Below are 111708 nucleotides of genomic sequence, written 5' to 3'. Positions count from 1 at the left end.
ACAAATTAGTATGCGAACGCGCCTCTGGGAAGACACGGGGTGCGAAACCTGGACCGATGTGGCCCGGGGAACCCGAGAAAACGCCGGAAACCGCGGAGCCGCGGAAGAGGGAGAGCCCGATGTCAGCAGCCGAGGGTCCGCTCGTCGTCGGTGTGGACACATCCACACAGTCCACCAAGGCCCTGGTGGTCGACGCGTCGTCCGGACGGGTGGTGGCGAGCGGGCAGGCGCCGCACACCGTGTCCGGCGGAGCAGGCCGCGAGAGCGATCCGCGGCAGTGGTGGGACGCGCTCCGCGAGGCGCTCCACCAGTGCGGCGACGCCGCCCGCGAGGCAGCGGCCGTCTCGATCGGCGGCCAGCAGCACGGGCTGGTCACGCTGGATTCGCGGGGCGAGCCGGTGCGCCCGGCCCTGCTGTGGAACGACGTGCGCTCCGCGCCGCAGGCCCGTCGGCTGGTGGAGGAGCTGGGCGGCGCCAAGGCGTGGGCCGAACGGGCCGGCAGCGTCCCGGGCCCGTCCTTCACCGTCACGAAGTGGGCGTGGCTCGCGCAGCACGAGCCCGACGCCGTCCGTGCGACCGCCGCCGTCCGCCTGCCCCACGACTACCTCACCGAGCGCCTGACCGGCCAGGGCACGACCGACCGCGGCGACGCCTCCGGCACGGGCTGGTGGGCGTCCGCGACCGAGGCCTACGACGAGGAGGTGCTCGGGCATGTGGGGCTCGACCCCGCCCTCCTCCCCCGCGTCGTACGGCCCGGCGAAGTCGCCGGGACGGTGCGGGACAGCGGCGAGCTGCCCTTCTCCAGGGGCACGCTGGTCGCTCCCGGCACCGGTGACAACGCCGCCGCCGCACTGGGGCTCGGACTGCTTCCCGGCACGCCCGTTCTGAGCCTGGGCACCTCTGGCACGGTGTACGCCGTCTCCACGCGCCGCCCCGCCGACCCGACCGGCACCGTGGCGGTTTTCGCCGATGCCCGCGGCGACTGGCTGCCGCTGTCCTGCACCCTGAACTGCACACTCGCCGTCGACCGCGTCGCCGCGCTGCTCGGCCTGGACCGCGAGGCCGTCGAGCCCGGCGACGGGGTCACGCTGCTCCCCTACCTCGACGGCGAGCGCACCCCGGATCTCCCGCACGCCTCCGGACTGCTGCACGGTCTGCGCCACGACACCACGGCCGGACAGCTCCTGCAGGCCGCCTACGACGGTGCGGTCCACTCGCTGCTGGGCGCCCTCGACCTGGTCCTCGACGCGGAAGCGGACCGCTCGGCTCCGCTGCTGCTCATCGGCGGTGGCGCCCGGGGAAGGGCCTGGCAGCAGACCGTGAGCCGGCTGTCGGGACGGCCGGTCCGGATCCCCGAGGCCAAGGAGCTCGTCGCCCTCGGCGCCGCCGCGCAGGCCGCGGGCCTGCTGACCGGCGAGGACCCGGCGGCCGTCGCACGGCGCTGGAACACGGCGCGCGGGCCGGTGCTCGACGCCGTGGAGCGGGACGAGGCGACGCTGGCGAGGATCACCGGGGTACTCTCCGACGCGGCCCCGCTGCTGGAGCGGGAGCCGGACACGCGCTGACGCGGGCGGCCCCGCCACGACGGGGAGACCGCACGGACCAGGACAGCCCTGTGGGGGCCGGCCGGACGAGGACTGACGGAGGCATGACCGCACCGCTGCACGAGGCACATCCGACCAGTCCCGGACGCCGGCTCCCCGACACCCAGCAGGGCATGCGCCGGCGCAACCTCTCCCGGGTCATGCACACCGTCAGCGCCGAGGGACCGCTGTCACGGGCCGCCGTCGCCTCCCGGATCGGGCTGACCCGGGCGGCCGTCTCCACGCTGGTGGACGAACTGATCCGTTCGGGGCTGCTCGACGAGTTGGGCCCGGAGCGTCCCAACCGGGTGGGGCGCCCCGGATCGGCGCTCGCCGTCAGCGGGCGGGGGCCCGCCGGGATAGGCGCGGAGATCGGCGTCGACCGTCTCGCGGTCTGCGTGGTGGACCTGAGGGGTGAGGTGCGCGCCCGCGCGGTCCGGCACGGCACGAACCGCGGCCGGGCACCCGGACCGGTGATCGGGGAACTGACCGAGCTGGTGCGCCGGGTGATCGGCGAGGCGGAGGAGGCGGGACTGTGGCCGGCGGGGCTCGCGGTCGCCGTCCCCGGCCTGGTGGCACGCGACGCGCGCACCGTGGTCCGCGCCCCCAACCTCGACTGGCACGACACGGACGTGGGTGCGCTGCTTCCCTTCGACATACCGCTGACCGTGGACAACGAGGCCAACTTCGGCGGCCTCGCGGAGCTGTGGCTCGGCGAGGCGACGCCGCACGACTTCCTGCACGTGTCGGCCGAGATCGGCATCGGCGCGGCGGTCGTCGTGGACGGCCGCCTGTTGCGCGGCACGCGGGGGTTCGCTGGCGAGCTGGGACACGTTCCCGTCCGCCCCGAGGGGCCGGAGTGCGTCTGCGGCGGGCGCGGCTGCCTCGAACAGTACGCGGGTGAGGAGGCCGTGATGCGCGCGGCCGGCCTGGAGCCGGGCGAGGACCGGGTGGGACTGCTGGCCGAGCGGGCCGGTCACGGTGACAAGGACGTCCGACGTGCGCTGCGCGGAGCCGGAACGGCCCTGGGCATCGCACTGACCGGCGCGGTCAACCTGCTCGACCCCGAGGCCGTCGTCCTGGGCGGCGCCCTCTCCGGCCTCGCGCCGTGGCTGCTGCCCTCGCTGGAACGGGAGCTGGCCCGGCGCACCGCGGGTCCCGCCTGCGCGGTGTCCGTCTCACGGCTGGGGCCACAGGGACCGCTCCTCGGTGCCGCGCACTCCGTGGTACGGGCGGTGCTCGACGACCCGGCGGCGGCCGTGGCGGGTCGTTCGTAGCCGCGGCCGCTACCGCTACCGCGCACACCCCACGGAGGAACTGCTTCTCCGGAGGCACAGTTCTTACGGGTTCCTACGGGGCCGCTGTTCTTGCGGCGCGTGCTGTCCTGATGTCCCGTCATCCCTCGGGCGGGTGAGCGAGTTGTGCACAAGCGGCTCGTCGTCCACGGAAGCGCGCCGTGCTCTTCCAGCCCAACCGGCAAGCGCCGTAACGTGATTCACGCGAGGCGCAGCCATCGAGCCGGTGGCTGTGTGCCGGGGCCAGTCGGGGGGTTCACATGCCGGTCGTAGATCCGTTGTCCGCGTCCGCCCCGCCCAGGGCCGGGGTGTCCGCCGGGCGGGGCCGGCGGGCGCGGCCGGCGGCCCGGCGGACACCCGCCGAACGGCCGGTGGCGGAGGTGGCATCCGGGCCGCCCGAGCCCGTGTCCTGCACGGGATCCGTGGCCGGCGCCTGGATGATGCTCGGTGACGTGGGACCGGTTACGCCGGTATCCCGCCCGTCCCCGGCGCGTACGAGAGACCCACGCGTCCTTCCGGGCGACCCGGGACGCCCGCCCTTCGACCGAGAGGAACGGTGAGCGCATGAGCGACCCCCGCGTCCTGACCGTGCGTCCCGGCCCCGGCGACTACGCCTGGACGTTCGGCGGCGCCCCGCCCGTCGCCCGGATCGCACCGGGCACGGTCCTCGACCTCTACACGGAGGACTGCTTCGCCGGCCGGGTCCGTTCCGAGAAGGATTTGGTGTCGGAGGTGTGCGAGTTCCCGTTCCTCAATCCGCAGACGGGTCCTTTCCACGTCGAAGGCGCCGAACCGGGTGACACGGTCGCCGTGCACTTCGTGTCGATCGAACCGGCCCGCGACTGGGCCGCCTCGACGACGGTCCCGCTGTTCGGGGCGCTCACCTCGACGCACACCACGGCCACGCTCCAGCCGCCACTGCCGGAGACCGTGTGGATCTGGCAGCTCGACCGGCAGCGGCGGACCGCGCTGTTCACGGCGCGCGACAGCGACATGCGGCTGGAGCTGCCGATGGACCCGATGCACGGCACCGTGGGCGTCGCTCCCGCCAATCTGGAGGTGCGCTCGGCCCTCGTGCCCGACGCCCACGGCGGCAACATGGACACCCCGGAGATGCGGGCCGGCGTCACCTGCTACCTGGGGGTGAACGTCGAGGGCGCGCTGCTGAGCCTGGGCGACGGACACGCACGTCAGGGCGAGGGCGAGACGTGCGGGGTCGCCGTCGAGTGCGCCATGAACACCGTGGTGATCGTCGAGCTGCTCAAGGGGATCGCGACCCCCTGGCCGCGTATCGAGTCCGACACGCACATCATCTCCACCGGCTCGGCACGCCCGCTCGAGGACGCCTTCCGCATATCCCAGCTCGACCTGGTGCGCTGGCTGGTGCGCGACTACGGGTTCAGCGAACTGGACGCGTACCAGTTCGCCACCCAGGCGGTCGAGTCGCCGCTGGCCAACGTCTGCGACACCAACTACACGTGTGTCGCCAAACTCCGCAAGGAGTGGCTGCCCTCGCGGGAGACCCATCGAGGGCTGCACGCACGGCTGAGTGAGACGGCGGCAGCGCTTCGGACCTGAGCCGACGGCTTCGGCCCGCCGCACCGGGACGCACCGCGCTCCGGCAACCCACCCCCACGAAAGGCGGACATGCCATGAAGCGGGACAGATCGCTTCCGAGCAGGCGACGCGTGCTCAAGGGCGCGGCGGTCGCGGCCATTCCCTTCGCGTTACTACCCGAAGGGCGCGCCGACGCGCGGGCCCAGGCCGTCGACTACCCCGCCGCGGAATGGGTCGGCGCCAGCACCTCCAACTACACGTCCTCCAGCCGTCCGACGAGCTACCGCATCGACCGCGTGGTCATCCACGTCACGCAGGAGACCTTCACCGACACCCTGGCCATCTTCCAGAACCCCCAGAAGAGCGTGTCCGCGCACTACGTCGTGCGCTCGGCGGACGGCCATGTCGCGCAGTGCGTCCGGGAGCGCAACGTCGCCTGGCACGCGGGGAACTGGGACTACAACACGCGCAGCGTCGGCATCGAGCACGAGGGCTGGGTGGACCAGCCGGCCTACTTCACCAACGCGCTCTACGAGCAGTCCGCCAAGCTCACCGCGTCGATCTGCGACCGCTACGGCATCGTGAAGGACCGCGCGCACATCATCGGGCACTACGAGGTGCCGGGGACCGACCACACGGACCCGGGACCGAACTGGGACTGGGTCCGCTACATAAGGCTCGTCAACTTCGCCTGACCAAAAGGAGCCCGGGTTGAGCGATCCATGGGTGGCGCTGGAGCCGGGCGCCGATCCCGCCGAGCGGGTCCGGCTCCTGCGACGCGCGCACGAGACGTTCACCGAGGCGGGGACCGTGCCGCGGCCGGTGCGAGCGGTGGTGGCGGACTCGTGGCGGCGGTCGGCGCGAGCGGGGGTCGGCCCGGACGGCACCGCGGATGTCGAGCTGACGGACGGCGTCCTAGGAACGTACCGGGCGGAGCATCCGCTGGCCCGGGTGATGCCGCTGTTCCGGGAGCTCATGGGGACGTTCGCGGCGGACGGCGAGCACCTGCTGGCGGTCTGCGACGCGCAGGGCAGGCTCCTGTGGGTCGAGGGGCATCCCGCGACGCGTCGGCGGGCGGACCGGATGAACTTCGTTCCGGGCGCGCGCTGGGCGGAGGCGTCCGTCGGCACGAACGCGCCGGGGACGGCGGTGGCTGTGGACCGGCCCGTCCAGGTGTTCGCCGCCGAGCACTTCATCCGGTGCGTGCAGCCCTGGACCTGCGCGGCGGCGCCCGTCCACGATCCGCGCACCGGGCGGGTGCTCGGCGCCGTGGACATCACCGGCGGGGACGGACTCGCGCATCCGCACAGTCTGGGTTTCGTCCAGGCGGTCGCGCGCGCCGCAGAGTCGCAGCTGGCGTTGCTCGCACCGGCGCCGGCACCTGCCACCGCGGACGTGCCCGAACTGGCCGCGCTGGGACGCGACGAGGCGCGGTTGACGGTGGGCGGGCGGCGGATCAGGCTGAGCCGCAGACACAGCGAGATCCTGGTTCTGCTGGCGAGGCATCCGGAGGGACTGACGGGCGACGAGCTGCTGTGCGCGTTGTACGAGGACGAGTCGGTCACGCCGGTGACCCTGCGCGCCGAGCTGACCCGCCTGCGCAGGTTGCTCGGACCCGGCCTGCTGAGCAGCCGTCCGTACCGTTTCGCGCACCCGGTCGAGTCCGACGTGGCGGTGGTGGAGCGGCGGCTCGCGGCTGGTGCGGTGGCGGCGGCCCTGCGGGCGTACGCCGGTCCCCTGCTGCCCGGTTCGGGGGCGCCGGCGGTGGTGCGGACGCGGCGCCGGCTCTCCGACGGGCTGCGGGCCGCGCTCGTCGCCCGCCCCGATCCGGAGCTGCTGGCGGAGTGGGCGCACGCTCCATGGGGCGAGGACGACCTCGACGTCTGGCGGGCGCTGGCCGCGACGCGCCCCTCGGCGGCCGTGCGGCAGCGGCTGGCCGAGCTGGAGTCCGAGCTGTCCGCACTCCCCGGCAGGCCCCGCTCGACCCTTCGCGGACAGGATCGCGGGCACGAGCACGCACTCCCGTGAGGTAGGTCGCGGGCCAGGGGCCGTGCGCAACGTCGTCGCAACGTCCGGGTTCCTAGCCTCTCGGCGAGAGCTGCCCGACGGCGGGCGGCCCGCAGCGGGAGGCAGGCAGACATGACCCGTTACGCAGCGCCCGGCACCGACGGCGCGATCGTCACCTACCAGACGCGCTACGACCACTTCATCGGCGGTGAGTACGTGCCGCCGGCCCGCGGGCAGTACTTCGAGAACCCGACTCCGGTGAACGGGCAGCCGTTCGCGGAGATCGCCCGGGGTACCGCCGAGGACGTGGAGCGTGCTCTGGACGCCGCCCACGCGGCGGCCCCCGCCTGGGGACGTGCGTCGGCGGCCGAGCGCTCCGACGTGCTGCTTCGGATCGCCGACCGCATGGAGGCGAACCTGGAGAAGCTCGCGGTCGCCGAGAGCTGGGAGAACGGCAAGCCGGTACGGGAGACGCTGGCCGCCGACATCCCGCTCGCCGTCGACCACTTCCGCTACTTCGCGGGCGCGGTCCGGGCGCAGGAGGGTTCGCTGGGCGAGGTCGACGCCGACACCGTCGCGTACCACTTCCACGAGCCGCTCGGTGTCGTGGCGCAGATCATCCCGTGGAACTTCCCCCTTCTGATGGCGACCTGGAAGCTCGCTCCCGCGCTCGCCGCGGGCAACGCGGTCGTCCTCAAGCCCGCCGAGCAGACCCCGGCGTCCATCCACCTCTGGATGAGCCTGGTCGCCGATCTGCTGCCGCCGGGGGTCGTCAACATCGTCAACGGGTTCGGGATCGAGGCGGGCAAGCCACTGGCGTCCAGTCCGCGGGTGGCGAAGGTGGCGTTCACGGGCGAGACCACGACGGGGCGGCTGATCATGCAGTACGCCTCGCAGAACATCACCCCGGTGACGCTCGAACTCGGCGGCAAGTCCCCGAACATCTTCTTCGAGGACGTCTGGTCGGTGGACGACGACCTCCGGGACAAGGCACTCGAAGGCTTCACGATGTTCGCGCTCAACCAGGGCGAGGTGTGCACCTGCCCGTCCCGGGCGCTGGTCCAGCAAGGCCATTACGGCGCCTTCATGGAGGCGGCCGTCGCCCGTACCGAACTGATCACGACAGGCCACCCGCTCGACACGGACACGATGATCGGCGCGCAGGCCTCCCAGGACCAGTTGGAGAAGATCCTCTCCTACCTCGACATCGGCCGGAAGGAGGGCGCCAAGGTCCTCACCGGCGGCGAACGCGTGGAGCACGGGGGTGAATTGCAGGGCGGCTACTACGTCCAGCCGACCATTTTCGAGGGCAACAACCGAATGCGGATCTTCCAGGAGGAGATCTTCGGCCCGGTCGTCTCGGTGACGCCGTTCGGTGACTTCGACGACGCCATCAAGATCGCCAACGACACGCTGTACGGACTCGGGGCCGGCGTCTGGACGAGGGACATCAACACGGCCTACCGCGCGGGCCGTGCCATCCAGGCGGGCCGCGTCTGGACCAACTGCTACCACGCCTACCCGGCACACGCCGCCTTCGGCGGCTACAAGGGCTCCGGCATCGGGCGGGAGAACCACAAGATGATGCTGGACCACTACCAGCAGACGAAGAACATCCTCTGTTCCTACAGCCCTCGGAAACTTGGCTTCTTCTAGAGCCTGAAGTCGGGTTGCCTGGAGGCGTTCCTCCGCTCCAGGCAACCACGCTCGCAGACACCGAAGATAATCAATTGAATCCTCACAGTTACCGTCTGCCGCCCGAGCGGGAATCCGCCGGACCTGTCGCGGACCAAGTAGCGCCTGGGGACGTCACGCCGCGAGCCGCCCGGGTGGTGTGTGATGTCGCGGGCGCAGCGACCTGCCGCTACCCGGAAGCAACGCCCGAACCGCCGACAGCTCAGGGAGAGCTCTTCGACCTCATGACCGCCCTGAACGAATCCGCATTGCGAGCGAAGGCTCCTCGCGGCGAGGGGGCCTGCCGACGTCCATACGCTGCCGAAGATCACGGGAAGGTCAGCCCTGAAGGGCCGAGCAAGAAGGCCGCCGCGAGGAAGCCCGCCCCGAACTCGCAGCACGAACAGAGCCGTTGGCTGCCCGGCGTGTTCCCGTTCACGACGCTGATGACGCCGCTTGCTATAGGCCGCACAGCCCACGTGGCACGGCATCGCTCCTCCGTGAACTCGAGAGCGGCGAGCCGGAGTACGACGGAGCCTCCAGTGCAAGCCCCGATCCGTCATGAGCAACACGACGACGCCCCACTGCAGCAAGCCGACGTGGGTCCTCACATGTCACACACGTGTCACCACAGGGAAGATCCGGGCCCTCCGGCACACTGGATCGCATGGAAGAGACGGACCGGCAGCTCGGTCAACGGCTGGAGAAGGCCATCATGAGCCTGCTGGAGCGCCGTACCGACACCGCGTCGATCTGTCCGTCCGAGGCGGCGCGCGCGGTCTATGAGGGTGACGACGACGGCTGGCGGGCCCTGATGGAACCGGCCCGCCGCGCGGCATGGCGTCTGGTGAACGACGGCGAGGTCGAGGTGACGCAGGGCGGCCGGCCCGTCGTGGAGACGGAGACGCGCGGGCCCGTACGTATTCGGCGCGCGCGTCGGTAGCGGCAGCCGGGCACCTCCAGGGGCGAACACGGCTGAGGCACGATTCCTGGACCGTCCCCGGATGTGGCCGTGTACGGTCGAGGAACGCGTCACCTGCCCCGAAGACCGACCGCCAGCGTCAGTTCGAGGACCCGATGCGGTGATGCGAGATCTGGGAACAGCTCCCGCACCTGCGACATCCGGTACCGGACGGTCTGGGGATGGACGAACAACGCCGCCGCCACCTCGTCCCGCCTGCCCTGGTGCAGCAGCCACGCCCGCAACGTCTCCTCCAGCCGCCGCGCGGTCGCGTCGGGCAAGGTCCGCAACGGTGCGAGGGCTCGGGCACGCAGGTCCACGAAAGCGTCCATGTCGGCGCTCAGCACCAGCTCGGACAGGTGCTCCTCGGTGTCGCGGATGTCGGCGGAGAGGGAGCGCGCGCGTACGGCTCGTGCGTACGAGGCCGACACACGCGTCCACGGTCGGGCCGGGCCCACCACAGCGGTGCGGTCGGTCAGCTGTCGCATGAGATGTGATCGGTCGGCATCGGGGACGAGCAGCACACCGGCGGCGTCCGGCAGATCGTCGAGGACGAGGGTGCTCGGGTCGAGCACGCGGTAGGCAGGCCGGGCCTGGGCGGCGGGCAGCAGGACCGCGGTCAGCGAAACCGGAGGCTGCCACCCGGCCCGTTGAGCCGACACAAGCAGTCCGTCCGGGCTCGCGCCGGCGAGGAGGTCGCGGGCCAGTTGTTCCAGGTGGCGCTCCTGGGCCCGGCCCTGGGCGGCCAGTTCGTCGGCGTGGCCCGCGGCGCTCGCGGCGGAGAGCTCGTCGATGTAGGCGAAGGTCAGCTCGGCGAACTTGGCGACCTCGGCGGCGGGTAGACCTGCGGGTACGGCACCTGCTGCCAGGCATCGCCAGGCCACGCGCGCGCCGACGCGGTAGGCGCTGAGCAGGGCGTCCATCGAACGGCCGTCGCGCACCTCGCCCCGGCCCAGCTCGTAGGCGGCGTCGCCGGCATCACCCCCGGTGGCGTTCCCGCTCGCGAGGTCCAGGTAGTGCCCCAGGGCGGTGCGGACGGCTCGGCGGATGGTGCCGCCCATGCTGCCCGAAAGGGCATTGGCATAGGGAGGGACCTCGTCGATGATCGCCTGGACGACCTCGTCGGCGGTGGTCCTCAGCGCGGCCCGCAGTGCGGTTACCGTCCTCTCGTCCAGGGCCAGTTCGCTGGCCCTCTGGACTGCATGGCTCATATTTGTTTCCTGCGAACAATTTAGGCGACCAGATTCACATCGTGCGGTCAGGACTTTACGCGCAGAGGCGCAGCAAGCTGGAGTCATGACGAGTGCAGCCTTTCGCAGCAGGGCGTGGAAACTGCTGGAGATGGTCACGACGCCGCTGCTGCCGTCGGACTACCTCGACCTGGTCAGCCCGCTGCGTGCGGGCGCTGACCTGCGTGGGCGCATCGAGGCCGTGCACCCCGAGACGGGTGACGCGGCGACTGTCGTGATCAGGCCGGGACGGGGCTGGCGCGGCCACACAGCCGGCCAGTACGTGCGGATCGGGGTCGACGTCGACGGGGTGCGCCTGTGGCGTGCCTACTCCCTCACCTCACCGACACACCGCCAGGACGGCCGCGTCACGATCACCGTGAAGGCGATCCCGGACGGCAAGGTCAGCAACCACCTGGTCCGCCGGGCGACACCCGGCACGCTGATCCAGCTCGACCAGGCGACCGGTGACTTCGTGCTGCCGCAGGCCAAGCCCGCCAAGGTGCTCTACCTGACGGCCGGCAGCGGCATCACGCCCGTGATGGGCATGCTGCGCAACACCGAGTTCGACGACGTCGTCATGGTTCACTGCGCGCCGCAGCCGCAGGACGTGATCTTCCGCAGCGAACTGCATGAACTGGTCGCGGACAAGAAGCTGCGGCTCACTGAGGTGCACACCGACACCGACGGCATGCTCGACATCGCCCGTCTCGACGAACTCGTGCCCGACTGGGCCGAGCGCGAGACCTGGGCCTGCGGGCCCGCGGGCCTGCTCGACGCCGCCGAGAAGAACTGGAGCGATCACGGCGTCCCGGAGCGACTGCACACCGAACGCTTCCGTCCCAGCGTCGTCGCCGCCGGCGACGGCGGCGAGGTCACGTTCAGCACTACCGGCAAGACCGTCGACGCGGACGGCGCCACGCCGTTGCTGGACGTCGGCGAGGAGGCCGGCGTGCTCATGCCCTCCGGGTGCCGTATGGGCATCTGCTTCGGCTGCGTCACGCCGCTCAAGGCCGGCGCAGTCCGCGACCTGCGCACCGGCGAGATCACCGAGGCCGAGCCGGGCGTCCTCATCCAGACCTGTGTGTCCGCCGCCGCGGGCCCCTGCGACATCGAACGGTAGGAGCACCTTGACCGCCATCGACCCCACCGCCCACCTGACCGCGGAGCAGATCGAGGAGCTCGGCCGCGAGCTGGACGCGATCCGCGACGAGGTGACCGCCGGCCGGGGCGAGAAAGACGCCGCCTACATCCGCAAGGTCATCTCGGCGCAGCGCAAGCTCGAGCTGGCCAGCCGGGGCGTACTGCTGTTCTCGCTCTTCCCGCCCGCGTGGCTGCTCGGCACCGCCGGTCTGTCTGTGGCGAAGATCATGGACAACATGGAGATCGGCCACAACATCCTGCACGGCCAGTGGGACTGGATGCGCGACCCGAAGATCCACTCCACCACCTGGGAGTGGGACCACGTCTCGCCGGCCGACCAGTGGAAGCACTCGCACAACGAGCTGCACCACACGTACACCAACGTGATCGGCAAGGACAACGACCTCGGCTACGGCATCATGCGCGTCGACGAGGACCAGAAGTGGCACCCGTTCCACGTCGGCCAGCCGCTGTGGAACTTCATCAACGCCTGCTTCTTCGAGTACGGCATCGCGGCGTACGACCTGGAGCTCGGCAAGAACCTGCACAAGCGCCGCCGCAAGAACCCCGAGTTCCGCGCGCGGGCCAAGGCCGTGGGCCGGAAGATCCGTAAGCAGGTACTCAAGGACTACGTGATCCACCCGCTGATGTCGGGCCCGTCGTTCCTCCCCACCCTCGCCGCCACGTTCACCGCGAACCTGGTCCGCAACCTCTGGTCCCACTCGGTGATCATGTGCGGGCACTTCCCCGAGGGCGTGCAGGTCTTCGAGCGCCGGTCGATCAAGGGCGAGACGCGCGGCCAGTGGTACCTGCGCCAGATGATGGGCTCGGCCAACATCAGCGGCAGCAAGGCCATGCACTTCATGACCGGCAACCTCTCGCACCAGATCGAGCACCACCTGTTCCCGGACCTGCCGAGCAACCGCTACGCCGAGGTCGCGGTGAAGGTGCGCGCGCTGTTCGAGAAGTACGAGCTGGAGTACGTCACCGGGCCGCTGCCCCAGCAGGTGTTCTCCGCGTGGCGCAAGGTCTTCCGGCTCTCGCTGCCCAACAAGAAGAAGCCCACGGTCCAGACGCCGGCCCGCGAGCATGAGCTCGTCGCGGCCTGATACCCGGTATGGCGGAGCCGCCTCGCCAGAAAGCGTTGCGCCGACGGTCTCGCGGCGCCTTCGCGGCCCGTACCGTCGGCCTCGCCGGGCTCGGCGCACCGGAGGCCCGAGCTCTTCCGCCCGCGGCCACCGGGGTTACCGGGGACCCAGTGTCGTGCGCGTCCGGCGTGCCATGTCGTACCGCTGGACTCGCACGCCGACACCACGGATCACGCACCGAGATCCGGACCAGGCGCGGACCAACTCGGCACAACGGCAGACGAATCCACCCTTTGCCGCAGGTCAGAGGCGGCGGTGAGCGTGTACCACCAGCAGACGAAGAACATCCTCTGTTCCTACAGCCCTCGGAAACTCGGCTTCTTCTAGGGCCAGGCAGTGGTGCCCTCCCGGGCCAGGCAGTGGTGCCCTCCCGTCGCCCCTCGGCGGGAGGGCACCGGATCACCGCGGTGAGTGTGCCGGCCGCGAGGGCCGCCGCCGTGACGGCGGCGGCCCCGGCGGGTCACCGGTGATGTCTGCCTGGACGGGCGCGGGAGCCGCGCCTCAGGGCTTCGACGCTTCGCCCCTTCGTCCGCCGTGGCAGGTTCCCTCAGGTGAGGGTCCAGCGCTGGTTGCTGCCGTTGGTGCAGGAGTAGAGCTGGAGCTGGGTGCCGTTGCCGGTGCCGGCTCCCACGGCGTCGAGGCAGAGTCCGGACTGGACGCCGACGATGGAACCGTCGGAGTTGAGACGCCACTTCTGGTTGTCGCCGCCCCAGCAGCTGTAGATCTGGATCTTGGCGCCGTTGCCGGTGCCGGCGGCGTCAAGACACTTGTTGCCGTACACCCGCAGCTCACCCGCGGAGGTGCTCTCCCACGTCTGGTTGCCGGCGCTGTGGCAGTCGTACAGCTGGACCGCGGTGCCGTCCGAGGTGCTGGAGTTGGGTACGTCCACGCAACGGCCCGAACCGACGCCCTTGAGCTGTCCGCTCTGGCCGCCGTCACCGGGGTCGCCGGGGTCACCACCGTCGCCCGAGCCGCTGTTGAGGGCGTTCAGGACGGAGGTGTAGGCCGCCTTCTTGTTGCCGTTGTTGTCGAACAGCAGCGGCGACTGGTCGGAGCGCCACGAGTCGCTGTCCCGCACACCCCAGACCGTGATGCCGAGGCAGCGCGAGACGGCCAGGCAGTCGTTGACCACGTTGGCGTAGGTCGAGGCCGAGGCGCCCTGGATGTCGAGCTCGGTGATGGCCACGTCCACACCGAGAGCGGCGAAGTTCTGCAGCGTGATGCGGAAGTTGCTGTCGTAGGGGCTGCCGCTGTTGAAGTGCGACTGGAAGCCGACGCAGTCGATCGGCACGCCGCGCGACTTGAAGTCGCGGACCATGTTGTACACGCCCTGGGTCTTGGCCCAGTTCCAGTTCTCGATGTTGTAGTCGTTGTAGCAGAGCTTGGCGGACGGGTCGGCGGCACGCGCGGTGCGGAAGGCGACCTCGATCCAGTCGTTGCCGGTGCGCTGCAGGTTGGAGTCTCGGCGGCCGCCCGAGTTGCCGTCGGCGAAGGCCTCGTTCACGACGTCCCACTGCGCGATCTTGCCCTTGTAGTGGGCCATCACGCCGTTGATGTGGTCGATCATCGCCTGGCGCAGCGAGCTGCCACTCAGGCTCTGCATCCAGCCGGGCTGCTGGGAGTACCAGGCCAGGGTGTGGCCGCGCACCTGCTTGCCGTTCTGCACCGCCCAGTTGTAGATGCGGTCGGCGCTGCTGAAGTTGAACTGGCCCCGCTGCGGCTCGGTGGCGTCGATCTTCATCTCGTTCTCGGCCGTCACCATGTTGAACTCACGGGACGCGATCGAGGTGTACGCCGAGTCGCCCAGTTTGCCCGAGGCGATGGCGGTGCCGAAGTAGCGGCCGCTCTGCGCCGCCGCGGCACCGAGCGTGTTCTCGGCGGCGTGGGCGCTCGGCGGCGCGGCCAGTGCGGTGGCCGTGCCGAGGGCGCCGACGACCAGCGCCAGCAGCAGGCCACGCACCCTCCGGCGTAGATGAGGTCTGGGAAGGGCGTAAGAGCCCATGACTGTGCCTCCAAGGTAGGGACTACGGAAGGACTGGAGCGCAGGGGTACACGTCGTCCGCTCCCACTCGGCCGACGGACGGGGCGGGTGAGAACCCGGGCGGCACGGAATCACCGGACGGCGCGGTCAGGGGACCGGTCCATCCCCCTCGGCCGTGCGTGGTTCTGCCGTGCGACACCATGGGCACCCACCCGCATGTTCGAGATCGCGAACTGTGACCGGTTTCTCAGACAGGGATGATCGAGGCATCGGCAACGGCTCGTCAATACTCTCTACGGAATAAGTTTCGGTTCCTGTCCCGAAACTTTCAACGGCCGTTCCAGCCAGAGGAAGGCGGGCTTCCGGGCGCGCCGACGACGCGTGCCGCGACGCCATGAGGGTGGGCGTACCAACGCCGTTTTCCGCTTCTCCCCTACCCACGGCCACATCTGACCGGCAAGCGGCATCCGCGGGCGACCACGCGATCGTGCCGTCCCAGGCGTCCGAGGACCTACGGAGACAGGAGCTGTTTGTGGACAGATCAGCGGCAGACCTTGACCGCGAGGCCCCGGGTTCCTACCTTGTGGCGTCGAATCATCGGAACCGAGACCGAAACTTTCGAAACTGCCCCGGCCGTCGGCCGCCGTCGGTGGGCCGGCACCAGGTCGGCGCCAGGCCGGCTACCGCACTGTCGGCGTGACACGAGTCCTGCCGCCGTGGGGAGCAGGACGCGGCAACCCGGCAAAGGTCCGGGCCCGCCCGGGGTCACCCACGCCGCGAGGACGCCTCGGGGGGCGGCGCCGTCGAGGCGCGCACCACGAGTTCGGTGGCGAGTTCGATGTGGTGGGAGTCGGCCTTCTCTCCGTCGGCGAGCCGGAGGGCGATGCGCAGGGCGGCAGCGCCCATCTCCCGCAGCGGCTGGCGCACGGTGGTGAGGGGCGGTGACGCCATCTGGGCGAGGCTCGTGTCGTCGAAGCCGACTACACTCAGGTCTTCCGGGATGCGCAGGCCTCGCGAACGGGCGGTCTCGATGACACCGACGGCGATCTCGTCGTTGCCCGCGAAGACCGCCGTCGGTGGCTCCGGCAGGTCCAACAGCACCGCGGCTCCGAGCAGCCCCGTCTCGTAGGTGAACTCTCCCGGCCGGACGTAGGCGTCGGGCACCCGGGCCCCTTCCGCCTCCATGGCGGCGCGGTAGCCGTGCATACGTGCCTGGTTGCACACGGCCATGGCGGGTCCGCCGAGATAGGCGACGCGGCGGTGGCCCAGGGAGAGCAGATGCCGCGTCGCGGCGAGGCCGCCGGCGAAGTTGGTGGCCCCGACACTGTTGACGCGGCTGTCCGGCAGGTGAAGGGGGTCCAGCACGACCAACGGCAGCCCGGACCGGGCCAGTTCGTTCAGGTGCGCCGTGGTGTACACGCTCGTGACCGCGATGACGGCGCGGCGCCCGGCCGAGACCAGATCCCGGGCCCAGTGCGGTGCACGGGACGCCTTGCTGATCACCACCGAAGCCCCCGACGCGGAGGCGGAGTCGATGATCCCTTCCAGCGTCTCGGCCACGTACGACTTCAAGCCGCCCTGGAACTGCACCTCGATGGTCGGGGTTTCGGCGGCCGCGGTATGGCGGAACACGGGGGCGAGGTAGTCATGCTGGTGCAGCAGTTCCTGCACCCGCGTGCGGGTCTGCGGTGCCACGTCACCGCGGCCGTTGACCACTTTGGACACGGTCGCGACGGAGACCCCGGCCGCTCGGGCGATGTCCGCCAAAGTGGTGCGCCTGCCGTTCGGTCGCATCGGTTCCTCCCACATAGACGTCCACCGGTGTGGTGAGTCGCCGGCCGGGTCGGCAACGCGGGTGGAACCGGTCAACAGTACGGCAACCCAGCTCCCGGCCCGGCCCCGGGAAGCGACCGCCGAGGCCTTCCGTCCCACACCCGGGCCGTGCCGGCCGGCCGGCCCGCCGAGCCGCACGCACCCTGCCACCGTCGTCCCGCCCAGGAGGACATCGGCCGGGTGCGGGGCCGGTACCGCGCCCCGCCTGCCCGGCATGACCGTTCCGACCGCGTCCCAGCCGCAGTCATCACTTCACCTTCCTGCTCATCGGTCACGCTTTTCGAAACATTTTCGGCATCTGTCGGCACCCTCGCGGCTGTCGCCACATCCAGACACAGCATGGAAGATCACGCCAACAGAACGCATCTGCGCGTCCCTTGACAGAGTGTCAGCCCGAAACCTAATTTGCACGGACAGAGCTTGGAGAAGGCTGTTTCGAAAACCTTTCACCCTGACTCACGAGAAGCCGCTGGCTCTCGAGTGCGGAGAAAAGACATGGCGCTCTCCCGACGTACCCTTCTTGGCCTGGCCGCCGGCGTACCGGTCTCCGCGGCGCTGGCGGCCTGCGGTTCCTCCGGACCCGGCTCGGGCAAGGGGGCCACGTACTGGTACCTGAACGGCCAACCGCAGGAAGGCGTCAGAGCCGGCGCGGTGGACGCGTTCAACAAGGCCCACTCCGAGACGCAGATCAAGGACACGACCTTCCAGAACGACGCGTACAAGACGAAGATCAAGACGTCCATCGGCGCCGGGAAGGCGCCCACCGTCATCTGGGGCTGGGGCGGCGGGACGCTGCGCACCTACGTGGAGGCGGGGCAGGTCGAGGACCTCACGTCGTGGTTCGACCAGCACTCCGACGTCAAGGAACGGCTGTTCCCGTCCTCGTTCGGCGCGGCTACCGTCGACGGCAAGATCTACGCGATGCCGTGCGAGACGGTGCAGCCGGTCATCCTCTTCTACAACAGGAGGGCCTTCGAGAGGATCGGCGCGCAGCCGCCGACGTCGTGGGACGACATCATGGCGCTGGTCCCCAGGTTCAACGCGAAGGGCATAGCGCCGTTCTCCCTGGGCGGTCAGTCCCGCTGGACGAACATGATGTGGCTGGAGTTCCTGTTCGACCGCATCGGCGGTTCGGACCTGTTCCGGTCGATCGTCGAGGGCGAGAAGAACGCCTGGTCCCAGCCGGACGCCATCAAGGCGCTGACCAAGGTGCAGGAGCTGGTCAGGGCGCACGGGTTCGTCAAGGGCTTCTCGTCGATCACCGCGGACTCCAACGCCGACCAGGCGCTGCTGTACACGGACAAGGCCGCGATGATGCTGCACGGCGCCTGGTCGTACGGCATCCAGAAGAACGACGGCAAGAAGTTCGTCCCCAGTGGTGCGCTGGGGTACATGACCTTCCCACCGGTGGAGGGCGGAAAGGGCGATCCGAGCGACACGGTCGGCAACCCCGCCCAGTATCTGTCGATCTCCTCGAAGGCGAGCGCCGAGCAGAAGAAGGTGGCCAAGGACTTCTTCGCGACGGGCGTCCTCCAGGACGAGGAGGTGAAGAAGTGGATCGACAACGGGTCGGTGCCGATCCGGCTGGGCACGGATAAGCTGCTGGCCTCGTCCGACAGCGCCGACTTCCTGAAGTTCACCTATGACATCGCCAGCAAGGCGAAGGTGTTCGGGCAGTCCTGGGACCAGGCGCTCAGTCCGACGGCCGCCGAGACCATGCTGGACAACATCGTCAAACTGTTCCAGCTGTCCGTCTCACCGAAACAGTTCGCCGACAACCTCAACGAGGTCACCGGCGCATGAGCGCGCTCACCGACCGTCCGCCGCGTCGCGAACCGCACAGCGTCCTGCCATGGCTGGCGGCGCCGGCGCTGGTGGTCTTCGTCGGCTTCGCCGTGGTCCCGCTCGTCGGGGTCTTCGCCCTGAGCTTCACCACGTGGGACGGCATCGGCGCCATCCACCCGTCGGGGCTGACCAGTTGGCGCGCGGTGCTCACCGACCCGGGGCTGCCGCACGCCCTCTGGGTGACGTTCCTGGTGATGGCCGTGTCCTGGGCGTTCCAGACGCCGGCGAGCATCCTGATCGGCGTGTTCCTGGCGGGCCACCAGCGCTACCGTGCGGTGCTGGGCGTGGTGTACTTCGTCCCGCTGATGCTCAGCTCCGCGGCGATCGCGATCGCGTACAAGGCGCTGCTGAACCCCAACTTCGGCCTGGGTGCCGGACTGGACGTCGACGTGCTCAGCCAGGACTGGCTGGGCCGCCCCGGGCTCGCGTTCGGGGTCGTCGTCTTCGTCGTCTCCTGGCAGTTCGTCCCCTTCCACTCCCTGATCTACCAGGGCGCCGTCCAGCAGATCCCTAAGTCGCTGTACGAGGCGGCGCAGTTGGACGGGGCCGGGCGCGTCCGGCAGTTCTTCAGCATCACGCTGCCCCAGCTGAAGTACACGCTGATCACCTCGTCCACGCTGATGGTGGTCGGGTCGCTGACCTTCTTCGACCTGATCTTCGTGCTGACCGAGGGCGGACCCGGCGACGCCACCCGGGTCCTCGCACTGGACATGTACAAGCGGGGTTTCCAGGCCAGCCTGATGGGACCGGCCAGCGTCATCGCGGTCATCCTGGTCCTGGTGGGTCTCGCCCTGGCCCTGCTGCTGCGCCGGCTCGGCGGCCGGGACGCCGGGGCGAGCCAACTCGAGGGAGCCTGACGTGACCACCACGCTGCCCGGGCGGCGACGACCGCAGAAGTCCGCTCCCCGCGAGCGGCCATCCGCCCCCTGCCGGGCGCGCCGTCGGCGCAACTGGGCCGGCGGTCTGGCCGGATGGCTCTGGCTCGTCGTCGTCGCCGTGCCCCTGTACTGGTCCTTCATCACCAGTTTCAAGGAACAGAGCGGCTACTACGCGACCAATCCGCTGGTGCCTTCGGGCGATCCGACCCTGGAGAACTACCGGCTGGTCATCGAGTCCGACTTCCTCCGCTACTTCCTCAACAGTGTCGTGGTCACCGTCGGCGCCGTGGTGCCCGCGGTGGTGATCTCCTTCATGGCCGGCTACGCGATCGTGCGCGGGTGGCGCATGCGGTTCCTGCGCTCGGTCAACGGGCTGTTCCTCATGGGCCTGGCCATTCCGCTGCAGGCGACGGTGATCCCCGTGTACTTGATCATCATCAAGATGCACCTGTACGACAACCTGCTGGCGCTGATCCTTCCGTCGATCGCCTTCGCCATCCCGCTGTCCGTGCTGGTGCTCGCCAACTTCATCCGTGACGTGCCCAAGGAGCTGTTCGACTCGATGCGGGTCGACGGTGCCACCGAGTGGACTGCCCTGTGGCGGCTGGCGGCGCCGCTCACCCGGCCGGCGATCGTCACCGTGTCCATCTTCAACGCGCTGACGATCTGGAACGGGTTCCTGCTGCCGCTGGTCCTCACCCAGAGCCCGGAACGCCGGACGCTGCCGCTCGCGCTGTGGACCTTCCAGGGCCAGTACGGGGTCAACGTTCCCGCCGTTCTCGCCGCCGTCGTCCTCACCACATTGCCCGTCCTCGTCCTGTACGCGTTCGGCCGCCGCCAGTTGCTGAGCGGTCTGACCGCCGGATTCAGTCGTTGACCCGTCGTGCCCGTGTCCGCCGAGGGGCTGACGGGCGTGGGAGGAAAGTGAACGCCGACATGGCTGTGCGGAACACCCCCGACATGTCCCCCTGGAACGATCCCACCGTTCCCGTCGCCGCGAGAGTCGACGCCCTGATCGGGGCGATGACCCTCGAGGAGAAGACCGCCCAGCTCTACGGGGTGTGGGTGGGCGCCTCCGACCAGGGCGGTGAAGTGGCCCCCCACCAGCACGAGATGGAGGAGCCCGTCGATCTCGACGCGCTGCTGCCCACCGGGCTGGGCCAGTTGACCCGGCCCTTCGGCACGGTCCCGGTCGACCCCGCCCTGGGGGCGCTCTCGCTGGCCCGCACCCAGACCCGTATCGCCGCGACGAACCGGTTCGGCATCCCCGCGCTCGCGCATGACGAGTGCCTGGCCGGGTTCGCCGCCTGGGGGGCGACGGCCTACCCGGTTCCGCTGTCGTGGGGTGCCGCCTTCGACCCGGACACGGTGCGGCGGATGGCCGCCGCCATCGGCCGCGACATGCGGGCCGTCGGCGTCCACCAAGGGCTCGCGCCCGTCCTGGACGTGGTGCGTGACGCCCGCTGGGGCCGGGTCGAGGAGACCATCGGCGAGGACCCCTATCTGGTCGGCACCATCGCCACCGCCTATGTGCGGGGCCTGGAGTCCGCCGGGATCGTCGCCACCCTGAAGCACTTCGTCGGCTACTCGGCCTCCCGCGCCGGGCGCAATCTCGCCCCTGCCTCCGTGGGTCCGCGGGAGCGCGCCGACGTGCTGCTGCCCCCGTTCGAGATGGCGGTCCGCGAGGGCGGCGCCCGGTCGGTGATGAACGCCTACACCGACACCGACGGCATGCCCTCCGCGTCCGACGAGGAACTGCTCACCGGGCTGCTGCGGGACACGTGGGGCTTCGACGGCACCGTCGTCGCCGACTACTTCGCCATCGCCTTCCTGAAGACGCTGCACGGGGTCGCGGGCGACTGGGCGGACGCCGCCGGCGCGGCGCTGCGGGCGGGCGTCGACGTCGAACTGCCCAACGTCAAGACGTACGGCGCGCCCCTGGCCGCGGCCGTGGCCGACGGCCGCGTACCGGAGGCGCTGGTCGACCGCGCCGTGCGCCGGGTCCTCACCCAGAAGGCGGCGCTCGGCCTGCTCGACCCGGACTGGAGCCCCGTTCCGGCCGCGCTCGACGGGGCGGACCCGGACGACCCCGCCGCTCTGCGCGGCCGGATCGACCTGGACGGTCCGGAGAACCGCGCGCTGGCCCGCACGATCGCCGAGAAGGCGGTCGTGCTGCTGAGCAACGACGGCACCCTGCCGCTGGAGCGGCCGCGCCGGATCGCCCTGGTCGGTCCCAACGCCGACGAGCCCGTCGCCGTACTGGGCTGCTACTCCTTTCCCCAGCACATCGGCGTCCGCCATCCCGGGACCCCGCTCGGCATCGGGCTGCCCACGCTGCGCGACACGCTGGCCGCCGAGTTCCCCGACGCCGAGATCACGGTCGTCCGCGGCACCGGGATCGACGACGGTGATCTCTCCGGCATCCCCGAGGCCGTCCGGACGGCACGCGAGGCCGACGTCGCCGTGGTGGTGCTCGGCGACCGTGCCGGGCTCTTCGGGCGGGGCACCAGCGGCGAGGGGTGCGACGCCGGGACGCTGGCACTGCCCGGGGCGCAGCAGCACCTGCTCGACGCCCTGCTCGACGGGGAGACACCGGTGGTCACCGTGCTGCTCGCGGGGCGGCCGTACGCCCTCGGACGCGCCGTGGAGGAGTCCGCCGCGGTCGTGCAGGCCTTCTTCCCGGGCCAGGAGGGCACGCACGCGATCGCCGGGGTGCTCAGCGGCCGTACCGAACCCTCCGGACGTCTCCCCGTCAGTGTGCCGCGTGGGCCGGGCGCCCAGCCGGCCACCTACCTCGGAGCGAGGCTCGCCCACGCCGGCGAGGTGTCCAACATCGACCCGACACCGGCGTTCGCCTTCGGTCACGGCCTTTCCTATACGCGGTTCGAGTGGACGGACCTGACGGTGGACGTCCGGGAGGCGCCGACGGACGGCGAGTTCGCCCTCGCGTTCACCGTGCGCAACACGGGCGGACGGCCCGGGACCGAGGTCGTCCAGCTGTATCTGCACGACCCGGTCGCTTCCGTCGTCCAGCCGGTGCAGCGCCTCGTCGCCTACGCGCGGGTCGGCCTGGAGCCGGGCGAGGCCCGGCGGATGCGGGTCACCGTCCCGGCCGACCTGGCCTCCTTCACCGGACGCGACGGCCGGCGTGTGGTCGAACCGGGCGCGCTGGAACTGCGGCTGGCCGCGTCCAGCGCGGATCCGCGCCTGACGGCCGAGGTCACGCTGACCGGGGCCGAGCGCCATGTGGACCACACGCGGCGCCTGCACGCCACGGTCGTGCAGGAGCCCGTCGCCCGGGCGTGAACCGGGCGGGTCCCCGCCCCCTCGGAGCCCGTCCGATCAGAGCCCGTCCAACCAGCCGCTGCGTCAAAGCCCGTCCTACCGGGCCCGTGCTACCGGAGCCCGCTGCGTCAGAGCAGGCCGCGCCGGGCGAGGTTGCGCATCAGCGCTCCCACGCCGAACGTCCACGGCGCGGCCTGCTCGCTGGGGACGACGGTGTTGACCAGAGCGCCGAGTCGCGGGCTGGAGATGCGCACGACGTCGCCGTACTCGTGGGTGAAGCCCGCGCCCGGTGCCTGCCGGTCCTCGGTGGGGGCGAACAGGGTGCCGGTGAACAGCACGAAGCCGTCGGGGTACTGATGGTGCGGGCCGTGCGTGGCCGCCACCAGGTCCAGTACGTCGCGGCTGATCTCGCGCAGGGAACTGCTGCCGTGCAGGACGTAGCCGTCCGGGCCGTCGACGCGCAGACCGACGTCGAGTCCGCGGACGGTGCCGAGGTCGAAGCCGTCGTCGAACAGGCGGATGAACGGGCCGATGGCGCAGGAGGCGTTGTTGTCCTTCGCCCGGGACAGCAGCAGGGCGCTGCGTCCCTCGATGTCACGGAGGTTGACGTCGTTGCCGAGTGTCGCGCCGCGTACCCGGCCGTGTGAGTCCACGACGAGGACGACCTCGGGTTCGGGGTTGTTCCACACGGAGGCGCCGAGCACTCCGATGTCGGCGCCGGTGCCGACCGCGGACAGTACCGGGGCCTTGGTGAAGACTTCCGGGTCCGGCCCGATGCCGACCTCGAGGTACTGCGACCACAGTCCTTCGGCGACGAGCAGCTCCTTGGCCCGGTCCGCCTCGGGCGATCCGGGGCGGATGCCGTCGAGCGCGCCGCCCACCACCCGTCCGACGCGGGCCCGTACCCGTGCGGCCTGCGCCGGGTCGCCGCCCGTGCGTTCCTCGATGACACGTTCCAGCAGGCTCCGGGCGAAGGTGACGCCCGCGGCCTTGATCACCTGGAGGTCGACGGGGGCGAGCAGACGGGGCACGTCACGGCGGCCGGCCGGTGCCGCGAGCAGCTCGTCCAGGCGCCAGACGTGTCCTCCGCCGGCCTCGCGGACGACTGCCGCCGCGTCGTCGCGTTCCATGAGGTCGGAGACGGTGGGAGCGACGGCCGTCAGGTCGACGACGTGCTCGCCGCGGACCGCGGCCACACACGGGCCCTGCCATTCGGGTACGTGGACGCGTGCGACGAGGGTGGCGCGGTCGGCGTCCTCCGGCAGGACGGAGCCGGTGGTGAGGACCGGACGGGGGCGCGCTGCTGCCGATTGCACGATCGATGCTCTCCTGGTTCGGGGGTGCGGTCGCCCGGCGGGGTCTCAGTGGGAGTCGCGGGGGACCTCGTGTCCACGGCTTCCGCGCAGGAACCCGAAGTCGGCGCCCCGGTCGGCCTGTTCCACGTTCTGGGTGTAGAGCCAGGTGTAGCCGCCGGTGTAGCGCTCGGCGGGTGCCCTCCACGTCTTCCGGCGCCGGGTGAGCTCGGCGTCGTCCACGTCGAGGCGCAGGACGCGGTTCGGGACGTCGAGGACGACGGGGTCGCCGTCGCGGACCAGGGCGAGGGGTCCGCCCACGGCGGCCTCGGGTGCCACGTGCAGGACCACGGTGCCGTAGCCGGTGCCGCTCATCCGGCCGTCGCAGACGCGCACCATGTCGGTGACGCCGGCCTTCAGCAGCTTGGCGGGCAGGGGGACGTTGGAGACCTCGGGCATACCGGGGTAGCCCTTGGGGCCGGCGTTGCGGATGACGATGACGGTGTTCTCGTCGACGTCGAGGCCGGGGTCGTCGGCCACCTCGTGGTAGGCCTCCGGGGAGTCGAAGACGCGGGCGGGGCCGCGGTGGGTGAGCAGGTGCGGGGACGCGGCGGACTGCTTGATCACGGCGCCGTCGGGGCACAGGTTGCCGCGCAGGACGGCGATGCCGGTGCCGGCCGGCCGGAAGGGCGTGCCGAGGGGGGTGATGACGTCGGAGTCGACGCGTTCGGCGCTCGCGGTGTTCTCGGCGACGGTGCGGCCGGTGACCGTGATCGGTTCGCCGTGCAGCAGCCCGCCGCCGAGCAGTTCGGCGAGGACGGCGGGCAGGCCGCCCGCGTAGCAGAAGTCCTCCATGAGGTACGTGCCGCTGGGCATGAGGTTGACCAGGGTCGGCACCGCGCGGGCCAGTTCGTCGAAGTCGCCGAGGTCCAGTTCGACGCCGACGCGTCCGGCGAGGGCGGTGAGGTGGATGAGGGCGTTGGTGGAGCCGCCGATGGCCGCGTTGACCCGGACCGCGTTCTCGAACGCCTCCCGGGTGAGGATCCGCGAGGGGCGCAGTTCCTCCTCCACCATCGTCACGATGCGCTGCCCCGCCGCCTGCGCGGTCTCCATGCGGCGGGAGTCGACGGCGGGCCAGGCCGCCGAGCCCGGCAGTTGCATGCCGAGTGCCTCGGCCATGCAGGCCATCGTCGAGGCGGTCCCCATGGTCATGCAGTGCCCGCGGGAGCGGGCCATGCATCCTTCCGCGAAGACGCACTCCTCCTCGGTCATCCGGCCGGTCTTCAGATCCTCCTCGAACTTCCACACGTGGGTGCCGGATCCGACGTCCTTGCCCCGGTACTTGCCGTTGAGCATGGGCCCGCCGGTGACCATGACGGCGGGCAGGTCGACGCTGGCGGCGCCCATGAGCATGGCGGGGGTGGTCTTGTCGCAGCCGGACAGGAGCACGACGCCGTCGAGCGGGTTGGCGCGGATCAGCTCCTCGACCTCCATGGCCATGAGGTTGCGGTACAGCATGGCGGTGGGCCGCATCAGGGTCTCGCCGGTGGCCATGGTGGGGAACCGGAGCGGGAAGCCGCCCGCCTGCCACACGCCGCGCTTGACCGCTTCGGCGACCTCCGTCAGGTGGGCGTTGCACGGGGCGAGTTCGGAGGCGCTGGTCGCGATGCCGATGACGGGACGCCCGTCGAACACCTCGTGCCCGAACCCCTGGTTGCGCATCCAGGAGCGGTACAGCATGCCGCTGCGGCCCTGTGCGCCGAACCAGGCCTGGCTGCGCCGGTTCGTCTTCCGACCATCGGTCATGCGGTCACTCCCGTGGCTGTGGTGTCGTCCGCTGCGCGCGAGGGGCGTTCAGGTGAGAACCCGTAGGCCGTACCCTGTACCCCAATCATTGAATGATTCGATGAATGGCGTCCAGGGGGCGGGCAGAGATCGTGGCGCATTTCCTCACCACGCACCAGCGCGTGGTCGACGAGCTCGGGCGGCGCATCGTGGGCGGCGCGTGGGAGCCGGGTGATCCGCTTCCGGTCGAGGACGCGCTCGCGGGCGAGATCGGTGTCAGCCGCGGGGTGGTGCGGGAAGCGGTCAAGGCTCTGGTGGCCAAGGGGATGCTGCACGTGCGCCCGCGCACCGGCACGCGCGTGCTGCCCCCGGAGCACTGGAACCACCTGGACCGCGACGTACTGCGGTGGAAACAGGCCCAGGACGCCACGGCCCTGCTGCGCGACACGGGGGAGCTGCGCCGGATCGTCGAGCCCGAGGCCGCCCGGCTCGCCGCACTCCGGGCCGGCCCCGACGACGTACGCGTCCTGTACGACTCCCTGGCGGCCATGGAGGCAGCGGCGGCGGCGCCCGGCCGGAGCGGCTATGTCGAGGCCGACATCGCCTTCCACCGGGCCCTGCTCGACGCCAGTGGCAACCGCCTCCTCGGCTCGCTGGGCCGCGCCGTGGACATCGCCCTGGAACACAGCTTCCTCGTCAGCACGCAGACGCCCGGCGCGGTGGAAGCCTCGCTGCCCGGTCACCGTGCCGTCGTGCGAGCCGTCGAGGCCCGCGACGCCGCGGCCGCGGCGGCCGCCGTACTGGCCGTCATCGAAGCCGCGGAGAAGGACATCACCCAGTCACCCGGAAGACCGGGAGGCGCCGCGGACGGCGCCGTATGACCTGACGTGCCCCGTCACCCCGGGGGTCCGCACTCCTGGCGGAGCACGCACCTCCGGGCGTCACGCTCACCCGAAGACGCCGGGTGCTTCCGAAGACGCCGGGTGCTTCCGGACGCCCCGAGTCCCGAGCCCGGCCTACGGGGATACGCGAGCACTGAGCCCGAGAAGCCGACCCGAGGCGCCTGACCTGGTCCCACGACCGGCCAGGCGCCTTTTCGCGCCGCCCGCACACCCACCGGTGCCGACGCCGGGCGACCGGGATCACCCTGAACCTTCGAAACTTTCGATGTCAGATCGGTCGATCACGAAGCCCGCGATGGACGATCCGACCCGACCGCCGGCCGGCCCTCACCCCGGCCAGGGGACCGAAAAAGCCTCTGCACACGCCTTGACCCGGTCGACGGCCACCCATAGATTCCCCCGAGTCATTCGTATTCATGACGGTCGTTCATAGATGTGATCTTCACTGAGTGGGGTTCGTGTGCTTGAGGGCATTCTCTTCTTTCCGGTGACGCCGTTCGCCCCAGATGGTTCGGTCGATCTATCGAAACTTTCGGAGCATGTGGCCTCGGGGGTCGGGGCCGGTGCGGGCGGCGTGTTCGTGGCCTGCGGCACCGGGGAGTTCCACGCGCTCGGCTTGCGGGAGTTCGCCTCGGTGGTGCGCACGGCGGTGCGGGTGGTGGACGGCCGCGTGCCGGTGTTCGCGGGTGCGGGCGGCTCGCTGCCCCTGGCGCGGGAGTACGCGCGGGCCGCCGAGGAGGCCGGTGCGGACGGGCTGCTGCTGATGCCGCCGTACCTGGTGGCGGGACCGCCGGCAGGACTGGCCGCCTACGTGCGCGAGGTCCTCGCCGCCGGTTCGCTGCCCGCGATCGTCTACCAGCGGGGAACGGCCCTCTTCGACGTCCCCACGGCCCTGGAGGTCGCCCGGCTCCCCCAGGTGGTGGGCTTCAAGGACGGCACCGGCGACCTGGACCTGCTGGCCCGCATCGTGACGGCGGTCCGCGCGGACCCCGCCACCGGCGGCCGGGACTTCCAGTTCTTCAACGGCATGCCCACCGCCGAGGGAACCCAGCTCGCCTACCGGGACATCGGCGTGGACCTCTACTCCTCGGCCGCGTTCTGCTTCGCGCCCGAGACGGCGCTCGCCTTCCACCGGGCCGTGACGAGCGGCGACGACGACACGGCCCGGAGTCTGCTGGCCGGCTTCTTCGACCCGCTGATCGCGCTGCGCAAGCGCGTGCCCGGCTACTCGGTCGCGCTGGTCAAGGCGGCCGTACGGCTGCGGGGGCTCGACGTCGGCGGCGTCCGGCCGCCCCTGACCGACCCGGCACCGGAGCATCTCGCGGAACTGCGGGAGATCATCGCGAAGGGTGCCACGGTCCGGTGAGCGACAACCTGCGGATCACCCGCGTCGACATCACCCCGGTGGCGTTCAGGGACCCCGCGCTCCTCAACGCCGTCGGCGTCCACGAGCCCTACGCACTGCGCGCCGTCGTCGAGGTGACGACCGATCAGGGCATCGCCGGACTGGGCGAGACCTACGCCGACGAGGGCCATCTGCGCAGGCTGCGCGCGGCGGCCGACGCGATCACCGGCATGGACGTCCACTCCCTCGGTCCGATGCGCGGCCGCGTCGCCGCCGTGACCGGCGACGACCGCGGGGCCGACGGTCACGGCCTGACGGGCATGATCACCACCAGCAGCACGGTCGACCGCGTCTTCTCCCCGTTCGAGGTGGCCTGCCTGGACATCCAGGGCCGCGCCGCCGGCCGCCCCGTCAGCGACCTGCTCGGCGGCGCCGTCCGCGACCGTGTGCCCTTCAGCGCCTACCTGTTCTACAAGTGGGCCGGGCACCCGGGGCACGAGCCCGACGGCTGGGGGCCCGCCCTGGACCCGGACGGCATCGTGGCGCAGGCCCGCCGGATGGTGACGGAGTACGGCTTCACCGCCGTCAAGCTGAAGGGCGGGGTGATGCCTCCCGAGCAGGAGGTCGAGGCGATCCTCGCGCTGCGCGAGACGTTCCCCGGCGTCCCGCTGCGCCTGGATCCCAACGCCGCCTGGACCGTGGAGACCTCGCTGAAGGTGGCCCGCGACCTGGAAGGCGTCCTGGAGTACCTGGAGGATCCGACCCCCGGCCAGGAGGGCATGGCCCGGGTGGCGCGCGAGGCCGCGATGCCGCTGGCCACCAACATGTGCGTGGTCGCCTTCGACGAACTGCCCTCCGCGGTGCGCAACGACGCGGTGGGGGTCGTCCTCTCCGACCACCACTACTGGGGCGGCCTGCACCGCTCCAAGCTGCTCGCCGGGATCTGCGCCACCTTCGACATGAGCCTGTCCATGCACTCCAACTCGCATCTCGGCATCAGCCTGGCCGCGATGACGCACCTGGCGTCCGCCACCGAGAACCTCACCTACGCCTGTGACACGCACTGGCCGTGGAAGGACCCGGCCGAGGACGTCGTCGTCCCCGGCACGCTCGGCTTCCGCGACGGCTCGGTCGCCGTCCCCCGCACCCCGGGCCTCGGCGTCGAACTGGACCGTGACGCGCTGGCCCGGCTGCACGAGCAGTACCAGCGCTGCGGCCTGCGCAACCGGGACGACACCGGATACATGCGCCGGCTCGACCCGTCGTACGAGAAGAAGTCACCGCGCTGGTGACGCCGGGCGGCTCCTCCGCCCCTCCCTGCCCTGCCCCGCCCCACCCCGCTCCCGCACGCGCGTGTCCCCCAGCCGTCCTCACGACAAGAAGGTCCTCCCATGCACTGGCTCGACTGGGGCGCCGTCGGCGCCTACTTCCTGGTGATGCTGCTCATCGGCGTGTGGTCGCACCGGCGTGTCAACGACGTCTCCGACTACTTCACCGGCGGCGGCAAGATGCCCTGGTGGCTGACCGGCATCTCGCACCACATGTCCGGATACAGCGCCGCCGTGTTCGTCGCCTACGCGGCGGTCGCCTACGACTACGGCATCACCGTCTACGTGTGGGCCTTCCTGCCGCTCGCCCTGGGCACAGGCGTCGGCGCCTTCCTCTTCGCGCCCCGGTGGAACCGGCTGCGCGAGCGCTACCAGGTCGCCTCCCCGCTGGAGTACCTGGCACGGCGCTACAACGTCCCCACCCAGCAGGCACTGGCCTGGAGCGGCGCCCTGCTCAAGGTCTTCGACGTGGCCGCCAAGTGGGCCTCGGTCGCGGTGCTGCTCAAGGTCTTCACCGGCATGTCGATGACCAACGGCATCCTGCTGACCGGCGTCATCACCCTCGCCTACTGCACGGTCGGCGGGCTGTGGGCCGACGCGCTCACCGAGTTCGGGCAGTTCATCATCCAGGGCGTGGCCGCGCTGTCGATGATGTGGGTGGTCCTCGACCGGCTCGGCGGCGTCTCCGGCCTGGGCACGCTGTGGGACCGGCTCCCGGAGGGGCACACCGACCCCCTCGTCGGCCCGTACACGGCCGGCTTCCTCACCGCGTACGTCGTCGTGAAGCTGTTCGAGTACAACGGCGGCATGTGGAATCTGGCCCAGCGCTACATGGCCACCGACTCCCCGAAGTCCGCCCGGCGTTCGGCCGTCCTGTCGGCCTCCCTCTACCTCGTCTGGCCCGCGGTGCTGCTGCTTCCCGCGGTGGCCGCTCCGGTGCTGATGCCGCACGTCGCCGACCCGCAGCAGACCTACGCCCTGATGGCACAGTCGTATCTGCCGATGGGGCTGGTGGGTCTGACCCTGGCCGGGATGTTCTCGCACACCATGGCCATGGCGTCCTCCGACGCGAACGCCGTCTCGGCGGTGGTCACGCGGGACATCCTGCCCGCTCTCGTGCCCGGCTTCCGTGAGGCGAGCGCCGAGCGCGGCCTGCTGGCGGGCCGGGTGTTCACGGTCGTCTTCATCGCCGGTTCCATGGTCGTGGCCATCGAGGCCGATCACTTCGGCGGAGTCCTGGGCATCATCGTCGGCATGGTGGCGGCCGTCATGGGCCCGATCTCCATCCCGATGCTGCTCGGGCTGCTGCCGGCCTTCCGCCGCTGCGGGCCCCGCGCGGCCCTTGCGTCCTGGGCGCTCGGACTCGGCGGCTACTTCCTCGTCAAGTACGGCCTGGACGGGGCCTCCCAGACCACCGTGGTCGTCACCCCGCTGGTCACCTCGCTCGCCGTCTACACCCTGCTCGGCCTGGTCCTGCCGGAACCGGACGCCGAGGCGGACGCCGTCGTCGCCGCGGTCTCCGGACCGGAGCCCGGCCCCGCCGCGGCGACCGCGCAGCCGGTCGCCGAGCAAGCCTGAGGCACGGCCGTCGCCGAGCAGGCCCGAGGCACGGCCGGTCGTTCCCGGAGTCCCGCACGCCCACGTAGCACCGCACCCACGCAGAGGGAGGCACCTTCTCATGAAGCGAGCATCGTCGCTGGTGAGCGCCGTCGCGGCGGCCGCCGTCACGGCAGGTTTGACCCTGTACCAGGCACCCGGCGCCCACGACCCGGGAAGCGGCGGATCCACCACCGCGCAGACCGTCGCCGCGCACAGATCCGGCGGGCACTGGGTGGACACCTGGGCGTCCATGCCCCAGCTGACCGAGCCGGGCAACATGCCGCCGGCGCCCTTCACCCGGCCCGACGGCGTGTTCGACAACGCCACGCTGCGGCAGACCGTGCACGTCGGAGTGGGCGGGCAGCGCGTGCGGCTGCGCTTCTCCAACGTCTTCGGCGGCACCGACCTGCCCGTCACCGCCGTCTCCGTGGCGCGGCCTGCGGGAGGCAAGGCGGGCGTCGGCTCGATCGTGCCCGGCAGCGCCCGGCGGGTGACGTTCGGCGGGAAGACGAAATTCGACATCCCGCAGGGTGCCCAGGCCGTCAGCGACCCGCTGGACCTCGACGTGCGGCCGGGAACCGATCTCACGGTGACGCTCTACCTCGCCGCGGGCCAGGCCTCCACCTCCGTCACCTCCCACCCGGGGTCCCGTACGACGTCGTACATGCTCGCCGGCGACCATCTGGACGACACCGACCTGCCCGGTGCCACGACCGCCGACCACTGGTACTTCCTCAGCGGCCTAGAGGTGTGGTCGAAGCCGAGCACCTCGGCGACCGTCGTCCTCGGCGACTCGCTCAGCGACGGCCGCGGTTCCACGACCAACGGCAACGACCGCTGGCCTGACCAGTTGCAGACGCGGCTGCTGTCCCGCTCCGGCACGGCCGGCATCGCGGTCGTCAACGAGGCGGCGGGCGGCAACCGGGTCCTGCGGGACGGGCTGGGCCCCAACGCCCTGGCCCGGCTGGACCGCGACGTGCTCGCGCAGAGCGGCGTCGACCGGCTCATCGTCTTCGAGGGCGTCAACGACATCGGCACGGCCGGCGCGACCGAGGCGGACGCGCGGCGGATCACGGACGAGCTCATCGGTGCCTACGAGCAGATCGTCACCCGCGCCCGCGCCCAGGGCATCCGCGTCTACGGTGCCACGCTCACGCCCTTCGGCGGCAACACGTACGACGACCCGGCCGGCGTCCGCGAGTCGGCCCGGCAGGCGGTGAACACGTGGATCCGCGGCAGCGGCCGCTTCGACGCCGTCGTCGACTTCGACCGGGCGGTCCGCGACCCGCAGACTCCGCGCCGGCTGCTGCCGGCCTACGACACCGGTGACCACCTCCACCTCGACCCTGCCGGGTACAAGGCGCTGGCCGACGCGGTCCCGGTCTCCCTCTTCCGCGGGTGAGCCGGCTGCCGCGGCGCGGGCATCACCCCGGAGCCTGAGCGCCCGTCATCCGTTCGCCTCTCTGACGTGGTGGCAGCGGGCGCAGTAGCGTGCCTGCGGCACGATGCGCAGCCGCGGCACGGTGATGGGCCGTCGGCACAGGTGGCAGATGCCGTAGCCGCCTCGCTCCATGCGTTCCAGGGCGGCCTCCACGTCGGCCAGGACCATGCGGGCCGACGCCAGGAGCTTGATGTGCACCTCCAGCTGGGCGGCGGCCCGCTGTTCGCGGACGCTCTGGGCCCGTGGCGGTGCGGTCCCGCCCAGCTGGGCGAGCTGCTCCAGCCGGAACTGGCGCTGCTCGTCGAGGTTCTCACGCAGTGTGGTGAGCTCGGCGGGGGTGAGACCCGCGTCGCCGGTGCCGACGGCCTGGTGGTTCACTGCTTCACCCTCCCTGGGGCGCGAAGGAAAGCGGGGTCGCGGTCGCCGCCGTGGCCTGAGGCGGCCCGTACGGGCCGCCGCCGCGTCGGCCGCCGGAGGAGTCGCCCGGCCGTCAGCCCCGCGGGCGGCCGCCGAGGCCCCTCCGGACAGCCCCGGCCGCGGCCCCGGCCCCGGTCTCAGCCGGCACGCTGCTGGCAGGCGACGCAGAACCGGGCGTAGGGCAGGATCTCCAGCCGCTCGTCCGGGATGGTCCTGGCGCACCCCTGGCACGTGCCGTAGCTTCCCTCGTCCAGCCGGGCGACGGCGGCGTCGACGTCCTTCAGCACGCGGCGCAGGATGTTCCGCTGGGAGACGACGAGCGGGTCGCCCTCCTCGGCGCCTACGTCGTCGACGGCCTTCAACTGGGCCATCCTGGCGTTGCGTTCGTGCTCCAGGCGCTGACGAGCCTCGTGCGCGCTCGGGCGCTCGGGCCGCGAACCGGGACGGGCTGTGTCCAGGGTCATCTCGATGCGGTCCTTCCACTCAGCCGACAGGGGAGCCGGTACGTCGGCTCCCCTCTGACGTCCAGCCTGGTCGGCCGGTCCGGCCGGGGCCATCGGTCGCGGACCCCATTTCCACGGGGGCGCGGTATGTACGGCCCCCGGTCCCGGCGCTCACCGGCGGTGTCCGGATGGGGCACGGCCCCCATCGACCGGGGCCGCCCCGACCGGGCAGGCTGGGTCCATGTCCAGCACGCCGATCACGGGACGGGAGCGCGGCGGCGGTGGCCGATAGTGGAAGGTGACCGTGGCGACGAAGGAGGCGTGGCACCCTGTGTCCCTGTTCTGGCGGATTTTCGGACTCAACGCCGTGGTGCTCGGCGTGGCCACGGCACTGCTGCTGTGGGCGCCGGTGACCGTGTCCGTGCCGGTGGTGCTGACCGAGGCCGTCATCCTGGTGGGCGGTCTGGCCGTCATGCTGGTCGCCAACGCCGCGCTCCTGCGCATCGGGCTCGCCCCGCTGGAGCGGCTGACCCGGATGATGACCACCGTGGATCTGCTCCGACCCGGTCAGCGCCTTCCGGAGTCCGACACCGGAGGTGTCGCCGAACTGATCCGCACGTTCAACGCGATGCTCGACCGGCTGGAGGGCGAACGCGCCGGGGCCAGCGCCCGGGTGCTGTCCGCGCAGGAGTCCGAGCGGCGCCGCATCGCGGCCGAGCTGCACGACGAGGTCGGCCAGAGTCTGACCGCGGTGCTGCTGGGTCTGAAGCGCGCGGCCGACCAGGCCCCGGAGCCTCTCAAGGAGGATCTGCGCCAGGCCCAGGAGACCACCCGGGAGAGCCTGGACGAGGTGCGCCGGCTCGCCCGGCGGCTGCGCCCCGGCGTGCTGGAGGATCTGGGTCTGGTGGCCGCGCTGACCTCGCTCGGCACCGACTTCGCCACCCACACGGGGCTGCGGTTCACCCACCGTTTCGAGGCGGGCCTTCCGGCGCTCGACCATCAGACGGAGCTGGTCTTCTACCGCGTGGCCCAGGAGAGTCTGACCAACATCGCCCGTCACGCCGAGGCCGGGCACGCCCGGCTGGCCCTCTACAGCACCCCGGAGGCGGTCGTCCTCGAGGTCGCCGACGACGGGCGCGGTATCGGGGTGGCCCGCGAGGGCGCCGGTATCCGCGGGATGCGCGAGCGCACCCTGCTGCTCGGCGCCACGCTGGAGGTCGGTCCCGGCCCGGACGGCGGTACCCGGGTGTCCTTGACCGTGCCGACGAGAGAAGAGGACGTATGACCGTGCCCGCCGCCAAGGAGGAGGCATGACCATGCCCGACGCGCCCAAGGCCCGGATTCTCCTGGCCGACGACCACGCGCTGGTCCGCCGCGGCGTACGGCTCATTCTCGAGGGCGAGCCCGACTTCGAGGTCGTCGCGGAGGCGGGCGACGGTGCCGAGGCCCTCGCGATGGCGCGGGCGCACCCCGTCGACCTGGCCGTCCTCGATGTCGCGATGCCCCGGATGACCGGTCTGCAGGCCGCCCGCGAGCTGGCTCAGCTCCACCCCGGCCTGCGCATCCTGATGCTGACGATGTACGACAACGAGCAGTACTTCTTCCAGGCGCTCAAGGCGGGGGCCTGCGGGTACGTCCTGAAGTCGGTCGCCGACCGGGACCTGGTCGCGGCCTGCCGCGCGGCTCTGCGCGGGGAGCCGTTCCTCTACCCGGGCGCCGTCACCGCGCTGATCCGCAACTACCTCGACCGGGTCCGCAACGGCGACGACGTCCCGGACAGCATCCTGACGGCACGTGAGGAGGAGGTCCTGAAACTCGTCGCGGAGGGGCACTCGTCGAAGGAGATCGCCGACACCCTGGTCATCAGTGTCAAGACGGTCCAGCGGCACCGGGCGAACCTGCTGCACAAGCTGGGTCTGCGTGACCGGCTGGAGCTCACCCGCTACGCGATCCGCGCCGGGCTGATCGAGCCCTGATAGCGGGCGGCCCCGCCACGGCGGCGGGGCCGCCGGCCCACCCGCCAGCGGGGCGCCCCGCCCCTCCGCCCGACCGACGCGAGCACCCGTACACGGTCCGCGTCGCGCCGCACCCCCGCGCCCCCGCGCCCGGATCCGACCGTCACGAGGAGGCCGCGCATGACCCCGTACACCGGCGTGGCCTCCGCGCGCCCCGGCCGCCGGGTGCCACGGGTCGGGCCGGTCCGCCGGATCCGCCCCGCGCTGCTCGCCCTGCTCGGCCTCCTGTGCCAGCTGAGCCTGCTCGCCCCGGCGCTCCCGGCGTCCCCCGCCCTTCCGCGGGCGGCCGCGTCCCCCGCTCTCCTGACCGCGCCGGCGGCGCCGCACAACGCGGTACGTGACCGGGCGACCGCCGCCGACGACGCGCACGCCGACGACCGCGCCACCCGCCCGCACCTCACGCGGGCCGTCGCGGCGGACCGTCCCCTCCCGCCGGCCACGCCCGCGTCCGCGCCGGGTCTTCCGGACCCGGGCAACCGCCCCCGCACTCCCCCGGCGGAGCACACCACCGCGGGGCACCTCCGGGACGGCACACCGCCCTCGGGGCGTGCGCCGCCCTCCCTCCCAGGCAGCTGACCTCTCCCCTGCCCACCGCGCGCGGCCATGTCCGGGCGCGGCCTCCGACCTGCCTGCTGGAGCACCTTGTGACACGCGCTGCCCGGGTGCGAGCCCTGCTCGTCCTCGCCGTCCTCTCCTTGTCCGTCCACATCGCTGCGACCGTGCCCGTCCGCCTCGGCCTCGATCTGCGCGGCGGTACGCAGATCGTGCTGGAAACCCGTGACACGCCCACCGCGGACGCCGACGCGGAGGCCACCGACCGCACCCTGGAGGTGCTGCGCCGCCGCGTCGACGCGCTGGGGGTCGCCGAACCCCAGCTCGCCCGGTCGGGCGACAACCGCATCGTCGTCGACCTGCCCGGCGTGCAGGACCCGCGCGAGGCCGCCGACGTCCTTGGCCGCACCGCCCAGCTCACCGTCCATCCCGTTCTGGCGGAGGAGGCGGCGCCGAAGGATCCCGCCGCCTCGGAAGGGACCGGCTCCGGACCGTCCGGGAGCCGGGTCCTGCCCGACGAGACCGGCCGGCCCCTGCGTCTCGGACCCTCGGCGCTGAGCGGCGCGGAAGTGAAGGGATCCGAGGCCCGCCTGGACATCGAGAGGGCGGCGGGCTGGTTCGTCACGGTCGACTTCGACGGTGCCGGCAGGAGCGAGTGGGCCGACCTGACCGGCCGGGCCGCCTGCGCGGCCCCGGGCGATCCGTCGCGCCGGATCGCGATCGTCCTGGACGACGAGATCATCTCCTCGCCCCAGGTCTCCCCGAACGTGGCGTGCCGGGCCGGCATCGCGGGCGGGAGCACGGAGATCACCGGCGACTTCACGCGGGAGGAGGCGCGCGAGCTGGCACTGCTGGTCAACGGCGGAGCCCTTCCGGTCCCCGTCGAGACGATCGAGCAGCGGACCGTCGGCCCCACCCTGGGCGCCGAGGCCATCAGCGCCAGCGCCTGGGCCGCCGTCATCGGTGTCGCGCTCACCGCGCTGTTCATCACCGTCGTCTACCGGCTCCTCGGCGCCCTCGCCACCCTCGCGCTGGCCTGCTACGCGCTGATCTCGTACGCCGCCCTGGCGGCCCTCGGCGCCACCCTGACCCTGCCCGGGCTCGCCGGCTTCGTGCTGGCCATCGGCATGGCGGTGGACGCCAACGTGCTGGTCTTCGAACGCGCCCGGGAGGAGTTCGCGTCGCGGCGGCGGCCCAGTGTGCGCAGCGGGCTGGCCGCCGGGTTCCACAAGGCGTTCAGTGCCATCGCCGACTCCAACATCACCACGCTCATCGCGGCCGGGCTGCTGTTCCTCTTCGCGTCGGGGCCGGTGCGCGGCTTCGGCGTCACCCTCGGGATCGGTGTCCTCGCGTCGATGTTCAGCGCCCTGGTCGTCACCCGCACCCTCGCGGAACTCACCGTCGGCCGCCGCGCCGTCCGCAGCCGTCCCGGACTCTCGGGCGTCGCGGGTGCCGGGCGGGTCCGGACCTGGCTGACCGCCCGTGAGCCCGGGCTCATGCGCCGTCACCGGCGGTGGCTCGCGGTGTCCGGCGCCGCCGTCGTGCTGGCCGGCTCGGGCATCGCTCTGCGCGGGCTCGACTTCGGCGTGGAGTTCACCGGCGGCCGCATGATCGAGTACACCACCGCCGTGCCCGTCGACGCCGACCGCGCGCGGGAGGCCGTCGCGGACGCGGGGCTGCCGCACGCGGTCGTGCACACCTCCCAGGACGGCGACCTGACCCTGCGCACCGAGGATCTGTCCGCCGCCCAGGAGGCCCGGGTGTCCGAGGCCCTCGGCGCGCTCGGCGGGTCCACCGAGAAGGTCCGTGACGAGCTGATCGGCCCGAGTCTCGGCGACGAGCTCCGCCGGGGCGCGCTCCTCGCGCTCGGGGTGGCCCTCGCGGCGCAACTCCTCTACCTGGCGGTCCGGTTCCGCTGGACCCAGGCCACCGCGGCCGTCGTGGCCATGGCCCACGACGTCGTCGTCCTCGTCGGTGTCTTCGCCTGGCTGGGCAAGCCCGTCGACGGTCTCTTCCTCGCCGCGCTGCTCACCGTCATCGGCTACTCCGTCAACGACTCCGTCGTCGTCTTCGACCGGGTCAGGGAACTCACCGCCGCCGCACGCCAGAAGCGGGGCACCAGCCGTGCGGAGTTCGCGAGGATCGCCAACACCGCCGTGCTCCAGACCGTGCCCCGTACGGTCAACACCGGCATCGGCGCGCTGTTCGTCCTCGCGGCCCTCACCCTGCTCGGCGGGGACTCGCTGACCGACTTCGCTCTCGCCCTGCTCATCGGCGTGAGCGTCGGCACGTACTCCTCCGTCTTCACCGCGACCCCCCTCGCGGTGGAGCTGCACGCGCGAGGGGGGAAGAGGTGAGGCCGGACCGCTCCCTACTCGACCTCGGCCCAGTCCAGGGTCCGTTCGACGGCCTTCTTCCAGCCGGCGTATCCCTCCGCCCGCCGGTCCTCGGACCACTCCGGTTCCCAGCGCTTGGACTCCTGCCAGTGGGTGCGCAGTTCGTCGGTGTCCTGCCAGAAGCCGGTGGCCAGGCCGGCCGCGTAGGCGGCTCCCAGCGCGGTGGTCTCGGCGACGACCGGACGGCTGACCGGTACGCCGAGGACGTCGGCCTGGATCTGCATGCACAGGTCGTTGGCGGTGACGCCGCCGTCGACCTTGAGGACGTCGAGGTGGACGCCGGAGTCCTGCTCCATGGCCTCCACCACGTCGCGGCTCTGGTAGCAGATGGATTCCAGGGTGGCCCGTGCCAGGTGGCCGTTGTCGTTGTAGCGGGCGAGTCCGACGATCGCGCCGCGGGCGTCGGACCGCCAGTAGGGGGCGAACAGCCCGGAGAACGCGGGCACGAAGTACATGCCGCCGTTGTCCTCGACCGTGCGGGCCAGGCGCTCGCTCTCGGCAGCGTCGCTGATGATCTTCATCTGGTCGCGCAGCCACTGCACCGCGGACCCGGTGACGGCGATGGAGCCTTCCAGGGCGTACACGACCGGGCTGTCACCGAACCGGTAGGCCACGGTGGTGAGCAGTCCGTGCTGGGAGCGGACGAGTTCGGTGCCCGTGTTGAGGACCAGGAAGTTGCCGGTGCCGTAGGTGTTCTTGGCCTCGCCGGGCGAGTAGCAGACCTGGCCGACGGTGGCCGCCTGCTGGTCGCCGAGGACGCCGGTGATGGGGACGGCGCTGCGCAGGGGCCTGGAGGTCCGGGTCACCCCGTAGGCCTCCCGGTGGGACGAGGGGTTGATGGCGGGCAGCATCGACCGGGGGATGCCGAAGAACCCGAGCAGTTCGTCGTCCCAGTCGAGGGTTTCCAGGTCCATCAGCATGGTGCGGCTGGCGTTGGTCACGTCGGTGGCGTGGATGCCGCCGTCCGGGCCGCCGGTCAGGTTCCACAGGACCCAGGCGTCGGTGTTGCCGAAGACGGCGTGGCCCCGCTCGGCTGCCTCGCGGACGCCGTCGACGTTCTCCAGGATCCACTGGATCTTGCCGGCGGAGAAGTACGTCGCCGGTGGCAGTCCGGCCTTGCGGCGGATGACGTCGCCCCTGCCGTCGCGCTCCAGGGCGGCCGCGATGGCGTCGGTGCGGGTGTCCTGCCAGACGATGGCGTTGTAGTAGGGGCGGCCGTTGCGGGGGTCCCAGACCACGGTCGTCTCTCGCTGGTTGGTGATGCCGATGGCCGCCAGGTCCTCCGGGGACAGGTTGCCGTGCCGGAGGGCGTTCTGCATCACCGAGTTGGTGCGCTCCCAGATCTCCACCGGATCGTGCTCGACCCATCCGGAGCGCGGGAGGATCTGGCCGTGTTCCAGCTGGTGCTTGGCCACCTCGTTCCCGGCGTGGTCGAAGATCATGAAACGGGTGCTGGTGGTTCCCTGGTCCACCGCGCCGACGAAGTCCGCCATGGCGTGCCGCCTCTCCTGTGGATGGGCAGGTGGGTGGGGCCGGGCCGCGGCTCGCGCGGTCCGGCCCGCCGGTCCCGGGGGCCCGGGCGGCCCCGGTCAGCTCTCGTCGGGGGCGGGGACGCGTCCCGGCGGCTCCGGCTCCGCCGTCGGGAGGAACCGGCCGATGAAGAACTTGTAGAGGAACGCCCCGAGCAGGCCGCCGATCAGTGGCCCGATGATCGGCACCCAGAAGTAGAAGTTGCCGTACTGGTCCCGCCAGGCTCCGCCGTACCCCGTGAGGAAGCTGGCCAGCCGGGGGCCGAAGTCACGGGCGGGGTTGATCGCGTAGCCCGCGTTCGTGCCGAAGGCCATGCCGATCGCCACGACGACGAGGCCGATCACGAACGGGGCCAGGTTGGCGCCCGGAGGATTGTTGAGCAGGTCGGTGAGGGCGAGGATCAGCAGCAGCAGGATCGCGGTGCCGATGATCTGGTCGCGGAACGCGCCCCACTCGCCGACCGGCAGGTTCGTGTTGCCGTTGGCGGGCAGCGTCGAGAACACGAACTGCGTCTTGATGGTGTGTGTCGGGTCGGCCTTCGCCAGCGCCTCGGTGTAGTTCCAGCGCACCAGCAGGGCGGCCACGAAGGCACCGGCCGTCTGCGCCAGCGTGTAGGGGATCACCTTGCGCCACGAGAAGCCCTTGAACGCGGCCAGTGCCACGGTGACCGCGGGGTTGAGGTGGGCGCCGCTCAGCCGCGCCGCCACGTAGACGCCCAGGGTCACGCCGAGGCCCCACGCCCAGGCGATGCTGTCGTGGTTTCCGAGACCGCCCGCGGGGTCCGTGAGCGCACCGCCGGCGACCACCTGCGCCACCACACCGCAACCGAAGAGGATCAGGATCAGGGTGCCGGCGAACTCGGCGGACAGCTCACCCAACAGTCCCGATCTTTTAAGCCGCTCAGCCATGGAGGCCCGCTTCCCGCCGGCCCAGGACCGGCCGTCGACTGCCCGAGTCGTTGCCCGAGTCGTCCAGAAAAGAGCATAGGACGGCGTCAGCCGGCACGCATGTGCACGAACGGACATTTCCGGCGTGGTCACGAACGGGCATTCCTGGTGCGGGCGGGCCCGGGGAGCGGGGCGGCCCCGGCAGGACGCGCACCGGTCCGATGTGCGCGGCCGCGGGCCGGGCGGCGGCTGACGGCAACGGCACCGCTTCCGAGGCACTCGAAGGAGTGCGTTTCCTGATCCGTTCCCGCGCCGTCGGGGCCGCGAGGGTCTGCGGCCACCGGTGTCTGGTGCAATCCCCCTGACAACTGGGAGAGTTGACGGGACATCAGGGGGGACTGTGGCGCTTCGCGGTGGACGGTTCAGGACGGCACTGACGGTTCTCGCGGCATGGAGCGCGCTGGCCGGGAGCGTCCTGGCGGGGGCGGCCCCGGCCGCCGGTGCGCAGGGCGTCACCGCGCCCGTCGCGCCGGGTGTCTCCTATACGGAGTTCGACATCCCGGCGGCGAAGGGCGTGACGCACGCGCACGTCCTCACCGTCGACCTGCGCGCTCCCCGGGTGCGGGTGGACCTCCTGCACCCCGGAGCCGTGGCGGCGCGGGCACCCGTCTCCCGGCTGGCCGACGCCGCCGGCGCCGTCGCGGGGGTGAACGGCGACTTCTTCGACATCACCGAGTCGCAGCATCCGGGGGTCGAGGCGACCGGTGCGAGCGTCGGCCCGGCCGTCGCGGGCGGACACGCGCTGAAGGCAGCCGTTCCGGACGGCCAGCGCTTCGGGTCCGCGCTGCCGCCCGGCACGACGACGAGGAACGTGCTCGGCGTGGGCGTCGACCGCAGGGCGCGGCTCGACAGTCTGACCCTCGACGGCTCGGTACGGACCCCTGACGGAGTGATCCCGCTCGGCGGGCTCAACCAGTACGCGCTGCCGGAGGGCTCGGTCGGCGCGTTCACCTCGGACTGGGGCGGCGTCTCGCGGGCTCGGGCCGTCTGCGGCACGGACACCGAGCGGGGCGCGCCGTGCAGCGACGACACCTACGAGGTGACGGTCGCGCACGGACGTGTCGTGGCGACGGCGCCCGCGCCGGGCAGCGGCCCCGTCGCCGCGGGCAGCACGGTGCTGGTCGGCCGGGAGGCGGGGGCGCGGTGGTTGCGCGAGCTGTCGGCGGGTGAGCCGGTCCGGGTGCGGCACCGGCTGGTGGCCGCCCGCTCCGGGATCCCGTACCGCTTCGCGCTCGGCGGCTATCCGGTCCTCGTGGACGGACGGCCGCTCGCGGGGCTGGACGACAAGGCGTCGGCCGTACGGACCGCCGTGGGCGTCCGCGACGGGGGCCGGCGTCTGCTGCTGCTCGCGCTGGACGGGGACCCGGCGTTCCGCAGCGGGCTGACGATCGCCGAAGTCGCGGACACGATGCGGGGGCTGGGGGCGGACGACGCCTTCAGTCTGGACGGCGGGGGCTCCAGCACACTGGTCGCCCGCGAGGCGGGCGCGCCGGCCGTGGGCGTACGCAACCATCCGAGCGGGGGCGCGGAGCGGCCGGTCCCGAACGGCATCGGGGTCTTCTCGCGCTGACCGCGCCCCGCGAGGCCGGTGCCGCACGAGGCCGGCGGGCCGGGCGGCCGGCGCTCACGGGTCCAGGCTGCTCACGATGTCCGCCGTCGCCAGCAGCCCGTCGTGGATGGTCGGGGCCATGCTCGTCCCGGCGAGGGAGAAGCCGAGGAGCACACAGACCACGGCGTGGGAGACCTTCAGCACGCCGTTGCGCATGAAGATCACCGCCAGGACCAGCAGCAGTACCACCAGAGAGATGGAAATGGCCATCGTCAACCTCCTCCGCCACGCCCACATCGCGGCTTTCGGCCGCAAGTGTGGCGTAGTGAGGGGTTCGTCCGGGCGAGTGGCGTGTCCGCCGTTCGTGTGTTGACTGCGTGTGACGGTCCGGGGCCGACGGCCCGGGGCACGGGACCGTGCGCCGTCGGCCCCGGAAGGGCGGGGCAGGGCCGGTTACGAGGCCGTGCGCAGCCGCGTGTGCGTGTCCAGGAAGGTCTGGAGACCCGCGAGGTCGTCGGTGTTCAGGTAGTCGACGTCGGCGGCGAGCAGTTCGCTCCACAGCGCGTCACGCGCGGGGCCCGCCAGATCGGGTGTCGCCCAGAAGCGCGCCTTCTGCCGGTGCGCGTGGGCCGTCGCCACGATGTCCCGCAGCCTGCGCCGCTCGGCGTCGGGGAACGGGCCGTCGCCGAGCCAACTGAAGTTGAGCGTCCAGTTGTCGCTGATCAGCGGCACGAAGGAGGCCGGGGCCGCGCTGCCGAGGTCGGTGAGGCGGCCGTCGTAGAAGGCGTGGCGCACCTGCTGGGCCTCCATGGGGGCACGGGCGGCGCGGTCCCCGGAGACGACGGCGGTGACGGGACCGGGGTGGACGCGGCCGTGCGCGTACGTGGTGAACAGGTGCCGGTGACGGCGCAGTTGGCGGTCGAGCTCCCGGTAGGTGGCGGCGCCCTCGGTCTTGATGTCGACGAGGAGCTGCAGGGACGTGCGGTAACCGCGGTAGACGGAGCCGTGGTTGGCCTTGACGCGGGCCGTGAGCGGGTCGAGGTACAGCGACGCGAGAGTGCGGTCCGGGTCGAGGTCGACGGGGTCGTGGGCGACGAGAAGCCGGCCGTCGACGAGGTAGATGTCGGCCTCGACGCTGCCGAAACGGTGGTCCAGCGCATCGAACAGGGGCCGGGGATGGTCGTAGTCGTTGTGCGCGTGGGCGCGGCGCAGCGGGCGCGGGCCACGGCCGCGTTCGCTCGCCCGCGCGTATCCGGCGGGCAGGGCGACGGCGCCCGCGAGGGCGGCGCCGATGGTGGTGAGGGCTCTGCGACGGGTGGTGCGGGCCATGCTCTGCCTCCCTGGACGTGCCGTACGGGACACCGGAGAGTATGGGGTGCCGTGCGGTCAAGGAGCAGGGCCGTGCGGGGAGTTGGCCGGACCGCCGCGCCCCGTTCACCTCGCCGGCGGTACGCCGGGCACGCGCGGGAGGGCCGCCCCGCGGGCCACGGCACGGGCCCGCTGCGCGAGCTACGGCGCGCACGACGGGGCCCGCCCCGGCGGATCCGGAGCGGGCCTCGTCGTGCGTGTGCCGGGCGGGGTCAGGGCGACGGGAGGTCGACCAGTTCCGCGAGGGCGGCGCGGTGTGCGCCCGCCGTGCCGTACGCGATCGAGTCGGCCTTGGCGCGCTTGAGGTGGAGGTGGGCCGGGTGCTCCCACGTCATCCCGATGCCGCCGTGCAGTTGCACGGCCTCCTCGGCGGCGTGGACGGCGACCCACGCCGCGTAGGCCTGGGCGACGGCGACCGCCACGTCGGTGTCGTCGCTGCCGGTGGCGAGAGCGTCGGCGGCGTTGCGGGCGGCGGCCCGCAGGTTGACGACTTCCAGCCAGAGCTGGGCCAGCCGGTGCTTGAGGGCCTGGAAGCCTCCGACGGGACGGTTGAACTGCTTGCGGTCCTTCAGATAGCGGACCGTCTCGGTCAGGCACCAGTCGGCGACGCCGAGCTGCTCGGAGGCGAGCAGTCCGGCGCCTGCCCGCAGGGCGCGGCGGACGGCCGGTCCGGCGTCGCCCAGCCTGCGGCCCGGGGCGCCGTCGAGGACGACGCGTGCCACCGGCCGGGTCAGGTCCAGACAGACCTGCGGGGTGACGGTCGCGGCGGAGGCGGCGACCGCGTACAGGCCGCCGTCGTCGGCGGGCACGAGCAGTACGTCGGCGGCCGTCGCGTCGGCGATGCCGGTCAGCTCCCCGTGCAGCGTGCCGTTCTCCAGCCGTACGGCCGGGAAGGGGGCGCCGGGAGCGGTGTGCAGTCCGACGGCGAGCGCGCCGACCGCCGTCGCGGACGCCAGTTCGCCGAGCAGGTCGTCGGCTTCGCAGGCCAGCAGGGCCTCGGTGGCCACGACGGCGCTCGTCAGATAGGGCACGGGTGCGACCGCGCGCCCCAGCTCCTCCAGGACGACGGCGGCTTCGCGGTGGGAGGCGCCCTGGCCGCCCAGCGCCTCGGGGACCAGCAGACCCGCGAGGCCCATGCCGTCGGTGAGCACCTTCCACAGCGGCATGTCGTGCGGCGCGTCCGACTCGACGCGGGTGATCACGTCCGCCGGGTCGCAGTGGTCCGTGAGGAGGTCCCGGACGGCCGCGCGCAGCGCCTCCTCCTCCTCGGAGTGGAGCAGGTCGGGCTGTGTGGTCATCGGGCCAGGTCCTTCCAGGCGACGTCCTTGTCGGTGCGCGGCTCGGAGGGCAGGCCCAGCACGCGTTCGGCGACGATGTTCAGCAGGACCTCGCTGGTCCCGCCCTCGATGCTGTTGCCCTTGGAGCGGAGGTAGCGGTAGCCGGCGTCGCGGCCGGTGAAGTCGACGTGTTCGGGCCGGCGCATCGTCCAGTCGTCGTACAGCAGTCCTTCCTCGCCGAGGAGTTCGACCTCGAGGCCGCTGATCTCCTGGTTGAGGCGGGCGAACGCGAGTTTCATGCCGGAGCCCTCGGGGCCGGGCTGGCCCGCGACGAGCTGCTGGCGCAGGCGCTCACCGGTGAGCCGGGCGACCTCGGCGTCGACCCACAGGGTGAGCAGGCGCTGGTGGAGGTCGTGGGTGCGCAGGTCGGGGCGCTCGCGCCAGGTGGCGGAGACGGGGCCGATCATGCCGCCCTCGCGCGGGATGCGCATGCCGCCGATGGACACGCGCTCGTTCATCAGGGTGGTCTGGGCGACCCGCCAGCCGTCGCCGACCTCGCCGAGCCGGTGGCTGTCGGGGATGCGGACGTCGGTGAGGAAGACCTCGTTGAACTCGGCCTCGCCGGTGATCTGGCGCAGCGGCCGCACCTCGACGCCGGGGTCGGTCATGTCGCAGACGAAGTAGGTGATGCCGCGGTGCTTGGGCGCGTCCGGGTCGGTGCGGGCGATCAGGATGGCCCAGCGGGCGACGTGGGCGCTGGACGTCCACACCTTCTGGCCGTTGACCACCCAGTCGCCGCCGTCCTCGCGGACGGCGCGGGTGCCGAGCGCGGCCAGGTCGGAGCCGGCGCCGGGCTCGCTGAAGAGCTGGCACCAGACCTCCTCCCCGACCCAGAGGGGCCTCAGGAAGCGCCGCTTCTGCTCCTCGGTGCCGAAGCCGAGGATGGTCGGCGCGGCCATGCCGAGGCCGATCCCGATGCGCCGGGGGTCGTTGTCGGGGGCGCCGGCCGCCTCCAGTCCGGCGTCGACGACCGCCTGCAGGGTGCGCGGGGCACCCAGTCCGCCGAGGCCCTCGGGGTAGTGGACCCAGGCGAGACCGGCGTCGAAGCGGGCCTTCAGGAAGTCCGTGCGGCCGGTGGTCGCGGGCGGGTGGGCCGCCAGCAGTTCCTGGGTGCGGCGGCGCAGTTCGGCGGCGTCGATCATGCCGCTCCTCCTTCGGTGAGGCCGGGGATCACGGTGACGCGTCCCGTGGTGACGCCGTCGGCGACGCGCTGTACGGCGGCGGCGGCGCCGCTCAGCGGGACGCGCTCGCTCACCAGCGGCTTGATCGCGCCGCGGGCGGCCAGTTCGGTGAGCCGCTCGTGGCAGTGCCGGACCAGCTCGGGGTCCTTGGTGTTGTACAGGCCCCAGTGCAGGCCGAGGATCGCGTAGTTCTTCACCAGCGCGTGGTTGAGCGCCGGGCTCGGGATCGATCCGCCGGCGAAGCCGACGACGACGATGCGGCCCTCGAAGGCGACGGTCTTGGCGGACTGGGTGTACGCGGCACCGCCGACGGGGTCGTAGACCACGTCCGCACCGCGTCCGCCGGTGGCCTCCTTGACCGCGCCGACGACGTCCTCGGCGAGCCGGTCGACGACGGTGTCGCAGCCGAGTCCGCGGGCGACGGCGGCCTTGTCGGCGCCGCCGACGACGCCGATGACCCGGGCCCCGGCGGCCTTGCCGAGCTGGACCGCCGCGCTGCCGACCCCGCCGGCGGCGGCGTGCACGAGCAGGGTCTCGCCGGCCTCCAGCCGGGCTCTGCGGTGCAGTCCGAACCAGCCCGTCTGGTAGCCGATGTGCAGGGCGGCGGCCTCGGCGTCGTCGAGCGCCTCGGGGGCGGGCAGTACGGAGGCTGCGTCCGCGACGGCGTACTCGGCGAAGCCGCCGTGGGGCAGCGCGGGGTTCGCGACGACCCGGCGTCCGTCCTCGGTCTCGCCGCAGATCTCCACCCCGGGCGTGAACGGCAGCGGCGGCCTGACCTGGTACTGCCCGCGGCACAGCAGCGCGTCGGGGAAGTTGATGTTCGCGGCGCGCACCCTGAGCAGGATCCGGCCGTCGCCGGGCACCGGCGGCTCGGCGTCGCCGAGCCTCATCACCTCGCTCGGCTCGCCGTTCTCGTGCACTTGCCATGCCTGCATGCGGGGCCTCCACGGGACTGCTTCGTCTGACCGGGCTCCACCGCATACTAAGCGGTCGCTTGGGATCTGGGAACAGGTGCCGCGGGTCCTTCCCCCCGCCGGGTCAGCCGGCCTTGCGCCGCGACGAGGGCCGCGCCCGCACGTGCATCCGCTCCCCCTGCGGCCCGAACAGGCTGATGAACTCCACGGGACCCTCACCGGTCGACCCGAACCAGTGCGGTACACGGGTGTCGAACTCGGCCGCCTCTCCGGGGCCGATGACCAGGTCGTGGTCCCCGAGCACCAGCCGCAGCCGCCCGGAGAGCACGTACAGCCACTCGTAGCCCTCGTGGGTGCGCGGTTCCGGTTCGATCGAGCGGGCCGGTTCCAGCACCTTGAACGCCTGCAGTCCGCCGGGCCGGCTGGTGAGCGGCCAGTGGGTCCGGCCGTAGCGCACGACCGGCTTGGACCGGACGCGGGGGTCGCCCACCTCGGGAGCGCCGACGAGCTCGTCCAGGGGCACCTGGTGGGCCCGCGCGATGGGCAGCAGCAGCTCCAGGCTAGGCCTGCGCAGGCCGGACTCCAGCCGGGACAGGGTGCTCACGGAGATTCCGGTGGCCTCGGCCAGCCCGGCGAGGGTCGCGTTCCGCTCCTTGCGGATGCGGCGCAGCCGGGGGCCCACGCCGGCGAGCACCTCGTCCATCCGCGCGTCGTCCGCCTCGGGGCCGTCCCCCGCGGCGTCGCCCGTCGCGGCGTCGCCCGTCGCGCCGTGCCCCGCGGTGTCACGCCCCGCGGTGTCACGCGTCCTCGCTCGCTCCACGCGCCCGCTTTCGGTCTTGTCACTCATGACGACATTGCAGTTACGGCAAAGCCGTTTGTCAATCCCGCCGAAGGGAGCGACCTTGTGGGCGGAGGTGGTCACCATGACCGAGACAACCGGCACGACCGGCACGACCGGGGCCCGGAAAGCACGCGAGGGGTACGAGGTCGTCGTCGTGGGCGGCGGCGCCGCCGGGCTTTCGGCGGCCCTGGTGCTGGGGCGGGCGCGGCGCCGCACGCTGCTCGTGGACGCGGGCGAGCCGCGCAACGCGCCCGCCGCGCACATGCAGGGCTATCTGACCCGGGACGGCATGGCGCCCGGCGATTTCCTCGCCGAGGGGCGCCGGGAGGTCGAGGGATACGGAGTCGAACTGGTCCGGGACCGGGTGGTGGACGTGTCCCGGGACGGCGCCGGGGAGTTCGACGTGACGCTCGCGGACGGGGGTACGGCGCACGCCCGCCGGCTGATCGTCGCCACCGGACTCGCCGACGCGCTGCCGCCGGTGCCGGGGCTGGCCGAGCGCTGGGGCCGCGACGTGCTGCACTGCCCGTACTGCCACGGCTGGGAGGTCAGGGACGAGGCGTTCGGTGTCCTGGCGACCGGCCCTCTGAGTGTGCACCAGGCGCTCCTGGTCACCCAGTGGTCGAAGGACGTGACCCTGTTCCTCCACACGACGGCCGAGGACGACCTCACGGACGAGGATCTGCGCCGGCTGGCCGCGGCCGGGGTCGGCGTGGTGCCCGGTGAGGTCGCCGGGCTCGTGGTCGAGGACGGCCACGTCACCGGGGTGCGGCTGGCCGGCGGAACCGTCGTCCCCCGCTCCGTTGTCTTCGTCGCCACCCGTACGACCCCGCGGACCGGCCTGCTCGACCGGCTCGGAGCCGAGGTCCACGACACACCGTTCGGCACCTTCCCGGTGGTCGACGCGACGGGCCTGACCAGCGTGCCCGGCGTGTGGGCCGCGGGGAACGCGACGGGCCCCGCCGAGCAGGTCGTGAACGCGGCCGGAGCCGGATACCGCGCGGCGGCGACGGTCAACGGCGACCTGCTGTTCGCCGACATCGACGCGGCCCTGTAGCCATGGCGCCGCGCACGCCGCGCGGGGCGCCGAGGGCATGCGCCGTCCGCCTTGGGGTGTGATCCGGGTCCGGCCGTTGCACCATGGGCTGCATGCTGCTGAGCAGGCTCGCCCATGTGTCCCAGGAGGTCGCCGCCACGTCGGCGCGGTCCCGGAAGATCACCCTGCTCGCCGGGCTGTTCCGGGACGCCGAGCCGGCGGACGTGCCCGTCGTCATCCCGTATCTGGCCGGCAGACTCCCGCAGGGACGGCTCGGCATCGGCTGGAAGGTGCTGGGCCGGCGGGTACCGCCGGCCGCCGCCGCGACGCTGACCGTGGCCGACGTGGACGCCCGGCTCACCGAGCTGGGCCGGGTCTCCGGCACCGGCTCGCAGGCCGAGCGGGCCCGTCTGACCGCCGACCTGATGGGCGCCGCCACCGAGGACGAGCAGCGGTTCCTGCTCGGCCTGCTCACCGGTGAGGTGCGGCAGGGCGCGCTGGACGCGGTCGCCGTCGAGGGGCTGGCCGCGGCGACCGGCGCGCCCCCGGCGGACGTACGGCGGGCGGTGATGCTCGCCGGGTCACTGCAGTCGGTGGCGCAGGCCCTGCTCACGGACGGGCCGGACGCCCTGGGCGCGTTCCGGCTCACCGTCGGCCGCCCGGTGCTGCCGATGCTCGCGCACGCCGCCTCCTCCGTGCCGGAAGCCGTCGACAAGCTCGGCGCCTGCGCGGTCGAGGAGAAGCTCGACGGAATCCGCGTCCAGGTCCACCGCGACGGCGACCGGGTGCGCGTCTACACCCGCACGCTCGACGACATCACCGAACGGCTGCCCGAACTCACCTCCGCGGCGCTGGAGTTGCCCGGCGAGCGGTTCATCCTGGACGGCGAGGTCATCGCGCTCGGCGGGGACGGCCGACCCCGCTCCTTCCAGGAGACCGCCGGTCGCGTGGGCTCGCGGCTCGACGTGGCCACGGCGGCCGCGGCGGTGCCCGTCTCCCCCGTCTTCTTCGATGCCCTGTCCGTCGGCGGCCGGGACCTGCTCGACCTGCCCTTCACCGAACGGCACGCCGAGCTGGCGCGCCTGGTGCCCGAACCGATGCGGGTGCGCCGCACGCTGGTGGCCGATCCGGCCGACCCCACGGCGCGGGCGGCGGCCGCGCGCTTCCTCGACGACACCCTCGGACGCGGCCACGAGGGCGTGGTGCTGAAGGCGCTGGACGCCCCCTACAGCGCGGGCCGGCGGGGCGCCGCCTGGCTGAAGGTGAAGCCGGTGCACACCCTGGACCTGGTGGTGCTGGCCGCCGAGTGGGGCCACGGACGGCGCACGGGCAAGCTGTCCAACCTGCATCTGGGCGCGCGGACCGAGGACGGGTCGTTCGCGATGCTGGGCAAGACGTTCAAGGGCATGACGGACGCGCTCCTGACCTGGCAGACCGGGCGGCTCGGCGAGCTGGCCGTCTCGGACGACGGCCACGTGGTGACCGTACGCCCGGAGCTGGTCGTCGAGATCGCGTACGACGGTCTGCAGCGGTCCACGCGGTATCCGGCCGGTGTCACCCTGCGTTTCGCCCGGCTCGTGCGCTACCGCGAGGACAAGACCCCGGCCGAGGCCGACTCGGTCCGCACCCTGCTCGACGCGCATCCGACGGTGGCGCCGTGAGCGGCGGGCGCAGCGCGGGCCTGCTGCTGTTCCGCCGCAAGGGCCCGGGGGTCGAGGTGCTGCTGGGCCATATGGGCGGCCCGTTCTTCGCGCGGCGCGAGGCGGGGGCGTGGACCGTGCCCAAGGGCGAGTACGAGGCGGACGAGCCGGCCTGGGACGCCGCGCGCCGGGAGTTCCGGGAGGAGCTGGGGCTTCGGCCGCCGGACGGGCGGGCACTGGCCCTCGGCGAGGTGCGGCAGGCGGGCGGCAAGACGGTCACGGTCTGGGCGGTGGAGGCCGACCTCGACCCGGCGGCCGTGGTACCGGGGACCTTCTCGATGCAGTGGCCGCCGCGATCGGGGCGGCTGCGGGAGTTCCCCGAGCTGGACCGGGTGGAGTGGATGACCCCGGAGCGGGCCCGGACGCTGATCGTGCGGGCGCAGGCGGCGTTTCTCGACCGGCTCCTGGAGCACTCGGGCTGACAGGTGATCCTCCGCGTTGCGGTGTGCCGCGCCGCACGCGAGGGTCGGGGAACAGCGAGTTTCAGGAGGTCGGCCATGCCCATCGCGACGGTGAACCCGGCGACCGGGGAGACACTCAGGACGTACGACGCCCTGGACGCCGGGGAGATCGAGCGCCGGCTCGCGAGGGCGCGGGCGGCGTTCGACGCCCATCGCACCACGTCCTTCGCCGAGCGGGCCCGGCTGCTGCACCGGGCCGCGGACCTCTTGGACGAGGGCCTGCGGGACATCGCCGAGGTCATGACGACGGAGATGGGCAAGCCGGTCACGCAGGCCCGCGCCGAGGCCGCGAAGTGCGTGAAGGCGATGCGCTGGTACGCCGACCACGCCGAGGAACTGCTCGCCGACGAGGAGTCCTCCGGCGAGGCGGCGAAGGACTCCGGGGCCTCCCGCGTCCTGGTCCGCTACCGGCCGCTGGGCCCGGTGCTCGCGGTGATGCCGTGGAACTTCCCGCTGTGGCAGGTGATCAGGTTCGCCGCGCCCGCGCTGATGGCGGGCAACGTGGGGCTGCTCAAGCACGCCTCGAACGTGCCGCGGACGGCGCTGTTCCTCGAGGAGCTGTTCCGCGGGGCGGGTTACCCCGAGGGTTGCTTCCAGACGCTGCTCATCGGGTCGGGCGCGGTGGAGGACGTGCTGCGTGATCCGCGGGTCGCGGCGGCCACGCTCACCGGCAGCGAACCGGCGGGGCGGTCCGTCGCCTCCGTCGCCGGGGACGAGATCAAGAAGACGGTGCTGGAACTGGGCGGCAGCGACCCGTTCGTGGTCATGCCGTCGGCGGACATCGACCGCGCGGCCGCCACGGCGGTGACGGCCCGGGTGCAGAACAACGGGCAGTCGTGCATCGCCGCGAAGCGGTTCATCGTGCACACGGACGTGTTCGACGCCTTCACCGAGCGGTTCACGGCGGGCATGAGGGCGCTGAAGGTGGGCGATCCGATGGACGAGGAGACCGAGGTCGGTCCGCTCGCCAGCGAGCAGGGCCGCCGTGACCTGGAGGAACTGGTCGACGACGCCGTCGAGAACGGCGCGACGGTGCTCTGCGGCGGCGAGCGCCCGGACGGTCCCGGCTGGTACTACCCGCCGACCGTCCTCGCGGACGTGACGCCCGGCATGCGCATCCACCACGAGGAGGCGTTCGGTCCCGTCGCCACGCTGTACCGGGCGGCCGGTCTCGACGAGGCGGTCGCGATCGCCAACGACTCGCCGTTCGGGCTGAGTTCCAACGTCTGGACGCGCGAGGAGGCCGACGTGGACCGGTTCGTCCGCGATCTGGAGGCGGGCGGTGTGTACGTCAACGGGATGACGGCGTCCCATCCCGCCTTCCCGTTCGGCGGAGTCAAGCGGTCCGGTTACGGGCGGGAACTGTCCGGGCACGGAATCCGCGAGTTCTGCAACATCACCACGGTATGGCACGGAGCGTGAGCGTCCCGCGGCTACGATCCCCTCTGTGAACCGCGAAGTGACCCTGCCTCTGATCGTCGACGACCGCGGCACGCTGCAGGTGACGGCCGCCGACGTCAGCAAACTGCTGCGCACCGTGGGCGGCCGGTGGCTGCGTCTGGTGGAGGCCGGCCAGGACGGGCTCGACGAGGACACGGTGGCGACGCTCACCATCGAACTCGCCAAGCTCGCCGACCGTATCGACGTGGCGTGCATCGCGCACAGCAGCGGGGGCACCCCGCGTTAGCGGCGTGCCCCCGGTCCGCGGTCGCGCGCTAGCGGATCGGCATCCCCGCGAGGGTCCGGGCGATCACCAGGCGCTGGATCTCGCTGGTGCCCTCGAAGATCGTGTAGATCGCGGCGTCGCGGTGCATGCGCTCGACCGGGTACTCCCGGGTGTAGCCGTTGCCGCCGAGGATCTGGATCGCCTGCGCGGTGACCTTCTTGGCCGTCTCGCTGGCGAACAGCTTCGACATGGAGCCCTCGGCGGACGTGAACTGCTTGCCGTTCACCGCCATCCACGAGGCGCGCCACACCAGGAGCCGGGCGGCGTCGACGGACGTGCGCATATCGGCGAGCTGGAAGGCGACGCCCTGGTTGTCGATGATCGGGCGGCCGAACTGCTCACGCGTCTTCGCGTACTCCAGTGCCTCCTCGTACGCGGCGCGTGCCGTGCCGACGGCCATGGCGCCGACGGCGGGGCGGGAGGCCTCGAAGGTGGCCATCGCGGCGTTCTTCAGCCGCTCGCCGCCGCCGGCCCTGGCCCGCTCGCGGGCACGGGCGAGCCGCTCGTCGAGCTTCTCCTTGCCGCCGAGCAGGCAGGAGCCGGGGACGCGGACGTTCTCCAGGACGACCTCGGCGGTGTGCGAGGCGCGGATGCCGTGCTTCTTGAACTTCTGGCCCTGGGAGAGTCCGGGGGTGTTCGGCGGGACGATGAACGAGGCGTGGCCCTTGGAGCCCAGCTCGGAGTCGACGACCGCGACGACGACGTGGACGTTGGCGATGCCGCCGTTGGTCGCCCAGGTCTTGGTGCCGTTCAGCACCCACTCGTCCTTGGCCTCGTCGTAGACGGCACGGGTGCGCATGGAGGCCACGTCGGAGCCCGCGTCGGGCTCGGAGGAACAGAAGGCGGCGACCTTGACGTCACTGGCGTCGCCGTACATCTGCGGGATCCAGGTGCCGATCTGCTCCTCGGTGCCGTTGGCGAGGACGCCGACGGCGGCGAGGCCGGTTCCGACGATCGACAGGGCGATGCCCGCGTCACCCCAGAACAGCTCCTCCATCGCCATCGGGATGCCGAGGCCGGTGGGGTCGAAGTACTGCTGGGCGTAGAAGTCGAGGGAGTAGATCCCGACCTTGGCGGCCTCCTGGATGACCGGCCACGGGGTCTCTTCACGCTCGTCCCATTCGGCGGCCGCGGGGCGGATCACCTCGGCAGCGAACCCGTGGAGCCAGTCCCTGACCTCCTTCTGCTCGTCGTTGAGCTCCATGGTGAACTCGGCCATGACCCCTCCAGCGGTGCCTTCGCGCGTTACTTGCGGTAACCGAAGTCTGTTACTGGCGAGTAGTAAAAGTCAACTCCCCGGTGCCGCTCGGCAGCCCGTTCGATAGCCATGCGCCGATGAGTGTTACTTTGCGCAGGCGTCACCGAATCAGCACGGGTGGGGAGAGCACATGGACACCACACAGCGGACCGACCAGCAGAGGTCCGCCGACCGCCGTCGGCGGGAGCTCCTGGAGGCCGCCGACCGGGTGGTGCTCCGGGACGGCCCCGGTGCCTCCATGAACGCCATCGCCGCCGAGGCCGGGATCACCAAGCCCATCCTCTACCGCCACTTCGGCGACAAGGGCGGACTCTACGCCGCGCTCGCCACCCGGCACACCGACGCGCTGCTCGGAGCGCTGCGGGCCGCGCTCGACGCTCCCGCCGGACGCCGCCAGCGCGTCGAGTCGACGCTGGACACCTATCTGGCCGCCATAGAGGCCCGGCCGCAGGTCTACCGCTTCCTGATGCACCCCGCGGAGAACGGCCAGCCGGGCGACAGCGGCTTCGACGTCGGCAAGCACTCCGCCCCCCTGCTGCGCCGCATGGGCGAGGAGCTCGCGGAGGTCATCGAGGAGCGCGTCGACCTCGGCCCCGGCGGCCAGCAGCTGGCGCGGGTGTGGGGCCACGGCATCGTCGGCATGATGCACGCGGCCGGTGACTGGTGGCTGGGCGAACGCCCCTGCTCCCGCGCGGAGTTGGTGCGCAGCCTGGCGGACCTGCTGTGGGGGCGCCTGGCCGCGGCCGGTGACCGGGCCGGCGGGCCCGGGTTCTGAGCCGACGGTCCGCCGCCGCGTGGCGGACCCGGGCGAGCGCGCCCGGGAAGTGCCTCCCGAGCCGCCCCCGCCCGCCGTCAGCGCGTCCCGCCGCTCCACGCGGCACGTGCCGCCCGGCGCATCACCCGCCGGCGCCGCCACCCGGTGAGGCGGTCGGTGTACACGCCCCCGTCCAGGTGGTCGCACTCGTGCTGCAGGCACCGCGCGAAGAAACCGGTGCCGTGCACCTCCACCGGCTCACCGGTCACCGTGAAGCCCTCGACCACGGCGTGGTCGTACCGCTCGGTGCCCGCCTCCAGGCCCGGCAGCGACAGACAGCCCTCCGGGCCGCGCACCACCACGCCGTCCGCGGCCACGAGACGCGGGTTCACCAGATGTCCGAGATGGCGCACTTCGTCGTCGTCCGGGCAGTCGAAGACGACGACGCGCAGGGACTCCCCCACCTGGTTCGCGGCCAGGCCGACGCCCTGGGCGGCGTACATCGTCGCGAACATGTCCTCGACGAGCCGGGCCAGTTGGGGGCCGAACTCGGTGACCTCCTCGCACGGCGCGTGCAGCACGGGATCACCGAGCAGGGTCATGGGCCTGACGCGCCCCCGCGTGCCGGGGATGGAGCCTTGTCGCATGGCGGCAAGGGTACGGTCCTCCATGTCGCGCGGGCGCCGGGGTGGTGCCGCGATTCGGGCGCGTGAGTGGATCTCGATAGGCTGAGGCCCACACGGTGCCGGGGGCAGAGGCGCGGCGCGTACGCAAGGAGGATCGAGAACGATGTCAGGCAACTCGGACCCGCTGTCGCCGCGGGCCAAGCTGGCCGTCACGGCGGGCAGGGCGGCCGCGGCCGTCTCTCGCGCCGCGGGACGCGGCAGCGGATCGGTGATCGGCGGCCGGGTGGCGCTCAAGCTCGACCCCGACCTGCTCGCCCGGCTCGCCACGCACCTGGACGTGATCCTGGTGTCGGCGACCAACGGCAAGACCACGACGACGCGGCTGATCGCGGAGGCGCTGCGCGCCGCCGGACCGGTCGTCTCGAACGCCCTGGGCGCCAACATGCCCGCCGGTATCACCTCGGCGCTGGCCGGCGGCTCGGAGTCGCGGTTCGCCGTCATCGAGGTCGACGAGAAGTACCTGTCGGGGGTCGCCCGCGACACCGACCCGAAGTGCATCGCCCTCCTCAACCTCTCGCGCGACCAGCTCGACCGGGCCGCCGAGACGCGGATGATGGCCGAGCACTGGCGCGAGGGGCTGGCCGGTTCCAAGGCCGTCGTCGTCGCCAACGCGGACGACCCGCTGGTCGTGTGGGCCGCCTCGTCCTCCGCGAACGTGGTGTGGGTGGCCGCCGGCCAGATGTGGAAGGACGACGCCTGGTCCTGCCCGTCCTGCGGCGGTGTGATGCAGCGCCCCGGCGACGACTGGTTCTGCGGCGAGTGCGGTTTCCGCCGTCCCACACCCAGTTGGGCGCTCTCCGGTGACCACGTCCTGGACCCGCACGGCTCCGCGTGGCCGATCCACCTCCAGCTGCCCGGCCGGGCCAACAAGGCGAACGCCGCCTCGTCGGCCGCCGTCGCCGCCGTGTTCGGGGTGCCGCCGCAGGTCGCCCTGGAGCGCATGTACCAGGTGCAGGCGGTCGCCGGACGCTACGACGTCGTGCAGTTCCAGCAGCGCGATCTGCGGCTGCTGCTCGCGAAGAACCCCGCGGGCTGGCTGGAGACGTTCACGCTGATCGACCCGCCGCCCACCCCGGTCATCCTGTCCGTGAACGCGCGCGGCGCCGACGGCACCGACACCTCGTGGCTCTGGGACGTCGACTACACCCGGCTGACCGGGCACCCGATCTTCGTCCTCGGCGACCGCAAGCTCGACCTCGCCGTGCGCCTGGAGGTGGCGAACCAGTCGTTCCAGGTCTGCGAGAACCTCGACCAGGCCGTGCAGCTCGCGCCGCCGGGCCGCATCGAGGTCATCGCGAACTACACCGCGTTCCAGGACCTGCGCCGCCGCGTCGGCAACTGACACCCCAAGGACGATGACCATGAGCGACAACCAACTGCGGCTGGTGTGGATCTACCCGGACCTGCTGAGCACCTACGGCGACCAGGGCAACGCCCTCGTGGTCGAGCGCCGGGCCCGTCAGCGCGGTCTGGACGTGGCGCGTCTCGACGTGCGCAGCGACCAGCCGATCCCCACCTCCGGCGACATCTACCTGATCGGCGGCGGTGAGGACCGTCCGCAGCGGCTGGCGGCCGAGCGGCTGCGCCGCGACGGCGGCCTGGAGCGCGCCGTGGGCAACGGCGCGATCGTCTTCTCGGTCTGCGCCGGCTACCAGATCCTCGGCCACGAGTTCATCAACGACCTCGGGCAGCGCGAGCCCGGCCTCGGCCTGCTCGACGTGGTCTCCACGCGCGGTGAGGGCGAGCGCTGTGTCGGCGACGTGCTCGGCGACATCGACGCCCGCCTCGGCCTGCCGCCGCTGACCGGCTTCGAGAACCACCAGGGCGTCACCCACCTCGGCCCCACCGCCCGCCCCTTCGCCCAGGTGCGGCTCGGCAGGGGCAACGGCACGGGCGACGGCACCGAGGGCGCGTACAACGACACCGTCTTCGGCACGTACATGCACGGGCCCGTACTCGCCCGCAACCCGCTGATCGCGGACCTCCTGCTGAAGCTGGCCCTCGACGTGAACGCACTGCCGCCGATCGACGACCGCTGGTACGAGGCGCTGCGCTCCGAGCGCATCGCGGCCGCCCAGCAGCCCGCGTAGCACCCGCCGCGCCACGGGCCCGACCGGCCCGTGAAACGGTTCTTCCGAGCCCGTCTGACCGGGCGCCCGCTCACCTGTGCGCGGGCGTCCAGCAGGCGGACGCCCCGTGCGGACGGGCCCCCTCCCGCCGGTAGGGTGGCGGGGATCCAGCCGGACAGCGTGGTCCGGTCCCCGGCCCACGTGGAGAAGGTATTTCGGGCTATGCGCATTGGTGTCCTCACCTCCGGCGGCGACTGCCCCGGCCTGAACGCCGTCATCCGGTCCGTCGTGCACCGTGCCGTCGTCGACCACGGCGACGAGGTCATCGGCTTCCGGGACGGCTGGAAAGGCCTTCTGGAGTGCGACTACCTCAAGCTCGACCTGGACGCGGTGAGCGGCATCCTGGCCCGCGGCGGCACCATGCTCGGTTCCTCCCGGGTCCAGCCCGCGCATCTGCGGGACGGGGTGGAGCGGGCCAGGGGCCATGTCGAGGAGCTGGGGCTCGACGCGATCATCCCGATCGGCGGCGAGGGCACCCTCAAGGCGGCCCGGCTGCTGTCGGACAGCGGCCTGCCGATCGTCGGCGTGCCGAAGACGATCGACAACGACATCGCCGTGACGGACGTGACCTTCGGCTTCGACACCGCCGTGGGCGTCGCCACCGAGGCCCTCGACCGGCTGAAGACGACCGCCGAGTCCCACCAGCGCGTGCTGATCGTGGAGGTCATGGGCCGCCACACGGGCTGGATCGCGCTGCACTCGGGCATGGCCGCCGGCGCCCACGCCATCGTCGTACCGGAGCGCCCCTTCGACATCGACGAGCTGACCGCGAAGGTCGGCGAGCGCTTCGCGGCGGGCAAGCGGTTCGCGATCGTGGTGGCCGCCGAGGGCGCCAAGCCCCGTGAGGGCACGATGGCGTTCGACGAGGGCGGCAAGGACGTCTACGGGCACGAGCGGTTCGCGGGCATCGCCCGCCAGCTCTCCCTGGAGCTGGAGGAGCGCCTCGGCAAGGAGGCCCGACCGGTGATCCTCGGGCACGTCCAGCGCGGCGGCACGCCGACCGCGTACGACCGTGTCCTCGCCACCCGCTTCGGCTGGCACGCGGTGGAGGCCGTGCACCGCGGCGAGTTCGGCATGATGACCGCGCTGCGCGGCACCGACATCGAGATGGTGCCGCTCGCCGAGGCCGTCGCGACGCTGAAGACGGTCCCCGAGGAGCGCTACGCCGAGGCCGAGTGCGTGCTGTGACCCGCACCGGGTGACCGGAGCGCCCGGGTGGCCCGCACCCGACGCCGGTACCCCGGTGATCCGTACGTGAGGGAAACCGCCCCCGGTCGCGATGCCGACCGGGGGCGGTTCTACTCTGGTGCGGACAGACACCGCGCAACCAGCACGAACCAGGAGCGGGCGGATGGATCACGGCGGGCACGGCATGACGATGGATCTGCCGCCGTTCACGCTGGGGCGGGGGCTCGAGTGGTCCGCGGACCCGTTCTTCCTCGTCGCCTGCCTGGCGGGACTCGGCCTGTACGGCTGGGGCGTCGTGCGGCTGAGACGGCGCGGCGACGCCTGGTCGCCCGGCCGGAGTGCCGCCTTCGTCCTCGGCGTGCTGACCGTGCTCCTCATGATGTGCACCCGGCTGAACGACTATGGCATGGTCATGTTCAGCGTGCACATGGTCCAGCACATGGTGATCAGCATGCTGTCGCCGATCCTGATTCTGCTCGGGGCGCCGATCACGCTGGCGCTGCGCGCGCTGCCGGTCGCCGCCACGCGGGGCCGCAAGGGCCCGCGCGAGCTGCTGCTGATGTTCCTGCACAGCCGCTACATGCGGATCGTCACGCATCCGGCGTTCACCATCCCGCTGTTCATCGCGAGCCTGTACGGGCTGTACTTCTCGCCGCTCTTCGACTTCCTGATGGAGTCCAGGACCGGGCACGCCGCGATGATGGTGCACTTCCTCGCCGTCGGGCTGGTCTTCTTCTGGCCGATCATGGGAGTCGACCCGGGGCCGCACCGGCCCGGCTATCTGATGCGGATGCTGGAGCTGTTCGCGGGGATGCCGTTCCACGCGTTCTTCGGCATCGCGCTGATGATGGGCTCCACGGCGATGGTGAAGACGTACCAGCACCCGCCGGCCTCGCTGGGCATCGACGCGCTCGCCGACCAGAACGCGGCGGGCGGCATCGCCTGGGCCTTCAGCGAGATCCCCTCCGTGCTCGTCCTGCTCGCGCTGCTGTTCCAGTGGTACAACTCCGAGCAGCGCCAGGCCCGGCGCACGGACCGTGCCGCCGAGCGGGACGGCGACAAGGAGCTCGAGGCGTACAACGCCTACCTGGCCTCGCTCAACGCCCGCGGGAACTGACCTCCACCGCCCGGCGCGCCTCCTCGGGGCGCGCGAGGGGGCGCGCGTGCCCGGAAATCGGCGCTCGTGCTTCGCGGCGAGCGCCATGAGTGGCTTTCCGGGGCACCATGGAGGTGGACCGACGGTTGAGGAGGGTGTTGCGATGCCCGGTTCCACGAAGACGATGGCGGTGCTGACCGTGGGTGGCCTCGTCGCTGTGACGGCCTACACGGTGGCGCTCGGCAGCAGCGGCTGGCTGTGGTTCGGCTGGGTCGTCCTCGGGCTGATCACCCTCGGCATGGTGGCCACCCGCCCCACGTGACGGCACCCTCCCCGGTCACGGCCGGGACGGCCGTCCGGCCGAGTGGACGCCCGGCCGGTACTTGGGCAGCCGCACGGTGATCCTCATGCCCGCTCCCACGGCCGTCTCGATGACCAGTCCGTAGTCGTCCCCGTACACCTGGCGCAGCCGGTCGTCGACGTTGGACAGCCCGATGCCGTCGGAGGGTCCGACCTCCCCCGCCAGGATGCGGCGCAGCCGGCCGGGGTCCATGCCGGCGCCGTTGTCCTCGATGACGACCAGTGCCTCGGCTCCGCTGTCCTGCGCCGTGATGCCGATGTGGCTCCTGTCGGTCTTGCCCTCCAGCCCGTGCTTGACCGCGTTCTCCACCAGCGGCTGCAGGCACAGGAAGGGCAGCGCGACCGGCAGCACCTCGGGCGCGATCTGGAGCGTGACCGAGAGCCGGTCGCCGAAGCGGGCCCTGACGAGCGCCAGGTAGTGGTCGATGGCGTGCAGTTCGTCGGCGAGCGTGGTGAAGTCGCCGTGCCTGCGGAACGAGTAGCGGGTGAAGTCGGCGAACTCCAGCAGCAGCTCGCGGGCACGCTCCGGGTCGGTGCGGACGAACGAGGCGATCACCGCGAGCGAGTTGAAGACGAAGTGCGGGGAGATCTGGGCGCGCAGGGCCTTGATCTCTGCCTCGATCAGCCGGGTACGGGACTGGTCGAGGTCGGCGAGTTCCAGCTGGACCGAGACCCAGCGCGCGACCTCCCCGGCGGCGCGGACGAGGACGGCCGACTCGCGGGGCGCGCAGGCGACGAGCGCGCCGTGCACCCGGTCGTCGACGGTGAGCGGGGCGACGACGGCCCAGCGCAGCGGGCAGTCGGGGACGTCGCAGGCCAGCCGGAAGGCCTCGCCACGGCCGGTCTCCAGGGGGCCGGCGAGCCGCTGCGTGATCTCGGCCCTGTGGTGCTCCCCCACACCGTCCCAGGCGAGGACCGCTTCCTGGTCGGTGAGGCAGAGCGCCTCCGTCCCCAGCAGCGTGCGCAGTCGCCTGGCCGACTTGCGGGCGGTCTCCTCGGTGAGCCCGGCGCGCAGCGGGGGTGTGGCGAGCGAGGCCGTGTGCAGGGTCTGGAAGGTGGCGTGTTCGACGGGGGTGCCGAGCCCGCCGAGCCGTTCGGGGCGTGCGGTGCGCCGGCCCAGCCAGAAGCCGGCGGCGAGCAGCGGGAGGACGGCCACGCAGAGCCCGGCGACGAAGCCGCTCACGCTCCGGCCTCCTTCGCGGTGGCCGCCGCGCGGACCTGTGCGCCGGAGAGTTCCTCGGGCAGATGGAAGCGGGCCAGGATCGCCGCCGTCCCGGCCGGCACGCGTCCGGCGGTCGCCAGGGACACCAGGACCATGGTGAGGAAGGCCAGCGGCACCGACCACAGGGCGGGCCAGGCCAGCAGGGCGCGCGGCGTCCCGGTGCGGGGGAATCCGGCCATGGTCGCGCCGACGGCGACGAGCGCCGAGCCGCCGCCGACGAGCATTCCCGCGGCGGCGCCGGGCGGGGTGAGGCGCCGCCACCAGATGCCGAGGACCAGCAGCGGGCAGAAGGACGAGGCCGAGACGGCGAAGGCGAGCCCGACGGCGTCGGCCACGGGCAGCCCGCCGACCAGCGTGCTGGCGGCGAGGGGCACGGACATGGCGAGGAGGGTTCCGAGGCGGAAGTGCCGCACCCCGCGGGTGGGCAGCACGTCCTGGGTGAGCACTCCGGCTATCGCCATGGTCAGGCCGGAGGCGGTGGACAGGAACGCGGCGAACGCGCCGCCCGCGACCAGCGCGCCCAGCAGGTCGGCGCCGAGTCCGCCGATCATCCGGTCCGGCAGGAGCAGGACGGCGGCGTCGGCGTTCCCGGTGAGGGTCAGCTCGGGCGCGTACAGCCTGCCGAGGGCGCCGTACACGGGCGGCAGCAGGTAGAAGGCGCCGATCAGGCCGAGGACGACGACGGTGGTACGGCGGGCGGCGACGCCGTGCGGGCTGGTGTAGAAGCGTACGACCACGTGCGGGAGTCCCATGGTGCCGAGGAAGGTGGCGAGGATCAGTCCGTACGTGGCGTACAGCGGCCGTTCCTCGCCGCCGGTGACCGGCCAGGTGGACATGCCTCCGCTGTCCGCGCGGTGCGCCGCCGGCACCGGGTCGCCCTCGGCGAAGGTCAGTCGGCTGCCGCGCTCGATGCGGTGCGCGCCCGCCGGCAGGCGCACCGTCTCCCCGGTGTGCCGCCTGCCGTCGACCGTCCCGGTGACGGTGACGGTGAGCGGCCGCTCCAGCCTGAGGCCGAGGCTGTCCTGGACGCGCACCGTCCGCTGTTCGCGGAAGGCGGCCGGTTCGCCGAAGGCGTCGCGCGGTGCCCCGTCGCTCTGCCAGGCCAGCACGAGGAAGAGGGCGGGGACCAGCAGGGCGGTGAGCTTGAGCCAGTACTGGAAGGCCTGCACGAAGGTGATGCTGCGCATTCCGCCTGCCGCGACGGTCGCGACCACCACGACGGCGACGAGCACGCCGCCGAACGCGTCGGGGGCGCCGGTCAGGACGGCGAGGGTCAGCCCGGCGCCCTGCAGCTGCGGCAGCAGGTACAGCCAGCCGACGCCCACCACGAAGGCACCGGCGAGCCGGCGCACGGCCGGGGAGCCGAGCCGTGCCTCGGCGAAGTCGGGCAGTGTGTAGGCGCCGGAGCGGCGCAGCGGGGCGGCGACGAACAGGAGCAGGACGAGGTAGCCGGCCGTGTATCCGACGGGGTACCAGAGCATGTCGGGGCCCTGGACGAGGACGAGCCCGGCGATGCCGAGGAAGGAGGCGGCGGAGAGGTACTCACCGCTGATGGCGGCCGCGTTGAGCCGGGGGCCGACGGTGCGTGAGGCGACGTAGAAGTCGGAGGTCGTCCGGGAGATGCGCAGGCCGAACGCGCCGACCAGGACGGTCGCCACGACCACCAGGGCGACGGCGGGGACGGCGTAGTTCTGGTTCATCGGGCCGCCCCCGGCGCGAGGCGGTCCGCGGGCGGCCTCAACGGTCCTCGACGAGGCGGACGAGGTCCCTCTCGTTGCGTTCCGCGCGGCGCACGTACCAGCGGGCGAGCAGGACGAGCGGCGGGTAGACGCAGAACCCGAGCACGGCCCACTCCAGGCCGGCGCGGCCGGGTGCCGCGGCGAAGACCAGGGGCAGCGGGCCGAGCAGCAGTATGAGGACGGCGAACACGGCGAGGGCCGCGCGGAGCTGGCCGCGCATCAGGGAGCGGACGTAGGTGTGGCCGAGCGTGGTCTGTTCGTCGATCTCGGTCCTCGGCCGGTAGTAGCCGGAGGTCCTGCGGGCGCGCCGGGGCACCCCGGTCACGACCACCCGGCGTTCGGTCGGATCCTGTGGCACGTGCTCCCTCTCGGTCAGTTCGCGGTCCGGCGCATCAGCAGATCGCGCAGTTCGCGGGCGTGCCGACGGCTGACCTGGAGTTCGACCGCGCCGACCAGGACGCTCACCGTGCCCGCGCCGAGCCGCAGTTCCCCGATGTGGCCGAGGGCGACCAGATGGCTGCGGTGGATGCGGACGAAGCCGCGGGCGCGCCATCGCTCCTCGAGCGTGGACAGCGGGATCCGGACGAGGTGGCTGCCGTGGCGGGTGTGCAGCCGGGCGTAGTCGCCCTGCGCCTCGGCGTGGGTGATGTCCTCGACGGCCACGAAGCGTGTGACGCCGCCGAGTTCGACCGATATGCGGTCCGGGTCGGGTTCGTGCACCGGGATCGGCGCGGCGGCGGAGGGCGTGGCCGGGGCGCCGGTTCCCGGGGCGGCGCCGGCGAGCTGGACGGCCCTGCGGACGGCCTCGGCGAGCCGTTCCCTGCGCACGGGTTTGAGTACGTAGTCGACGGCCTTGAGGTCGAAGGCCTGGACGGCGAAGCCCTCGTGGGCGGTGACGAAGACGACGAGCGGCGGCTTGGCGAAGCCGGTGAGCAGGCGGGCCAGGTCGAGGCCGTCGAGGCCCGGCATGTGGATGTCGAGGAACACGACGTCGATGGCGTCCGGGCCGCCGGGGCCCGACTCCAGCGCGCGGTTGATCCGGCGCAGCGCCTCGGTGGCGCCGCTCGCGCCCTCGGCGCTGCCGACCCGTGGATCGGCGTTCAGGAGGTACAGGAGTTCCTCGAGGGACGGTTGTTCGTCGTCGACGGCGAGCGCGCGCAGCATGAGGGTGGAGTGTAGGAGCAATCCGGCCACCTGGACATGCGCGGGCGCCGACGTGACGGGCCGGGCCCGACGTGAGCCTCCGGCGGACCGACGTGAGCCTCCGGCCGGCCCGCCGTCGCCGGCTGCCGCGGGGCGTCGCTGGATACAGTGCCGGCATGAGCAGCAAGCCCGCCATGTTCGACGATCTCGACCGCAAGATCATCACAGCCCTGATGGCGAACGCCCGGACCAGTTTCGCCGAGATCGGCTCGGCGATCGGCCTGTCGGCCACGGCCGTCAAGCGCCGGGTCGACCGGCTGCGCGAGACAGGGGTGATCACCGGGTTCACGGCCACGGTGAAGCCGCTGGCGCTGGGCTGGCGGACGGAGGCGTACGTCGAGGTCTACTGCGAGGGTGCGGCCCCGCCCCGGCGGATCGCGGAGGTGGTCCGCAACCATCCGGAGATCACCGCGGCGATGACGGTGACCGGCGGCGCGGACGCGCTGCTGCATGTGCGGGCCACCGATGTGGAGCACTTCGAGGAGGTGCTGGAGCGGATCAGGACCGAGCCGTTCATCCGGAAGACGATCAGCTACATGGTGCTGTCGCATCTCCTGCCGGAGGCCCCCGAGGCCGGGGCCACCCATGCGGCCCCCGACGACGCACCGAACCTGCGCTGACCACGCGGAACACGCAGGATTGCTGCGCAGACGCGCAGCACTCGTCACTTGTCGCTCGTATCCCCCGTTTCCTACCGTGGAGGCACACCCCAGCCGACACCACAGGAAGCGGAGGTACCACTCTGTGCCCGACAGCCGTGTGCCGCGTCCCCGGCGCTTTCTCGTCTGCGAACCCAGACACTTCGCCGTCCAGTACGCCATCAACCCGTGGATGCGCGAGGACACCGAGGTCGATCCCGACCTCGCCAGGGGGCAGTGGGAGGCGCTGATCCGCGCCTACCGCGCCCATGGCCACACGGTCGACACCGTGGAGCCGGTCGCCGGTCTTCCCGACATGGTGTTCGCCGCGAACTCCGCGCTGGTCCTCGCCGGCCGCGTGTTCGGTTCGTTCTTCCACGCCCCGCAGCGGCGCGCCGAGTCCGTCGCCTACGAGACCTGGTTCAAGACGGCGGGCTTCGACGTCCACCGGCCCGAGTCGGTGTGCGAGGGCGAGGGCGACCTGGTCCCGGTGGGCCGCTACGTCCTGGCCGGCACCGGGTTCCGCACGACCGTGGACGCCCACCGCGAGGTGCAGGAGTTCTTCGGGGTCCCGACGATCGGCCTGCGGCTGGTCGACCCGTACTTCTACCACCTGGACACGGCGCTGTTCGTCCTGGACGACGGCCACGACGGGCGCGAGGCGAACATCGTCTACTACCCGCAGGCGTTCTCGCCCGGCAGCCGCGAGGTTCTCGCGCGGCTCTTCCCGGACGCGGTGATCGCGACCCGCGAGGACGCGGCGGCCTTCGGGCTCAACTCGGTCTCCGACGGCCGTCACGTCTTCATCTCGCCGCGCGCCGAGGCGCTCGCCGGCCGGCTCGCCCGGCACGGCTACGTTCCCGTCCCCGTCGACCTCTCGGAGTTCCACAAGGCCGGAGGGGGCATCAAGTGCTGCACTCAGGAGATCCGCTCATGACCGCTCCCGCCCGTCCGCGCACCTCCGCCGAGCTGATCCGTGCCGAGGAGCCCGTCCTCGCGCACAACTACCACCCGCTGCCCGTCGTCGTCGCCCGGGCCGAGGGCGCCTGGGTCGAGGACGTCGAGGGCCGCCGTTACCTGGACATGCTGGCCGGCTACTCGGCCCTCAACTTCGGCCACCGCCACCCGGCGCTGACCGAGGCCGCGCACCGCCAGCTCGACCGGCTGACCCTGACCTCGCGCGCCTTCCACAACGACCGGCTGGCCCGCTTCGCCCAGAGCCTGGCCGAACTCACGGGCCAGGACATGGTGCTGCCCATGAACACCGGCGCCGAGGCGGTGGAGAGCGCCGTCAAGGTGGCCCGCAAGTGGGCGTACGAGGTCAAGGGCGTCCCGGCGGACCGGGCGACGATCGTGGTGGCCGCCGACAACTTCCACGGCCGGACCACGACGATCGTGAGCTTCTCCACCGACGAGACCGCCCGCTCCGGTTTCGGCCCCTTCACCCCGGGCTTCCGCGTCGTCCCGTACAACGACCTGGCCGCGCTGGAGGAGGCCGTCGACGAGACCACGGCCGCCGTCCTCATCGAGCCGATCCAGGGCGAGGCCGGCGTCCTCATCCCGGACGACGGCTACCTCACCGGCGTCCGCGAGCTGACGCACCGCGCGGGATGCCTGTTCATCGCTGACGAGATCCAGTCGGGCCTCGGCCGTACGGGAACCACCCTGGCCGTGGACCACGAGGACGTCGTCCCCGACCTGGTACTGCTCGGCAAGGCGCTGGGCGGCGGCATCGTGCCGGTGTCCGCGGTCGTCGGACGGCGTGACGTCCTGGAGGTGCTGCACCCCGGCGAGCACGGGTCGACGTTCGGCGGCAATCCGCTGGCGGCGGCGGTCGGTTCGGCGGTCGTCGAGCTGCTGGAGACCAGCGAGTTCCAGCGCCGGGCCGCCGAGCTGGGCGTGGTCCTGCGGGGCGGTCTCGCGGCCCTGGTGGGCAAGGGTGTCGTCGGCTTCCGCTCGCGCGGCCTGTGGGCGGGCGTCGACGTGGACCCCGCGATCGGCACCGGCCGCGAGGTCAGCGAGCGGCTGATGCGGGAGGGCATTCTGGTCAAGGACACGCACGGGTCGACCATCCGGCTGGCCCCGCCGCTGACCGTCACCGGCGACGAACTCCGGTCGGCTCTCGGGACGCTGGAGAAGGTTCTGGCACAAGGGGCCTGATACCGGCCACGAGGCGACAGAGAGTGACGCCCGAGTGGTGACGTCCGACGGCGGCCGCGCCTAGACTGATCGCTCCCCGGGGATCAGAAGGAGCGCCGGAGTGTTTTATCACGTGCTCAAATACGTGCTTCTGGGTCCGTTGCTGAGGCTGGTCTTCCGGCCTCGGATCGAGGGCCTCGAACACGTACCGTCGTCGGGCGCCGCCATCGTCGCCGGCAATCATCTGTCGTTCTCGGACCACTTCCTGATGCCGGCGATCCTGAAGCGGCGCATCACCTTCCTCGCGAAGGCCGAGTACTTCACGGGCCCCGGCATCAAGGGCCGGCTGACGGCCGCGTTCTTCCGCAGCGCCGGGCAGATCCCGGTGGACCGCTCCGGCAAGGACGCGGGCCAGGCCGCGATCCGCGAGGGGCTCGGTGTGCTGGTCAAGGACGAGCTGCTCGGCATCTACCCGGAAGGCACCCGCTCGCACGACGGGCGGCTGTACAAGGGCAAGGTGGGGGTCGCCGTGATGGCGCTCAAGGCCGGCGTCCCGGTGATCCCCTGCGCGATGATCGGCACGTTCGAGGCGCAGCCGCCGGGCCAGCGCATTCCGAACATCCATCCGGTCGTGATCCGCTTCGGTGAGCCGCTGGAGTTCTCCCGCTACGCCGGGATGGAGAACGAGAAGGCGATCCTGCGGGCCGTCACGGACGAGATCATGTACGCCATCCTGTCCCTGTCCGAGCAGGAGTACGTCGACCGGTACGCGGCCGAGGTCAAGGCCGAGGAGACGGCGGCGAAGGCGGCGGAGAAGGCCAGGAACCGCGCGTTCCCGCGGCTTCCGCGGCGCTGAGCGGCGCAAGCCCGCCTCCCGGCGGGCACGGCCGAGGGGGCGGCCGGGTGACCGGCCGCCCCCTCGGCGTGCGGGTGGTGCGGTGGTGCTACGGCGTCACGGCTTCGGCGTGGCGTGCGGCGCGCACGTCACGTCGGAGGAGTCGGTGCGGCCGGTGAGAAGGTAGGCGTCGACCCGGTTGTTCACGCAGGGGTTGACCAGTCCGGTCACACCGTGCGAGCCCGCGTCCTTCTCGGTGATCATGCGGGAGCCCTTGAAGCGGTGGTGCAGCTCGACGGCGCCCTCGTACGGCGTGGCCGCGTCGTTGGTGGACTGGACGATCAGGACGGTCGGCAGCCCCTTGCCGCCCTTCACGTTCACCGGGGTCTGCTGCTTGGCGGGCCACGTGGCGCACGGAAGGTTCATCCAGGCGTTCGCCCACGTCATGAAGGGGTAGTCCCGGTTGAGCCGGGTGTTGTCGCGGTCCCACTTGCGCCAGCTGGTGGGCCACTTGGCGTCGGTGCACTCGACGGCCGTGTAGACGGCGTTGCCGTTCTCCGAGGCGATGTTGCCCGCGGTGTCCGACGGGTCGGGGGCGGCCGCGTCGACGAGCGCCTGGGTGTCACCAGCGACGTACGCGCTGAAGACCTTCGCGATCGGCACCCACGCCGAGTCGTAGTACGGCGCGCTCTGGAAGAAACCGATGAGCTCGGCCGGGCCGACGACCCCGCCGATCGGGTTCTTCTTGGCGGTGGCGCGCAGGGTCAGCCAGTGCTCCTGCACCTCTGCCCGGGTGTCACCGAGGTGGAAGGTCGCGTCGTTCGCGGCGACCCAGTCCTCCCAGTCCTTCCAGCGTCCCTCGAAGGCGACGTCCTGGTCGAGGTTGGCCTCGTACCAGATCTTCTCGCGGGACGGGTTGACCACGCTGTCGACGACCATGCGCCGCACGTGGCCCGGGAAGAGGGTGCCGTAGACGGCGCCGATGTACGTGCCGTAGGAGACGCCGAGGTAGTTCAGCTTCTTCTCGCCGAGCCCGGCCCGGATGACGTCCAGGTCGCGCACGGTGTTCGGCGTGGTCATGTGCGGAAGCATGTCGCCGCTGCGCTCGGCGCAGCCGTCCGCGTACTCGGCGGCCAGCTTGCGCTGGGCGCGCTTGTCGGCCTCGGAGTCCGGCACCGGGTCCATCTTGGGCGCCTTCACGAACTCCTGCGGGTCGATGCAGGAGATGGGCGCCGAGTGCCCGACGCCGCGCGGGTCGAAGCCCACGAAGTCGTACGCCTTCGCGGCGTTGGCCCAGACGGCGCTCTTCGAGGTGACGCGGGCCGGGAAGCGCAGGCCCGATCCACCGGGGCCGCCCGGGTTGTACACGAGGGCGCCCTGGCGCTCCTGCTTGGTGCCCGTGTTGCCGATGCGGTCGACGGCCAGCTTGATCTGCTTGCCGTTCGGACGCGCGTAGTCGAGCGGGACCGTGACCCAGCCGCACTGGATCGGCTTGGCCAGGCCCCAGTCCTCGGGGCAGTCCTTCCAGTCGATCCCGGTCTTCGCGGCCCTGGCCGCGGCGATGGCGGCGCCACGGGCCTCGCGGTCCTGGCCGTGGCGCGAGTCGGCGCTGGCGGAGGGAGCGGCGACCGCTCCGGCTATCAGTGTCGCCGTCACCAGCGCCCCGGCGGAGCCGAGCGCTGCCATCCGTCTCGTCGGTCTCAAACCGCTCAAGTGGTGCCTCCCCGTACGTGGTTGAGATGAGTACGGGGATCTTTTCGGTTGAGAGGTGCCTGAGAACAGGGGCGGCCGGGCTTCTTTGCCAATCCGATAAGCGGTACACATCTCACCGCCCAGCGGAGCGCGGCCCGGTGGACCGCTCGCGGGGCCGGTGGGACGTGCCGGAGGCGGGCCGGCGGGGTGCCGCTACCGGGTCTCGGGCCCCCGGTGCTCCGCGGCGATGCCGTACCGCTGCCGCTCGCGAGGGGTGACCGAGGCGTCGCGGACACCGGAGAGCGAGCTGATCACCTGCTCCCGCTCGGCGTCCATCTCCTCCAGCCGCCGGAGGTCCTCGGCGGAGACCAGCGCGACCAGGGGCTTGCCGTGCCGCGTCACGACGACACGCTCGCCGCCGTACACGACCTTGTTGATCAGATCGGCGAGCTCAGCCCGGGCCTGCGTCACCGGAATCTCGTGGGCCATGACCCCAGCTTAAACGGGCCCCCGTCTCTGACGACTACCGTCTCCATCTGTACGTCCTGTACATTTTTTACAGAAGGCCCCGCCGATGGCGCAGTCGGCACCGTCGGCGCAGGGGCGCACGGCAGCGATCAAGGAGTGGTGAGTCATGGACGGTCCCGGCGCACGTCATGTCCTGCCCGAGTTCACCGAGCGCACCGGCTCGGCGGCCCGGACGCTGGACCCGTACGCGAAACTGCTGGACGAGCGGATCGTGTTCCTCGGCACGCCGGTCGACGACACCGCGGCCAACGACGTGGTGGCCCAGTTCATGCACCTGGAGTACCTGGCGCCGGACCGCGACATCTCGCTCTACATCAACTCCCCCGGCGGCTCCCACGGCGCCATGACCGCGGTCTACGACACGATGCGGTTCGTCACCTGTGACGTGGAGACCGTCTGTCTGGGCCAGGCCGTCGCGGCCGCCGCCGTGCTGCTGGCCGCCGGCACCCCCGGCAAGCGGTCCGCGCTGCCCGGCGCGCGGGTACTGCTGCGCCAGCCCTCCCTCGCCGAGCCGGTGCGGGGGCAGGCGAGCGACCTGGCCGTGCGGGCGGACGAACTGACGCGCAACCGGCAGACGCTGGAGGAGATCCTCGTACGGCACACCGGCCGCGGCGCACGGCGGATCACCGCCGACATCGAGCGGGACCTGATCCTGGACGCGCCGGCGGCCGTGGCGTACGGCCTGGTGGACCGCGTGATCCCGAGCCGCGGGGCGACGGCCGCGCCGGGCGGGAGGTGAGGCGCCGGTGCTCCCTCCCGAACTCCCGCCGCTGCCCGCGCTCACCCGTGCGGAGGCCGAGCTGATCGACCGTTACCTCGACGTCGTCGACCTGCTGGGCCGGATCAACCCGGCTCGCCGCGAGGACACGTACGGGGGCCTGCGCGCCGCCCAGGCCCTGGTGGTGAAGGCGGCCGCGCTGCGTGACGCGCTGACGCTGATGCACCAGCGGGGCGAGAGCGAGGTGCACGCGCCGACACTGGCCAGGGCGCTGCGGGTCCTCGACGGCGAACGGCGGGCGGCTCGCGTCACCCTGCCGCCCGCCGGGAGGAGTTGACGAACCGCCACGCGGCACTTCCGCAGGTGTGGACGGGGCCGCCCGGACCCCGCCTCAAACGCACCAGACGGTGGACCCCCTGACGGCGTACCGGTCACTCCCCGGCCGCGCGCCAGAAGTTGCGCGACGCGCTGGGCCGAACGGCGTAGGAGGGGGTTTCGCCGCTGGTACGGAGGGTGTCGACCGCCTCAACACCTGTTCGACGAAGGGCCGTCCACCCGAACGGGTGAGTGGTGAGTAACGACACAAACCGCCGATTCAGCTCGGCATCGGGCACGTATGTGCGTCAAGATCCCTCCGACGACAAGCCCCCGCCACAGCGGCGGGGCGATCCGGGCGGACGCCGAGTCCTGCCGCCGCCCGGATGTCCGGTCGACAGGAGTGGATCGGCAGGAGTGGAGGACCCAGCACGACGGTCCGCCGGAGAGATCCGGGCGGTCCTTGGGGTGAAGCCGCAGCACGCGGCCGGGCAACTTCGCCAGCCCGAATCCGACAGGTCATCCTTCACAGGCGGCTGACGAAGGGTTGCGCATGACTGCGCTCAATCGTGTCCCGTCCCTGTTGACCCGGGCGGGTACCGCCTCGGTCCTGACCCTCGCCGCGGTGGGCGGCAGCCTCGTGGTCCCCGGTGCCGCGCCCGACGCCGAGGCGGCCACCCTGGCGGCCAAGGCGCTCAATGTCGCCGCGTCCAAGAAGGGCTCCCCGTACCAGTGGGGCGCCACCGGTCCGCGCCGGTTCGACTGCTCCGGCCTCACGCTCTACTCGTACAAGCGAGCGGGCAAGAAGCTGCCCCGCACGGCCGCGCAGCAGTACAACAAGACGCGCCACATCTCGGCCTCCTCCCGCAAGCGGGGCGACCTCGTGTTCTTCCACTCGGGCCGGAACGTGTACCACGTCGGCATCTACGCCGGGAAGGGCCGGATCTGGCACTCCCCCAAGACCGGGGACGTCGTGAAGCTGCAGAAGATCTGGACGAGGACCGTCTGGTACGGCCGCGTCCGCTGATCCGGGCCCGGTCCGCCCACCGGTCCGCCCACGAGGGCGGCGGCCCGTCGCCGCCGCCCTCGGGCAGGTCCTCGTGGGTCCTAGGACTCCTGGGGTGACGCCGTGGTCACCTGGGGGCCGGTGGCGACGGGCCGGGGCGCGTCCGGTGCCGGGCGCCCGGCCGGCGGGGGGTGGGAGGCCGTCACCGGGATCGGCTGCCCCGCGATCGTGGCGTGCGCGGTCTGCTGGACCGGTGCCGCCCAGGGCAGCTGGACCCAGATGGTCTTGCCCCCCTCGCGGGTGGGCCGCACGGTGAGTCTGCCGCCGCACTCGGCGGTCAGCCAGCGGATGATCACGAGTCCCCGGCCGTTGTCCTGCTGGACGGCGGCCGGCAGCCGCTTCGGCAGGCGGGGATGGCTGTCGGTGACACCCAGGCGCAGCCGGTCGTCGCGGTCGAGCAGGAGGTCGACCGTGAAGGTGGGCGACTGCCCGAGCGTGTGCTGGACGGCGTTGGTCGCGAGCTCGGACACGATCAGGCGTACGGTGTCGGCGGCTTCGGCGTCGGACGGCAGGCCCCATTCGGCGAGCACGTCCGTCACATAGGTGCGGGCCGCGGAGACCGAGGCGGGAGCGCTCGGCAGAGTGACGGATGCTTCCAGGTGGTCTGCCATGACGAGGTCGTCCCTTTCCCACGGGACCGGGGTCCGACAGGAACCGGTTGGTTCGAGTACGGTCCCGGACTGGTGCTTCGCGACAGACTGCCATCACCGCGGTGGTCCCGGTGGCGATCCACCGAGAAGTGCATATATCTGTCGCTCGAAGCGGTGAACTCTGCGACGGCAGACCGTATGCGGACGACCCAGGAGGAGTAAGGAGGGGCACCATGCAATACGGTCCCGCGGTGCGCCGCCGCAAGCTCGGTGCCGAACTCCGTGCCCTGCGCACCGGTTCGGGCCTCACCAGCGGAGAGGCCGCGCGCCTCGTCGGCTGGCACCAGTCGAAGGTGAGCCGCATCGAGACCGGGGCCAGCGGGGTGAAGCCGGACGACGTGCGCCGGCTGCTGGACGCGTACCGGGTCGAGGACCACGACCTGCGCGAACTGCTGGTGGTGCTGGCGGGCTCCGAGGACGGCGCCCGGCACAACTGGTGGCACGCCTACCGCGGTGTACTGCCCCCGGCGTACCGGGACTTCATCAGCCTGGAGTCGCAGGCCAGCGCGATGCGCACACTGGAGACCTCGGTGGTGCCCGGTCTGCTGCAGACGCCGGAGTACGCCCGCGCGGTGACGCGGGCCGCCGTGGGCGGGCTGGAGGACGCCCGCCTCGACACGCTCGTGGAGGTGCGGCTCGCCCGGCAGGACGTGCTGCGCGCCAGTCCGCCGCTCGCGCTGAGCGCCGTGCTGGACGAGGCGGTACTGCGCAGGGAGGTCGGCGGGCCCGGGGTGATGGAGCGTCAGCTTCGTCGGCTGCGGGAGGCGGCGGAACTGCCCCAAGTGCGGTTGCAGATCCTGCCGTTCGCCGCCGGGGAGCACATCGGGATCACCGGTCCTTTCGTTATCTTTTCATTTCCGAACACTACTGATCTCGATGTGGTTGTTCTCGACCACTTGACGAGTAGCCTCTACTTGGAGCGGAAAGAAGACCTTCAGGCCTACAGCGAGGCCTTCAACTCCCTTCAGATCCACGCCCTTTCGCCCGAGGAATCGTTGGATTACATCGCCGGTACAGTCGCCGGCGCGTAAGGAGGCACCCCCCTTGTCCGCATGGCCTCGACACGTACCCGTCAGTACGACCGTGCACTGCGCGCGCTGGCTGCGCAGCAGTCGCAGCACCGGAATGAACAACTGCGTCGAGACGGCCCGCCCGCTGTCCGGCCCCGGAACCGGACTGCTCGCCGTCCGCGACTCCAAGAATCCGGCAGGGCCCGCCCTGCTCTTCAGCCCCGACGCGTGGGAGGGATTCGTCGCCGCCCTCACCCCCTGACCCGCCGCAACGCGACGGGCACGGCCGGTGGGCGCTGCCGCGCCGCGGTGGCACCCGCCGGCCGTGCGCGCTATCGCGTCCCGGCGATCACCCGGACGGCCCGCTCGATCTGCTCGTCGGTGAGGTCCGCGCGGGCCGTCAGGCGCAGCCGTGAGATGCCGTCGGGCACGGACGGGGGCCGGAAACAGCCGACCGCGAGGCCCGCCTCGCGGCAGTCCGCCGCCCACCGCACGGCCCGCTCCGGGGACGGTGCCCGTACGGAGACCACGGCGGCGTCCGGCCTCACCGCCTCCAGACCCTCGGCCCTGAGGCGGGTGTGCAGTTCCGTCGCCACCGCGCGGGCCCGTCCGGCCCGGTGCGGTTCGCGGCGCAGCAGCCGCAGCGCGGCGAGGGCGGCCCCCGCGGCGGCGGGTGCGAGACCCGTGTCGAAGATGAAGGTGCGCGCCGCGTTGACCAGGTGCTCGATCACCGGGGCCGGCCCCAGGACCGCCCCGCCCTGACTGCCGAACGACTTGGAGAGCGTCACCGTCACGACGACGTCGGCGTCGCCGGCGAGTCCGGCCGCGGCCGGTGCGCCCCGCCCCCCGTCGCCGAGCACACCGAGCCCGTGCGCGTCGTCGACGATCAGCCCGGCGCCGTACTCCCGGCAGGCCGCTGCGAGTTCGCGCAGCGGCGCCGCGTCCCCGTCCACCGAGAAGACCGTGTCGGACACGGCGACGGCGGGCCCGTCGTGCGTGCCGAGCGCCTTGCGCACGGCGTCCGGGTCGGCGTGCGCGACGACCTGTGTGGCGCCCCGGGCGAGGCGGCACCCGTCGATCAGGGAGGCGTGGTTGCCCGCGTCCGAGACGATCAGCGAGCCGTGCGGCGCCAGCGCGGTGACGGCGGCGAGGTTGGCGGCGTAGCCCGAGGAGAAGACGAGGGCGGACTCGAAGCCGCAGAAACCGGCGAGTTCGCGTTCCAGTTCGGCGTGCAGTTCGGTGGTACCGGTGACGAGCCGGGAGCCGGTGGCGCCACCGCCCCAGCGGCGGGCCGCGTCGGCCGCCGCTCCGGTGATCTCGGGGTGGTGTGCGAGACCGAGGTAGTCGTTGCTCGCCAGATCGAGCAGCGGCGAGTGAGCGGGGCGCGGCCGCAGCGTCCGCACGAGCCCGGCCGCTCGACGGTGCCGCGCCTGTTCGTCGATCCATGCGAACGGCGATCCGGCCATACGAGCCCTCCGAGCCCTCGGCGTGGTCATTTTGTAGGCAGTCCACAGACCCTAGCCGCCGGGCCGACCGCCCAGGGTGTGGCAATACCCACACGTCGAAGCGTCTCCGTTGTGCAAACTCTCCTTGGCCGACAGCGGTCTCATAGGCAAGGATCGGGCCTCATGGACCTGCTGAACACGCTGGTGGACAAGGGGCTTCGGCGCGAACTGCCGACCCGTGACGAGGCACTCGCCGTTCTCGCCACCTCTGACGACGATCTGCTCGATGTGGTGGCCGCGGCCGGAAAGGTGCGCCGTCACTGGTTCGGCCGACGGGTGAAACTCAACTACCTCGTCAACCTCAAGTCGGGCCTGTGTCCGGAGGACTGCTCCTACTGCTCGCAGCGGCTCGGCTCCAAGGCCGACATCCTCAAGTACACCTGGCTGAAGCCCGACGAGGCCTCGCGGGCCGCGGCGGCGGGGCTGGCCGGAGGGGCGAAGCGGGTCTGTCTGGTGGCGAGCGGGCGCGGGCCCACGGACCGTGACGTGGACCGGGTGTCGGACACCATCAAGGCGATCAAGGACGGCAACGAGGGCGTCGAGGTGTGCGCCTGTCTCGGACTGCTCTCCGACGGCCAGGCCGAACGGCTGCGCGAGGCGGGTGCGGACGCGTACAACCACAACCTGAACACGTCCGAGGGGACGTACGGGGACATCACGACCACGCACACGTACGCCGATCGGGTGGAAACCGTGCAGAAGGCGCACGCGGCCGGGCTGTCCGCGTGCTCGGGGCTGATCGCCGGCATGGGCGAGAGCGACGAGGACCTCGTCGACGTCGTCTACTCGCTGCGCGGACTCGACCCCGACTCCGTGCCGGTCAACTTCCTGATCCCCTTCGAGGGCACCCCGCTCGCCAAGGAGTGGAACCTCACCCCGCAGCGCTGTCTGCGCATCCTGGCGATGGTCCGGTTCGTCTGCCCGGACGTCGAGGTCCGGATCGCTGGCGGCCGTGAGGTCCATCTGCGCACGATGCAGCCCCTCGCCCTGCACCTGGCCAACTCGATCTTCCTCGGCGACTACCTCACCAGCGAGGGCCAGGCGGGCCAGGCGGACCTGGAGATGATCGCCGACGCCGGCTTCGAGGTGGAGGGCGCGGGCGAGGTGACGCTGCCGGAGCACCGGGTCGCCGCTGGCGGGGGCTGCGGGTCGCACGAGAGCGCCGGGTGCGGGTCCCACGGGAGCGCCGGGTGCGGGTCGCACGACGGTGGCGCCGGGTGCGGGTCGCACGAGAGCGGCGGTGTCTGCGGGTCCGCGCCGGTGAGCGCGGCGGAGGAGAAGGCGTCCGAGGCGCGCACGGATCTCGTCGCGGTACGGCGCCGGGGCGCCGGCACGGACCTCGCGCCCAATGCCTGAGCCGATGCCGCTGGACGTTCTGCTCGATCTCGACCGCCGCCACGTCTGGCACCCGTACGGGCCCATGCCCGGCCGGCAGGAGCCGCTCGTCGTGGAGTCGGCGAACGGGGTCCGGCTGCGGGTGCGGACGGCGGACGGGCCGTCCGGCGCCGGAGGGCCCGGGGAGCGGACCGTCGAACTGATCGACGGCATGTCGTCCTGGTGGTCCGCGATCCACGGCTACAACCACCCCGCGCTGAACGAGGCGGCCCGCGCCCAGGTGGAACGCATGAGCCATGTGATGTTCGGCGGGCTCACGCACGAGCCCGCCGTAGGACTGGCGAAGCGCCTTGTCGACATGTCACCCGAGGGTCTGGAGCACGTCTTCCTCGCCGACTCCGGATCGGTCTCGGTCGAGGTCGCCGTCAAGATGTGCCTGCAGTACTGGCGCTCGCTCGGCAGGCCGGACAAGCGACGGCTGCTGACCTGGCGCGGCGGCTACCACGGCGACACCTGGCAGCCGATGTCCGTGTGCGACCCCGACGGCGGGATGCACGACCTGTGGACCGGTGTCCTGCCGCGCCAGGTGTTCGCACAGGCCCCGCCGTGTGGCTACGAGGAGCCGTACGCGGACCGTCTGCGCGAGCTGATCGGGCGGCACGCCGACGAGCTGGCCGCGGTGATCGTGGAGCCGGTGGTGCAGGGCGCGGGCGGCATGCGGTTCCACTCCCCCGCGTATCTGCGGGTGCTGCGTGAGGCGTGCGACGCGCACGGCGTCCTGCTCGTCCTCGACGAGATCGCGACGGGCTTCGGGCGGACGGGCACGCTGTTCGCCGCGGAGCACGCGGGCGTGACTCCGGACGTGATGTGCGTCGGGAAGGCGCTGACCGGCGGCTACATGACGATGGCCGCGACGCTGTGCACCGAACGGGTGGCCGACGGCATCTCGCGCGGGGACGTGCCGGTCCTCGCGCACGGGCCGACCTTCATGGCCAATCCGCTGGCGGCGGCCGTGGCCTGCGCGTCCATCGATCTGCTGCTCGGCCAGGACTGGCAGAGCGAGGTCAAGCGGGTCGAGGCGGGGCTGCGGGAGGGGCTCTCGCCCGCCACCGCGATCGAGGGGGTCGAGGACGTCCGGGTTCTGGGCGCCATCGGCGTCGTCCAGCTCGACCACGAGGTGGACATGGCGGCGGCGACACGGGCCGCCGTGCGCGAGGGCGTGTGGCTGAGGCCGTTCCGCGACCTCGTCTACACGATGCCGCCGTACGTCACCGGCGACGACGACGTGGCCAGGATCGCGCGCGCGGTGTGCGCGGCGGCACGGGAGGGATGACATGCCGGTACTGGTGATCACGGGGACGGGCACGGAGATCGGCAAGACGGTCACGACCGCCGCCGTCGCCGCGACCGCCCTCGCGGCCGGGCGGTCCGTGGCCGTGCTCAAACCCGCGCAGACGGGGGTGCGCGAGGACGAGCGCGGGGACGCCGCGGAGGTGGCGCGGCTCGCCGGGCCGGTGACCACGCGGGAACTCGCCCGCTATCCCGAGCCCTTGGCGCCCGCAACGGCCGCCCGGCGCAGCGGCCTGCCTCCGGTGACCCCCGAGGAGGTGGCGCGGGCCTCGGCCGATCTCGCCACCGGGCACGACCTGGTGCTCGTCGAGGGAGCGGGCGGTCTGCTCGTACGGTTCGACGAGAAGGGCGGCAGCCTGGCGGACGCGGCCGCCCTGCTCGACGCACAGGTCCTGGTCGTCGCTCCGGCCGGGCTCGGCACGCTCAACAGCACCGAGCTGACCGCCCGTGAACTGCGGGGCCGGGGCCTCGACTTCCTCGGGGTCGTCCTCGGCTCCTGGCCCGGCTCCCCCGACCTGGCGTCCCGCTGCAACCTCGCCGACCTGCCCACCGTGGCCGGCGCTCCGCTCCTGGGCGCGCTGCCCGCGGGCGCGGGGGCCAGGACTCCCGCCGGCTTCCGTGCCGCGGCGCCGGGCTGGCTGGCGCCGGGGCTGGGCGGGACGTGGGACGCGGTGGCGTTCACGGCACGCCACACCTCGGGGACGTAGACCGGGAGGGCCGGGCCGGCCGGACGGTTTCTCGCTCGCACGGGTGCGCGGAGCCCGGACGGGGGAGAATCGTGGGTACGGTACGGCCCGCACCACCCGGGAGGCTTGTCATGCAGCTGTTCCGGTCGTCCGGCTCCGCCAAGGTGCCCCGGGACGCCGTGCACCACCCCCTGTTCGCCCGCTCCTACGCCCGCCTCAGCGTGGCCGCCGAGACGAAGGCCGGCATGGGCCCCGTACGCGACGAACTGCTCGCCGGCCTGTCCGGCCGGGTCATCGAGATCGGCGCGGGCAACGGCCTGAACTTCGCGCGCTATCCGGGTGCCGTCAGCGAGGTCGTCGCCGTCGAACCGGAGCGGCTGCTGCGCCGGCTGGCCGTCGAGGCGGCCGTGCGCGCCGAGGTGCCCGTCGACGTGGTGCCGGGCACGGCGGAGGCGCTCCCCGTCAAGAGCGAGGCCTTCGACGCGGCCGTGCTCTCGCTGGTCCTGTGCAGCGTCCGGGACGTGCGGCGGGCTCTCGGTGAGCTGCGGCGGGTGCTGCGGCCCGGCGGGTGCGTCCGGTTCTTCGAGCACGGCAGCGGCGGCGGCCGTGCGATGCGGTACACACAGCGAGCACTGGACCGCACGGTGTGGCCGCCGCTCGCCGGTGGCTGCCACCTCTCCCGGGACCCGGTCGGCGCCCTGCGGGACACGGGGTTCGAACTGGGGCCCGTCCGGCGGATGCTGATGCCGGAGAAGGGACCCCGGCTGCCCTCCTCGTACTGCGTGCTGGGCTCCGCGCGGCGTCCGGCGAAGCCGTAGGCCACCGCGGGAAGAGGGGCGCCGCGGGGTGGTGTCACAGGCTCCAGCGGCGCAGTTCCTCGGCGATGTCCGCCACGCCGGCGTCGCCGCCCTTCACCAGGCGGGCGAGGTCGCGCACCTGTTCGGGCGAGGTGACGACCTTCAGGCCGCTGGCCACCAGGTAGGCGTAGGCGACGGCCGAGGCGAACATCGCGTTGGACCGCTCCAGCGCGGGCACGTGCAGCAGGAGCTGGAGCAGGGCGGCGGCGCGGGCCTGCGGGCTGTCGTAGACGGGGACGCCGAAGATCTCCGCCTCGTGTCTGCTGACCGCGGCGACGAGCGCTCCCCAGTCCGAGACCTGCGGATCCCCCGGTGTCTTCCGCTCGGCGACCATCAGGAGCCAGGCGAGGTCGACTCTCAGGCTGCTCAAGGGATCAACGACGACCTTCGCGTGTGTGCTGCTCCGCGCCGAACTCCTCGGCGAAGACGGTCTCGTACTGCTTCATGAAGTCGGCTGCCGCCTCCACGAAGGTGTGGCCGACCTCTCCGGTGTCCTGCCGGACGAGTTCCTCGATGTAGCGGTTCACGCTCATCCCACGCTCCAGGGCTCGCTCCCGGGCCGCGCGGGCCGTGCCCTCGTCCACCCGGACGTTCAGCTGGGTCTTCGCCATACCTCGAAGCTAGCGCCGAACAGCTAGCGGGGGCAAGGGGAGAGCGGGGTCCGCCCGGTGCGCGGGGATACCGGCCGCGCCCCTCGCCCCACTACGCTCGGCCGGGACGAGGAGTCGGGACAGCCACAATCTAGGAGGCGGCCTTGTCCACACCTGCTGCGGAGCACGCCCCGGCCCGTCCCGGCGGTGAGGGGATCGCCGCTCGCGCCCGGGGGCTGACCAAGGCGTACGGCTCGGGCGAGACGGCCGTGATCGCCCTCGACTCGGTGGACGTCGACATCGCGCGGGGCCGCTTCACCTCGGTCATGGGCCCCTCGGGCTCCGGGAAGTCCACGCTGATGCACTGCCTCGCCGGGCTCGACACGGTGTCGGCCGGGCAGGTGTGGCTCGGAGACACCGAGATCACCGGGCTGAAGGACAGCGAGCTGACGCGGCTGCGCCGGGACCGGATCGGGTTCATGTTCCAGTCGTTCAACCTCATCCCGACGCTGAGCGCGGCCGAGAACATCACCCTGCCCATGGACATCGCCGGCCACAGGCCGGACCGGGAGTGGGTGGACCGGGTGATCGACACGCTCGGTCTGCGCGCCCGGCTGAAGCACCGGCCCGCGCAGTTGTCCGGCGGTCAGCAGCAGCGCGTCGCATGCGCCCGCGCGCTGGCCTCCCGCCCCGAGCTGATCTTCGCGGACGAGCCGACGGGCAACCTCGACTCGCGCGCCGGCCTGGAGGTACTCGGCTTCCTGCGCGAGGCCGTCGACAGCCTGGGCCAGACCGTCGTCATGGTCACCCACGACCCGGGCGCCGCCGGCCACTCCGACCTGGTGCTCTTCCTGGGTGACGGCCGGATCGTGGACGAGATGTCCCGGCCGACGGCCGAGGCCGTGCTGGAGCGCATGAAGCGCTTCGACACGGCCAGGTCGGCGCACGGTCCCGCCGCGCACGGCGTGGGCGGTCCCGAAGCCGCCCCCGGCGGCACGGGCTGACGCCGGGACGCGGACCGGGCCGGAGCCGGACCGCCTCGGCCCGGTCCGCGCCCGGCGTCCGTCCCGGATCGCGGGGAATCACGGGTCGCCGCCGCACACCCGTGGTGGGATCACCGCATGAGTGAGCTACGGATACGGGCCGCGACGCCCGCCGACCTCGACGACGTGCTGACCTTCTGGAAGCTCGCCGCCGAGGGCACGAGCATCAGTGACGACCGCGACGGCGTGGGGCGGCTGATCACCCGCGATCCCGGGGCACTGATCCTCGCCGTGCGGGTGGCACCCGTGCCGGCGGGAACCGCGGCCGCGGTGAGCGGCGAGGAGCTGGCGGGCACCGTCATCGCCGGGTTCGACGGCTGGCGCTGCCACCTCTACCGGCTGGCGGTGCACCCCGGGCGGCGGCGGCTCGGGATCGGTTCGGCGCTGCTGCGCGCCGCCGAGGAGCGGTTCGTCCGCCTGGGCGGGCGCCGCGCGGACGCCATGGTTCTCGAGGCCAACGAACGGGCGCATCATGCCTGGCGGGCGGCGGGGTACACGCCCGAGGAGCGCTGGCGCCGCTGGGTGAAGCCACTCGGCACGTGAGCGACTTTGCTGGTCCTTTACCATGGGGGATCAGTGATCCCCCCTACGTGGAAAGGTGTGAGCGTCCGCCCATGGGCGAGCCTCCCAGTAGCCGACATCGCGCGATCCTCCAGCCCCTGGCCGATCCTGGAGCGGAGGTGACCCGATGACCGAAGTGCTGCTCCTGCTGGCGGCGGTCGCGCTCTCGCTGCTGTGCGGCGCCTTCGTGGCGGCCGAGTTCTCGCTCACCACGGTCGAGCGCAGCGACCTCGAGCGTGCCGTCGAGCGCGGCGAGCGGGGCGCGTCGGGCGCCCTCAGGGCCGTACGCAACCTGACCTTCCAGCTCTCCGGCGCGCAGCTCGGCATCACCGTCACCAACCTGGTGGTCGGCATGCTCTCGGAGTCGTCCATCGCCAAGCTCATCGCGGGTCCGCTGGAGGCCGTCGGCGTGCCCCGGTCGGCGTCGAGCTCGGTCGCGCTCGTGATCGGCACGGCCCTGTCGACGGTCTTCCTGATGGTCGTCGGCGAGCTCGTGCCCAAGAACTGGGCGATCTCCTCCCCCCTCGCCGTGGCGAAGAAGGTGGCGACCCCGCAGCGCTGGTTCAGCGCCGCCTTCCGCCCCTTCATCAGCCATCTGAACGGCACGGCGAACCACGTCGTACGCCGCTTCGGGCTGGAGCCCACCGAGGAGCTGGCCTCCGCGCGCGGCCCCAAGGAGCTGGTGGCCCTCGCCCGGCACTCGGCGAAGGAGGGGGCCCTGGAGGCGGACACCGCCGAGCTGTTCGTCCGCACCCTCAACCTCGCCGACCTCACCGCGGAGAACGTGATGACACCGCGCGTCCAGGTCATGGCCCTCGACGTCCAGGCGACCTGCGAGGACGTGGCGAACGCGACCCGGGCGACCGGGCTGTCCCGGTTCCCCGTCTACCGCGGCAACCTCGACTCGGTCGTCGGGACCGCGCACATCAAGGACGTACTCGCCCTGCCCGCCGAGCGCCGGCCGCTGGTCCGCGTCGCGCAGCTGATGCGCGAGCCGCTGCTCGTACCCGAGTCGCTCACCGTCGACCGGCTCCTCGACCGGCTCTCCGGCAAACGCACGATGGCCGTCGTCATAGACGAGTACGGCGGCACCGCCGGGGTCGCCACCCTGGAGGACATCGTCGAGGAGGTCGTCGGCGAGGTGCGCGACGAGCACGACCCGCACGAGACGCCCGACCTCGCCCCGGCCGGCACGGACGACGACGGCCGCACACTGTTCTCGGCCGACGGCGCCGCCCGTACCGACCAGCTCGCCCGGGTCGGCCTGCGGGCGCCGGACGGGCCCTACGAGACCCTGGCCGGGCTCGTCGCGACCGAGCTGGGCCGCATCCCCGCCGTCGGGGACACCGTCGGCGTCTCCGGCTGGCGTCTCGACGTGGTCGACGCCTCCGGGCACCGGGCGGCGCGGGTGCTGATGCACGCGCCCCGCGCGCACCAGCGGGAGGAGAACGACCGATGACCGCTGTACAACTGCTGATCGGCCTGGCGACGCTCGTCGTGAACGCCTTCTTCGTGGGCGCCGAGTTCGCCCTGATCTCGGTGCGCCGCAGCCAGATCGAGCCGTACGCGGAGGAGGGCGACCGCCGGGCGCGCAGCGTCATGTGGGGCCTGCAGCACGTCTCCGCACTGCTCGCCGCGGCCCAGCTGGGCATCACCCTGTGCACGCTGGTCCTGGGCATCGTCGCCGAACCGGCGATCGCGCATCTGCTGGAGCCGGTCTTCGAGGCGGTGGGTGTGCCCGAGGGCGCGGGTCACGCGGTCTCGTTCGTGATCGCGCTCACCCTGGCCACGTATCTGCACATGCTGCTCGGCGAGATGGTCCCGAAGAACATCGCCCTCGCGGAGCCGGTCCGCAGCGCGCTGCTGCTCGGCCCGCCGCTGGTCACGCTCTCCCGCGCGCTGCGGCCGGTCATCTTCACGGTGAACGCGTTCGCGAACGGGCTGCTGAAGCTGCTCCGGGTGGAGGCGAAGAACGAGGTCACGGCGACCTTCTCCGACGACGAGCTGGCGCGTCTCGTGCAGGACTCCTCGGACGCCGGTCTCATCGACGACCGCGCCCAGGAGCGGCTGCGCGACGCGCTGGAGCTGGGCCGTCGCCCGGTGCGTGACGTGGCCCTTCCGCTGGAGAGCGTGGTCCACGCGCGCGTGGGGGTCACTCCCGAGCAGCTGGAGGAGCTCTCCGCGAAGTCCGGCTTCTCGCGCTTCCCCGTCGTCGACGACGGCCGCCGGATCGTCGGCTATCTGCACGTCAAGGACGCGCTGGACGCGCTGCCGCGCGATCTTCCCTTCCGCGTCCAGGAGATGCGGGCGATCGCCCGGGTCCGGGAGAACACCCCGCTGGACGACGTGCTGACGGCGATGCGCCGCAGCCGCACGCACCTCGCCGCGGTCCTGAGTCCGGACGGCCGCCTCGGGGGCCTGGTGACCATGGAGGACGTGCTGCGGGAGCTGTTCGGGCAGGTGGTCTGAGGCGTCGGGTGGTGGGCGTCGGACAGGCGGTCACTCCGGCGCCGGCGGCGGTCCGGGGGTGTCCGGGGCGGTCGACGGCGGTGTCCGGGGGCGGCCTGCGGGGGTCCGCCGTGGCCCACCGCCGGGCCTGCCGGGCGGTGGGCCCGTGCGACCGGCCGGTGGGTACGCCCATGCGACCGGCCGGGCGACCGACCGGTGGGTATGGGACCGGGATACCATTTCTCCCGCCATGCAGACGAACCCCGCGCACACCAGCCTCGTCGCCCTCGGCGACTCCTTCACCGAGGGCATGTCCGACCTGCTGCCCGACGGCTCCTACCGGGGCTGGGCCGACCTCCTCGCGGCACGGATGGCCGCGCACAACCCCGGCTTCCGGTACGCCAACCTCGCGGTCCGCGGCAAACTCATCGCGCAGATCGTCGCGGAACAGGTGGACGTCGCCGTGGCCATGCGTCCCGACGTCATCACGCTCGTCGGCGGGCTGAACGACACGCTGCGGCCCAAGTGCGACATGGGCAGGGTGCGGGCGCTGCTGGAGGAGGCGGTGGAGCGGCTCGCCCCTGCCTGCGAGCAGCTGGTGCTGATGCGCAGCCCGGGCCGCAGCGGTCCGGTGCTGGAGCGGTTCCGGCCCCGTATGGAGGAGCTGTTCAGCTACGTCGACGATCTCGCCGGGCGCCACGGCTCGCTGGTCGTCGACCTGTACGGGGCGCGTTCCCTGGCCGATCCCCGCATGTGGGACGTGGACCGGCTGCATCTGACGGGCGAGGGCCATCGCAGGGTCGCCGAGGCCGTCTGGCAGGTCCTCGGGTACGCGCCCGAGGACGCCGGGTGGCACACCCCGATGCCGCCCACGGCGCCGCCCGGCTGGACCGCCCGCCGGATCGCGGACGCCCGCTTCGCCCGGCGGCACCTCCTCCCCTGGATAGGCCGCCGCCTGACCGGCCGCTCCTCCGGCGACGGCCTCCCCGCCAAGCGCCCCGAGCTGCTGCCGTACGAGGAGCCGCTGGGACAGAGCCTCCCGCAGGGGAACCGGCCGGGGACGTGAGGCACCACTCGTAGGTTCCCACGAACAACCCGCGGCGCTGGCCTGCACGAATCGCCAGTAGAATCGGTCCACGTGACTGCCGCGCCTGCAAAGCCCCGTATCCCGAACGTTCTCGCCGGACGCTACGCCTCCGCCGAGCTCGCCACCCTCTGGTCCCCCGAGGAGAAGGTGAGGCTCGAACGCCGCCTCTGGCTCGCTGTGCTGCGGGCCCAGAAGGACCTCGGCATCGAGGTGCCGGACGCGGCGATCGCCGACTACGAGCGCGTGCTCGACCAGGTCGACCTGGCCTCCATCGCCGAGCGCGAGAAGGTCACGCGGCACGACGTGAAGGCGCGGATCGAGGAGTTCAACGACCTCGCCGGCCATGAGCACGTCCACAAGGGCATGACCTCCCGCGACCTCACCGAGAACGTGGAGCAGCTGCAGGTCCGGCTCTCGCTGGAGCTGGTGCGCGACCGGACCGTGGCCGTGCTGGCCCGGCTCGGCAGGCTCGCGGGCGAGTACGGCGAGCTGGTGATGGCCGGCCGCTCGCACAACGTCGCGGCGCAGGCGACCACGCTCGGCAAGCGTTTCGCGACCGCCACCGACGAGCTGCTCGTCGCCCACGGCCGGGTCGAGGAACTCCTCACGCGCTACCCGCTGCGCGGCATCAAGGGCCCGGTGGGCACCGCCCAGGACATGCTGGACCTCCTCGGCGGGGACTCCGGCAAGCTGGCCGACCTGGAGCGGCGGATCGCCCTCCACCTCGGCTTCTCGCAGGCGTTCACGTCGGTCGGCCAGGTCTACCCGCGGTCGCTGGACTACGAGGTCGTGACCGCCCTGGTGCAGCTGGCCGCCGCGCCGTCCTCGCTCGCGAAGACGATCCGTCTGATGGCGGGCCACGAGCTGGTCACCGAGGGCTTCAAGCCGGGCCAGGTCGGCTCGTCCGCGATGCCGCACAAGATGAACACGCGTTCCTGCGAGCGGGTCAACGGCCTGATGGTCATCCTGCGCGGGTACGCCTCGATGACCGGCGAGCTGGCCGGCGACCAGTGGAACGAGGGCGACGTGTCGTGCTCGGTGGTGCGCCGGGTCGCGCTCCCCGACGCTTTCTTCGCGCTCGACGGGCTGCTGGAGACCTTCCTCACCGTCCTCGACGAGTTCGGCGCCTTCCCGGCCGTCGTCGCGCGTGAGCTGGACCGCTACCTGCCGTTCCTCGCGACCACCAAGGTCCTGATGGGCGCGGTCCGCGCGGGCGTGGGCCGTGAGGTCGCGCACGAGGCCATCAAGGAGAACGCCGTCGCCTGCGCGCTCGCCATGCGCGAGCAGGGCGCCGAGCGCAACGAACTCCTCGACAGGCTCGCGGCGGACGAGCGCATCCCGCTGGACCGCGCGGCGCTCGACGAACTGATGGCCGACAAGTTGTCCTTCACCGGCGCGGCGGGCGACCAGGTCGCGACGGTCGTCGGCCGGGTCGAGGAGATCGTCGAGCGCTACCCGCAGGCCGCGGGCTACACGCCGGGAGCCATCCTCTGACCCGGCTCACCGCCGCCGACCTGGAGGCCGCCCGCGACCGGCTCGTGCCGGACATCGTCGCGGACGGCCTCCGCGTCCTGTTCTGCGGCATCAACCCGGGCCTGATGACGGCCGCCACGGGCCACCATTTCGCGCGCCCCGGCAACCGCTTCTGGCCGGTGCTGCACCTCTCCGGCTTCACACCCCGGCTGCTGAAACCGTCGGAGCAGGGCGAGTTGCCGTCGTACGGGCTCGGCATCACGAACGTGGTGGCGCGGGCGAGTGCGCGGGCAGATGAGCTGACCCCGGATGAGTACCAAGAGGGCGGCCGTCTGCTGAGTGCCAAGGTGACCGCGCTGCGGCCCCGGTGGCTGGCCGTCGTCGGCGTGACGGCCTACCGCGCGGCCTTCGACGACCGCAAGGCCGTCATCGGGCCGCAGGAGCGGACGATCGGCTCCACCCGGATCTGGGTGCTGCCCAACCCCAGCGGGCTGAACGCGCACTGGACGGCGGCCACCATGGCCGAGGAGTTCGGCCGGCTGCGCGCGGCGGCCGAGGGGCCCGGGTCCTGAGGTCTCCCGGTCCCCCGTCACGGCACGTCTATGTCCGTGACGACCGCGAGGAGCTGGAACGGCAGTTCGCCGTCCCACTGGGAGACGCCGAGGGCCACCCACCGCCCGTGGGTGCCCTCCTGCCAGAGGTGGACGTCGGGCACGTGCGAGCTCAGCGAGGACCAGGGTTCCGGTATGTCCTCCCCGTCCGCCGACCGCGCGAACAGGCTCGCCAGGCTGAACCGCTGCGGGCTCCCCCAGCGGCCGCTGAGCAGCTCCGACAGGCCGTCCCGGTCGGCGTCGAAGCGGTCCTCCGTCTCCTGTCGCCGGGTGCCGTCGTCCTCCCAGAAGTCGTCGCTGGTCGCTAACTCGGCGATGTGGTAGCCGGGTCCACCGGTGCCGGTGCCCGACCTGCCGTGCTCCACCGGGAACTCCCAGGAGCACAGCAGGTCGATCGTGGCGAGGTGCTGCGCGAGGGTCATGCCGTTCAGTAAAGCCCCTGCCACTGACAATCGGCGTGGCGTCAGGACGCCCGCCCCGGGGCCGGGTTCGGCCCGGGTCACGCGTCCCGGCGCCGTACGCTCCGGGCCCCCGCGAGCAGCGCCGCCGCGGCCCACGCGCCGGTCATCGCGAGCCCGGACCACGGCCCGAGGGAGCCGTCGGGCGTCTCGTGGAGGACCGCCTGCCCCGCCCGGTCGGGAAGGAAGTCGGCGACGCCGCCCGACACATCGCCGACGACGAAGGAGACGATCAGCAGGAACGGGATCAGGATGCTCATCGTGGCGACGCCACTGCGCAGTACCGCCGTCAGGCCCGCGGCCAGCAGGGCCATCAGCGCCAGATACACGCCGCAGCCGACTGCCCCGCGCAGACCCGCGGACCACGTGGGCCCACTGTCCTCGACGTCCAGCACCGCCTTGCCCACGAGCAGGCTGACGATGCCCGTGAGCAGGCCCACGAGCAGGGCCGGTCCGCCGACGGCCAGCGCCTTCGCGGCGAACCACCGCGACCGGTCGGGCACCGCGGCGAGCGAGACCCGCAGGGCGCCGCCCTGGAACTCGGACGAGAACGCCGTCGCGCCGAAGGCGATGGCCGCGATCTGCCCGAAGTTGACACCGAGGAACGCCGAGAAGAGCGGGTCGTACTCCGGATCGTCGGCGGCGTCGAGTCCGGCCAGTGCGGAGAAGACCGCGGTGGCGAGCACCATCGCGGCCAGGGCGCCCACGAGCGGCCGCAGGGCGCGGATCTTGATCCACTCCGAGCGCAGTACGGGAACGAACGGCATCGTCAGGCCTCCTGGGTCGGCGCGGGGGACTGCGCGGCGGCGAACTCGGCCTCGCCGGCCGTCAGTTCGAGGTAGGCCTGCTCCAAGGTGGCCTCTCGCGCCGAGAGTTCGAGGACGGGCAGCCCCGCGTCGAAGGCGAGGCGCCCGATGTCGTCCACGCGCGCGTCCCGCACGGTCCAGCCTCCGTCCTCGTCCCGCGCCGCCTCGAGACGGTGCCGCGCGAGCAGGGAACCCAGTGCGGCGCCGTCCGTGGTGCGGACCCGCACCTGCGGCCGCACGCGTGCGTGGAGGAACTCCCCCATCCGTGTGTCGGTGAGCAGCCGCCCCCGGCCGAGGACGACGAGGTGGTCGGCGAAGGACGCGGTCTCGTTCATCAGGTGGCTGGAGACGAGGACCGTGCGCCCCTCACCCGCGAGCCGGCGCAGCAACCGGCGTATCCAGATGATGCCTTCGGGATCGAGGCCGTTGGACGGCTCGTCGAGCATCACCACGGGCGGGTCGCCGAGGAGGGCGGCCGCGATGCCGAGCCGCTGCCGCATCCCCAGGGAGTAGGTCTTCACCCGGCGCCCCGCGACGGACGCGAGTCCCGTCTCCTCCAGCAGTTCGTCCACCCGGCGTTCGGGGACGCGGTTGCTCACGGCGAGTGCCCGCAGATGGTCGCGGGCCGTGCGCGATCCGTGGGCCGCCCCCGCGTCGAGCAGGGCGCCGACATGGCGCAGGGGTTCGCTCAGGGACGCGTAGGCGCGGCCGCCGACCGTCGCCGTGCCGGACGTCGGCCGGTCGAGGCCGAGGACGAGCCGCATGGTGGTGGACTTGCCGGCGCCGTTGGGGCCGAGGAAGCCGGTGACCCGGCCGGGCAGGACCCGGAAGGTGAGGCCGTCCACGGCGCGGACGCTGCCGTACTCCTTGGTGAGGTCTTGGACGTCGATGCTGGTCATGCCCCCACTCTCGCCGCCCGGTACGAAGGGCTCCTCCCCCACCGGTGGAGACCGTCTCCCCCGCCCGGGGGAGGTCACCTGCCGGTGCGCGCTGTCAGGATGGGCGGATGATCCGCCTCCTGCGCCCGCTGGTCCGCGGGACGACGTACTCGCGCCTGCTGCATCTGTGGATGCCGATCATGGCCATCAGCGTGTGGCTGTTCATCGACATGACGCGGCCGTGGGTGCCCCCGCTGGTGGCCGCCCTGCTCGGGCTGGTCCCGGCTGTGCGGCGGGGCGAGGGGATCCAGGCGCGCCTGCTGCTGGCGCGCGAGGACCGCGGCGGCGCTCAGGCGGACATCTCGGTCGAGCCGTCGGCCACCTGGCGGGACCGGCTGCGCACCGTGCTGTGGCTTCAGGCGCGCCTGCTGTTCGGGATGGCCACGGGAGTCGTCACGGTCTGGCTGCCGATGCTCGCCGTCGATCTCGCCGCGTCCGCGCACGGGGACATGTCCGTCGGCAACCCGGTGGTCGACGTCTCCGAACCCCACTGGGCCTACGCCCTGCTCGTCCCCGTGCCCCTGGTCGTGATGGCCGCGCTGGTCGTCGCCCTGGGCGAGCTGATCACGGCGGTCGCGGGCCGGCTGCTCGGCCCGTCCCCGGCCGAGCGCCTCGCTGCCCTGGAAGAGCGCACCGAGCAGCTGCTGGAGCGCAACCGCATCGCGCGCGAGCTGCACGACTCCATCGGTCACGCGCTGACGGTCGCGGTGGTGCAGGCGGGCGCGGCCCGCGCGGCCGGTGACCCGGAGTTCACCGAGCGGGCGCTCGGCGCCATCGAGGAGACCGGGCGGGCCGCGCTGGAGGACCTGGAGCGGGTGCTGGGCGTCCTGCGGGAGGAACGGCGGCCGGCGGCCGGCAGACCCACGCTGGCCGAGGCGGACCGGCTGCTGGACTCCGCGCGGGCCTCCGGCGCGAAGGTCGACGCCGAAGTGACGGGCCCCCTGGAGACGGTGCCGGGTCCGGTCTCCCGCGAGGGCTACCGGATGCTGCAGGAGTCACTGACCAACGTCCTGAGGCACGCGGGCAGCGTCCCGGTCCGCGTCCGCATCGCCGTCGAGGAGGGCGCATTGGGCCTGGAGGTCCGCAATCCGCTGGCCGCCGGAGCACCCGGCCCCGGCCGGGGCAGCGGACTGCGGGGCATACGGGAACGGGCGGTGCTGCTCGGCGGCCGGGCGCGGACCGGCCCGGACGCGGGTGACTGGCAGGTGCGCGTCGAGCTGCCGCTGAGCTGACCGTCGGGACGCCACGGCGCTGATCTACGCTGACCGGATGCCGGTCACCGTTCTGCTCGTCGACGACGAACCCCTCGTACGCGCCGGTCTGCGCGCCGTCCTGGAGGCGCAGCCGGACATCGAGGTCGTCGGGGAGGCGGCCGACGGGGCGTCGGTCATCCCGCTGGTCCGGCGGCTGCGGCCCGACGTCGTGGCCATGGACGTGCGGATGCCGCTGATGGACGGGATCGAGGCCACGCGCGCGGTGCTGCGGACCGTGGACGAACCGCCCAGGATCATCGTGGTGACGACGTTCGAGAACGACGAGTACGTCTACGAGGCACTGCGCGCGGGCGCCGACGGGTTCCTGCTGAAGCGCGCGCGGCCCGCCGAGATCGTGCACGCGGTGCGGGTCGTGGCGGGCGGCGAGTCGCTGCTCTTCCCCGCGGCCGTACGGCGGTTGGCGGCCGACCACGGGGACGGCGCGGCGGGGAACGCGGCGGCGCGCGCGGCGATGGAGCGGGCGGCACTGACCGAGCGGGAGGCGGAGGTGCTGCGGCTGATGGCCCGCGGGCTGTCGAACGCCGAGATCGCCGCGAGGCTGGTCGTGGGGACCGAGACGGTCAAGTCCCATGTCAGCTCCGTGCTGGCGAAGCTGGGGGCCAGGGACCGCACGCAGGCGGTCATCGCCGCCTACGAGTCGGGGTTCGTCTCGCCGGGCTGACGGGGGCCGCCACCGGCCGGGGTGCCCGGCACTCGCCGGTGCGCGCCGCGCCGAGTACGATCCGGCCAACACGCGCACGAGCTGGGAGGACGGACGTTGGGGCTGTTGACCGGCGGGGACCCCTCTCTGCTGCGAAGGATCAATTCCGCGGTCGTGCTGCACGCGCTGCGCGCGACGGACTGCGCGACGCTCACCGAGATCACGCGGGTGACCGGGCTGTCCCGGCCCACCGTCGAGGGCGTCGTCGAGGGGCTCATCGAAGCGGGCCTCGTGGTCGAGAAGGCCGCCGAGGAAGGGGCCGCCCGGCGCCAGGGCCGCCCGGCGCGGCGGTTCAGGTTCCGGGCCGAGGCCGGGCACCTGCTGGGCCTGGAGATCGGCCCGCACCGCGTCGCCGCGCTCCTGTCGGACCTGGACGGCCGGGTGCTCGGCGCCATGGCCAAGGAGGTCGACGAGACCGCGTCGGCGGACGAGCGGCTGGAGCGGCTGCGCACGGCGGTCGCCGAGCTGCTGCGCCGGGCCGGCGTCTCACGCGGTTCCCTGCGGGCCGTCGGTGTCGGCAGCCCCGGGATCGTGGAGGCGGACGGCACCGTGCGGCTGGGTACCGCGCTGCCGGAGTGGACGGGCCTCAGGCTGGGCGAGCGGCTGAGCCGTTCCTTCAAGTGCCCGGTGCTGGTGGAGAACGACGCCAACGCGGCGGCGGTCGCCGAGCACTGGAAGGGCTCGGCCGTCGAGTCCGACGACGTGGTGTTCGTGCTGGCCGGGCTGAGCCCGGGGGCCGGTTCGCTGATCGGCGGACGGCTGCACCGGGGCTACGGGGGCGCGGCCGGGGAGATCGGCGCCCTGCATCTGCTCGGCCGGGGGGCGACCCCGGAGAGGCTGCTGTCGACCACGGACGAGCCGCTGCATCCGCTGGACGAGCAGGCCGTCGCCGAGGTCTTCGCGCTCGCGCGCGGGGGCGACCAGCGGGCCCGCGCCGCCGTCGACCGTTTCATCCAGCGCCTGGTGCACGACGTGGCGGCGCTCGTCCTGGCCCTCGATCCCGAACTGGTCGTCATCGGCGGCTGGGCGGCCGGCCTGGACGGCATCCTGGAGCCGCTGCGCGGCGAGCTGGCGCGCTACTGCCTGCGGCCGCCCCGGGTCGTGCTGTCGATGCTCGGCGAGGCGGCGGTGGCGACCGGCGCGCTCCGGCTGGCCCTCGACCACGTCGAGGAGCAGCTGTTCGCGGTGGAGGGCACGGTCACGGCGCGCCGCTGAGACGGACCGGCTCCGGACCCGGACCAGCGGCACCCGTACGGCGTCAGGAGGCCTGGCGCCGGGGCGCGTCGTGGATCTCGACCGCGCCCTCGGCCCCGAACGTCAGACGGCAGGTGTCGGCGCGGTACGTGGCGACGGACACCGCCGCCGTACGGCCCTGGGCGAAGAACCGGGTGGTGACGACGAGGACGGGGGCGCCGGGCAGGCGGTCGAGCTCCCTGGCGTCGTCCGCGCGGGCGGAGCCGAGCTCCACGGCACGGTCCTGGCCGTCCAGGTCGAGACGCTGGAGTTCCCGCAGCACGGCACGCGCGCGGGAGGACCCCGTCGGGGAGTCGATGGCCGACAGCTCGGGCACCGAGGACGCCGGGATGTGGAGCAGGTCGGCGGCGACGGGCTGGCCGTGGGACACCCGGGATCGCCGCACCGTGTGCACCTGCTCCCCCTCGCCGGCCTCCAGCATCAGGGCGACGGCCGGGGAGGGGACGGTCAGGGCGCAGTCGGTGGCCTGCCAGTCGTCTCCGGACGCGCCGGGCCACACCTGCCGCTCGGAGCCGACGGCCACGCCCATCCGGGGCGGGGCGACGGTGGTTCCCACCCCGCGACGGCGCTGCAGTCTGCCTTCCAGTTCGAGCTGTTCCAGGGCCTGGCGCAGGGTCGCTCGCGCGACTCCGAACCGGGCGGCGAGCTCCCGCTCGTTGGGCAGGATCTCCCCCACCGAGAACTCGGAGTCCAGTGCCTCACTGAGCACGGTCCTCAGATGCCAGTACTTGGGCTCCGGCACCGTCTCCAGCTGCGTGGTCCCCACCCTGTCCTCCGCGATCGCCGTGGCCCGGCGGCGTTTTAACGCCCTTGTTTATTAAAGGTTCCTGCACTACTCCCTGCGACCATATGACCGCCCCCAGCCTTGGTCAAGACCAATCCTCGATCCTCGGGGAACGCGCGGGCGGGCGGACCGCCGGGCGTTGACACGGCGTTCGCGCGGGAGCGGCCCACACGGCGGGCGACGGTCACGGCACGCGCGACGCCCCTGCCCGGTGGCACCGGACAGGGGCGTCGCGCAGCGGGTGGGCGGGCCGTGAGCGGGGGTTACGCGGTCACGCGGTCGGCAGGGAGCCGAGCTTCTGGGGGTTGCGGACGATGTAGACGCACTGGATCCGCCCGTCCGCGACGTCCAGCTGGACGAGGCTGTCCGGCTTGCCCCCGGACAGCACGAGCACCGCGAGGCCGCCGTTGACCTCCAGGAGGCGGAACGCGGGATCCGGGACACCGTTCTCGGCGACGGCGGCGAGGAAGCGGCCCACCTTGTCGGGGGTCTCCAGCACCCGCAGCGGCGCCTTGGACAGTCCTCCGCTGTCGCCGACCAGGCGGACACCGGGGGCCAGCAGGGACATGAGTCCCTCGAAGTCGCCGCCGCCGGCCGCGGCGAGGAAACGCTCCGTCAGGTCGCGCCGTTCGGCGGGGTCGACCTCGTAGCGCGGCCGCCGCTCGTCGACGTGCCTGCGCGCCCGTGCGGCGAGCTGGCGGACGGCGGACTCGCCGCGGTCGAGGACGGTGGCGATCTCCGCGAACGGGTACCCGAAGGCCTCCCTGAGGACGAACACCGCGCGCTCCAACGGCGACAGCGACTCCAGGACGACCATGACCGCGAGCGAGACGGAGTCGGCGAGGACGGCCCGCTCGGCGGTGTCCGCGACGGCGTCCCCGAAGTCGGTGACGTACGGCTCGGGCAGCCAGGGGCCCACGTACGACTCCTTGCGGGTCTGGGCGGCACGGAGCCGGTCGATGGCGAGGCGGGTGGTGACGCGCACCAGGTAACCGCGCGGCTCGCGCACCTCGCTCCGGTCGGCGCCCGACCAGCGCAGCCAGGCGTCCTGGACCACGTCCTCGGCGTCGGCGACCCTCCCGAGCATGCGGTAGGCGACGCCCATCAGGACGGGTCGGTGCTCTTCGAAGACATCGGTCGCGGTTTCGGTCGTCACGGTCCCATCCCATCCGACCTTGCGCGGTGTGTCCAGGTCGGCGCGGGGCGGCGGGCGAACCGCCGCCGTCGGCCACCGGCGCGGACGCCGATGGACGGTGCCGGCACATGGCGCGTGGGGGTGCTCCGGTGGGTGCTGCGGTGGGTGGCGTACGGGGGCTACCGGTCGGTAGCCATTGCTGACAAGCTGTCTACCCCGATGCCCGCCACCGGCTCGCCACCCGTACCCGGCGCCCGCCACCAGTCGCCGCCCGTCCCGTACGACCTCCCCACCTCACCGCCCGTTCCCCGTACGACCCCCAGACCCAGACGAGGAGCAGCTCATGGCCGCCACGGTCTCCTTCAGCGTCCCCTCCCCTCACGGCCCGCGGACCGTGACCATGTCCTACGCGCGCGTGGGCACCGGCGAACCCCTGCTCCTGCTGCACGGCATCGGCCATCACCGGCAGGCCTGGGACCCGGTCGTCGGCATCCTGGCGGCCGAGCACGACGTGATCGCGGTCGACCTCCCCGGCTTCGGCGCGTCCCCGGCCCTGCCCGGGGGACTCCGGCACGACCTGGCGACCGTGGTGCCCGCGCTCCACGCGCTCTGCGAGACGCTGGGCGTCGAGCGGCCGCACGTGGCCGGCAACTCGCTGGGCGGCCTGCTCGCCCTCGAACTGGGCCGCGAGAAGCTCGTACGCTCGGTCACGGCCCTCTCGCCCGCCGGGTTCTGGTCGCAGGCCGAACGCCGGTACGCGTTCGGTCTCCTCTCGGCGATGCGGCACGCCGCGCGGCGCATGCCCCCTCCGCTCGTCGAACGGCTCTCGCTCACGCCCGCCGGCCGCGCGGTCCTGACGAGCACCATCTACGCGCGCCCGGGCAGGCGTTCACCGGAGGCCGTGGTGGCCGAGACCGCGGCCCTGGCGGGGGCCACGGGGTTCGCCGAGACACTGCGCGCCGGTGTGGACGTGCGGTTCACGGACGACGTCCCCGGCCTGCCGGTCACCGTCGCCTGGGGGACGCGGGACCGGATCCTGCTGCGCCGCCAGGGCGTCCGGGCCAAGCAGATCATTCCCCGCGCCCGTCTGGTGCGTCTGCCCGGATGCGGTCACGTGCCCATGAACGACGATCCGGCGCTGGTGGCCCGCGTCATCCTGGACGGGAGCCGGAGCGACTGAGCCCGGGGCGGGACAGGCGGTGCCCCGCTCCGCCGCCCTCGGCACCTCGCCCGCCGACCCGCCCGGCCCGCCCGTCCAGCACACCGGCTCGCCGCGCGTGACGCCGTGGCCGGTTCTCGCGCCCCGTGACACGCCGGGGGCGCACGGCGGTTCCTCAGCCGCGGGGGCCGGCTGTTCACTGGGGGCTTCCGTGTGCGCCGTGACGCGCGCGTGCGTCGCGGCGCACACCGGCCGAATCTGCCCCTGGAGGCGCGTTCATGTCGCACCGTTCGACCACGCCCAGCCCCCTGCCCGGACGCCGCGGCGTGCTGCGCGGTTCGCTCGCCGCGTCCGCCGCCCTGGCCCTGCCTTCCGCCGCCGCCGTCGCGGCGCCGGCGTTCGCCCTGTCGGGACGTCCCAGGGCGGGCTGGGGCGTCCAGACCGGGGACGTCACGGCCCACTCGGGGCTGGTGTGGGTGCGGTCCGACCGTCCGGCCCGGATGATCGTGGAGACGTCCGCGACCGAGTCGTTCCGCCGCACGCACCGATGGCACGGTCCGCTGATCGGCGCGGACACCGACTTCACCGGGACCACGCGGCTGCGCGGTCTGCCCTCCGGAGAGCAGATCCACTACCGCGTGCTGCTCGCCGACCCCGACGACCCGCGGCGGACCGGCGAGCCGGTGACCGGCACGTTCCGTACGACTGCGGCGAGCCGCCGCTCCGGTGTGCGGTTCCTGTGGTCCGGTGACATCGCGGGGCAGGGCTGGGGCATCAACCCGGACCTGGGCGGCTACCGCATCTACGAGGCGATGGGCGCGCTCGACCCCGACTTCTTCCTGTGCAGCGGCGACAACGTCTACGCCGACGGCCCCCTCTCGGCGACCGTGGCCCGGCCCGACGGCTCCACCTGGCGGAACATCACCACCGAGGAGAAGTCCAAGGTCGCCGAGACGCTCGCCGAGTTCCGCGGCAACTACCGCTACAACCTGCTCGACGAGAACCTGAGACGCTTCAACGCCCAGGTGCCGTCCGTCGTCCAGTGGGACGACCACGACGTGCGCAACAACTGGTACCCGGGAGAGGTGATCGCGTCCACGGACTCCCGTTACACCGAGAAGAGCCTCGACGTCCTCGCCGCCCGCTCCCGCCGCGCGTTCAGCGAGTACTTCCCCGTGTCGACGCTGCGTCCCGGCGCGCGGGACGGCCGGGTGCACCGGGTGATACGGCACGGTCCGCTGCTCGACGTGTTCGTGCTCGACATGCGCACGTACCGCGACGCCAACTCCCCCGGCACGCAGACCGCCGACCCGCAGGGCATCCTCGGCGCCGGGCAACTGGAGTGGCTCGAGCGGGAGCTGTCACGGTCGCGCGCGGTGTGGAAGGTGATCGCCGCCGGCATGCCCCTGGGCCTGGTCGTCCCGGACCGGACCGAGGGCCGGCCGAACGTCGACGGCGTGGCGCAGGGCGACCCCGGCGCCCCGCTCGGGCGGGAACTGCAACTCGCCGAACTCCTGCGCTTCGTCAAGCACCGGCGGATCACCGGCACCGTGTGGCTGACCGCCGACGTGCACCACACCTCGGCACAGCACTACCAGCCGTCGCGTGCCGCGTTCACCGACTTCGAACCGTTCTGGGAGTTCGTGTCCGGCCCGCTGAACGCGGGCGCCTTCCCGGCGACCGCGCTCGACGGCACGTTCGGCCCGGAGCGGGTCTTCGTGAAGGCGCCCGCCACCTCCAACGTCTCCCCCGCGGACGGCTACCAGTTCTTCGGCGAGGTCGACATCGACGGCGACAGCGGTGAACTGACCGTCCGGCTGCGGGAGCAGGACGGGAGCGTGCTGTTCACGAAGGTGCTGCAGCCGGGCCGCGTCGGACAGTGATCCGGTGGCGGCCGCGCCCGCGCGACCGCCGTGCGGCGAAGGGACCCGGCCGGCCGTCGCACTCCCGTACCCTCGAACCGCTGGGCCGCGCACCGGAGTCATCCCCCGGTGCGCGGCACGGTCCGGCAGCCGTCGGTGGCCGTCGCTGGTGCACCGGTCCCGCCCCCGCGTCGGTCGCTCGCCGCCGGAGAAGGGTGAAAAGAGCAACAAAAAGACCGGAATGACACTTTACCGATCAGTCACAAAGCGTTCGCAACCGCGCAACACCCTTCCTCCACAGTGGCCGTATGACTCCAGAACTGTCCGATGTGACACGTACGAGGAACGGCCGGCCGGTGCACCACTGGCGCCGGGACGTGGTCGAGCTAGCGGCGCTGTTCACGGCGGTCGCGGTCGCGGACGCCGTCGCCAACCTGATCGGGCACGGCCCGGACGGACCCGCGCTGCTGGTGATCTCGGCCGTCGTCCTGGCCGCCACGGCCGGGTTCCACACCTGGTGGGCACGGCGCCACGGCCACGCGCCGCCGATCGGCGATACGGACGCCCCGGCGCCGTCCGGGGCACGCGAAACCGGGGCACGCGAAACCGGGGCACGCGATTCCGGAGCGGGTGACGCCGGGGAGACCGTGTTGTGGCGGATGCGGACGACGGTGCGGGACGAGCCGGGTTCACTGGCCGCGCTGTGCACCGTGCTGGCCGGGCAGCGGATCGACATCCTGAACCTGCAGACGCATCCGCTGGCCCACGGCACCGTGGACGAGTTCCTGCTGCGCGCCCCCGCCGGGCTGGCCGCCTCCGGCATCTCCGGGACCGTCTCCCGCGCGGGTGGCGCGGAGACGTGGATCGAGCGCGCCGACGCCCACGACCTGGTGGACGCCCCGACCCGGGTGCTGGGCCTCGCCACCCGCACGGCCCTCGACGCGGCCGAACTACCGTTGGCGCTGCGCCAGTTGCTCGGCCGGTGCACCATCCGCTCCTCGCCCGCGAAGTCCCCGGGCTCCGGCCGTCCCACCGCGGCCACCCCCGTGGAGGGCGTCCTGGAGGACACGGTGATGCGGCTGCGGACGCCCGAGGGCGGCACCGTCACCGTGGAGCGGCCCCATCCCCCGTTCACCCCGACCGAGTTCGCCCGGGCGCGGGCGCTGGTGGAGCTGGACGCGCGGCTCGGCCCGCGGATCCCGCACGGCCGCGACGTCCTGACCCTGCCGCGGGGCAACGCCATCACCGTGCGCCGCGCCGACGCCCGCGACATCGAGGCCGCCAAGGCCATGCACGAGCGCTGCTCACCGGACACCCTGACCAAGCGCTACCACGGCCCGGTCGGCGACGCCGACCGCTATCTCGACCACCTGCTGAGCCCTCGGTTCGGGCGGACGCTCGCGGTGCAGACGGCGTCGGGACGGCTGGTCGGGCTCGGCCATCTCCTCTGGGACGGCGACGAGACGGAGGTCGCCCTGCTCGTCGAGGACGACTGGCAGCGGCGCGGCATCGGCGGCGAGCTGCTCGGCCGGCTCGTGACGATGGCGGTCGAGGCGGGCTGCGAGAGCGTGTACGCCGTCACCCGGGCGTCCAACACGGGGATGGTCGCCGCCATGCGCGGGCTCGGCCTCCCGCTCGACTACCAGATCGAGGAGGGCACCCTGGTGATCACGGCCCGGCTGGACGCCGCCACGGCGGCCTCCCGGCTGCCCCACGGGAGCGAGCGCCGGAGCTAGACGGTGTCTGGCGCATGACCGCGACGCCGCGGGCATGTGCCAGACACCCCTGGGGCGGCCGGGGCTCCCGGATCTCCGGCGCCCCGGCCCGGCGGGGGCCTCAGGCCCCGGCGCCCTCCGCCGCCGTCGCGCCGCTCAGCGCCGGGTGCGCCTCCTCGCCGTCCGGCCGGCCGGAGCCGAGCGCCGCGTCCAGGTCGGCCCACAGGTCCTCGACGTCCTCCAGGCCCACGGAGAGCCGCAGCAGCCGGTCGCTGACGCCCGCGCCGCGGCGGTCGTCGGCGGCCACGATGCGGTGGCTGATGGACGCCGGGTGCTGGATCAGCGTGTCGACGCTGCCGAGGCTGACGGCCGGGGTGACCAGCCGGACCCCGGCGATGACCTCGTGCGGGTCGCCGTGCACCTCGAAGGCGATCATGGCGCCGCCGATGCGGGGATAGTGGACGCGGGCCACGCGCGGGTCGGCGGCGAGCCGGCCGGCCAGTTCCGCTGCGGTCGCCGACGCGGCCCGGACCCGTACGGGCAGCGTGGACAGCCCGCGCAGCAGCAGATAGCCCGCGAGCGGGTGCAGCACACCTCCGGTGGCGAAGCGCACCTGCCGCAGCTGCCGGGCGAACTCCTCGTCGCAGGCGACCACTCCGCCCATCACGTCACCGTGCCCGCCCAGGTACTTGGTGGCACTGTGCAGGACGAGGCGCGCGCCCTGCTCGGCGGGGCGCTGCAGCACCGGCGTCGCGAAGGTGTTGTCCGCGAGCAGCGGTACGGACCCGCAGGCGTGGGCGACGGCGCGCAGGTCGAGTTCGGCGAGCGTCGGGTTGGCGGGCGACTCGACCATCACGAGGCCGGTGTCGGGGCGCAGGGCGTCCGCGATGCCCGCCGGGTCGACCCAGGTGACCTCGGAGCCCAGGAGTCCGGCGTTGAGCAGGTGGTCGCTGCAGCCGTAGAGGGGGCGCACGGCGACGACATGGCGCAGGCCCATCGCGTTGCGCACCAGCAGCACCGCGCTCAGGGCGGCCATGCCGCTCGCGAACGCCACGGCGCTGTCGGTGCCCTCGAGGCGGGCGAGGGCCGTCTCGAACCGGGCCACGGTCGGATTGCCGAGCCGGGCGTAGACGGGCGGACCCTCCGGTTCGGCGCCGTCGGCCGCGAACGCGTCGATCCTGGCGGCCTCCGCGCGGCTGTCGTAGGAGGGGTAGGTGGTGGACAGGTCGATCGGCGCCGCGTGCAGTCCCTGCGCGGCCAGATCGTCGCGCCCCGCGTGCACGGCCTCGGTGGCCAGTGCCCGGGGACGGCCTCCGGTGCGTATGCCGGAATCCATGTTCATGCCCCTGCCGCCTCTCATGTCCATGCCCGCGCCCGCGTCGCCGCGGGGCCGGCTCGGTGTCCGTGGCAGAGATACTGAACAGCCACCGGGGCTTCGCTGCGAGATCCCGTGCTACGTTCGCCGCATGGCCGAATCCGTCGTACTAGATCCGGTGGATCTTCATCTGCTGACGCTGTTGCAGAACGACGCACGGACGACGTACCGGGACCTGGCCGCGCAGGTGGGCGTCGCTCCGTCGACGTGCCTGGACAGGGTGACCCGGCTGCGCCGGTCGGGGATCATTCTCGGCCATCAGTTGCGCCTGGATCCCGCGAAGCTCGGCCGGGGGCTGGAGGCCCTGCTGTCCGTGCAGGTCAGACCGCACCGGCGGGAGCTCGTGGGCCCCTTCGTGGAGCGGATCAGGGCCCTGCAGGAGTCGCGTACGGTCTTCCACCTCACCGGCCCCGACGACTACCTGGTCCATGTCGCGGTCGCGGACATGACCGATCTGCAGCGGCTGGTGCTCGACGGGTTCACGGCCCACCGGGAGGTGGCCCGGGTCGAGACCCGGCTCATCTTCCAGCAGTGGGACTGCGGCCCCCTGCTCCCGCCCCGGCCGGATCCGCTCGGCCCGGCCCGCCACGGGGCGCCCGCCGCCACGCCCTCAGCGGAATCGGGCTGACGCCGGCGGCGCCCCCGTATGAGGATGTCCGCATGTCAGACACCAACAGCCAGCTGCCCCGCGAGGTCGCCGACGCCTATGTCGACGCCCTCATCGCCCTCGACCCGGTCACCGGCACGTACCTCGGCGTGAAGGAGAGCGCCGGCAGGCTCCCGGACACCTCGCCCGCGGGCCAGGAGGCCCTCGCGGAGCTGATGCGGGCGACCCTCGCGCGGCTCGACGAGGCGGAGCGCCGGCCCGGTGCGGACAGCGACGCCGAGCGGCGCTGCGGACGGCTGCTGCGTGAGCGGCTCACCGCCGAACTCGGCGTCCACGAGGCCGACGAGGGTCTGCGCGCCGTGGGCAACATGCACACGCCCGCGCACTCGGTGCGCGAAGTCTTCACCGTGACGCCCATGGAGACGGACGAGGACTGGGCCGCGATCGCCGAGCGGCTGCGCGCGGTGCCGGCCGCGCTGGAGGGCTACCGCGCCTGTCTCGACCTCGGTCTCGAACGCAAGCTGTACGCGGGTCCGCGGCCGACCGCGACCTTCGTCGAGCAGCTCGGCGAGTGGGCGGACACGGACGGATCGGGCCGCGGCTGGTTCGAGGACTTCGCGTCGGCGGGCCCCGAAGCGCTGCGCCCGGAGCTGGACGAGGCGGCGCGGGCGGCGACCCGGGCGGTCGCGGAGCTGCGGGACTGGATGCGCGACGTGTACGCGCCGGCCGTCGAGGGCGCGCCGGACACGGTGGGCCGCGAGCGGTACGCCCGCTGGTCGCGCTACTTCAACGGCACGGATCTGGACCTGGACGAGGCGTACGCGTACGGCTGGGCCGAGTACCACCGGCTGCTCGCCGAGATGAGGGCCGAGGCGGAGAAGATCCTGCCCGGCGCCGAGACGCCCTGGGTGGCGCTCGCGCACCTGGACGAGCACGGCAGGCACATCGAGGGCGTCGACGAGGTCCGGGCGTGGCTGCAGGGCCTGATGGACCAGGCGATCGAGGAGCTGGACGGCACCCACTTCGAACTGGCCGACCGGGTACGGAAGGTGGAGTCGTGCATCGCGCCGCCGGGAGGCGCGGCGGCCCCGTACTACACGGCGCCGTCGGAGGACTTCTCGCGGCCCGGCCAAACCTGGCTGCCCACGATGGGCGAGACCCGCTTCCCGGTGTACGACCTGGTCTCGACCTGGTACCACGAGGGCGTCCCCGGTCACCATCTGCAGCTCGCGCAGTGGGCGCACGTCGCCGAGAACCTCTCCCGCTACCAGGCGACGGTCGGTGGCGTGAGCGCCAACTGCGAGGGCTGGGCGCTGTACGCGGAGCGGCTGATGGACGAGCTGGGCTTCCTCACGGACGCGGAGCAGCGGCTCGGCTACCTGGACGCCCAGATGATGCGCGCGGCCCGGGTCATCGTCGACATCGGCATGCACCTGGAGCTGGAGATCCCGGCGGACTCCCCCTTCCACCCGGGCGAGCGCTGGACCCCGGAACTGGCGCAGGAGTTCTTCGGCGCGCACAGCAGCCGCCCGGCGGACTTCGTGGAGAGCGAGCTCACCCGCTACCTCACGATCCCCGGACAGGCCATCGGCTACAAGCTGGGCGAGCGCGCCTGGCTGCTGGGCCGTGAGAAGGCGCGGCAGCGCCACGGCGACGCCTTCGACGCGAAGGCGTGGCACATGGCGGCGCTGTCGCAGGGCTCCCTGGGCCTGGACGACCTGGTCGACGAGCTCGCCCGGCTCTGACCTCGGACAGGCGGGCGCCGCCTCCGGCGGCCGGGGCTTCCCGGCCGCCGTGCGCGCCCGCGCGCTCCCGTCGCCTGCGCGGTGACGGGATCAGCGCGCCGCCGGACGCAGCCGCACGAGGTGCAGGGACGTCCCGGGAGCCGGCCGCGCGGACGCCGCGCGGACCGCGTACCGGCCGGGGGCCAGCGCGACCCGGACATGGTCCTCCGCCCGTTCGGCGTCCGGACCGGTGTGGGCCGCGTCGAACAGGAGCACGTCGCCGGGGACGTCCCAGTGCGCCTGCGGTCCCCAGTCGGCCGAGTGGAGCGCCGCCGGGACGCAGGCCAGCAGCCCGGCCTCGGAGTCGGCGGCCGACCACCGTACGAAGACGCCGTGTTCGGGCAGGTAGGCGGTGGCGGCGGGCTCGTCCCCGAGGACCAGGGCCCTGGTGTCGCCGACGGGCACGAGTCCGACGGCCCCGTCCACGTCACAGGCGCGGTCGTAGTCGGACGACATCTCGTCGCCGTCCGCTCCCGACCAGAACGGCAGCACCACCTCCGGGACGACTATGAGCGGGCCGCCGCCCGACTCCACCCACTCGACCGCACCGGGATCCTCGTATCTGACCATGCGCAGAAGTTACCCGCACGCGCCGTGCCGTCCGCGGTCAGCAGCCGCAGTCGTCCGCGTCCTCGGGAGCCGTCAACGGGTCGGCGGGGCGCCGCACCCGGCCCTCCCGGGTCTCGAACGCGAAGCCCTCGCGCACCCAGTACTCGAAGCCGCCCAGCATCTCCTTGACCTGGAAGCCTAGTTCGGCGAGGGCGAGGGCGGCCCGGGTCGCGCCGTTGCAGCCGGGGCCCCAGCAGTAGGTGACGACGGGGACGGACCGGTCGAGGAGCTGCTCCGCCCGGCCGGGAATCAGCGCGGTGGGCAGGTGGACGGCGCCCGGTACGTGCCCCTGGTCCCAGGACTGCGTGGACCGCGAGTCGAGGACGACGAAGCCGGGGTCGCCGCCGGCCGCGAGCGCGGTGGCGACGTAGGAGACGTCGGCGTGGAAGGCGAGACTCCCGCCGAAGTACGCCGCCGCCGCGGCGGGCGGCGCGGGCGCGACCCGCAGTACGGGGTTCGGCGCCCCGGTGGCCGTGGCCGTGGCCGTGACGCCGACAGCGGGTGTGGCCGTCGCTCCCTTGGTGCTCGTGGGCGTGGGCGTGCTCATGATGTGGTTCTCCCCTCCCGGTCCCGGCCGGCCCGGCGCGTTCCCCGCGCCCGCCCGGCGGGACTTCCATGGACGGAAATCTACGGCCGGTGATCGTCTTCCTGAAGGTGCGATCCACGGCACAGCCCTTGATCGGCCGGGGATTCTCCTGCACTCTCTGGCGCATGACCGCTCATTCCCCGGACGCCACCGACTGGCGCATCCTCGACGTCCTGCAGCGCGAGGGGCGGGCCAGTTTCGCGGAGCTGGCCCGTGCCGTCGCCATGTCGCCGAGCGCGGTGACCGAACGGGTCCGCCGGCTGGAGGAGGCGGGGGTCATACGGGGGTACGCGGCCGTCGTCGACCCGGAGCGCCTCGGACTGCCGATCCTCGCGTTCGTCCGGCTGAGATACCCGACGGGCAACTACAAGCCGTTCCACGACCTCGTCGCCACCACGCCCGAGATCCTGGAGGCCCACCACGTCACGGGCGACGACTGCTTCGTGATCAAGGTCGCGGCCCGCTCGATGAGCCACCTGGAGGAGGTGTCGGGCAGGATCGGCGCGCTCGGCTCGGTGACGACGAGTGTCGTCTACTCGTCACCGCTGCCCAGGCGCCCGCTCGGTCACTGAGCAGGCGCGCCCCGCTGCCGCACGACCGATCCCGTCCTCCCCTTCACGACCTCCAACTGGGCGTGCACCCGCCGTCGCAGGTCGGCGACGTGGCTGACGATGCCCACGCTGCGGTCCCGTTCCCGCAGCGAGTCGAGCACGTCGAGGACCTCGTCCAGGGTCTGGTCGTCGAGGCTTCCGAACCCCTCGTCGATGAAGAGCGTGTCGAGCCGCACTCCGCCGGACTCGTCGGTGACGACGTCGGCGAGGCCGAGGGCGAGCGCCAGGGAGGCGAAGAAGGTCTCGCCCCCGGACAGGGTCGAGGTGTCGCGCTCGCGTCCGGTCCAGGCGTCGACGACGTGCAGGCCGAGCCCGCTGCGGCCGCGGCCCGCGCGGTCGTCGGAGTGGACGAGGGTGTAGCGGCCGGACGACATCCGCTGCAGCCGGGCGGTCGCGGCGGCGGCGACCTGCTCCAGCCGGGCGGCGAGGACATAGGACTCCAGGCGCATGCGGCGCTCGTTCTCGGCCGAGGTGCCCGCGGTGAGCGAGGCCAGCCGGGCCACCCGGCCGTACTCCTCGCGCAGCGGTGCCAGCAGGCGGGCCCGCCGGGTGGCGTGCGCCGACAGCCGGTCGAGGTCGGCGCAGCGGCGCCGGGCCGCGTCCAGGGCGGAGGCGGCCCGCTGCAGCCGCCGGGCGGACGACTCGGCGGCCTGTTCGGCGGCGGGCACGTCGGCGGCGGGCTTCCGGGCGGCGGCGGCCGTGTCGGGCTCGGCGAGGACCGCGCGGACCGCCCCCTCCTCCGACTGCCAGGAGTCGAGGCGCCGTTGCAGGTCGCGGTGGGCGGCGGCGTCGAGGAGGGCCGCGGCCGCCTCCGGGGGCGTGTCGAACCCGGCGCGGAAGGCCGCGTCGGCCAGGCGCGCGTCGGCGTCCTTGAGGCGCCGCGCGGTGTCCTCGGCGGCGCGCACGGCGTCGGCGGCCTCCGTGAGCAGCGCGATGAGCCCCTCCAGTTCCGCGGTGCGTGCGGCGACGCTGCCGACGGCGCCCCGGGCCTGCGCGACCTCCGTACGCAGTGCCGTCCTCTCCCGGTCCAGGGCGTCCCGTCGGGCGACCCGCGACGCGGCCCGTACGGCCGCGGCCTGCCGGGCGGCGACGCGCCGCTCGTGCTCGCGTTCGGCCTGGGCCAGCGTCTCCCGTGCGGCGTGGAGTCCCGACGCGGTGGCGCGGGCCTCGGTGTGCTGCCGCTCCAGGTCCTCGGTCTCCCGGGCGAGTCCGGCGGTGGGGGCGTCGCCGGACTCGGCGGTGGCGGCGGCCAGGGACTCCCGTACGGCGGCGAGCCCGCGCTCGTCCTCGGCCCGCGCCTCGTCGGCCTCCTGGTGGGCGGCGAGGGCGCGCTCCTCGGTCTCCCGGTCGACGTGGCCGGCGATCCGCCGCGCGGGTGCGGGGTGTTCGGTGGCGCCGCAGACCGCGCAGGGTTCGCCGTCGGCCAGCCGGGCGGCGAGTTCGGCGGCGATGCCCTGGAGGCGCTGTTCCTTCAGGTCGAGCCAGTGGGCCTTGGCGGCGGCGGCGCGCTCGCGAGAGGCCAGCGCGCGCGCCCGGGCCGCGTCCGTCTCCCCGGCGAGCCGGTCGCGCAGATGGGCGGCGGCGAGCCGGGCCCGGGCTGGTTCGCGCAGGCCGGCGAGGTGCTCGGCGCGCGTCGCGGCCTCCTGCGCCCGGTCGACGTGGGCCTGGAGGCCGGCGCGGACGGCCGTCCAGTCGGCGATCCAGCCCTCGGCGTCCTGGAGGGCGTCGTCGTCGGAGCGCTCCTGGCGGTCCAGGGCGTCGCGCTCCCCGGCCAGTTCGTCCAGCCGCTGCTCCGCGCGGCGCGCCGACTCCAGGCCGCCCAGTTCCTCGGACGTACGGCGCGCGGCGGCCGCGAGCGCGGCGGCGCCCGAGCCCGCGGAGGTCTGCGGCAGCGCGGCGAGAGCGCGTGCCTCCCGGGCGCTCGCCCGCCGGTGCTCGGCCTCGGCCGTCTCGCGCAGGCCGAGCGCGGGTGCCACCGTCTCGGCCTTGCGGCCGCGCTCCATCCGGCGGGTCGCCTCGCGCCGTGCGGCGGACTGCTCCTCCAGGCGGGCGGCCCGTTCCCGCGCCTCGGCGAACCGGCGCTGCAGCCGCGCGGCTTCCCGTACGTCGTCGAGGGCGCGGTCGGCGGTGGCCCGCGCCGACTCCGCCGCCGTACGGGCGCAGTGGGCGATCGTGAGCCGTTCACGGGCGGTGGCGCGGGCGAGGGCCGCGGACACCAGGACCGCCTCGGCGAGTCCGGGGTCGCCGGCGCCGAGGCCGGGGAGCTCCATGGAGTCGCCCGCCGCCTGGTGCATGCGGTGCGCGTCGGCGAGCAGTTCGGTGTCGCCCGCACGGACCTCGGCCTCGGCCGCCCGGCGCCGCTCGGCGAGGCGCTTCTCTACCTCGGCGAAGCGGCGGGTGTCGAAGAGGCGGCCCAGGAGCTTGCCCCGGGCCTCGGCGTCGGCCCGCAGGAAGCGTGCGAAGTCGCCTTGGGGCAGCAGGACCACCTGGCAGAACTGCTCGCGGCTCATGCCGATGAGCTGGGTGATCTCCTCGCCGATCTCCTGGTGGGAGCGGCTGAGGTCCTTCCAGGCCGCGGTGGGCGCGTGGTACTCGCGCAGCGCGCTCTGGGCCTTCTCGGTGGTGGTGCCCGTGCCGCGCTTCTTGGGGCGCTCCCAGGGAGGCTGCCGGGTGATCTCCAGCCGGCGTCCGGCCACGGTGAGGTCGAGGCGCACCTCGGTGCGGGTCGTGGGTGCCGCGTGGTCGCTGCGCAGGGTCAGGCCCTGGGTGCCGCTCGGGCGTGCGCCGGGCACCGCGCCGTACAGGGCGTAGCAGACGGCGTCCAGGACGGAGGTCTTTCCGGCGCCGGTCGGCCCGTGCAGGAGGAAGAGGCCGGCTGCCGAGAGGTCGTCGAAATCGATCCGCTGGGCGCCTCCGAAGGGGCCGAAGGCGGTGATGTCCAGGGTGTGCAGTCTCACGGGGCGACCTCCCTGACCGTCGCGTCGGCGCGGACGGCGTCGAAGGCGTCCTGGAGCAGGGCCCGTTCCTCCGCGTCGGGTCCGGCGCCGCGGACGTGGGCCACGAAGTCGTCGGCGATCTCCCGGTCGGCGCGGCCCTCCAGGCGGCGGGCGTAGGAGACGTCCGGGTCGTCGGGGGGCCGCTCCGGGTCGAAGACGAGGCTGAGCGTGTGGGGGAAGCGCCCGGTGAGCCTCGCCATGGGTTCGGCGGGGCGGACGGGGTCGGTGAGGGTGGCCTCGACCCAGGCGTCCTCGTGCCGTTCGAGGGCGGGGTCGGCGAGCAGGTCGTCGAGGCGTCCGCGGACGCGGGCGAGGGCCCGGGGCACGGGGCAGTCGACGCGCTCCGCGCAGAACGCTCCGTGTGCTCCGTCCGCTCCGTGTGCTCCGTGTGCTCCGTGTGCTCCGAGGTCGACGAGCCACATGCTCTTGCGGTGCGCGGACTCCGAGAAGGAGTACGGCAGCGGCGACCCGGAGTAGCGCACGCGCTCGGTGATCGTCTGGCTGCCGTGCAGATGCCCGAGCGCCACGTAGTCGACGCCGTCGAAGACTCCCGCGGGGACGGCCGCGACGCCTCCGACGGTGATGTCCCGCTCGCTGTCGCTGGCCTCGCCACCGGTGACGAAGGCGTGGGCGAGGACGACGGAGCGGGTGCCGGCCGGGCGGGCGGCCAGGTCCGCGCGGACCCGGTCCATGGCGGCGGCGAGGACGGCCTCGTGCCCGGCCCGCTCGACGCCGAACTCGTCCATCACCAGGGCCGGTTCCAGGTACGGCAGCCCGTAGAGCGCGACGTCGCCGTGGGCGTCGGCCAGGACGACGGGGGTGCCGCAGGCGGAGGGCTCGGTCCGCAGATGGACTCCCGCCCGTCCGATCAGCCCGGCGCCGACGCCGAGGCGCCGTGCCGAGTCGTGGTTCCCGGAGATCATCACCGTGGGCACGCCGAGGGCGGCCAGCCGGTGCAGGGCGTCGTCGAAGAGCTCCACCGCGGCCAGGGGCGGCACCGCACGGTCGTACACGTCGCCCGACACGACCACCGCGTCCACGCCGCGCTCACGCACGGTGGTGACCAGGTGGTCTATGAAGTCGGCCTGGGCGCCGAGCATGTTCACCCGGTGGAACGCCCGGCCGAGGTGCCAGTCGGACGTGTGCAGAAGCCTCATGATCCCTGAGACTATCGGGCGGGTCGGACATCACGGGCGGCTGTTCCCGTGCCCCCTCACCCAACGGGCTCCGCCCGCCCGGAAAGAGAGCGGTCCGCCCGCCACGCGCGCGTGGCCGACGTCACAGGCCGCTCGTGCTCCATGCGCGCGTGGAGCACTGAGTCCCGCACACGGCTCACGCGGGGGCGCTCACGCGTCCCCGTACGCCTCTGCCCCGAGTTCGAGGCGCGCCGTGCCGGCCGTCGCGTCGGCGAGCCATGCCGTGAAGCTGTCCACGTCGGCGTCCGGGAGCCCGATCTCGATCGTGACCCGCTCCCCGTAGCGGACGTCGCGCACCTCGCGGCCGGTGGACCGCAGATCGTTGTGCACCTTGCCCGCGCGCTGGTGGTCGACGGTGACGGTGGCGAGGCGGAAACGTCTGCGGGTGAGGACGTCCAGCGCGTCCAGCGCCTCCCCGACCGCCCCGCCGTACGCGCGGATCAGCCCGCCCGCGCCCAGCTTGACTCCGCCGTAGTAGCGGGTGACGACGGCGACGACGTACCGCATGTCCCGGCGCAGCAGCATCTGCAGCATGGGGACGCCCGCGGTGCCGCCGGGTTCGCCGTCGTCGCTCGCCTTCTGCACGGCGGCGTCGGCGCCGATGACGTACGCGAAGCAGTTGTGCGAGGCGTCGGCGTGCTCCTTGCGGATCCGGGCGACGAAGTCCTGCGCCTCCCGCTCGGTGGCCGCCGGGGCGAGCGCGCACAGGAAGCGGGAGCGGTTGACCTCGGTCTCGTGCACGCCCGCGCGGGCCACTGTGCGGTACTCGTCCTGCATCCCGCCAGGGTATGCGCCCCGCAGGCTACTTCCGGCCCCTGGGCACGATCACCGCGGTGAGCAGCGTGCCGCCGGGGGCGAGCGCCTCCCAGGAGTGCCCGTGCCAGGACAGGACGGCGATCGCGGAGGTCGGGAACTTGGCGCGGACGTCGTCCAGCGTGTGTCCCACGCCGTCCCCGGCCAGCTCCAGGACCAGGTTCTCCAGCCCCGGGTTGTGGCCGACCAGGAGCAGGGTCCCGACGTGCGGCGGTGTTTCGCGCACCGCGCCCAGCAGGGCGGGGACGCCGACGGCGTACAGGCGCGGGTCGTACCGCACGGGCGGCGGGGTGCCCCACTGGTCCGCCGCGAGTTCCCAGGTCCGGCGGGCGCGTACCGCGGTGGAGCACAGGGCGAGATCGGGCAGGCAGTCGTTCTCGGCGAGCGCGCGCCCCGCGGCCGGGGCGTCGCGGCACCCGCGCGGTGCGAGCGGTCTCGCGTGGTCGGCGACGCCCTCGGGCCGGGCCGACTTGGCGTGCCGCAGGACGACGAGGCGGCGCCGGGGGCCCGCGCCGGCGCGGGCGATCACGCGGGCGCCCCGATGTCACGGGTGAGTTCGAGGCCGAGGAGCCGGTCGGCGTAGGCGTACGTCTCGAAGCGGGCGCCGTCCGGCAGGTCCTGGGCACTCTCCACGCGGCGCAGGACGTCGAGCACGGCGGGCACGTCGAGGTCGTCCTCCCACGCGGACCGCAGCTCCTGGCGCACGGTGGCGGGCACGGGCCTGGAGGGCCGGGTGGCCCAGCGGGCGACCGCGGCGCGCCAGCGGGCGAGGGTATCCCCGGCCGCTTCGAGGCCGGTGCCGTCCAGGTCCACGGGCAGCGTGCGGGGCACCGAGAGCAGGGCCATCCGCAGGGCGCCGGAGGCGGCGGCGGTGCCCCGCACCGGCGCGACCTCCAGGCACGGGCCGTCCGGCGCGGTGTCCCCGGGGGTGAGGACGTGGACGGCGGGGCCCGGGCCGAGGGTGTCGGACTCGGCCGGGCGGATGCCGAGCACGTCGGCGTCGGCACGCAGCCGCGGGGGCGGGTCGCCGACCGTGACGACGGGCGTTCCGCCCATCTCCAGGGCACGGGCGAGCACGTCGGCGACCAGGAGCACCCGCAGGGCCGACGGGCCGGCCCCGGAGACGTGCGCCTTGACGCGGGTCAGGCTCCGGCGGGCAGGAGCGACGTCCGTGGACTCGCCGGTTCGGGCATCCGTGATTCGCAGCACGATGCGAGCGTAGGCGCGCGCGGGCCGGGGTGCGGGGAGGTCGGGAATCCCCGGGCGTCCCGGGCTGTTGCCGCGTGAGGACGAGTCGGCCCGTCACGGGCCCGCGCACGAAGGAGAGTGCCCATGTACGGCGCCCCCCGGACGATCCGCAGGATTCTCACGGAACTGGGCGACACCTGGGCGGTCGTGGGCCTGTCGTCCAACGAGCGGCGTGCCGCCTACGGTGTCGCGGGGGTCCTGCGGAGCTTCGGCAAGCGGATCGTCCCCGTGCACCCGAAGGCGGAGACGGTGCACGGGGAGAAGGGGTACGCGTCGCTGTCCGACATCCCCTTCGCCGTCGATGTCGTGGACGTCTTCGTCAACAGCGGCCTCGCGGGCCCCGTGGCCGACGAGGCCGTCCGCGTCGGAGCCGCGGCGGTCTGGTTCCAGCTGGGGGTCGTCGACGAGCCGGCGTACGAGCGGACCAGGGCGGCCGGGCTCGACATGGTGATGGACCGCTGCCCGGCCATCGAGATCCCGCGGCTGGGCTGAGCGGCACCGG

The 111708-nt window shown here is 72.8% G+C and carries 104 protein-coding genes and 1 riboswitch; of the genes, 64 read left to right on the top strand and 40 right to left on the bottom strand.

All coding sequences use genetic code 11. From position 1 onward, the window contains the following. Window positions 1-119: 119 nt before the first annotated feature. From xylB to ACFY93_RS16975, 7 genes are all read left to right on the top strand, one after another. Complete coding sequence (xylB, locus tag ACFY93_RS17005; protein WP_391359065.1) at window positions 120-1565, top strand: xylulokinase; 1446 nt, start codon at window positions 120-122, stop codon at window positions 1563-1565. Between the two features lie 83 nt (window positions 1566-1648). After that, window positions 1649-2860: an ROK family protein gene (locus ACFY93_RS17000; protein ID WP_391359062.1), complete on the top strand. Its 1212-nt coding sequence runs from the start codon at window positions 1649-1651 to the stop codon at window positions 2858-2860. A 582-nt stretch (window positions 2861-3442) separates the two neighbouring features. Next, on the top strand, window positions 3443-4456 hold the full coding sequence (locus ACFY93_RS16995) for an acetamidase/formamidase family protein (RefSeq protein ID WP_391359060.1): 1014 nt from the start codon (window positions 3443-3445) through the stop codon (window positions 4454-4456). Between the two features lie 74 nt (window positions 4457-4530). After that, on the top strand, window positions 4531-5130 hold the full coding sequence (locus ACFY93_RS16990; RefSeq protein WP_391359057.1) for an N-acetylmuramoyl-L-alanine amidase: 600 nt from the start codon (window positions 4531-4533) through the stop codon (window positions 5128-5130). Window positions 5131-5146: 16 nt separating this feature from the next. Beyond that, window positions 5147-6463: a GAF domain-containing protein gene (locus ACFY93_RS16985; RefSeq protein WP_391359054.1), complete on the top strand. Its 1317-nt coding sequence runs from the start codon at window positions 5147-5149 to the stop codon at window positions 6461-6463. Between the two features lie 111 nt (window positions 6464-6574). Continuing rightward, window positions 6575-8098, top strand: a complete 1524-nt coding sequence (locus ACFY93_RS16980; RefSeq protein WP_391359051.1) for an aldehyde dehydrogenase family protein — start codon at window positions 6575-6577, stop codon at window positions 8096-8098. A gap of 685 nt (window positions 8099-8783) precedes the next feature. Continuing rightward, window positions 8784-9059 (top strand): DUF3253 domain-containing protein, encoded by a 276-nt coding sequence (locus tag ACFY93_RS16975; RefSeq protein ID WP_391359048.1) that lies wholly within the window; start codon window positions 8784-8786, stop codon window positions 9057-9059. Window positions 9060-9148: 89 nt separating this feature from the next. Here ACFY93_RS16975 and ACFY93_RS16970 read toward each other — a convergent pair whose 3' ends face one another. After that, window positions 9149-10288 carry a helix-turn-helix domain-containing protein gene (locus ACFY93_RS16970; RefSeq protein ID WP_391359045.1) on the bottom strand — a complete coding sequence of 380 codons (1140 nt, stop codon included), beginning with the start codon at window positions 10286-10288 and terminating at the stop codon, window positions 9149-9151. Between the two features lie 85 nt (window positions 10289-10373). On the opposite strand from ACFY93_RS16970, the gene ACFY93_RS16965 reads away from it, so the two are divergent. Next, entirely contained in the window at window positions 10374-11429 is a 1056-nt protein-coding gene (locus ACFY93_RS16965; RefSeq protein ID WP_391359041.1) for an FAD-binding oxidoreductase, read from the top strand. Between the two features lie 7 nt (window positions 11430-11436). Further along, window positions 11437-12558, top strand: a complete 1122-nt coding sequence (locus tag ACFY93_RS16960) for a fatty acid desaturase (RefSeq protein WP_391359039.1) — start codon at window positions 11437-11439, stop codon at window positions 12556-12558. 586 nt (window positions 12559-13144) lie between these two features. Here the strand turns inward: ACFY93_RS16960 and ACFY93_RS16955 are convergent. Both ACFY93_RS16955 and ACFY93_RS16950 read right to left on the bottom strand, forming a co-directional pair. Then, a complete protein-coding gene (locus ACFY93_RS16955; protein ID WP_391359036.1) occupies window positions 13145-14599 on the bottom strand; it encodes an endo-1,4-beta-xylanase in 1455 nt (484 codons plus the stop codon). 744 nt (window positions 14600-15343) lie between these two features. Then, window positions 15344-16372 (bottom strand): substrate-binding domain-containing protein, encoded by a 1029-nt coding sequence (locus ACFY93_RS16950; protein ID WP_391359033.1) that lies wholly within the window; start codon window positions 16370-16372, stop codon window positions 15344-15346. A gap of 534 nt (window positions 16373-16906) precedes the next feature. On the opposite strand from ACFY93_RS16950, the gene ACFY93_RS16945 reads away from it, so the two are divergent. Genes ACFY93_RS16945 through ACFY93_RS16930 form a run of 4 tightly spaced genes read left to right on the top strand, consistent with a single transcriptional unit; the run spans window position 16907 to window position 22440 of the window. Next, window positions 16907-18214 carry an extracellular solute-binding protein gene (locus tag ACFY93_RS16945; protein WP_391359031.1) on the top strand — a complete coding sequence of 436 codons (1308 nt, stop codon included), beginning with the start codon at window positions 16907-16909 and terminating at the stop codon, window positions 18212-18214. Next, window positions 18211-19113: an ABC transporter permease subunit gene (locus tag ACFY93_RS16940; RefSeq protein WP_391359027.1), complete on the top strand. Its 903-nt coding sequence runs from the start codon at window positions 18211-18213 to the stop codon at window positions 19111-19113. The genes ACFY93_RS16945 and ACFY93_RS16940 overlap by 4 nt, the downstream gene beginning before the upstream one ends. Window position 19114: 1 nt before the next feature. Next, window positions 19115-20011, top strand: a complete 897-nt coding sequence (locus tag ACFY93_RS16935; RefSeq protein WP_391359025.1) for an ABC transporter permease subunit — start codon at window positions 19115-19117, stop codon at window positions 20009-20011. Window positions 20012-20070: 59 nt separating this feature from the next. Continuing rightward, window positions 20071-22440, top strand: coding sequence for a glycoside hydrolase family 3 N-terminal domain-containing protein (locus ACFY93_RS16930; RefSeq protein ID WP_391359022.1), 2370 nt, complete (start codon window positions 20071-20073; stop codon window positions 22438-22440). Window positions 22441-22547: 107 nt separating this feature from the next. Here ACFY93_RS16930 and ACFY93_RS16925 read toward each other — a convergent pair whose 3' ends face one another. Both ACFY93_RS16925 and ACFY93_RS16920 read right to left on the bottom strand, forming a co-directional pair. Beyond that, window positions 22548-23735, bottom strand: coding sequence for a fumarylacetoacetate hydrolase family protein (locus ACFY93_RS16925; protein WP_391359019.1), 1188 nt, complete (start codon window positions 23733-23735; stop codon window positions 22548-22550). A gap of 45 nt (window positions 23736-23780) precedes the next feature. Continuing rightward, entirely contained in the window at window positions 23781-25517 is a 1737-nt protein-coding gene (locus ACFY93_RS16920) for a dihydroxy-acid dehydratase (RefSeq protein ID WP_391359016.1), read from the bottom strand. 104 nt (window positions 25518-25621) lie between these two features. On the opposite strand from ACFY93_RS16920, the gene ACFY93_RS16915 reads away from it, so the two are divergent. The 5 genes from ACFY93_RS16915 (at window position 25622) to ACFY93_RS16895 (ending at window position 32072) form a co-directional block, all read left to right on the top strand. Further along, entirely contained in the window at window positions 25622-26377 is a 756-nt protein-coding gene (locus tag ACFY93_RS16915; RefSeq protein ID WP_391359012.1) for an FCD domain-containing protein, read from the top strand. Window positions 26378-26843: 466 nt separating this feature from the next. After that, window positions 26844-27764 carry a 5-dehydro-4-deoxyglucarate dehydratase gene (locus ACFY93_RS16910; protein WP_391359357.1) on the top strand — a complete coding sequence of 307 codons (921 nt, stop codon included), beginning with the start codon at window positions 26844-26846 and terminating at the stop codon, window positions 27762-27764. Next, a complete protein-coding gene (locus ACFY93_RS16905; RefSeq protein ID WP_391359009.1) occupies window positions 27761-29035 on the top strand; it encodes an enolase C-terminal domain-like protein in 1275 nt (424 codons plus the stop codon). The genes ACFY93_RS16910 and ACFY93_RS16905 overlap by 4 nt, the downstream gene beginning before the upstream one ends. Before the next feature lie 99 nt (window positions 29036-29134). Then, on the top strand, window positions 29135-30649 hold the full coding sequence (locus tag ACFY93_RS16900) for a sodium:solute symporter family protein (RefSeq protein ID WP_391359007.1): 1515 nt from the start codon (window positions 29135-29137) through the stop codon (window positions 30647-30649). 100 nt (window positions 30650-30749) lie between these two features. Then, a complete protein-coding gene (locus ACFY93_RS16895) occupies window positions 30750-32072 on the top strand; it encodes a GDSL-type esterase/lipase family protein (protein ID WP_391359004.1) in 1323 nt (440 codons plus the stop codon). 45 nt (window positions 32073-32117) lie between these two features. On the opposite strand, the gene ACFY93_RS16890 is transcribed toward ACFY93_RS16895, so the two are convergent. Together ACFY93_RS16890 and ACFY93_RS16885 are read right to left on the bottom strand one after the other, a co-directional pair. Beyond that, window positions 32118-32489: a TraR/DksA C4-type zinc finger protein gene (locus ACFY93_RS16890; protein WP_391359001.1), complete on the bottom strand. Its 372-nt coding sequence runs from the start codon at window positions 32487-32489 to the stop codon at window positions 32118-32120. A 176-nt stretch (window positions 32490-32665) separates the two neighbouring features. Next, complete coding sequence (locus tag ACFY93_RS16885) at window positions 32666-32992, bottom strand: TraR/DksA C4-type zinc finger protein (RefSeq protein ID WP_391358998.1); 327 nt, start codon at window positions 32990-32992, stop codon at window positions 32666-32668. Window positions 32993-33302: 310 nt separating this feature from the next. Between ACFY93_RS16885 and ACFY93_RS16880 the strand changes: the two genes are divergently transcribed. From ACFY93_RS16880 to secD, 4 genes are all read left to right on the top strand, one after another. Further along, window positions 33303-34256 (top strand): histidine kinase, encoded by a 954-nt coding sequence (locus ACFY93_RS16880; RefSeq protein ID WP_391359354.1) that lies wholly within the window; start codon window positions 33303-33305, stop codon window positions 34254-34256. A gap of 31 nt (window positions 34257-34287) precedes the next feature. Beyond that, complete coding sequence (locus ACFY93_RS16875) at window positions 34288-34947, top strand: response regulator (RefSeq protein WP_391359351.1); 660 nt, start codon at window positions 34288-34290, stop codon at window positions 34945-34947. Window positions 34948-35106: 159 nt separating this feature from the next. Further along, a complete protein-coding gene (locus ACFY93_RS16870) occupies window positions 35107-35562 on the top strand; it encodes a hypothetical protein (RefSeq protein ID WP_391358996.1) in 456 nt (151 codons plus the stop codon). 68 nt (window positions 35563-35630) lie between these two features. Next, window positions 35631-37895, top strand: a complete 2265-nt coding sequence (gene secD / locus ACFY93_RS16865; RefSeq protein ID WP_391358993.1) for a protein translocase subunit SecD — start codon at window positions 35631-35633, stop codon at window positions 37893-37895. 14 nt (window positions 37896-37909) lie between these two features. Here the strand turns inward: secD and glpK are convergent, their stop codons facing one another. Together glpK and ACFY93_RS16855 are read right to left on the bottom strand one after the other, a co-directional pair. After that, the gene (gene glpK / locus ACFY93_RS16860; RefSeq protein ID WP_391358990.1) at window positions 37910-39427 is read right to left on the bottom strand and encodes a glycerol kinase GlpK; all 1518 of its coding nucleotides are present in this window, start codon (window positions 39425-39427) and stop codon (window positions 37910-37912) included. A gap of 96 nt (window positions 39428-39523) precedes the next feature. Beyond that, window positions 39524-40372 (bottom strand): MIP family channel protein, encoded by an 849-nt coding sequence (locus tag ACFY93_RS16855; RefSeq protein ID WP_391358988.1) that lies wholly within the window; start codon window positions 40370-40372, stop codon window positions 39524-39526. A 379-nt stretch (window positions 40373-40751) separates the two neighbouring features. Here ACFY93_RS16855 and ACFY93_RS16850 point away from each other — a divergent pair, with 379 nt between their 5' ends. Continuing rightward, complete coding sequence (locus tag ACFY93_RS16850) at window positions 40752-41981, top strand: phosphodiester glycosidase family protein (RefSeq protein WP_391358985.1); 1230 nt, start codon at window positions 40752-40754, stop codon at window positions 41979-41981. Window positions 41982-42035: 54 nt separating this feature from the next. On the opposite strand, the gene ACFY93_RS16845 is transcribed toward ACFY93_RS16850, so the two are convergent. The 6 genes from ACFY93_RS16845 to ACFY93_RS16820 all read right to left on the bottom strand — a co-directional run bounded on the left by ACFY93_RS16845 (window position 42036) and on the right by ACFY93_RS16820 (window position 47463). Continuing rightward, complete coding sequence (locus tag ACFY93_RS16845) at window positions 42036-42230, bottom strand: hypothetical protein (RefSeq protein ID WP_391358983.1); 195 nt, start codon at window positions 42228-42230, stop codon at window positions 42036-42038. A 183-nt stretch (window positions 42231-42413) separates the two neighbouring features. Then, window positions 42414-43289: a phosphatidylinositol-specific phospholipase C/glycerophosphodiester phosphodiesterase family protein gene (locus tag ACFY93_RS16840; protein ID WP_391358981.1), complete on the bottom strand. Its 876-nt coding sequence runs from the start codon at window positions 43287-43289 to the stop codon at window positions 42414-42416. A gap of 251 nt (window positions 43290-43540) precedes the next feature. Beyond that, complete coding sequence (locus ACFY93_RS16835) at window positions 43541-44626, bottom strand: acyl-CoA dehydrogenase family protein (RefSeq protein WP_391358979.1); 1086 nt, start codon at window positions 44624-44626, stop codon at window positions 43541-43543. Continuing rightward, on the bottom strand, window positions 44623-45807 hold the full coding sequence (locus tag ACFY93_RS16830) for an acyl-CoA dehydrogenase family protein (protein ID WP_391358975.1): 1185 nt from the start codon (window positions 45805-45807) through the stop codon (window positions 44623-44625). Before ACFY93_RS16830 ends, ACFY93_RS16835 begins: the two co-directional genes overlap by 4 nt. Then, window positions 45804-46781 (bottom strand): zinc-binding dehydrogenase, encoded by a 978-nt coding sequence (locus ACFY93_RS16825; protein WP_391358973.1) that lies wholly within the window; start codon window positions 46779-46781, stop codon window positions 45804-45806. The genes ACFY93_RS16830 and ACFY93_RS16825 overlap by 4 nt, the downstream gene beginning before the upstream one ends. A gap of 103 nt (window positions 46782-46884) precedes the next feature. Next, window positions 46885-47463 (bottom strand): cupin domain-containing protein, encoded by a 579-nt coding sequence (locus ACFY93_RS16820; protein WP_391359348.1) that lies wholly within the window; start codon window positions 47461-47463, stop codon window positions 46885-46887. A gap of 220 nt (window positions 47464-47683) precedes the next feature. Between ACFY93_RS16820 and ACFY93_RS16815 the strand changes: the two genes are divergently transcribed. The 5 genes from ACFY93_RS16815 to ACFY93_RS16795 all read left to right on the top strand — a co-directional run bounded on the left by ACFY93_RS16815 (window position 47684) and on the right by ACFY93_RS16795 (window position 52485). Then, window positions 47684-48658, top strand: a complete 975-nt coding sequence (locus ACFY93_RS16815) for an FAD-dependent oxidoreductase (RefSeq protein WP_391358971.1) — start codon at window positions 47684-47686, stop codon at window positions 48656-48658. Window positions 48659-48750: 92 nt separating this feature from the next. Continuing rightward, complete coding sequence (locus ACFY93_RS16810; protein ID WP_391358968.1) at window positions 48751-50298, top strand: ATP-dependent DNA ligase; 1548 nt, start codon at window positions 48751-48753, stop codon at window positions 50296-50298. Further along, window positions 50295-50759, top strand: a complete 465-nt coding sequence (locus ACFY93_RS16805; RefSeq protein ID WP_391358964.1) for an NUDIX domain-containing protein — start codon at window positions 50295-50297, stop codon at window positions 50757-50759. Before ACFY93_RS16810 ends, ACFY93_RS16805 begins: the two co-directional genes overlap by 4 nt. Window positions 50760-50834: 75 nt before the next feature. Continuing rightward, the gene (locus tag ACFY93_RS16800; RefSeq protein ID WP_391358961.1) at window positions 50835-52220 is read left to right on the top strand and encodes an NADP-dependent succinic semialdehyde dehydrogenase; all 1386 of its coding nucleotides are present in this window, start codon (window positions 50835-50837) and stop codon (window positions 52218-52220) included. Window positions 52221-52245: 25 nt separating this feature from the next. Further along, window positions 52246-52485, top strand: coding sequence for a DUF6213 family protein (locus ACFY93_RS16795; RefSeq protein ID WP_391358959.1), 240 nt, complete (start codon window positions 52246-52248; stop codon window positions 52483-52485). Between the two features lie 28 nt (window positions 52486-52513). On the opposite strand, the gene ACFY93_RS16790 is transcribed toward ACFY93_RS16795, so the two are convergent. Further along, complete coding sequence (locus ACFY93_RS16790) at window positions 52514-53743, bottom strand: acyl-CoA dehydrogenase family protein (RefSeq protein ID WP_391358955.1); 1230 nt, start codon at window positions 53741-53743, stop codon at window positions 52514-52516. A gap of 169 nt (window positions 53744-53912) precedes the next feature. Here ACFY93_RS16790 and ACFY93_RS16785 point away from each other — a divergent pair, with 169 nt between their 5' ends. After that, entirely contained in the window at window positions 53913-54557 is a 645-nt protein-coding gene (locus tag ACFY93_RS16785) for a TetR family transcriptional regulator (RefSeq protein ID WP_391358952.1), read from the top strand. 77 nt (window positions 54558-54634) lie between these two features. Here ACFY93_RS16785 and def read toward each other — a convergent pair whose 3' ends face one another. After that, window positions 54635-55183: a peptide deformylase gene (def, locus tag ACFY93_RS16780; protein ID WP_391358949.1), complete on the bottom strand. Its 549-nt coding sequence runs from the start codon at window positions 55181-55183 to the stop codon at window positions 54635-54637. A gap of 142 nt (window positions 55184-55325) precedes the next feature. Between def and ACFY93_RS16775 the strand changes: the two genes are divergently transcribed. From ACFY93_RS16775 to ACFY93_RS16755, 5 genes are all read left to right on the top strand, one after another. Next, a complete protein-coding gene (locus ACFY93_RS16775) occupies window positions 55326-56564 on the top strand; it encodes a MurT ligase domain-containing protein (protein ID WP_391358946.1) in 1239 nt (412 codons plus the stop codon). A gap of 19 nt (window positions 56565-56583) precedes the next feature. Beyond that, window positions 56584-57312, top strand: coding sequence for a type 1 glutamine amidotransferase (locus ACFY93_RS16770; RefSeq protein ID WP_391358943.1), 729 nt, complete (start codon window positions 56584-56586; stop codon window positions 57310-57312). Window positions 57313-57513: 201 nt separating this feature from the next. After that, window positions 57514-58539, top strand: a complete 1026-nt coding sequence (locus tag ACFY93_RS16765) for an ATP-dependent 6-phosphofructokinase (protein WP_391358940.1) — start codon at window positions 57514-57516, stop codon at window positions 58537-58539. Window positions 58540-58702: 163 nt separating this feature from the next. Further along, complete coding sequence (locus ACFY93_RS16760; protein WP_391358938.1) at window positions 58703-59656, top strand: cytochrome c oxidase assembly protein; 954 nt, start codon at window positions 58703-58705, stop codon at window positions 59654-59656. 142 nt (window positions 59657-59798) lie between these two features. Continuing rightward, window positions 59799-59957, top strand: coding sequence for a hypothetical protein (locus ACFY93_RS16755; RefSeq protein WP_391358935.1), 159 nt, complete (start codon window positions 59799-59801; stop codon window positions 59955-59957). A gap of 15 nt (window positions 59958-59972) precedes the next feature. On the opposite strand, the gene ACFY93_RS16750 is transcribed toward ACFY93_RS16755, so the two are convergent. The 4 genes from ACFY93_RS16750 to ACFY93_RS16735 are packed head-to-tail and all read right to left on the bottom strand — an operon-like array spanning window position 59973 to window position 64120. Next, window positions 59973-61178, bottom strand: coding sequence for a histidine kinase (locus ACFY93_RS16750; RefSeq protein ID WP_391358933.1), 1206 nt, complete (start codon window positions 61176-61178; stop codon window positions 59973-59975). Continuing rightward, entirely contained in the window at window positions 61175-62917 is a 1743-nt protein-coding gene (locus ACFY93_RS16745) for a cation acetate symporter (RefSeq protein WP_391358929.1), read from the bottom strand. Before ACFY93_RS16745 ends, ACFY93_RS16750 begins: the two co-directional genes overlap by 4 nt. A 37-nt stretch (window positions 62918-62954) precedes the next feature. Beyond that, window positions 62955-63314, bottom strand: coding sequence for a hypothetical protein (locus ACFY93_RS16740; RefSeq protein WP_391358927.1), 360 nt, complete (start codon window positions 63312-63314; stop codon window positions 62955-62957). A gap of 14 nt (window positions 63315-63328) precedes the next feature. Then, complete coding sequence (locus ACFY93_RS16735) at window positions 63329-64120, bottom strand: LytTR family transcriptional regulator DNA-binding domain-containing protein (protein WP_391358924.1); 792 nt, start codon at window positions 64118-64120, stop codon at window positions 63329-63331. 155 nt (window positions 64121-64275) lie between these two features. Here ACFY93_RS16735 and ACFY93_RS16730 point away from each other — a divergent pair, with 155 nt between their 5' ends. From ACFY93_RS16730 to ACFY93_RS16715, 4 genes are all read left to right on the top strand, one after another. Further along, a complete protein-coding gene (locus tag ACFY93_RS16730) occupies window positions 64276-64779 on the top strand; it encodes an AsnC family transcriptional regulator (protein WP_391358921.1) in 504 nt (167 codons plus the stop codon). A gap of 124 nt (window positions 64780-64903) precedes the next feature. After that, window positions 64904-65734 carry a dimethylargininase gene (ddaH, locus tag ACFY93_RS16725; RefSeq protein WP_391358918.1) on the top strand — a complete coding sequence of 277 codons (831 nt, stop codon included), beginning with the start codon at window positions 64904-64906 and terminating at the stop codon, window positions 65732-65734. Continuing rightward, entirely contained in the window at window positions 65731-66957 is a 1227-nt protein-coding gene (gene rocD, locus ACFY93_RS16720) for an ornithine--oxo-acid transaminase (RefSeq protein WP_391358915.1), read from the top strand. The genes ddaH and rocD overlap by 4 nt, the downstream gene beginning before the upstream one ends. Window positions 66958-67057: 100 nt before the next feature. Then, window positions 67058-67792 (top strand): 1-acyl-sn-glycerol-3-phosphate acyltransferase, encoded by a 735-nt coding sequence (locus tag ACFY93_RS16715; RefSeq protein ID WP_391358912.1) that lies wholly within the window; start codon window positions 67058-67060, stop codon window positions 67790-67792. Between the two features lie 96 nt (window positions 67793-67888). On the opposite strand, the gene ACFY93_RS16710 is transcribed toward ACFY93_RS16715, so the two are convergent. Next, entirely contained in the window at window positions 67889-69457 is a 1569-nt protein-coding gene (locus tag ACFY93_RS16710) for an alpha/beta fold hydrolase (protein WP_391358908.1), read from the bottom strand. A 219-nt stretch (window positions 69458-69676) separates the two neighbouring features. Further along, a complete protein-coding gene (locus ACFY93_RS16705) occupies window positions 69677-69952 on the bottom strand; it encodes a type II toxin-antitoxin system prevent-host-death family antitoxin (RefSeq protein WP_391358905.1) in 276 nt (91 codons plus the stop codon). Window positions 69953-70097: 145 nt separating this feature from the next. On the opposite strand from ACFY93_RS16705, the gene ACFY93_RS16700 reads away from it, so the two are divergent. From ACFY93_RS16700 to ACFY93_RS16690, 3 genes are all read left to right on the top strand, one after another. Then, complete coding sequence (locus ACFY93_RS16700; RefSeq protein ID WP_391358902.1) at window positions 70098-70730, top strand: ATP-dependent Clp protease proteolytic subunit; 633 nt, start codon at window positions 70098-70100, stop codon at window positions 70728-70730. 7 nt (window positions 70731-70737) lie between these two features. Continuing rightward, a complete protein-coding gene (locus ACFY93_RS16695) occupies window positions 70738-71046 on the top strand; it encodes a hypothetical protein (protein WP_391358899.1) in 309 nt (102 codons plus the stop codon). Between the two features lie 331 nt (window positions 71047-71377). Further along, window positions 71378-71574: riboswitch (cyclic di-AMP (ydaO/yuaA leader) on the top strand. 3 nt (window positions 71575-71577) lie between these two features. Next, window positions 71578-72051, top strand: a complete 474-nt coding sequence (locus ACFY93_RS16690) for an NlpC/P60 family protein (RefSeq protein ID WP_391358896.1) — start codon at window positions 71578-71580, stop codon at window positions 72049-72051. Between the two features lie 80 nt (window positions 72052-72131). Here ACFY93_RS16690 and ACFY93_RS16685 read toward each other — a convergent pair whose 3' ends face one another. Next, entirely contained in the window at window positions 72132-72701 is a 570-nt protein-coding gene (locus ACFY93_RS16685) for an ATP-binding protein (RefSeq protein WP_391358893.1), read from the bottom strand. A gap of 212 nt (window positions 72702-72913) precedes the next feature. Between ACFY93_RS16685 and ACFY93_RS16680 the strand changes: the two genes are divergently transcribed. After that, window positions 72914-73771 carry a Scr1 family TA system antitoxin-like transcriptional regulator gene (locus tag ACFY93_RS16680; RefSeq protein WP_391358890.1) on the top strand — a complete coding sequence of 286 codons (858 nt, stop codon included), beginning with the start codon at window positions 72914-72916 and terminating at the stop codon, window positions 73769-73771. Window positions 73772-73784: 13 nt separating this feature from the next. Further along, entirely contained in the window at window positions 73785-74012 is a 228-nt protein-coding gene (locus tag ACFY93_RS16675) for a DUF397 domain-containing protein (protein WP_391358887.1), read from the top strand. Window positions 74013-74082: 70 nt separating this feature from the next. Here ACFY93_RS16675 and ACFY93_RS16670 read toward each other — a convergent pair whose 3' ends face one another. Then, the gene (locus ACFY93_RS16670; protein ID WP_391358884.1) at window positions 74083-75216 is read right to left on the bottom strand and encodes an aminotransferase class I/II-fold pyridoxal phosphate-dependent enzyme; all 1134 of its coding nucleotides are present in this window, start codon (window positions 75214-75216) and stop codon (window positions 74083-74085) included. Between the two features lie 162 nt (window positions 75217-75378). Here ACFY93_RS16670 and bioB point away from each other — a divergent pair, with 162 nt between their 5' ends. The 4 genes from bioB to ACFY93_RS16650 all read left to right on the top strand — a co-directional run bounded on the left by bioB (window position 75379) and on the right by ACFY93_RS16650 (window position 79444). Then, window positions 75379-76611 (top strand): biotin synthase BioB, encoded by a 1233-nt coding sequence (bioB, locus tag ACFY93_RS16665; protein WP_391358881.1) that lies wholly within the window; start codon window positions 75379-75381, stop codon window positions 76609-76611. Then, the gene (locus ACFY93_RS16660; RefSeq protein ID WP_391358878.1) at window positions 76604-77923 is read left to right on the top strand and encodes an adenosylmethionine--8-amino-7-oxononanoate transaminase; all 1320 of its coding nucleotides are present in this window, start codon (window positions 76604-76606) and stop codon (window positions 77921-77923) included. The genes bioB and ACFY93_RS16660 overlap by 8 nt, the downstream gene beginning before the upstream one ends. Window position 77924: 1 nt before the next feature. Next, the gene (gene bioD, locus ACFY93_RS16655) at window positions 77925-78647 is read left to right on the top strand and encodes a dethiobiotin synthase (protein ID WP_391358875.1); all 723 of its coding nucleotides are present in this window, start codon (window positions 77925-77927) and stop codon (window positions 78645-78647) included. Window positions 78648-78757: 110 nt separating this feature from the next. Next, the gene (locus ACFY93_RS16650) at window positions 78758-79444 is read left to right on the top strand and encodes a methyltransferase domain-containing protein (RefSeq protein WP_391358872.1); all 687 of its coding nucleotides are present in this window, start codon (window positions 78758-78760) and stop codon (window positions 79442-79444) included. Between the two features lie 34 nt (window positions 79445-79478). Here the strand turns inward: ACFY93_RS16650 and ACFY93_RS16645 are convergent, their stop codons facing one another. Beyond that, window positions 79479-79853 carry a fic family toxin-antitoxin system, toxin component gene (locus ACFY93_RS16645; protein WP_391358869.1) on the bottom strand — a complete coding sequence of 125 codons (375 nt, stop codon included), beginning with the start codon at window positions 79851-79853 and terminating at the stop codon, window positions 79479-79481. A 4-nt stretch (window positions 79854-79857) separates the two neighbouring features. Further along, window positions 79858-80094: a toxin-antitoxin system HicB family antitoxin gene (locus ACFY93_RS16640; RefSeq protein ID WP_391358867.1), complete on the bottom strand. Its 237-nt coding sequence runs from the start codon at window positions 80092-80094 to the stop codon at window positions 79858-79860. A gap of 143 nt (window positions 80095-80237) precedes the next feature. On the opposite strand from ACFY93_RS16640, the gene ACFY93_RS16635 reads away from it, so the two are divergent. The 7 genes from ACFY93_RS16635 (at window position 80238) to mug (ending at window position 87257) form a co-directional block, all read left to right on the top strand. After that, window positions 80238-81077, top strand: a complete 840-nt coding sequence (locus ACFY93_RS16635; RefSeq protein ID WP_391358864.1) for an ATP-binding cassette domain-containing protein — start codon at window positions 80238-80240, stop codon at window positions 81075-81077. Between the two features lie 117 nt (window positions 81078-81194). Continuing rightward, entirely contained in the window at window positions 81195-81659 is a 465-nt protein-coding gene (locus ACFY93_RS16630; RefSeq protein ID WP_391358860.1) for a GNAT family N-acetyltransferase, read from the top strand. A 145-nt stretch (window positions 81660-81804) separates the two neighbouring features. Further along, window positions 81805-83136, top strand: coding sequence for a CNNM domain-containing protein (locus tag ACFY93_RS16625; protein WP_391358857.1), 1332 nt, complete (start codon window positions 81805-81807; stop codon window positions 83134-83136). Then, window positions 83133-84146, top strand: a complete 1014-nt coding sequence (locus ACFY93_RS16620) for a CNNM domain-containing protein (RefSeq protein WP_391358855.1) — start codon at window positions 83133-83135, stop codon at window positions 84144-84146. Before ACFY93_RS16625 ends, ACFY93_RS16620 begins: the two co-directional genes overlap by 4 nt. Window positions 84147-84375: 229 nt before the next feature. Next, window positions 84376-85191, top strand: coding sequence for an SGNH/GDSL hydrolase family protein (locus tag ACFY93_RS16615; protein ID WP_391358852.1), 816 nt, complete (start codon window positions 84376-84378; stop codon window positions 85189-85191). A 72-nt stretch (window positions 85192-85263) separates the two neighbouring features. Next, window positions 85264-86706, top strand: coding sequence for an adenylosuccinate lyase (gene purB, locus ACFY93_RS16610; RefSeq protein WP_391358848.1), 1443 nt, complete (start codon window positions 85264-85266; stop codon window positions 86704-86706). A 44-nt stretch (window positions 86707-86750) separates the two neighbouring features. Continuing rightward, on the top strand, window positions 86751-87257 hold the full coding sequence (gene mug, locus ACFY93_RS16605; protein WP_391358846.1) for a G/U mismatch-specific DNA glycosylase: 507 nt from the start codon (window positions 86751-86753) through the stop codon (window positions 87255-87257). A gap of 17 nt (window positions 87258-87274) precedes the next feature. On the opposite strand, the gene ACFY93_RS16600 is transcribed toward mug, so the two are convergent. From ACFY93_RS16600 to ACFY93_RS16590, 3 genes are all read right to left on the bottom strand, one after another. Continuing rightward, window positions 87275-87718: a hypothetical protein gene (locus tag ACFY93_RS16600; protein ID WP_391358844.1), complete on the bottom strand. Its 444-nt coding sequence runs from the start codon at window positions 87716-87718 to the stop codon at window positions 87275-87277. Window positions 87719-87795: 77 nt separating this feature from the next. After that, window positions 87796-88521: an ABC transporter permease gene (locus tag ACFY93_RS16595; protein ID WP_391358842.1), complete on the bottom strand. Its 726-nt coding sequence runs from the start codon at window positions 88519-88521 to the stop codon at window positions 87796-87798. Between the two features lie 2 nt (window positions 88522-88523). Beyond that, entirely contained in the window at window positions 88524-89459 is a 936-nt protein-coding gene (locus ACFY93_RS16590; protein WP_391358839.1) for an ATP-binding cassette domain-containing protein, read from the bottom strand. Window positions 89460-89566: 107 nt separating this feature from the next. Here ACFY93_RS16590 and ACFY93_RS16585 point away from each other — a divergent pair, with 107 nt between their 5' ends. The 3 genes from ACFY93_RS16585 (at window position 89567) to ACFY93_RS16575 (ending at window position 92687) form a co-directional block, all read left to right on the top strand. Then, window positions 89567-90730 (top strand): histidine kinase, encoded by a 1164-nt coding sequence (locus tag ACFY93_RS16585; RefSeq protein ID WP_391358836.1) that lies wholly within the window; start codon window positions 89567-89569, stop codon window positions 90728-90730. A gap of 37 nt (window positions 90731-90767) precedes the next feature. Continuing rightward, complete coding sequence (locus tag ACFY93_RS16580; protein ID WP_391358833.1) at window positions 90768-91433, top strand: response regulator; 666 nt, start codon at window positions 90768-90770, stop codon at window positions 91431-91433. 96 nt (window positions 91434-91529) lie between these two features. Next, window positions 91530-92687, top strand: a complete 1158-nt coding sequence (locus tag ACFY93_RS16575; RefSeq protein ID WP_391358831.1) for an ROK family protein — start codon at window positions 91530-91532, stop codon at window positions 92685-92687. 43 nt (window positions 92688-92730) lie between these two features. Here ACFY93_RS16575 and ACFY93_RS16570 read toward each other — a convergent pair whose 3' ends face one another. Together ACFY93_RS16570 and ACFY93_RS16565 are read right to left on the bottom strand one after the other, a co-directional pair. Beyond that, window positions 92731-93492: a GntR family transcriptional regulator gene (locus tag ACFY93_RS16570; protein WP_391358829.1), complete on the bottom strand. Its 762-nt coding sequence runs from the start codon at window positions 93490-93492 to the stop codon at window positions 92731-92733. Window positions 93493-93781: 289 nt separating this feature from the next. Continuing rightward, window positions 93782-94666 carry an RNA polymerase sigma-70 factor gene (locus ACFY93_RS16565; protein WP_391358827.1) on the bottom strand — a complete coding sequence of 295 codons (885 nt, stop codon included), beginning with the start codon at window positions 94664-94666 and terminating at the stop codon, window positions 93782-93784. Window positions 94667-94988: 322 nt separating this feature from the next. Between ACFY93_RS16565 and ACFY93_RS16560 the strand changes: the two genes are divergently transcribed. The 3 genes from ACFY93_RS16560 (at window position 94989) to ACFY93_RS16550 (ending at window position 99402) form a co-directional block, all read left to right on the top strand. Continuing rightward, entirely contained in the window at window positions 94989-95825 is an 837-nt protein-coding gene (locus tag ACFY93_RS16560; protein WP_391358824.1) for an alpha/beta fold hydrolase, read from the top strand. A 257-nt stretch (window positions 95826-96082) separates the two neighbouring features. Beyond that, complete coding sequence (locus tag ACFY93_RS16555) at window positions 96083-97687, top strand: alkaline phosphatase D family protein (protein WP_391358822.1); 1605 nt, start codon at window positions 96083-96085, stop codon at window positions 97685-97687. Between the two features lie 287 nt (window positions 97688-97974). Continuing rightward, the gene (locus ACFY93_RS16550) at window positions 97975-99402 is read left to right on the top strand and encodes a GNAT family N-acetyltransferase (protein ID WP_391358819.1); all 1428 of its coding nucleotides are present in this window, start codon (window positions 97975-97977) and stop codon (window positions 99400-99402) included. A gap of 100 nt (window positions 99403-99502) precedes the next feature. Here the strand turns inward: ACFY93_RS16550 and ACFY93_RS16545 are convergent, their stop codons facing one another. Further along, window positions 99503-100723 carry a PLP-dependent transferase gene (locus ACFY93_RS16545; protein WP_391358817.1) on the bottom strand — a complete coding sequence of 407 codons (1221 nt, stop codon included), beginning with the start codon at window positions 100721-100723 and terminating at the stop codon, window positions 99503-99505. 124 nt (window positions 100724-100847) lie between these two features. On the opposite strand from ACFY93_RS16545, the gene ACFY93_RS16540 reads away from it, so the two are divergent. Both ACFY93_RS16540 and ACFY93_RS16535 read left to right on the top strand, forming a co-directional pair. Beyond that, complete coding sequence (locus ACFY93_RS16540; protein WP_391358814.1) at window positions 100848-101384, top strand: AsnC family transcriptional regulator; 537 nt, start codon at window positions 100848-100850, stop codon at window positions 101382-101384. A 32-nt stretch (window positions 101385-101416) separates the two neighbouring features. Beyond that, a complete protein-coding gene (locus tag ACFY93_RS16535) occupies window positions 101417-103108 on the top strand; it encodes a DUF885 family protein (RefSeq protein ID WP_391358811.1) in 1692 nt (563 codons plus the stop codon). 90 nt (window positions 103109-103198) lie between these two features. Here the strand turns inward: ACFY93_RS16535 and ACFY93_RS16530 are convergent, their stop codons facing one another. Beyond that, on the bottom strand, window positions 103199-103717 hold the full coding sequence (locus ACFY93_RS16530; protein WP_391358809.1) for an Imm21 family immunity protein: 519 nt from the start codon (window positions 103715-103717) through the stop codon (window positions 103199-103201). 37 nt (window positions 103718-103754) lie between these two features. Beyond that, window positions 103755-104303 carry a rhodanese-like domain-containing protein gene (locus ACFY93_RS16525; protein ID WP_391358806.1) on the bottom strand — a complete coding sequence of 183 codons (549 nt, stop codon included), beginning with the start codon at window positions 104301-104303 and terminating at the stop codon, window positions 103755-103757. A gap of 164 nt (window positions 104304-104467) precedes the next feature. On the opposite strand from ACFY93_RS16525, the gene ACFY93_RS16520 reads away from it, so the two are divergent. Further along, a complete protein-coding gene (locus ACFY93_RS16520) occupies window positions 104468-104914 on the top strand; it encodes a winged helix-turn-helix transcriptional regulator (RefSeq protein WP_391358803.1) in 447 nt (148 codons plus the stop codon). On the opposite strand, the gene ACFY93_RS16515 is transcribed toward ACFY93_RS16520, so the two are convergent. From ACFY93_RS16515 to ACFY93_RS16495, 5 genes are all read right to left on the bottom strand, one after another. Then, a complete protein-coding gene (locus ACFY93_RS16515; RefSeq protein ID WP_391358800.1) occupies window positions 104908-107910 on the bottom strand; it encodes an AAA family ATPase in 3003 nt (1000 codons plus the stop codon). The genes ACFY93_RS16520 and ACFY93_RS16515 overlap by 7 nt on opposite strands. Then, complete coding sequence (locus tag ACFY93_RS16510; RefSeq protein WP_391358798.1) at window positions 107907-109106, bottom strand: exonuclease SbcCD subunit D C-terminal domain-containing protein; 1200 nt, start codon at window positions 109104-109106, stop codon at window positions 107907-107909. The genes ACFY93_RS16515 and ACFY93_RS16510 overlap by 4 nt, the downstream gene beginning before the upstream one ends. Before the next feature lie 189 nt (window positions 109107-109295). After that, complete coding sequence (locus ACFY93_RS16505) at window positions 109296-109922, bottom strand: YigZ family protein (RefSeq protein ID WP_391358796.1); 627 nt, start codon at window positions 109920-109922, stop codon at window positions 109296-109298. A gap of 25 nt (window positions 109923-109947) precedes the next feature. Next, on the bottom strand, window positions 109948-110487 hold the full coding sequence (locus ACFY93_RS16500; protein WP_391358794.1) for a histidine phosphatase family protein: 540 nt from the start codon (window positions 110485-110487) through the stop codon (window positions 109948-109950). Then, window positions 110484-111167 (bottom strand): hypothetical protein, encoded by a 684-nt coding sequence (locus ACFY93_RS16495; RefSeq protein WP_391358791.1) that lies wholly within the window; start codon window positions 111165-111167, stop codon window positions 110484-110486. The genes ACFY93_RS16500 and ACFY93_RS16495 overlap by 4 nt, the downstream gene beginning before the upstream one ends. A 123-nt stretch (window positions 111168-111290) precedes the next feature. Between ACFY93_RS16495 and ACFY93_RS16490 the strand changes: the two genes are divergently transcribed. Further along, window positions 111291-111698, top strand: coding sequence for a CoA-binding protein (locus ACFY93_RS16490; protein ID WP_391358789.1), 408 nt, complete (start codon window positions 111291-111293; stop codon window positions 111696-111698). Window positions 111699-111708 lie beyond the last annotated feature (10 nt).

Source organism: Streptomyces sp. NPDC008313, from assembly GCF_042956125.1.
Taxonomy (GTDB): domain Bacteria; phylum Actinomycetota; class Actinomycetes; order Streptomycetales; family Streptomycetaceae; genus Streptomyces.
This window is presented reverse-complemented; position numbering and strand designations above follow the sequence as displayed.

Excerpts from the sequence above, each read along its gene's own strand:
- xylB (WP_391359065.1), top strand. The coding sequence starts at position 120 with ATGTCAGCAGCCGAGGGTCCGCTCGTCGTCGGTGTGGACACATCCACA.
- ACFY93_RS17000 (WP_391359062.1), top strand. The coding sequence starts at position 1,649 with ATGACCGCACCGCTGCACGAGGCACATCCGACCAGTCCCGGACGCCGG.
- ACFY93_RS16995 (WP_391359060.1), top strand. The coding sequence starts at position 3,443 with ATGAGCGACCCCCGCGTCCTGACCGTGCGTCCCGGCCCCGGCGACTAC.
- ACFY93_RS16990 (WP_391359057.1), top strand. The coding sequence starts at position 4,531 with ATGAAGCGGGACAGATCGCTTCCGAGCAGGCGACGCGTGCTCAAGGGC.
- ACFY93_RS16980 (WP_391359051.1), top strand. The coding sequence starts at position 6,575 with ATGACCCGTTACGCAGCGCCCGGCACCGACGGCGCGATCGTCACCTAC.
- ACFY93_RS16975 (WP_391359048.1), top strand. The coding sequence starts at position 8,784 with ATGGAAGAGACGGACCGGCAGCTCGGTCAACGGCTGGAGAAGGCCATC.
- ACFY93_RS16970 (WP_391359045.1), bottom strand. The coding sequence starts at position 10,288 with ATGAGCCATGCAGTCCAGAGGGCCAGCGAACTGGCCCTGGACGAGAGG.
- ACFY93_RS16965 (WP_391359041.1), top strand. The coding sequence starts at position 10,374 with ATGACGAGTGCAGCCTTTCGCAGCAGGGCGTGGAAACTGCTGGAGATG.
- ACFY93_RS16955 (WP_391359036.1), bottom strand. The coding sequence starts at position 14,599 with ATGGGCTCTTACGCCCTTCCCAGACCTCATCTACGCCGGAGGGTGCGT.
- ACFY93_RS16950 (WP_391359033.1), bottom strand. The coding sequence starts at position 16,372 with ATGCGACCGAACGGCAGGCGCACCACTTTGGCGGACATCGCCCGAGCG.
- ACFY93_RS16945 (WP_391359031.1), top strand. The coding sequence starts at position 16,907 with ATGGCGCTCTCCCGACGTACCCTTCTTGGCCTGGCCGCCGGCGTACCG.
- ACFY93_RS16940 (WP_391359027.1), top strand. The coding sequence starts at position 18,211 with ATGAGCGCGCTCACCGACCGTCCGCCGCGTCGCGAACCGCACAGCGTC.
- ACFY93_RS16930 (WP_391359022.1), top strand. The coding sequence starts at position 20,071 with ATGGCTGTGCGGAACACCCCCGACATGTCCCCCTGGAACGATCCCACC.
- ACFY93_RS16920 (WP_391359016.1), bottom strand. The coding sequence starts at position 25,517 with ATGACCGATGGTCGGAAGACGAACCGGCGCAGCCAGGCCTGGTTCGGC.
- ACFY93_RS16915 (WP_391359012.1), top strand. The coding sequence starts at position 25,622 with ATGGCGTCCAGGGGGCGGGCAGAGATCGTGGCGCATTTCCTCACCACG.
- ACFY93_RS16900 (WP_391359007.1), top strand. The coding sequence starts at position 29,135 with ATGCACTGGCTCGACTGGGGCGCCGTCGGCGCCTACTTCCTGGTGATG.
- ACFY93_RS16895 (WP_391359004.1), top strand. The coding sequence starts at position 30,750 with ATGAAGCGAGCATCGTCGCTGGTGAGCGCCGTCGCGGCGGCCGCCGTC.
- ACFY93_RS16885 (WP_391358998.1), bottom strand. The coding sequence starts at position 32,992 with ATGACCCTGGACACAGCCCGTCCCGGTTCGCGGCCCGAGCGCCCGAGC.
- ACFY93_RS16875 (WP_391359351.1), top strand. The coding sequence starts at position 34,288 with ATGCCCGACGCGCCCAAGGCCCGGATTCTCCTGGCCGACGACCACGCG.
- ACFY93_RS16870 (WP_391358996.1), top strand. The coding sequence starts at position 35,107 with ATGACCCCGTACACCGGCGTGGCCTCCGCGCGCCCCGGCCGCCGGGTG.
- glpK (WP_391358990.1), bottom strand. The coding sequence starts at position 39,427 with ATGGCGGACTTCGTCGGCGCGGTGGACCAGGGAACCACCAGCACCCGT.
- ACFY93_RS16855 (WP_391358988.1), bottom strand. The coding sequence starts at position 40,372 with ATGGCTGAGCGGCTTAAAAGATCGGGACTGTTGGGTGAGCTGTCCGCC.
- ACFY93_RS16845 (WP_391358983.1), bottom strand. The coding sequence starts at position 42,230 with ATGGCCATTTCCATCTCTCTGGTGGTACTGCTGCTGGTCCTGGCGGTG.
- ACFY93_RS16840 (WP_391358981.1), bottom strand. The coding sequence starts at position 43,289 with ATGGCCCGCACCACCCGTCGCAGAGCCCTCACCACCATCGGCGCCGCC.
- ACFY93_RS16835 (WP_391358979.1), bottom strand. The coding sequence starts at position 44,626 with ATGACCACACAGCCCGACCTGCTCCACTCCGAGGAGGAGGAGGCGCTG.
- ACFY93_RS16830 (WP_391358975.1), bottom strand. The coding sequence starts at position 45,807 with ATGATCGACGCCGCCGAACTGCGCCGCCGCACCCAGGAACTGCTGGCG.
- ACFY93_RS16825 (WP_391358973.1), bottom strand. The coding sequence starts at position 46,781 with ATGCAGGCATGGCAAGTGCACGAGAACGGCGAGCCGAGCGAGGTGATG.
- ACFY93_RS16820 (WP_391359348.1), bottom strand. The coding sequence starts at position 47,463 with ATGGACGAGGTGCTCGCCGGCGTGGGCCCCCGGCTGCGCCGCATCCGC.
- ACFY93_RS16815 (WP_391358971.1), top strand. The coding sequence starts at position 47,684 with ATGACCGAGACAACCGGCACGACCGGCACGACCGGGGCCCGGAAAGCA.
- ACFY93_RS16810 (WP_391358968.1), top strand. The coding sequence starts at position 48,751 with ATGCTGCTGAGCAGGCTCGCCCATGTGTCCCAGGAGGTCGCCGCCACG.
- ACFY93_RS16800 (WP_391358961.1), top strand. The coding sequence starts at position 50,835 with ATGCCCATCGCGACGGTGAACCCGGCGACCGGGGAGACACTCAGGACG.
- ACFY93_RS16790 (WP_391358955.1), bottom strand. The coding sequence starts at position 53,743 with ATGGCCGAGTTCACCATGGAGCTCAACGACGAGCAGAAGGAGGTCAGG.
- ACFY93_RS16785 (WP_391358952.1), top strand. The coding sequence starts at position 53,913 with ATGGACACCACACAGCGGACCGACCAGCAGAGGTCCGCCGACCGCCGT.
- def (WP_391358949.1), bottom strand. The coding sequence starts at position 55,183 with ATGCGACAAGGCTCCATCCCCGGCACGCGGGGGCGCGTCAGGCCCATG.
- ACFY93_RS16775 (WP_391358946.1), top strand. The coding sequence starts at position 55,326 with ATGTCAGGCAACTCGGACCCGCTGTCGCCGCGGGCCAAGCTGGCCGTC.
- ACFY93_RS16770 (WP_391358943.1), top strand. The coding sequence starts at position 56,584 with ATGAGCGACAACCAACTGCGGCTGGTGTGGATCTACCCGGACCTGCTG.
- ACFY93_RS16765 (WP_391358940.1), top strand. The coding sequence starts at position 57,514 with ATGCGCATTGGTGTCCTCACCTCCGGCGGCGACTGCCCCGGCCTGAAC.
- ACFY93_RS16760 (WP_391358938.1), top strand. The coding sequence starts at position 58,703 with ATGGATCACGGCGGGCACGGCATGACGATGGATCTGCCGCCGTTCACG.
- ACFY93_RS16755 (WP_391358935.1), top strand. The coding sequence starts at position 59,799 with ATGCCCGGTTCCACGAAGACGATGGCGGTGCTGACCGTGGGTGGCCTC.
- ACFY93_RS16745 (WP_391358929.1), bottom strand. The coding sequence starts at position 62,917 with ATGAACCAGAACTACGCCGTCCCCGCCGTCGCCCTGGTGGTCGTGGCG.
- ACFY93_RS16735 (WP_391358924.1), bottom strand. The coding sequence starts at position 64,120 with ATGCTGCGCGCGCTCGCCGTCGACGACGAACAACCGTCCCTCGAGGAA.
- ACFY93_RS16730 (WP_391358921.1), top strand. The coding sequence starts at position 64,276 with ATGAGCAGCAAGCCCGCCATGTTCGACGATCTCGACCGCAAGATCATC.
- rocD (WP_391358915.1), top strand. The coding sequence starts at position 65,731 with ATGACCGCTCCCGCCCGTCCGCGCACCTCCGCCGAGCTGATCCGTGCC.
- ACFY93_RS16710 (WP_391358908.1), bottom strand. The coding sequence starts at position 69,457 with ATGGCAGCGCTCGGCTCCGCCGGGGCGCTGGTGACGGCGACACTGATA.
- ACFY93_RS16705 (WP_391358905.1), bottom strand. The coding sequence starts at position 69,952 with ATGGCCCACGAGATTCCGGTGACGCAGGCCCGGGCTGAGCTCGCCGAT.
- ACFY93_RS16700 (WP_391358902.1), top strand. The coding sequence starts at position 70,098 with ATGGACGGTCCCGGCGCACGTCATGTCCTGCCCGAGTTCACCGAGCGC.
- ACFY93_RS16690 (WP_391358896.1), top strand. The coding sequence starts at position 71,578 with ATGACTGCGCTCAATCGTGTCCCGTCCCTGTTGACCCGGGCGGGTACC.
- ACFY93_RS16685 (WP_391358893.1), bottom strand. The coding sequence starts at position 72,701 with ATGGCAGACCACCTGGAAGCATCCGTCACTCTGCCGAGCGCTCCCGCC.
- ACFY93_RS16680 (WP_391358890.1), top strand. The coding sequence starts at position 72,914 with ATGCAATACGGTCCCGCGGTGCGCCGCCGCAAGCTCGGTGCCGAACTC.
- ACFY93_RS16670 (WP_391358884.1), bottom strand. The coding sequence starts at position 75,216 with ATGGCCGGATCGCCGTTCGCATGGATCGACGAACAGGCGCGGCACCGT.
- bioB (WP_391358881.1), top strand. The coding sequence starts at position 75,379 with ATGGACCTGCTGAACACGCTGGTGGACAAGGGGCTTCGGCGCGAACTG.
- ACFY93_RS16660 (WP_391358878.1), top strand. The coding sequence starts at position 76,604 with ATGCCTGAGCCGATGCCGCTGGACGTTCTGCTCGATCTCGACCGCCGC.
- bioD (WP_391358875.1), top strand. The coding sequence starts at position 77,925 with ATGCCGGTACTGGTGATCACGGGGACGGGCACGGAGATCGGCAAGACG.
- ACFY93_RS16650 (WP_391358872.1), top strand. The coding sequence starts at position 78,758 with ATGCAGCTGTTCCGGTCGTCCGGCTCCGCCAAGGTGCCCCGGGACGCC.
- ACFY93_RS16640 (WP_391358867.1), bottom strand. The coding sequence starts at position 80,094 with ATGGCGAAGACCCAGCTGAACGTCCGGGTGGACGAGGGCACGGCCCGC.
- ACFY93_RS16630 (WP_391358860.1), top strand. The coding sequence starts at position 81,195 with ATGAGTGAGCTACGGATACGGGCCGCGACGCCCGCCGACCTCGACGAC.
- ACFY93_RS16625 (WP_391358857.1), top strand. The coding sequence starts at position 81,805 with ATGACCGAAGTGCTGCTCCTGCTGGCGGCGGTCGCGCTCTCGCTGCTG.
- ACFY93_RS16620 (WP_391358855.1), top strand. The coding sequence starts at position 83,133 with ATGACCGCTGTACAACTGCTGATCGGCCTGGCGACGCTCGTCGTGAAC.
- ACFY93_RS16615 (WP_391358852.1), top strand. The coding sequence starts at position 84,376 with ATGCAGACGAACCCCGCGCACACCAGCCTCGTCGCCCTCGGCGACTCC.
- ACFY93_RS16600 (WP_391358844.1), bottom strand. The coding sequence starts at position 87,718 with ATGACCCTCGCGCAGCACCTCGCCACGATCGACCTGCTGTGCTCCTGG.
- ACFY93_RS16595 (WP_391358842.1), bottom strand. The coding sequence starts at position 88,521 with ATGCCGTTCGTTCCCGTACTGCGCTCGGAGTGGATCAAGATCCGCGCC.
- ACFY93_RS16590 (WP_391358839.1), bottom strand. The coding sequence starts at position 89,459 with ATGACCAGCATCGACGTCCAAGACCTCACCAAGGAGTACGGCAGCGTC.
- ACFY93_RS16585 (WP_391358836.1), top strand. The coding sequence starts at position 89,567 with ATGATCCGCCTCCTGCGCCCGCTGGTCCGCGGGACGACGTACTCGCGC.
- ACFY93_RS16580 (WP_391358833.1), top strand. The coding sequence starts at position 90,768 with ATGCCGGTCACCGTTCTGCTCGTCGACGACGAACCCCTCGTACGCGCC.
- ACFY93_RS16560 (WP_391358824.1), top strand. The coding sequence starts at position 94,989 with ATGGCCGCCACGGTCTCCTTCAGCGTCCCCTCCCCTCACGGCCCGCGG.
- ACFY93_RS16555 (WP_391358822.1), top strand. The coding sequence starts at position 96,083 with ATGTCGCACCGTTCGACCACGCCCAGCCCCCTGCCCGGACGCCGCGGC.
- ACFY93_RS16550 (WP_391358819.1), top strand. The coding sequence starts at position 97,975 with ATGACTCCAGAACTGTCCGATGTGACACGTACGAGGAACGGCCGGCCG.
- ACFY93_RS16545 (WP_391358817.1), bottom strand. The coding sequence starts at position 100,723 with ATGAACATGGATTCCGGCATACGCACCGGAGGCCGTCCCCGGGCACTG.
- ACFY93_RS16540 (WP_391358814.1), top strand. The coding sequence starts at position 100,848 with ATGGCCGAATCCGTCGTACTAGATCCGGTGGATCTTCATCTGCTGACG.
- ACFY93_RS16535 (WP_391358811.1), top strand. The coding sequence starts at position 101,417 with ATGTCAGACACCAACAGCCAGCTGCCCCGCGAGGTCGCCGACGCCTAT.
- ACFY93_RS16530 (WP_391358809.1), bottom strand. The coding sequence starts at position 103,717 with ATGGTCAGATACGAGGATCCCGGTGCGGTCGAGTGGGTGGAGTCGGGC.
- ACFY93_RS16525 (WP_391358806.1), bottom strand. The coding sequence starts at position 104,303 with ATGAGCACGCCCACGCCCACGAGCACCAAGGGAGCGACGGCCACACCC.
- ACFY93_RS16520 (WP_391358803.1), top strand. The coding sequence starts at position 104,468 with ATGACCGCTCATTCCCCGGACGCCACCGACTGGCGCATCCTCGACGTC.
- ACFY93_RS16510 (WP_391358798.1), bottom strand. The coding sequence starts at position 109,106 with ATGAGGCTTCTGCACACGTCCGACTGGCACCTCGGCCGGGCGTTCCAC.
- ACFY93_RS16505 (WP_391358796.1), bottom strand. The coding sequence starts at position 109,922 with ATGCAGGACGAGTACCGCACAGTGGCCCGCGCGGGCGTGCACGAGACC.
- ACFY93_RS16490 (WP_391358789.1), top strand. The coding sequence starts at position 111,291 with ATGTACGGCGCCCCCCGGACGATCCGCAGGATTCTCACGGAACTGGGC.